This window comes from Nocardia sp. NPDC003269 (assembly GCF_042888005.1).
Classification (GTDB): domain Bacteria; phylum Actinomycetota; class Actinomycetes; order Mycobacteriales; family Mycobacteriaceae; genus Nocardia.
Genome location: NZ_JBIAPA010000001.1, coordinates 397,004 through 510,312, shown reverse-complemented (window position 1 = coordinate 510,312; position 113,309 = coordinate 397,004). Strand labels below are relative to the sequence as shown.

General features: G+C 70.8%; 100 protein-coding genes, 1 tRNA gene and 1 pseudogene (1 of these 102 cut by a window edge). 57 read left to right on the top strand and 45 right to left on the bottom strand.

Annotated elements, in window-relative coordinates:
* A protein-coding gene (locus ACFYWJ_RS02195; protein WP_355271061.1) for an NAD(P)H-binding protein crosses the window boundary here: on the bottom strand, positions 1-376 show its 5' end (the start). 443 nt of this gene lie to the left of the window's left edge; 376 of the gene's 819 nt are visible here — the first part of the coding sequence; the start codon lies at positions 374-376; its stop codon lies off the left edge, out of view.
* Positions 377-691: 315 nt separating this feature from the next.
* Between ACFYWJ_RS02195 and ACFYWJ_RS02190 the strand changes: the two genes are divergently transcribed.
* Entirely contained in the window at positions 692-1,780 is a 1,089-nt protein-coding gene (locus ACFYWJ_RS02190) for a 3-deoxy-7-phosphoheptulonate synthase (RefSeq protein WP_355271062.1), read from the top strand.
* Between the two features lie 51 nt (positions 1,781-1,831).
* On the opposite strand, the gene ACFYWJ_RS02185 is transcribed toward ACFYWJ_RS02190, so the two are convergent.
* On the bottom strand, positions 1,832-2,449 hold the full coding sequence (locus tag ACFYWJ_RS02185; RefSeq protein ID WP_355271064.1) for a LysE family translocator: 618 nt from the start codon (positions 2,447-2,449) through the stop codon (positions 1,832-1,834).
* 67 nt (positions 2,450-2,516) lie between these two features.
* Between ACFYWJ_RS02185 and ACFYWJ_RS02180 the strand changes: the two genes are divergently transcribed.
* Complete coding sequence (locus ACFYWJ_RS02180) at positions 2,517-3,521, top strand: Rpn family recombination-promoting nuclease/putative transposase (protein ID WP_355271066.1); 1,005 nt, start codon at positions 2,517-2,519, stop codon at positions 3,519-3,521.
* 84 nt (positions 3,522-3,605) lie between these two features.
* Entirely contained in the window at positions 3,606-6,587 is a 2,982-nt protein-coding gene (gene hrpB, locus ACFYWJ_RS02175; protein WP_355271068.1) for an ATP-dependent helicase HrpB, read from the top strand.
* Between the two features lie 37 nt (positions 6,588-6,624).
* On the opposite strand, the gene ACFYWJ_RS02170 is transcribed toward hrpB, so the two are convergent.
* Entirely contained in the window at positions 6,625-7,170 is a 546-nt protein-coding gene (locus ACFYWJ_RS02170; RefSeq protein WP_355271070.1) for a class I SAM-dependent methyltransferase, read from the bottom strand.
* Between the two features lie 201 nt (positions 7,171-7,371).
* Positions 7,372-7,950, bottom strand: coding sequence for a GNAT family N-acetyltransferase (locus ACFYWJ_RS02165; protein WP_355271072.1), 579 nt, complete (start codon positions 7,948-7,950; stop codon positions 7,372-7,374).
* Between the two features lie 67 nt (positions 7,951-8,017).
* Between ACFYWJ_RS02165 and sigJ (ACFYWJ_RS02160) the strand changes: the two genes are divergently transcribed.
* Complete coding sequence (gene sigJ / locus ACFYWJ_RS02160) at positions 8,018-8,911, top strand: RNA polymerase sigma factor SigJ (protein WP_355271073.1); 894 nt, start codon at positions 8,018-8,020, stop codon at positions 8,909-8,911.
* Between the two features lie 48 nt (positions 8,912-8,959).
* On the opposite strand, the gene ACFYWJ_RS02155 is transcribed toward sigJ (ACFYWJ_RS02160), so the two are convergent.
* On the bottom strand, positions 8,960-9,088 hold the full coding sequence (locus ACFYWJ_RS02155; protein WP_355271075.1) for a hypothetical protein: 129 nt from the start codon (positions 9,086-9,088) through the stop codon (positions 8,960-8,962).
* Between the two features lie 261 nt (positions 9,089-9,349).
* Between ACFYWJ_RS02155 and ACFYWJ_RS02150 the strand changes: the two genes are divergently transcribed.
* The gene (locus ACFYWJ_RS02150) at positions 9,350-10,528 is read left to right on the top strand and encodes a pyridoxal phosphate-dependent aminotransferase (protein ID WP_355271077.1); all 1,179 of its coding nucleotides are present in this window, start codon (positions 9,350-9,352) and stop codon (positions 10,526-10,528) included.
* 33 nt (positions 10,529-10,561) lie between these two features.
* Here the strand turns inward: ACFYWJ_RS02150 and ACFYWJ_RS02145 are convergent, their stop codons facing one another.
* Both ACFYWJ_RS02145 and ACFYWJ_RS02140 read right to left on the bottom strand, forming a co-directional pair.
* On the bottom strand, positions 10,562-11,239 hold the full coding sequence (locus tag ACFYWJ_RS02145) for a trimeric intracellular cation channel family protein (protein ID WP_387161387.1): 678 nt from the start codon (positions 11,237-11,239) through the stop codon (positions 10,562-10,564).
* 115 nt (positions 11,240-11,354) lie between these two features.
* Entirely contained in the window at positions 11,355-11,951 is a 597-nt protein-coding gene (locus ACFYWJ_RS02140; protein ID WP_378825728.1) for a LysE family translocator, read from the bottom strand.
* A 331-nt stretch (positions 11,952-12,282) separates the two neighbouring features.
* On the opposite strand from ACFYWJ_RS02140, the gene ACFYWJ_RS02135 reads away from it, so the two are divergent.
* The 3 genes from ACFYWJ_RS02135 (at position 12,283) to ACFYWJ_RS02125 (ending at position 16,202) form a co-directional block, all read left to right on the top strand.
* Positions 12,283-13,950, top strand: a complete 1,668-nt coding sequence (locus tag ACFYWJ_RS02135) for a DNA repair helicase XPB (protein ID WP_280344784.1) — start codon at positions 12,283-12,285, stop codon at positions 13,948-13,950.
* A gap of 94 nt (positions 13,951-14,044) precedes the next feature.
* Positions 14,045-14,710 carry a DUF3239 domain-containing protein gene (locus ACFYWJ_RS02130; RefSeq protein WP_355271082.1) on the top strand — a complete coding sequence of 222 codons (666 nt, stop codon included), beginning with the start codon at positions 14,045-14,047 and terminating at the stop codon, positions 14,708-14,710.
* 100 nt (positions 14,711-14,810) lie between these two features.
* Positions 14,811-16,202: a M1 family metallopeptidase gene (locus ACFYWJ_RS02125; RefSeq protein WP_355271084.1), complete on the top strand. Its 1,392-nt coding sequence runs from the start codon at positions 14,811-14,813 to the stop codon at positions 16,200-16,202.
* Positions 16,203-16,216: 14 nt separating this feature from the next.
* On the opposite strand, the gene ACFYWJ_RS02120 is transcribed toward ACFYWJ_RS02125, so the two are convergent.
* Entirely contained in the window at positions 16,217-17,074 is an 858-nt protein-coding gene (locus tag ACFYWJ_RS02120) for a hypothetical protein (protein WP_355271086.1), read from the bottom strand.
* A 157-nt stretch (positions 17,075-17,231) separates the two neighbouring features.
* Here ACFYWJ_RS02120 and ACFYWJ_RS02115 point away from each other — a divergent pair, with 157 nt between their 5' ends.
* Positions 17,232-17,696 carry a hypothetical protein gene (locus tag ACFYWJ_RS02115; protein WP_355271087.1) on the top strand — a complete coding sequence of 155 codons (465 nt, stop codon included), beginning with the start codon at positions 17,232-17,234 and terminating at the stop codon, positions 17,694-17,696.
* 1 nt (position 17,697) lies between these two features.
* Here ACFYWJ_RS02115 and ACFYWJ_RS02110 read toward each other — a convergent pair whose 3' ends face one another.
* Positions 17,698-19,998 (bottom strand): helicase-associated domain-containing protein, encoded by a 2,301-nt coding sequence (locus tag ACFYWJ_RS02110; protein WP_355271089.1) that lies wholly within the window; start codon positions 19,996-19,998, stop codon positions 17,698-17,700.
* Positions 19,999-20,037: 39 nt separating this feature from the next.
* On the opposite strand from ACFYWJ_RS02110, the gene ACFYWJ_RS02105 reads away from it, so the two are divergent.
* Positions 20,038-20,229 carry a hypothetical protein gene (locus tag ACFYWJ_RS02105; protein WP_019044917.1) on the top strand — a complete coding sequence of 64 codons (192 nt, stop codon included), beginning with the start codon at positions 20,038-20,040 and terminating at the stop codon, positions 20,227-20,229.
* Between the two features lie 65 nt (positions 20,230-20,294).
* Here the strand turns inward: ACFYWJ_RS02105 and ACFYWJ_RS02100 are convergent, their stop codons facing one another.
* Positions 20,295-20,903 carry a resuscitation-promoting factor Rpf1 domain-containing protein gene (locus tag ACFYWJ_RS02100; RefSeq protein ID WP_355271091.1) on the bottom strand — a complete coding sequence of 203 codons (609 nt, stop codon included), beginning with the start codon at positions 20,901-20,903 and terminating at the stop codon, positions 20,295-20,297.
* A gap of 373 nt (positions 20,904-21,276) precedes the next feature.
* On the bottom strand, positions 21,277-21,525 hold the full coding sequence (locus ACFYWJ_RS02095; protein ID WP_355271093.1) for a hypothetical protein: 249 nt from the start codon (positions 21,523-21,525) through the stop codon (positions 21,277-21,279).
* Between the two features lie 158 nt (positions 21,526-21,683).
* Here ACFYWJ_RS02095 and ACFYWJ_RS02090 point away from each other — a divergent pair, with 158 nt between their 5' ends.
* Positions 21,684-22,103: a cold-shock protein gene (locus ACFYWJ_RS02090; RefSeq protein ID WP_355271726.1), complete on the top strand. Its 420-nt coding sequence runs from the start codon at positions 21,684-21,686 to the stop codon at positions 22,101-22,103.
* A gap of 47 nt (positions 22,104-22,150) precedes the next feature.
* On the opposite strand, the gene ACFYWJ_RS02085 is transcribed toward ACFYWJ_RS02090, so the two are convergent.
* The 3 genes from ACFYWJ_RS02085 to ACFYWJ_RS02075 form a co-directional block, all read right to left on the bottom strand.
* Positions 22,151-22,666, bottom strand: a complete 516-nt coding sequence (locus ACFYWJ_RS02085; protein WP_355271095.1) for a DUF2771 domain-containing protein — start codon at positions 22,664-22,666, stop codon at positions 22,151-22,153.
* The gene (locus ACFYWJ_RS02080; protein ID WP_355271097.1) at positions 22,663-24,447 is read right to left on the bottom strand and encodes an MFS transporter; all 1,785 of its coding nucleotides are present in this window, start codon (positions 24,445-24,447) and stop codon (positions 22,663-22,665) included. The genes ACFYWJ_RS02085 and ACFYWJ_RS02080 overlap by 4 nt, the downstream gene beginning before the upstream one ends.
* Positions 24,448-24,515: 68 nt before the next feature.
* Entirely contained in the window at positions 24,516-25,292 is a 777-nt protein-coding gene (locus ACFYWJ_RS02075; protein ID WP_355271099.1) for a glutaminyl-peptide cyclotransferase, read from the bottom strand.
* A gap of 8 nt (positions 25,293-25,300) precedes the next feature.
* Between ACFYWJ_RS02075 and ACFYWJ_RS02070 the strand changes: the two are divergent.
* Both ACFYWJ_RS02070 and ACFYWJ_RS02065 read left to right on the top strand, forming a co-directional pair.
* Positions 25,301-26,047 (top strand): annotated as a pseudogene (locus ACFYWJ_RS02070) (DUF3027 domain-containing protein); the annotation flags it as partial.
* 644 nt (positions 26,048-26,691) lie between these two features.
* The gene (locus ACFYWJ_RS02065; protein ID WP_355271101.1) at positions 26,692-29,613 is read left to right on the top strand and encodes a sacsin N-terminal ATP-binding-like domain-containing protein; all 2,922 of its coding nucleotides are present in this window, start codon (positions 26,692-26,694) and stop codon (positions 29,611-29,613) included.
* On the opposite strand, the gene ACFYWJ_RS02060 is transcribed toward ACFYWJ_RS02065, so the two are convergent.
* On the bottom strand, positions 29,610-30,236 hold the full coding sequence (locus ACFYWJ_RS02060; RefSeq protein ID WP_355271102.1) for a TetR family transcriptional regulator: 627 nt from the start codon (positions 30,234-30,236) through the stop codon (positions 29,610-29,612). The genes ACFYWJ_RS02065 and ACFYWJ_RS02060 overlap by 4 nt on opposite strands.
* Before the next feature lie 119 nt (positions 30,237-30,355).
* Here ACFYWJ_RS02060 and ACFYWJ_RS02055 point away from each other — a divergent pair, with 119 nt between their 5' ends.
* Positions 30,356-32,404: a neutral/alkaline ceramidase gene (locus tag ACFYWJ_RS02055; RefSeq protein WP_355271104.1), complete on the top strand. Its 2,049-nt coding sequence runs from the start codon at positions 30,356-30,358 to the stop codon at positions 32,402-32,404.
* Here ACFYWJ_RS02055 and ACFYWJ_RS02050 read toward each other — a convergent pair.
* On the bottom strand, positions 32,401-32,661 hold the full coding sequence (locus ACFYWJ_RS02050; RefSeq protein ID WP_355271106.1) for a DUF2530 domain-containing protein: 261 nt from the start codon (positions 32,659-32,661) through the stop codon (positions 32,401-32,403). The two genes, ACFYWJ_RS02055 and ACFYWJ_RS02050, sit on opposite strands and share 4 nt — an antisense overlap.
* Before the next feature lie 62 nt (positions 32,662-32,723).
* Here ACFYWJ_RS02050 and ACFYWJ_RS02045 point away from each other — a divergent pair, with 62 nt between their 5' ends.
* Positions 32,724-33,161 carry a MarR family transcriptional regulator gene (locus tag ACFYWJ_RS02045; protein ID WP_355271108.1) on the top strand — a complete coding sequence of 146 codons (438 nt, stop codon included), beginning with the start codon at positions 32,724-32,726 and terminating at the stop codon, positions 33,159-33,161.
* On the opposite strand, the gene ACFYWJ_RS02040 is transcribed toward ACFYWJ_RS02045, so the two are convergent.
* Entirely contained in the window at positions 33,162-33,554 is a 393-nt protein-coding gene (locus ACFYWJ_RS02040) for a YccF domain-containing protein (protein WP_355271110.1), read from the bottom strand.
* Between the two features lie 25 nt (positions 33,555-33,579).
* Between ACFYWJ_RS02040 and ACFYWJ_RS02035 the strand changes: the two genes are divergently transcribed.
* The gene (locus ACFYWJ_RS02035; protein WP_355271112.1) at positions 33,580-34,383 is read left to right on the top strand and encodes an RNA methyltransferase; all 804 of its coding nucleotides are present in this window, start codon (positions 33,580-33,582) and stop codon (positions 34,381-34,383) included.
* Positions 34,380-34,679, top strand: coding sequence for a DUF2537 domain-containing protein (locus ACFYWJ_RS02030; protein WP_355271114.1), 300 nt, complete (start codon positions 34,380-34,382; stop codon positions 34,677-34,679). Before ACFYWJ_RS02035 ends, ACFYWJ_RS02030 begins: the two co-directional genes overlap by 4 nt.
* 6 nt (positions 34,680-34,685) lie before the next feature.
* Here the strand turns inward: ACFYWJ_RS02030 and ACFYWJ_RS02025 are convergent, their stop codons facing one another.
* From ACFYWJ_RS02025 to serC, 3 genes are all read right to left on the bottom strand, one after another.
* A complete protein-coding gene (locus ACFYWJ_RS02025) occupies positions 34,686-35,423 on the bottom strand; it encodes a DUF6928 family protein (protein ID WP_355271115.1) in 738 nt (245 codons plus the stop codon).
* A 139-nt stretch (positions 35,424-35,562) separates the two neighbouring features.
* The gene (gene sepH / locus ACFYWJ_RS02020) at positions 35,563-36,570 is read right to left on the bottom strand and encodes a septation protein SepH (RefSeq protein ID WP_355271116.1); all 1,008 of its coding nucleotides are present in this window, start codon (positions 36,568-36,570) and stop codon (positions 35,563-35,565) included.
* A 314-nt stretch (positions 36,571-36,884) separates the two neighbouring features.
* Positions 36,885-38,006: a phosphoserine transaminase gene (gene serC / locus ACFYWJ_RS02015; RefSeq protein WP_355271117.1), complete on the bottom strand. Its 1,122-nt coding sequence runs from the start codon at positions 38,004-38,006 to the stop codon at positions 36,885-36,887.
* Positions 38,007-38,355: 349 nt separating this feature from the next.
* Here serC and ACFYWJ_RS02010 point away from each other — a divergent pair, with 349 nt between their 5' ends.
* Positions 38,356-38,991, top strand: coding sequence for a hypothetical protein (locus tag ACFYWJ_RS02010; protein WP_355271119.1), 636 nt, complete (start codon positions 38,356-38,358; stop codon positions 38,989-38,991).
* 196 nt (positions 38,992-39,187) lie between these two features.
* Here ACFYWJ_RS02010 and ACFYWJ_RS02005 read toward each other — a convergent pair whose 3' ends face one another.
* The gene (locus tag ACFYWJ_RS02005) at positions 39,188-39,919 is read right to left on the bottom strand and encodes a polysaccharide deacetylase family protein (RefSeq protein WP_355271121.1); all 732 of its coding nucleotides are present in this window, start codon (positions 39,917-39,919) and stop codon (positions 39,188-39,190) included.
* Positions 39,920-40,326: 407 nt separating this feature from the next.
* On the bottom strand, positions 40,327-41,448 hold the full coding sequence (locus ACFYWJ_RS02000) for a citrate synthase 2 (protein WP_030200564.1): 1,122 nt from the start codon (positions 41,446-41,448) through the stop codon (positions 40,327-40,329).
* Positions 41,449-41,576: 128 nt separating this feature from the next.
* Here ACFYWJ_RS02000 and pdxH point away from each other — a divergent pair, with 128 nt between their 5' ends.
* The 4 genes from pdxH (at position 41,577) to ACFYWJ_RS01980 (ending at position 45,601) form a co-directional block, all read left to right on the top strand.
* Positions 41,577-42,272, top strand: coding sequence for a pyridoxamine 5'-phosphate oxidase (gene pdxH, locus ACFYWJ_RS01995; protein ID WP_355271123.1), 696 nt, complete (start codon positions 41,577-41,579; stop codon positions 42,270-42,272).
* Between the two features lie 68 nt (positions 42,273-42,340).
* Positions 42,341-43,624: an MFS transporter gene (locus ACFYWJ_RS01990; protein ID WP_355271125.1), complete on the top strand. Its 1,284-nt coding sequence runs from the start codon at positions 42,341-42,343 to the stop codon at positions 43,622-43,624.
* Between the two features lie 271 nt (positions 43,625-43,895).
* Complete coding sequence (locus ACFYWJ_RS01985) at positions 43,896-45,209, top strand: citrate synthase (RefSeq protein WP_218716908.1); 1,314 nt, start codon at positions 43,896-43,898, stop codon at positions 45,207-45,209.
* A 32-nt stretch (positions 45,210-45,241) separates the two neighbouring features.
* Positions 45,242-45,601 (top strand): FKBP-type peptidyl-prolyl cis-trans isomerase, encoded by a 360-nt coding sequence (locus ACFYWJ_RS01980; protein ID WP_218716909.1) that lies wholly within the window; start codon positions 45,242-45,244, stop codon positions 45,599-45,601.
* Between the two features lie 62 nt (positions 45,602-45,663).
* Here the strand turns inward: ACFYWJ_RS01980 and ACFYWJ_RS01975 are convergent, their stop codons facing one another.
* Positions 45,664-46,824 carry a hypothetical protein gene (locus ACFYWJ_RS01975; RefSeq protein WP_355271127.1) on the bottom strand — a complete coding sequence of 387 codons (1,161 nt, stop codon included), beginning with the start codon at positions 46,822-46,824 and terminating at the stop codon, positions 45,664-45,666.
* 288 nt (positions 46,825-47,112) lie between these two features.
* Here ACFYWJ_RS01975 and ACFYWJ_RS01970 point away from each other — a divergent pair, with 288 nt between their 5' ends.
* Positions 47,113-47,769: a hypothetical protein gene (locus tag ACFYWJ_RS01970; protein WP_355271129.1), complete on the top strand. Its 657-nt coding sequence runs from the start codon at positions 47,113-47,115 to the stop codon at positions 47,767-47,769.
* A 78-nt stretch (positions 47,770-47,847) separates the two neighbouring features.
* Here ACFYWJ_RS01970 and ACFYWJ_RS01965 read toward each other — a convergent pair whose 3' ends face one another.
* From ACFYWJ_RS01965 to ACFYWJ_RS01955, 3 genes are all read right to left on the bottom strand, one after another.
* Positions 47,848-49,104, bottom strand: a complete 1,257-nt coding sequence (locus ACFYWJ_RS01965) for a HAMP domain-containing sensor histidine kinase (RefSeq protein WP_355271131.1) — start codon at positions 49,102-49,104, stop codon at positions 47,848-47,850.
* A gap of 107 nt (positions 49,105-49,211) precedes the next feature.
* Entirely contained in the window at positions 49,212-49,916 is a 705-nt protein-coding gene (locus tag ACFYWJ_RS01960) for a response regulator transcription factor (protein WP_355271133.1), read from the bottom strand.
* Between the two features lie 41 nt (positions 49,917-49,957).
* Positions 49,958-52,015 (bottom strand): AMP-binding protein, encoded by a 2,058-nt coding sequence (locus ACFYWJ_RS01955; protein ID WP_355271134.1) that lies wholly within the window; start codon positions 52,013-52,015, stop codon positions 49,958-49,960.
* Positions 52,016-52,332: 317 nt separating this feature from the next.
* Between ACFYWJ_RS01955 and ACFYWJ_RS01950 the strand changes: the two genes are divergently transcribed.
* From ACFYWJ_RS01950 to ACFYWJ_RS01925, 6 genes are all read left to right on the top strand, one after another.
* A complete protein-coding gene (locus tag ACFYWJ_RS01950; RefSeq protein WP_355271136.1) occupies positions 52,333-56,085 on the top strand; it encodes an ATP-binding protein in 3,753 nt (1,250 codons plus the stop codon).
* Positions 56,082-56,495 (top strand): roadblock/LC7 domain-containing protein, encoded by a 414-nt coding sequence (locus ACFYWJ_RS01945; protein WP_355271137.1) that lies wholly within the window; start codon positions 56,082-56,084, stop codon positions 56,493-56,495. The genes ACFYWJ_RS01950 and ACFYWJ_RS01945 overlap by 4 nt, the downstream gene beginning before the upstream one ends.
* A 7-nt stretch (positions 56,496-56,502) precedes the next feature.
* Positions 56,503-56,877, top strand: coding sequence for a DUF742 domain-containing protein (locus tag ACFYWJ_RS01940; protein ID WP_019044950.1), 375 nt, complete (start codon positions 56,503-56,505; stop codon positions 56,875-56,877).
* On the top strand, positions 56,858-57,460 hold the full coding sequence (locus tag ACFYWJ_RS01935) for an ATP/GTP-binding protein (RefSeq protein ID WP_019044951.1): 603 nt from the start codon (positions 56,858-56,860) through the stop codon (positions 57,458-57,460). The genes ACFYWJ_RS01940 and ACFYWJ_RS01935 overlap by 20 nt, the downstream gene beginning before the upstream one ends.
* A gap of 340 nt (positions 57,461-57,800) precedes the next feature.
* Positions 57,801-59,318, top strand: a complete 1,518-nt coding sequence (locus tag ACFYWJ_RS01930) for a carboxyl transferase domain-containing protein (protein WP_355271139.1) — start codon at positions 57,801-57,803, stop codon at positions 59,316-59,318.
* 93 nt (positions 59,319-59,411) lie between these two features.
* The gene (locus ACFYWJ_RS01925) at positions 59,412-60,266 is read left to right on the top strand and encodes an aldo/keto reductase (RefSeq protein ID WP_355271140.1); all 855 of its coding nucleotides are present in this window, start codon (positions 59,412-59,414) and stop codon (positions 60,264-60,266) included.
* On the opposite strand, the gene ACFYWJ_RS01920 is transcribed toward ACFYWJ_RS01925, so the two are convergent.
* The gene (locus ACFYWJ_RS01920) at positions 60,247-61,365 is read right to left on the bottom strand and encodes an NAD(P)-binding domain-containing protein (protein WP_355271141.1); all 1,119 of its coding nucleotides are present in this window, start codon (positions 61,363-61,365) and stop codon (positions 60,247-60,249) included. The two genes, ACFYWJ_RS01925 and ACFYWJ_RS01920, sit on opposite strands and share 20 nt — an antisense overlap.
* A 90-nt stretch (positions 61,366-61,455) precedes the next feature.
* Here ACFYWJ_RS01920 and ACFYWJ_RS01915 point away from each other — a divergent pair, with 90 nt between their 5' ends.
* The 5 genes from ACFYWJ_RS01915 (at position 61,456) to ACFYWJ_RS01895 (ending at position 66,157) form a co-directional block, all read left to right on the top strand.
* The gene (locus ACFYWJ_RS01915; RefSeq protein ID WP_355271142.1) at positions 61,456-62,184 is read left to right on the top strand and encodes an enoyl-CoA hydratase; all 729 of its coding nucleotides are present in this window, start codon (positions 61,456-61,458) and stop codon (positions 62,182-62,184) included.
* The gene (locus tag ACFYWJ_RS01910) at positions 62,184-63,317 is read left to right on the top strand and encodes an MBL fold metallo-hydrolase (protein ID WP_355271143.1); all 1,134 of its coding nucleotides are present in this window, start codon (positions 62,184-62,186) and stop codon (positions 63,315-63,317) included. Before ACFYWJ_RS01915 ends, ACFYWJ_RS01910 begins: the two co-directional genes overlap by 1 nt.
* A 30-nt stretch (positions 63,318-63,347) precedes the next feature.
* On the top strand, positions 63,348-63,593 hold the full coding sequence (locus ACFYWJ_RS01905) for an antitoxin (protein WP_355271145.1): 246 nt from the start codon (positions 63,348-63,350) through the stop codon (positions 63,591-63,593).
* A gap of 51 nt (positions 63,594-63,644) precedes the next feature.
* On the top strand, positions 63,645-65,912 hold the full coding sequence (locus ACFYWJ_RS01900) for an ATP-dependent DNA ligase (RefSeq protein WP_355271147.1): 2,268 nt from the start codon (positions 63,645-63,647) through the stop codon (positions 65,910-65,912).
* Between the two features lie 71 nt (positions 65,913-65,983).
* Positions 65,984-66,157 (top strand): antitoxin, encoded by a 174-nt coding sequence (locus ACFYWJ_RS01895; protein WP_355271148.1) that lies wholly within the window; start codon positions 65,984-65,986, stop codon positions 66,155-66,157.
* 125 nt (positions 66,158-66,282) lie between these two features.
* On the opposite strand, the gene ACFYWJ_RS01890 is transcribed toward ACFYWJ_RS01895, so the two are convergent.
* The 7 genes from ACFYWJ_RS01890 to ACFYWJ_RS01860 form a co-directional block, all read right to left on the bottom strand.
* The gene (locus tag ACFYWJ_RS01890; protein ID WP_355271150.1) at positions 66,283-66,930 is read right to left on the bottom strand and encodes an isochorismatase family cysteine hydrolase; all 648 of its coding nucleotides are present in this window, start codon (positions 66,928-66,930) and stop codon (positions 66,283-66,285) included.
* Positions 66,931-66,980: 50 nt separating this feature from the next.
* Entirely contained in the window at positions 66,981-67,619 is a 639-nt protein-coding gene (locus tag ACFYWJ_RS01885) for an ammonium transporter (RefSeq protein ID WP_355271151.1), read from the bottom strand.
* A gap of 212 nt (positions 67,620-67,831) precedes the next feature.
* Positions 67,832-68,509, bottom strand: coding sequence for a hypothetical protein (locus ACFYWJ_RS01880; RefSeq protein WP_355271153.1), 678 nt, complete (start codon positions 68,507-68,509; stop codon positions 67,832-67,834).
* A gap of 55 nt (positions 68,510-68,564) precedes the next feature.
* Positions 68,565-69,305 carry an energy-coupling factor transporter transmembrane protein EcfT gene (locus ACFYWJ_RS01875; protein WP_355271154.1) on the bottom strand — a complete coding sequence of 247 codons (741 nt, stop codon included), beginning with the start codon at positions 69,303-69,305 and terminating at the stop codon, positions 68,565-68,567.
* Positions 69,302-71,350 carry an ABC transporter ATP-binding protein gene (locus ACFYWJ_RS01870; RefSeq protein ID WP_387161383.1) on the bottom strand — a complete coding sequence of 683 codons (2,049 nt, stop codon included), beginning with the start codon at positions 71,348-71,350 and terminating at the stop codon, positions 69,302-69,304. Before ACFYWJ_RS01870 ends, ACFYWJ_RS01875 begins: the two co-directional genes overlap by 4 nt.
* A 152-nt stretch (positions 71,351-71,502) precedes the next feature.
* A complete protein-coding gene (locus ACFYWJ_RS01865) occupies positions 71,503-72,282 on the bottom strand; it encodes a metallophosphoesterase (protein WP_355271157.1) in 780 nt (259 codons plus the stop codon).
* 151 nt (positions 72,283-72,433) lie between these two features.
* The gene (locus ACFYWJ_RS01860; protein WP_355271159.1) at positions 72,434-72,877 is read right to left on the bottom strand and encodes a MarR family transcriptional regulator; all 444 of its coding nucleotides are present in this window, start codon (positions 72,875-72,877) and stop codon (positions 72,434-72,436) included.
* Between the two features lie 61 nt (positions 72,878-72,938).
* Here ACFYWJ_RS01860 and ACFYWJ_RS01855 point away from each other — a divergent pair, with 61 nt between their 5' ends.
* From ACFYWJ_RS01855 to ACFYWJ_RS01845, 3 genes are all read left to right on the top strand, one after another.
* Positions 72,939-73,556, top strand: coding sequence for a TIGR03086 family metal-binding protein (locus ACFYWJ_RS01855; RefSeq protein WP_355271161.1), 618 nt, complete (start codon positions 72,939-72,941; stop codon positions 73,554-73,556).
* A gap of 108 nt (positions 73,557-73,664) precedes the next feature.
* Positions 73,665-74,606 carry an RNA polymerase sigma factor SigJ gene (gene sigJ, locus ACFYWJ_RS01850; RefSeq protein WP_355271163.1) on the top strand — a complete coding sequence of 314 codons (942 nt, stop codon included), beginning with the start codon at positions 73,665-73,667 and terminating at the stop codon, positions 74,604-74,606.
* A gap of 80 nt (positions 74,607-74,686) precedes the next feature.
* The gene (locus tag ACFYWJ_RS01845) at positions 74,687-75,865 is read left to right on the top strand and encodes an FAD-dependent oxidoreductase (RefSeq protein WP_355271165.1); all 1,179 of its coding nucleotides are present in this window, start codon (positions 74,687-74,689) and stop codon (positions 75,863-75,865) included.
* A 4-nt stretch (positions 75,866-75,869) separates the two neighbouring features.
* On the opposite strand, the gene ACFYWJ_RS01840 is transcribed toward ACFYWJ_RS01845, so the two are convergent.
* Positions 75,870-76,640, bottom strand: a complete 771-nt coding sequence (locus ACFYWJ_RS01840) for an RNA pseudouridine synthase (RefSeq protein ID WP_355271728.1) — start codon at positions 76,638-76,640, stop codon at positions 75,870-75,872.
* Between the two features lie 39 nt (positions 76,641-76,679).
* On the bottom strand, positions 76,680-77,672 hold the full coding sequence (locus ACFYWJ_RS01835; protein ID WP_355271167.1) for an adenylate/guanylate cyclase domain-containing protein: 993 nt from the start codon (positions 77,670-77,672) through the stop codon (positions 76,680-76,682).
* A gap of 260 nt (positions 77,673-77,932) precedes the next feature.
* Between ACFYWJ_RS01835 and ACFYWJ_RS01830 the strand changes: the two genes are divergently transcribed.
* Positions 77,933-78,808 (top strand): NAD(P)-binding domain-containing protein, encoded by an 876-nt coding sequence (locus ACFYWJ_RS01830; protein WP_355271169.1) that lies wholly within the window; start codon positions 77,933-77,935, stop codon positions 78,806-78,808.
* On the opposite strand, the gene ACFYWJ_RS01825 is transcribed toward ACFYWJ_RS01830, so the two are convergent.
* On the bottom strand, positions 78,809-79,270 hold the full coding sequence (locus ACFYWJ_RS01825) for a hypothetical protein (RefSeq protein WP_355271170.1): 462 nt from the start codon (positions 79,268-79,270) through the stop codon (positions 78,809-78,811).
* A 122-nt stretch (positions 79,271-79,392) separates the two neighbouring features.
* On the opposite strand from ACFYWJ_RS01825, the gene ACFYWJ_RS01820 reads away from it, so the two are divergent.
* The 4 genes from ACFYWJ_RS01820 to ACFYWJ_RS01805 all read left to right on the top strand — a co-directional run bounded on the left by ACFYWJ_RS01820 (position 79,393) and on the right by ACFYWJ_RS01805 (position 83,269).
* Positions 79,393-80,052, top strand: coding sequence for a GAP family protein (locus tag ACFYWJ_RS01820; RefSeq protein WP_355271171.1), 660 nt, complete (start codon positions 79,393-79,395; stop codon positions 80,050-80,052).
* A gap of 1 nt (position 80,053) precedes the next feature.
* Entirely contained in the window at positions 80,054-81,745 is a 1,692-nt protein-coding gene (locus ACFYWJ_RS01815; protein WP_355271172.1) for a SulP family inorganic anion transporter, read from the top strand.
* Between the two features lie 138 nt (positions 81,746-81,883).
* A complete protein-coding gene (locus ACFYWJ_RS01810) occupies positions 81,884-82,675 on the top strand; it encodes an SDR family oxidoreductase (RefSeq protein ID WP_355271174.1) in 792 nt (263 codons plus the stop codon).
* Positions 82,676-82,765: 90 nt separating this feature from the next.
* Positions 82,766-83,269 (top strand): PPOX class F420-dependent oxidoreductase, encoded by a 504-nt coding sequence (locus ACFYWJ_RS01805; protein WP_355271730.1) that lies wholly within the window; start codon positions 82,766-82,768, stop codon positions 83,267-83,269.
* Here the strand turns inward: ACFYWJ_RS01805 and ACFYWJ_RS01800 are convergent, their stop codons facing one another.
* The gene (locus ACFYWJ_RS01800) at positions 83,270-83,968 is read right to left on the bottom strand and encodes a MerR family transcriptional regulator (RefSeq protein WP_355271175.1); all 699 of its coding nucleotides are present in this window, start codon (positions 83,966-83,968) and stop codon (positions 83,270-83,272) included.
* A 61-nt stretch (positions 83,969-84,029) separates the two neighbouring features.
* Between ACFYWJ_RS01800 and ACFYWJ_RS01795 the strand changes: the two genes are divergently transcribed.
* The 4 genes from ACFYWJ_RS01795 (at position 84,030) to ACFYWJ_RS01780 (ending at position 85,988) form a co-directional block, all read left to right on the top strand.
* Entirely contained in the window at positions 84,030-84,470 is a 441-nt protein-coding gene (locus ACFYWJ_RS01795; protein WP_355271176.1) for a DUF6194 family protein, read from the top strand.
* A gap of 145 nt (positions 84,471-84,615) precedes the next feature.
* Complete coding sequence (locus tag ACFYWJ_RS01790) at positions 84,616-84,882, top strand: hypothetical protein (RefSeq protein ID WP_355271177.1); 267 nt, start codon at positions 84,616-84,618, stop codon at positions 84,880-84,882.
* A gap of 19 nt (positions 84,883-84,901) precedes the next feature.
* Entirely contained in the window at positions 84,902-85,348 is a 447-nt protein-coding gene (locus ACFYWJ_RS01785) for a DUF1801 domain-containing protein (RefSeq protein WP_355271178.1), read from the top strand.
* Between the two features lie 46 nt (positions 85,349-85,394).
* Positions 85,395-85,988 (top strand): hypothetical protein, encoded by a 594-nt coding sequence (locus ACFYWJ_RS01780; RefSeq protein WP_355271179.1) that lies wholly within the window; start codon positions 85,395-85,397, stop codon positions 85,986-85,988.
* A gap of 9 nt (positions 85,989-85,997) precedes the next feature.
* On the opposite strand, the gene ACFYWJ_RS01775 is transcribed toward ACFYWJ_RS01780, so the two are convergent.
* Complete coding sequence (locus ACFYWJ_RS01775) at positions 85,998-87,317, bottom strand: cytochrome P450 (RefSeq protein WP_355271180.1); 1,320 nt, start codon at positions 87,315-87,317, stop codon at positions 85,998-86,000.
* 224 nt (positions 87,318-87,541) lie between these two features.
* Between ACFYWJ_RS01775 and ACFYWJ_RS01770 the strand changes: the two genes are divergently transcribed.
* The 3 genes from ACFYWJ_RS01770 (at position 87,542) to ACFYWJ_RS01760 (ending at position 89,315) form a co-directional block, all read left to right on the top strand.
* The gene (locus tag ACFYWJ_RS01770; protein ID WP_355271181.1) at positions 87,542-88,321 is read left to right on the top strand and encodes a TetR/AcrR family transcriptional regulator; all 780 of its coding nucleotides are present in this window, start codon (positions 87,542-87,544) and stop codon (positions 88,319-88,321) included.
* A gap of 55 nt (positions 88,322-88,376) precedes the next feature.
* On the top strand, positions 88,377-88,730 hold the full coding sequence (locus ACFYWJ_RS01765; RefSeq protein ID WP_355271183.1) for a DoxX family protein: 354 nt from the start codon (positions 88,377-88,379) through the stop codon (positions 88,728-88,730).
* A 102-nt stretch (positions 88,731-88,832) separates the two neighbouring features.
* Positions 88,833-89,315 carry a DUF4126 domain-containing protein gene (locus ACFYWJ_RS01760; protein ID WP_355271185.1) on the top strand — a complete coding sequence of 161 codons (483 nt, stop codon included), beginning with the start codon at positions 88,833-88,835 and terminating at the stop codon, positions 89,313-89,315.
* Positions 89,316-89,360: 45 nt separating this feature from the next.
* Here ACFYWJ_RS01760 and ACFYWJ_RS01755 read toward each other — a convergent pair.
* Positions 89,361-89,433: transfer RNA gene (locus ACFYWJ_RS01755), tRNA-Arg, on the bottom strand.
* A gap of 85 nt (positions 89,434-89,518) precedes the next feature.
* Complete coding sequence (locus tag ACFYWJ_RS01750) at positions 89,519-89,995, bottom strand: hypothetical protein (protein WP_355271187.1); 477 nt, start codon at positions 89,993-89,995, stop codon at positions 89,519-89,521.
* Positions 89,996-90,252: 257 nt separating this feature from the next.
* Here ACFYWJ_RS01750 and ACFYWJ_RS01745 point away from each other — a divergent pair, with 257 nt between their 5' ends.
* On the top strand, positions 90,253-90,882 hold the full coding sequence (locus ACFYWJ_RS01745) for a hypothetical protein (protein WP_355271188.1): 630 nt from the start codon (positions 90,253-90,255) through the stop codon (positions 90,880-90,882).
* Positions 90,883-90,940: 58 nt separating this feature from the next.
* A complete protein-coding gene (locus ACFYWJ_RS01740; RefSeq protein ID WP_355271190.1) occupies positions 90,941-92,059 on the top strand; it encodes a hypothetical protein in 1,119 nt (372 codons plus the stop codon).
* Here the strand turns inward: ACFYWJ_RS01740 and ACFYWJ_RS01735 are convergent.
* Together ACFYWJ_RS01735 and ACFYWJ_RS01730 are read right to left on the bottom strand one after the other, a co-directional pair.
* Positions 91,973-92,770, bottom strand: a complete 798-nt coding sequence (locus tag ACFYWJ_RS01735) for a DUF1542 domain-containing protein (RefSeq protein ID WP_355271191.1) — start codon at positions 92,768-92,770, stop codon at positions 91,973-91,975. The genes ACFYWJ_RS01740 and ACFYWJ_RS01735 overlap by 87 nt on opposite strands.
* Before the next feature lie 99 nt (positions 92,771-92,869).
* Positions 92,870-94,009: an acyl-CoA dehydrogenase family protein gene (locus ACFYWJ_RS01730; RefSeq protein WP_355271193.1), complete on the bottom strand. Its 1,140-nt coding sequence runs from the start codon at positions 94,007-94,009 to the stop codon at positions 92,870-92,872.
* Positions 94,010-94,081: 72 nt separating this feature from the next.
* Between ACFYWJ_RS01730 and ACFYWJ_RS01725 the strand changes: the two genes are divergently transcribed.
* From ACFYWJ_RS01725 to ACFYWJ_RS01715, 3 genes are all read left to right on the top strand, one after another.
* Entirely contained in the window at positions 94,082-94,681 is a 600-nt protein-coding gene (locus tag ACFYWJ_RS01725) for a TetR/AcrR family transcriptional regulator (RefSeq protein ID WP_218720753.1), read from the top strand.
* Between the two features lie 19 nt (positions 94,682-94,700).
* Positions 94,701-95,084 (top strand): metalloregulator ArsR/SmtB family transcription factor, encoded by a 384-nt coding sequence (locus tag ACFYWJ_RS01720; RefSeq protein ID WP_355271195.1) that lies wholly within the window; start codon positions 94,701-94,703, stop codon positions 95,082-95,084.
* Between the two features lie 119 nt (positions 95,085-95,203).
* Positions 95,204-96,841 carry a long-chain fatty acid--CoA ligase gene (locus ACFYWJ_RS01715; RefSeq protein WP_355271196.1) on the top strand — a complete coding sequence of 546 codons (1,638 nt, stop codon included), beginning with the start codon at positions 95,204-95,206 and terminating at the stop codon, positions 96,839-96,841.
* Between the two features lie 132 nt (positions 96,842-96,973).
* Here the strand turns inward: ACFYWJ_RS01715 and ACFYWJ_RS01710 are convergent, their stop codons facing one another.
* Together ACFYWJ_RS01710 and ACFYWJ_RS01705 are read right to left on the bottom strand one after the other, a co-directional pair.
* Positions 96,974-97,366, bottom strand: coding sequence for an SCO5389 family protein (locus ACFYWJ_RS01710; protein WP_218720750.1), 393 nt, complete (start codon positions 97,364-97,366; stop codon positions 96,974-96,976).
* Positions 97,367-97,451: 85 nt separating this feature from the next.
* Complete coding sequence (locus ACFYWJ_RS01705; protein ID WP_355271198.1) at positions 97,452-98,483, bottom strand: nitronate monooxygenase; 1,032 nt, start codon at positions 98,481-98,483, stop codon at positions 97,452-97,454.
* A 266-nt stretch (positions 98,484-98,749) separates the two neighbouring features.
* On the opposite strand from ACFYWJ_RS01705, the gene ACFYWJ_RS01700 reads away from it, so the two are divergent.
* The 3 genes from ACFYWJ_RS01700 to ACFYWJ_RS01690 all read left to right on the top strand — a co-directional run bounded on the left by ACFYWJ_RS01700 (position 98,750) and on the right by ACFYWJ_RS01690 (position 113,257).
* The gene (locus ACFYWJ_RS01700; protein ID WP_355271200.1) at positions 98,750-99,616 is read left to right on the top strand and encodes a M23 family metallopeptidase; all 867 of its coding nucleotides are present in this window, start codon (positions 98,750-98,752) and stop codon (positions 99,614-99,616) included.
* A 256-nt stretch (positions 99,617-99,872) separates the two neighbouring features.
* The gene (locus tag ACFYWJ_RS01695; RefSeq protein ID WP_387160565.1) at positions 99,873-107,147 is read left to right on the top strand and encodes an amino acid adenylation domain-containing protein; all 7,275 of its coding nucleotides are present in this window, start codon (positions 99,873-99,875) and stop codon (positions 107,145-107,147) included.
* A gap of 83 nt (positions 107,148-107,230) precedes the next feature.
* Positions 107,231-113,257, top strand: coding sequence for an amino acid adenylation domain-containing protein (locus ACFYWJ_RS01690; RefSeq protein WP_387161381.1), 6,027 nt, complete (start codon positions 107,231-107,233; stop codon positions 113,255-113,257).
* Positions 113,258-113,309: the final 52 nt, after the last annotated feature.

Genomic DNA, 113,309 nt, shown 5'->3' with positions numbered 1-113,309 from the left:
TGAATTCCTGCGGCTCCAGTCGCGTCCATTCCACGCCGGACTCGGCGACGGCCTGCTCGACCGGCCCGACCCCGCCGCCCCAGAGCACGGTGATGCGGCGCACGCCCGCCGCGACGGCCCGGCCGATCAGCTCCGGCCCGACCTCGGCGAGCCCGGCCGTCGACGTCACGTGCAGCCGGTCGACACCGTGCCAGGCGTCGTCGAGCGTCGACGGCACGGTGTGCGTGCCGGTGATCAGTTCCACGTCCGGACCGAGCAGCGTGCGCGCGGCGGCGGCATCGCGCGTGAGCGCCTTGACCTTCTCCCCGCGGCCGACGAGTTCGCGGACCACCTGGCGGCCGGTATTGCCGGTCGCGCCCGTAACCAGTGTTGTCACAGTCGATTTCCTTTCCTCGGCTACCGACGGTAAAAGCTCGAGCAAGGTAGAGGTCAAGGGCTTTCGGCCGGAACCTTCGGGAGCCCGGAGGTGTGATGGTCCGCACTTCGGGCAACCAGGCCCCGGCCGTCGACGTTTCACCGGTGGTACAGTCCACGGCATGCAGCGCGCATATTTCTGGTTTAGCGAGCCGGCCCTGGGTGGGCCGGTCTGCGACCCTGCGCGCTGACCTCTTCCACCCCGAGCCGGACACTGACCGGCTCGACGGGTTCGCGAAAGTCCGTGGGTCGGCCTCGAAGAATAGGAAACCCACACATGACCACCGCAGCCGATGTCGACTCGCGGCATTCCGATCTCGATGACCAGCGCACCCTCAGCGTGAGCCCGTTGCGCTCGCCCGCCGAGGTCCGCACCGTCCACCCCATCACCGACCAGCTCGCCGACACCGTGCGTGCCGGCCGCAAGGCCACCGTCGACGTGCTCAACGGCGACGACGACCGCCTCATGGTGATCGTCGGCCCGTGCTCGGTGCACGACCCGGCCGCCGCGCTGGAGTACGCCCGCAAGCTGGCCGCCAAGGCCGCCGAGCTGAACGACCGGCTGCACGTGGTGATGCGGGTGTACTTCGAGAAGCCGCGCACCACGCTGGGCTGGAAGGGCCTGATCAACGATCCGCACCTGGATGGTTCGTTCGACGTCAACACCGGCCTCGGCATCGGCCGCAAGGTGCTCGTCGACATCACCGCGCTCGGTCTGCCGGTCGCGTGCGAGTTCCTCGACCCGATCACCCCGCAGTACATCGCCGACCTGGTCTCCTACGGCGCGATCGGTGCCCGCACCGCCGCCAGCCAGGTGCACCGGCAGCTGTCCTCGGCGCTGTCCATGCCGGTCGGCATCAAGAACGGCACCGACGGTGACGTGCAGGTCGCCGTCGACGGTGTGCGCGCCGCCGCGGCCAGCCACGTCTTCCCCGGCACCGATCTCGACGGCCGTTCCGCGCTGATCCGCACCACGGGCAACCCGGACTGCCACGTCATCCTGCGCGGTGGCAGCAACGGCACCAACTACGACGCCGCCTCCGTCGCCGAGGCCAAGCTCCGGCTGGAGAAGTCGTCACTGGCCCAGCGCGTGGTGGTCGACGCCAGTCATGGCAACAGCAACAAGGACCACAACCGCCAGGTCGACGTCGTCACCGACATCGCCGAGCGGCTCGCCGCCGGTGAGCAGGGCGTGGTCGGCGTGATGCTGGAGTCGTTCCTCGTCGCGGGCCGCCAGGACCTGACCCTCGGCAAGGCCGACGAACTCACCTACGGCCAGTCCATCACCGACGCGTGCATCGACTGGAACGTCACCGCGGCCCAGCTCGACCGGCTCGCCGCCGCCGTCGAATCCCGTCGCGGCTGAGTGCCTTCCGTACCGTGGCCCCGGAGAAATCCGGGGCCACAGTGCTTTCCGCTACGGGTTCTGTACCGCGAGGCGGCCGGCCAGCGCGACGAACGAGGCGCCGAATACCCGGCGCATCCACGTCACCACGACCGGGCGCGCCAGGATGTGCGAGCGCACCGCGGCCGCGGCCGCACCGTAGACGGCGAAGACGATGAACGTCGCCAGCATGAACAGTCCGCTCAGTTCGAGCATGCGCGCCACGGCGTTCGGCGCGCCGGTGGGCACGAACTGCGGCAGGAACGCGAAGAAGAAGATCGTCAGCTTCGGGTTCAGCACATTGAGCAGAATCGCCGACCCGATCACCTTCCGCGCCGACGGCGCGGGCCCCGCCCCCGCCTCGGGAACCCCCAGCGCCCCCTTGTCGCGGAACGTACTCCACGCCATGTACAGCAGATACGCGACACCGAGATACTTCAATGTCTGAAACGCGATCGCGCTGGTGTGCAAGACCGCCGCCAGCCCGGTCACGGCGGCGATCATGTGCGGCACGATGCCGAGCGTGCACCCGAACGCGGCGATCACACTCGCCCGCACTCCACGCGCCAGCCCGGCGGCGAGCGTGAACAGCACCCCGGTCCCCGGCGTAGCGACGATGACGAGCGTGGTCAGAACGAACTCGATGCTCATCTCCCGCAGGGTAACCGCCCGACCCACATCGAGGAAGACCCTTTCCGCGCGAGCGTATGGTGTGCCGGTGACCGGGCGCCGAGACAACCCACACGACAGCTTGTTTCGCGGCATCATGGGCGAGCCGGCCTATGCGGCCTCCGAATTGCGTTCGGTGCTACCTGAACCTCTATCGGCCTGGCTGGATTGGTCGACGCTGCGCAAAGGGCCCGCGGACTACGTCACCGAGGAGATGCGGGTTCGGTTCGGTGACTTGCTGTTCGAGATCGACAGCCGAGATGGTGCGGCGCTGATCTATGTGGCGATGGAGCATCAGAGCAGCAGCGACGAGCTGATGCCGTTCCGGATGCTCGAGTACCTGACGCAGATCTGGGCACGCCATCTGCGCATGACCAAACCGCGACCGCGACGGCTGCCCGTCATCATTCCGCTGGTTGTGCACATCGGCTCACAGGGAGCCCGGTGGTGTCACTCGACGCAGTTCGCCGACCTTTTCCAGCTCCCGCCAGGCGTCGCCGACGTGGTGGGTGACTATCTGCCGCGATTCCGGTTCATGCTCGACGACGTCACCGCGCTCGATGCGGCCGAACTGGCGGAGCGTCCGCTGGTCCCGGAGGTGCGGCTGATGCTGAACGTCATGAAGGCTGCCCCGAACAACTCCGGATTGGACAGCGCACTCGCCCAATGGACCGAGGACCTGGCGGAGGTCGCCGAGGGTGCGGACGCTTTTCGGGTACTGAATCTGCTGGTTCGCTACATTATGCTGGTCGGTGAGACCGAAGAGAAGGCGTTGACGCCGCTGTTCGATGGGTTCGGGCCGGAAGCGAAGGAGGCGCTCGTGACTGCTGCTGATCGGCTTCGTGCCGAGGGGGAGTTGCGTGGGCGTGCCGAGGGTGAGGCTCGGGGAGAGGTTCGGGGCGTCGTCAAGACGTTGTTGAATCAGCTTCAGCTCAAGTTCGGTGGTGTGCCTGCTGCTGTTGTCGAGACCGTTCGGGCTGCTGATCCCGAGGATCTGAATCGGTGGGCTGGGCAGATTCTTACCGCGGACTCGATCGAGGAAACGCTCCGCTGATCTTCGGCGCACCGGCGGGGTCCGGTGGTGGGCTGGTCGGGTGGGTGCTGGACGGGGCGGTGCGGGTCGGCAGACTGGTGGGTGATGAAGCTGCCTGAGTTGCCCGAGCTGCCGGTGCGGTCTGCGCTGGGGGAGATCGTCGAGACGCTGGTCGGGCGTGGGGTGGCGGTGCTGGTCGCGCCGCCGGGGACCGGGAAGACGACGCTGGTGCCGTTGGCGTTGGCGGCGGGGACCGAGGGGAAGGTGGTCGTGGCCGAGCCGCGGCGGCTGGCTGCGCGGGCCGCGGCGGCGCGGATGGCGGCGTTGCTCGGGGAGAAGGTGGGGGAGAGCGTCGGGTATTCCGTGCGCGGGGATCGGAAGGTCGGGGCGCGGACGCGGATCGAGGTGGTGACCTCCGGGCTGCTGGTGCGGCGGTTGCAGAGTGATCCCGAGTTGGACGGTGTCGGCACCGTGGTGCTCGACGAATGCCATGAGCGGCACCTGGACGCCGACCTGTTGCTCGCCCTGTTGCTCGACGCCCGATCCGGACTACGGCCTGACCTGCGGGTGCTCGCCACCTCGGCAACGGTCGCGGCCGGACGCCTCGCGGCATTGCTCGGTGCGGGGGATGCCGTGCCCGAGCCGGTCGCATCATCCGCGACGAGTGAAGTGGCTTTGCTCGACTGCGGCCCGGCGACTTCAGAGGTCTGGACTGGAGATGGCTCCGTGGCACCGGGCTCCGTGGCATCGGGGTCCGCGTCCGATGGTGCGGCGGCGGTGGTCGCGGCTGCTGGAGGTGCGGCGGCTCCGGTGGGCGCGCCCGATGGTGGTGTGGTGCAGCCGGTGGGCGCGCCCGATGGTGGTGTGGTGCAGCCGGTGGACGCGCCCAATGGTGGTGCGGTGGTCTCTTCTGTCGCAGCCGATGACGGCCCGGCGACTCCGGTCGTGGTGCCGGGCGATGACTCGGCCCCGCGTGTTCGGCCCGAGGCGGATGCGTCCGACCGCGGTGCGATGGCCCGGGTGAGCGCTGAACGCGGTGGGATGGCGCCGGTGGTGGAGGTGCGTGGGCGGGCATATCCGGTGGCGGTCGGCTATGTTCCGGCGCTGGCTCGGGAGCGGGTCGAGGCGCACGTGGCGCGGGTTACTCGGCGGGCGCTGGCCGAGACCGAGGGGGATGTGCTGGTGTTTCTGCCCGGGGTCGGTGAGATCAATCGGACCGCGGGGTTGTTGCGGGATCTCGACGGGGTCGACGTGGTGCCGCTGCACGGGCGATTGGGTAGCGCGGTGCAGGATGTCGCGTTGCGGCAGGGGGCGCGGCGGCGCGTCGTATTGTCCACGGCGGTGGCGGAATCCAGCCTGACTGTGCCCGGTGTTCGTGCGGTCGTGGACTCCGGCTTGTCGCGGGTGCCCCGCATTGATCATCGGCGTGGCCTGTCCGGCCTTGCAACCGTGCGTGTTTCGGCTGCGGTCGCCGAGCAGCGGGCGGGGCGTGCCGGTCGTGAAGCGCCAGGTCACGCCTGGCGGTGCTGGCCCGAATACGAGCATCAGACCCTGCCCGCCTACCCCGAACCCGAGATCCGCACCGCCGAACTCACCCGCCTAGCACTGGAATTGGCGTGCTGGGGCACTCCCGGCGGCACCGGCCTCGCCTGGTGGGACGCCCCGCCGGAAGGTGGCCTCGCCGCGGGCCGCGCGGTCCTGCACGCGCTCGGCGCCCTCGACGACGCCGACCGCATCACCGACCGCGGTCGCGCCATGGCCGCCCTCGGCCTGCACCCCCGCCTCGCCCGCGCCCTCCTCGACGGTGCCGCCCACGTCGGCGCCCGCGCGGCCGCCGAGATGGTGGTCCTGATGGACGACGATTCCCTCGCCTCCGGCGTCGACGCGACAGCCGCCCTCCGCGCCCTGCGCGCCGAGCGACCGCCCCGCTGGACCAGAGAGGTCCAACGACTCGTCCGGCTGATCGGCGCACATGACGTGAGCGCCGGCGCCGACGAGAACAATGAGTCGGCCACTGATGGCTCGCTGGCAGCCGGCCGTGGGCGCCGCGGAGCGGCAACAGCTGGTGGCGGCAGAGGAACTGAAGCCGCCGGCGGTGGGAACGCTGGGTCGGCGGCGGAATCCGCGGCGCTGCTCATCGCGTTGGCGCATCCGGAGCGGTTGGCTCGGCGGCGGGCGAACGGGGCCTCGTATCTGATGGCGGGTGGGACGGCGGTGGCCTTGCCGCCGGGGTCCGGGCTCGCGGCGGCGGAGTGGCTCGCGGTGGCGGTGGCGGATCGGGATCCGGGGCGGGCCGAGGGGCGGATTCGGTTGGCGGCCATCGCCGATGAGGATCTCGCGCGGACGGCGGCGCCGGGGTTGGTGACGCGGGCCGACGAGGTGCGCTGGGAGTCGGGTGATGTGGTGGCCCGGCGGGTGGAACGGCTCGGGGCGATCGTGCTGTCGGAAAAGGCGCTGCGCGAACCGGATTCGCGGTTGCTGGCGGAGGCGGTGCGCGCGGGTCTGCGTTCGGAAGGGCTCGGGCTCCTGCGCTGGGACGAGGACGCCCGTGGTCTGCGGCAGCGCCTCGACTTCCTGCACCGCACCCTCGGCGCACCCTGGCCCGCCGTCGTCGACGACACGCTCCTCGCGGACCTCGATCTGTGGCTCGGCCCCGAACTCGCGACGGCCCGTCGCCGATCCGACCTGGCTCGTATCGACGCGGGCACCGCGCTGCGCCGACTCCTCCCGTGGCCCGAGGCGGCCCGCCTCGACGAGCTGGCGCCCGAACGCCTGGAGGTCCCCTCCGGCAGCCGCATCCGCCTCGACTACAGCGCCGACCCGCCGGTCCTCGCGGTGAAAGTCCAGGAGATCTTCGGCTGGACCCAGCCGCCCACGCTCGCCGGTGGCCGCGTACCGATCGTCCTCCACCTGCTGTCCCCGGCGCAGCGCCCGGTCGCCGTCACCGCCGACCTCCCGTCCTTCTGGCAGAACGGCTGGCCCCAGGTCCGCGCCGACCTCCGCGGCCGCTACCCCAAACACGCCTGGCCAGAAGACCCCACCACCGTCACCGCCCACCGAGGCACCGCCCGCAGCGCCAACCGCTGACCCCGCCACCGCCCGAAGGCGCCGGTGAACTGACGCACTACGGCCGGGCAGGGACAGCGTGGGCGGCGAGGAGATCGCCGGAAGTCGTGATGTCGCAGTGAAATCCGGCAGCGGTCAGGCGGGTGGTGAGCTGGTCGAGGGTGGGTTTTGGGCTGGTCGAAGGGCTGGTGGGGCTGCCGTAGCCGTAGCAGAGCCATAGGCGGCCGGTGGGGGACAGGCACTCTCGGATCATTGACCACGCCGCAGTAGCCGGGCCGGTCCAGAACAGGTTGACGTTGACCGCGAACACCAGGTCGAATCGTTCGTCCCCGTCGAGCTGGGCCAGCACCGCGCGCGTCGAACCGGGTCCGACCGCTCCCTCGACCAACCGGACCCTGCCGTCCGCGATCTCGGCGGCACACCGGTCCGCTGCCCGGCCGATCGCGGTGGCCGATCGATCGAGACCGACGATCCGTCCGCCCCGCAACCGCTTCGCGATCCGCACCAGCGAGGCGCCCGACCCCGGGCCGAGCTCGAGCACACGATCATCGGCCCGCACACCCATGGTGTCGGCGAACCACTCGAACCGCGCGTCGTCAGGCATCGGTGCTCCTCGGTGTGGGCGTGCCCGTACACACATGCTGACACGGCTGTCCAGGTCGTTGGCCTGGTCCGCCCGGGTTGACCAGCTCGGCGCGGTCCCCCGGCACTCCACCCGGGCGGACCAGCTCGGCGCGGTCGCCCACGGCACCCGACCCCTGCGGACAAGCTCGGCGCCGTCGTACCCCACCCGGGTGCGATCAGCTCAGCGCGGCGCGATGTCGGCGGGCCACCCCTCTGCGAAGACACCGGGATCGGACGCGAGGCGCGCCGCGTGCCATTCGTCCACCCGGGTGCCCCGCTGAATGCCACCCTGCCGGGCCAGCCCCTCGTAGTGGAACCCGACCCGGCGCACGGCGGCGGCCGAGGGGTGGTTGCCGACCATGGCGCGCCAGGTGATCCTGGCGAGGGCGAGGCCATCGGGGTCGAAGGCGAAGTCGCAGGCCAGGGTGATGGCGCGGGTCATCAGGCCCTTGCCGCGGTGGCCCTCGGTGAGCCAGAAGCCGATCTCGCAGACGCCCGGCCCGCGGGTGTGCAGGCCGAGCATGCCTTCGACGGGGCCGTCCGGCGCGGTGCGGAGGGCCCAGACCGCGGCATTGCCCGCCCAGGTGGGGGCGACAACCTTGTCGAGGAATTCCTCGGCGTCGGAGCGTGTGTACGGGACGGGGATCGTCGTCCAGTGGCCCACCTCGGGGTCCTGGCAGCATTCGACGATGCGGTCGATGTCGGCACCGGTGGGGCGGGTGAGCCAGAGGGTGCCGTCGGTGAGCGTGTGCTCGTACATCGAGCCATCGTGACAGGTCGGCGCCCGGTTTCTCAGCTGGTTTTCGCCGACCGTAGGATCAGCGGCGATGGTTTCCCCGTTACTCGCCGACCTGTTCGAATCGCATCGAGCGCATCTGCTTTCGGTCGCCTACCGACTCACCGGAAGTGTCGGTGACGCCGAGGACGCCGTGCAGGAGAGCTGGCTGCGGATGGCGGGCGTGCACCAGTCCGAGATCGACGACCTGCGCGCCTGGTTGACGACCGTGGTCAGCCGGATCTGCCTGGACCACCTGCGCAGCGCGGCGGTCCGCCGGGAAACCTATGTGGGGCAGTGGCTTCCGGAGCCGATCGTCACCACCCCGAGCCGCACCCCCGACCCGCTGGACGTGGTGGTCCGCCATCAGGACAGCCGGCTGGCGGCGCTGGTTGTACTCGACGCGCTGACCCCACAGCAGCGGGTGGCGCTGGTGCTGCACGACAGCCTGGACGTGCCGTTCGACGAGATCGCCGACATCCTCGGCGTGTCTGCCGACGCCGCGCGGCAGTTGGCGGTGCGCGCCCGCAAGGCGGCGGCGAAGGCGCCGGAACCGGTCGCCGACGACGTGCACGACGCGGCGGTGCGGCGGTTCCTCGCCGCGCTGGCCACCGGCGACGTCACCGCGGTGGCGGCCACGCTGCATCCGGACGCGACCTTCGTCGCCGACGCGGGCGGCACCACCAAGACGGCGCTGAATATCGTTGCGGGAGCGGAGAAGATCGCGCGCCTGGCGCTCGGCCTGTGGCGCAAGCAGCAGGAAGAGCTCGGTCTGGAGCTGGGTTCGGCGACGGTGAACGGGCAATCGGGCCTCGTTGTCACCGATCCGAACTCGCCGTTCGGGCGGCCGGTGCGGGTGCTCGGCTTCGCGGTGCGCGAGGGAAGAATCTGGGCTGCTTACGATTTCGCCAATGTGGCGAAGCTGTCGGGTGCGCGGCTGCGCTGACCTGGCATCGGACCGGACCCGCGCGATCCGGTCCGATGCGCCGGGTGTCTACGGGTAGGTCGACCCCCACTGGTGGTTTCCGGTGGACGAACCGAGGTTCGTGTCGCCGGTGGAGGAACCCATGTTGTTGTCCGGGGTCGCCGAGCCGGTGAAGTAGTCGACGATGGGGCTGCCCATCAGGTGATCGTGGATGAACCGCAGAGCCGAACCGGCAACCTCCGACGCAGCCGGGCCGACAATGAAATCGAGCAAGGGTGAGGCCATAGGGAGCCCCTTTCGATATGCCACCACGCTGTGGTGTGTGAGGTAGAACACGGCGAGGCTAGCTCAGCCTGGGTGATCGCACAATAGTGCAGGTCAACCCCGCAAAACGTTTGTGAAACATGCGTGTTCGCTATCGGACGGCAACGGTCGGGAAAAGTGGGATACGCTGCGGAGATGTCGTCTGCGCCGCCCACCGTCTCCCGTTTGCGCCCGTTCGGATCGACCATCTTCGCCGAGATGACCGAACTGGCGATCCGCCATGACGCGGTGAATCTGGGGCAGGGATTCCCGGATACCGACGGGCCCGCGGGCATGCTCGAGGTCGCCAAGGCCGCGATCTCCGACGGCCTGAACCAGTACCCGCCGGGCCGCGGCATGCCGGTGCTGCGCCAGGCGATCGCCGACGACCGCGCCCGCCGCTACGGCACGGCGTACGACCCGGCCACCGAGGTGCTGGTGACCGTCGGCGCCACCGAGGCGATCAGCGCCGCCGTGCTCGGGCTGGTCGAGCCGGGCCAGGAGGTGGCGCTGATCGAGCCGTACTACGACTCCTACGCCGCCGCCGTCGCGCTGGCGGGCGCGCAGCGGCGCACCGCGCGCCTGGTCGCCGACGGCGATCGGTTCGTCCTCGACCTGGACAGCCTGCGCGCCGCGATCACCCCGAAAACCCGGATGCTGGTGATCAACTCGCCGCACAACCCCACCGGCGCGGTGCTCGACCGGGCCGACCTCACCGCCATCGCGGAGCTGGCGCGCGAGCACGATCTGCTGGTGCTGGCCGACGAGGTGTACGAGCACCTGGTCTACGACGGCGCCGAGCACATCAGCATCTCCACGCTGCCCGGCATGCGCGAGCGCACGATCGTGGTGTCGAGCGCGGCCAAGACGTTCAATGTCACCGGCTGGAAGATCGGCTGGGTGTGCGCGCCGGCGCCGCTGCTCGACGGCGTGCTGGCGGCCAAGCAGTTCCTCACCTTCGTCGGCGGTGGACCGTTCCAGCCTGCCGTCGCGCATGCCATCAACGCCGAGATCGACTGGGTGCACGCGCTGCGCGACAGCCTGTCCGACAAGCGCCTTCGGCTCTCGGCCGCGCTGCGCGACACCGGGTTCGGCGTGGCGGCCAGCTCCGGCGGCTACTTCGTCTGCGCGGACATCCGCCCGCTCGGCGCCGAGGACGGGATGGCGTTCTGCCGCGAACTGCCCGCGCGGCTCGGTGTCGCCGCGGTGCCGGTGAGCGTGTTCGCCGACCACGCCGACGACTGGAAACACCTGGTGCGCTTCACCTTCAGCAAGCGCGACGAGACCATCGACGAGGGTGTGCGCCGCCTGCGGGCCGGGATGGCGGTGCGCTGAGGGGTGTTCCGGCTGTCGCCTGCCGGTGCGTCCTCAGTCGCGAGCGTGCCGGGCCGTCGGCGCGTGCCACTGGTAGTGGCGGGCCAGCAGGCGGAAGCCGATGGCGCCGAGCGCGGCGAGCAAGCCGGTCCAGGTCCGGTACAGGTCGAAGTGCAGCAGGGTGGCGGTGGCGGCCGCGCCGAACAGGGCGGGGATCGCGTAGAGGTCCTGGTCGGGGCGGAGCACGAACGGGACCTCGCCGCTGAGCACATCGCGCAGGACGCCGCCGCCGATGGCGGTCGTCATGCCGAGCAGCGCGGCGGTGGGCGCGCCGACGCCCGCCGAGTACGCGATGACCGTGCCGGTGACGCAGAACAGGCCGAGCCCGATCGCGTCGGCGATCTCGAGCGGTCCCTTGGTGAGCCGGCGCGAGGGCGCGATGAAGTACAGGACGAGCGCGGTCACCAGGGACGCGGACAGGTAGGTCAGGTCGGTGAACGCGCCCGGCGGCGTGCGCCCGATCAGCAGGTCGCGCACGATGCCGCCGCCCAGCGCGGTCGCGGTGGCCAGGATCGCCATGCCGAACAGGTCGAGCCGCTTGCGCACGGCGACCAGCGCGCCCGATGCCGCGAACGAGATGACGCCCATCAGCTCGCCGCCGCGGTGCACGGCGGTCAGCGCCGAGTCCAGCTCCGTCGCCGACGGCCCGGCCGCGACCATCGCCACCAGCATCCCACCACTCACCGCTCACTCCTTCTCGCCCGGATCACCCAGCAGCGTGACACGGCGGTGAGGGTGGCAGCCGACCAGGCCGCGCATGTCGCGCGTCCGTGTCGAGCGGCGCGGGTCAGGCCGGGGCCGGGCGGGCGCGGTCGGTGGCGAGCATGATCGCGATCCCGCCGAGCGCGGTCCCCATCAGGTACCGCTGGGTGCGCAGCCAGAGCGGGCGCGCGGTGAGGAAGCCGGCCAGGCCGGCCGCACCGAGCACGATCAGCGCGTTGACGGTGAGGGCGACGGTGATCTGGATCGCACCCAGCGACAGGCTCTGCAACCACAGCGCGCCGCGTGCGGGGTCGACGAACTGCGGGATCAGCGCCATGTACATGATCGCGATCTTGGGATTGAGCAGGTTCGTGACGAAGCCCATGGTGAACAGGCGCCGGGCGGGATCGACGGGCAGGTCGACCGGTGCGAAGACCGACACCCCGCCCGGGCGGACCGCCTGCCAGGCCAGCCACAGCAGATAGCAGGCGCCGGCGAGCTTGAGCCCCAGGTAGAGGCCCGGAACCACGGCGAACACCGCGGTGATCCCGGCGGCCGCGGCCAGCAGATACACCGCGAACCCGGCGGCGACCCCGGCCAGCGAGATCAGCCCGGCGCGACGTCCCTGCGCCACCGTCCGGGACACCAGATACATCATGTTCGGCCCCGGCGTGAGCACCATGCCGAGCGCTGCCGCACCAACCCCGAGAACCGCCGTCGTCTGAAGCACGCATCGAGTCTGACCTGGTCAGTGCGGCCTTGTCGCGGTCCAGTCGACACCTGCTGGACCGCACGTCGCTAGCTTCGCCCCGGGTCGTGTCGGCCCGGGTCCGTACAATCGACAAAGGCCGGCGACGCGATCCATCGCGCAGGCGCCGGCCACACAACCATCCGGCCGAACGCACCCCGCACAGGGCGAGCTCGACGAGCCCGTTCGGGGCCGCCCCTCATCGAGTGCTCGATCGAGGGGGCACGAGGCCCCGAACCCGCGGCCCCGGCCGCTAAGGAACACTGTGACCGACGGTCCGCTGATCGTGCAGAGCGACAAGACCCTGCTGCTCGAGGTCGACCACGAGCTGGCAGGCAACGCGCGGCAGGCCATCGCGCCGTTCGCGGAGCTCGAGCGCGCGCCCGAACACGTGCACACCTATCGGATCACGCCGCTGGCGTTGTGGAACGCCCGCGCGGCCGGACACGACGCCGAGCAGGTCGTCGACGCGCTGGTGAACTTCTCGCGCTACGCGGTGCCGCAACCGCTGCTGGTCGACATCGTCGACACCATGGGCCGCTACGGCAGGCTCCAGCTGGTCAAGCATCCGGCGCACGGGCTGTGCCTGGTGAGCCTGGACCGCGCGGTGCTCGAGGAAGTGCTGCGGCACAAGAAGATCGCCCCCATGCTCGGCGCCAGGATCGACGACGACACGGTGATCGTGCACCCGTCCGAGCGCGGCCACATCAAGCAGATGCTGCTCAAGATCGGCTGGCCCGCCGAGGATCTGGCCGGCTACGTCGACGGCGAGGCGCACGACATCGGCCTGGACTACACCGAGGGCAAGTGGCACCTGCGCGACTACCAGGAGATGGCCGCCGACTCGTTCTGGGCGGGCGGCTCCGGCGTGGTCGTGCTGCCGTGTGGCGCGGGCAAGACGATGGTCGGCGCGGCGGCCATGGCCAAGGCCAAGGCGACCACGTTGATCCTGGTCACCAATACCGTCGCGGGCAGGCAGTGGCGGCGCGAGCTGCTGGCGCGGACCACGCTGACCGAGGACGAGATCGGCGAGTACTCCGGCGAGCGCAAGGAGATCCGCCCGGTCACCATCGCCACGTACCAGGTGATCACCCGCAAGACCAAGGGCGAGTACAAGCACCTGGAGCTGTTCGACAGCCGCGACTGGGGCCTGGTGATCTACGACGAGGTGCACCTGCTGCCCGCGCCGGTGTTCCGGATGACCGCCGATCTGCAGTCCCGGCGCAGGCTCGGCCTGACCGCCACGCTGGTGCGCGAGGACGGCCGCGAGGGCGACGTCTTCTCGCTGATCGGCCCGAAGCGCTACGACGCGCCGTGGAAGGACATCGAGGCGCAGGGCTGGATCGCGCCCGCCGACTGCGTCGAGGTGCGGGTGACGCTCACCGACGCCGAGCGGATGGCCTACGCCACCGCCGAGCCGGAGGAGCGCTACAAGCTGTGTTCCACCGCGCGCACCAAGATCCCGGTGGTGGAGTCGATCCTGGCCAGACACAAGGACGCGCCGACGCTGGTGATCGGCGCGTACCTGGACCAGCTAGAGGAACTGGGCGTCGACCTGAACGCGCCGGTGATCACCGGCGCCACCAAGAACAAGGAGCGCGAGGCGCTCTTCGACGCGTTCCGGTCCGGCGAGGTGCCGGTGCTGGTGGTGAGCAAGGTCGCGAACTTCTCCATCGATCTGCCGGAAGCCTCGGTGGCGGTGCAGGTTTCGGGCACCTTCGGCTCCCGTCAAGAGGAGGCCCAGCGCCTCGGCCGGCTGCTGCGGCCGAAACAGGATGGGGGACAGGCGCATTTCTATTCGGTGGTCGCCCGCGACACCCTCGACGCCGAATACGCCGCGCACCGGCAGCGCTTCCTGGCCGAGCAGGGCTACGCCTACCGCATCACCGACGCCGACGATCTGCTCGGACCGCCGATCGGGGACGGCGCGTAGTAACGATCGGCCGGTCGGAACGCGGTACCGTGCGGTGAAGTCCTCGGCAGATAAGTGGAGGCAACTCCTCCGCAACTTGTGCTAGGAAGGAACCGTGCGCCGCTTCGAATTCGTGGTCGACCGTGAGCACGCCCATGCGGTCAACGAGACGTTCACCGGGTTACGCAGGTTGCGGGTGGTCGCCCTGCTGGTGGCCGGGCTGGCCGTCGCGGCAACGGCCGCCCTGCTGTGGAGCGGGCAGGCCTGGGGGTATCTGCTCGCCGTCGTGTGCGTGCTGGTCGCGGCGATCGCGCTGTGGGTCGCGCTGTGGACGCCACATCGCTCCAGTATCGAAAAGCTCTACCAGGACGGCGCTTTGGTGCCCGCCGTGGTCACCGAGGCCGAGGATTCCGGCATCGTGCTGCTGGCCCTCGTCGACATCGCCGAGCCCGCCGCGCCGACGCGCAGCTGGGCGCTGATCACCCGCAAGGTGCGCGCGCTGCCCGGACATCTGCCCGAGCCGGGGGAGCGGGTGCCCGCCGTCGCGGTCCGCACCGATCGCGCGCCCCGGCAGGTCGGCGAACGGTGGCAGCTGGTCACGGCCATGCCGATCGCCTGGGGCACCCGTGATCGGCTGGTCATCGAGCGCGCCCGCGCCGCCATCACCGAGCGGGAATGGCGGCTGCTCGCCGAGAACCTGGCGCTGGCCGCGCGGGTGAAGCGGACCGCGACCAAGCGCCTGCTGCTCGACCCGCAGCAGCTGCCCGGCGACCTGGGCTGAGCGCGCGGGCGACGGATATTAGGACCTGCGCGGCGCGGCTGGAACGATGGAAGGTGTCCGCGGGATCCGAGCCAGAGCAGGCGAAAGGTGTCAGTCGACGATGCGATGGTCGGCCGGAGTGTGCGCGGTGCTCGCCCTGCTGGCGCTGGGCGTGCGCCCGATCGGCGCCGACCCCGGCCTGATCGGGGCGCCGGGGCTCGGCGATCCCTACTACCCGCTCGACGGCAACGGCGGCTACGACGTCGCCCACTACGACCTGGCGGTCGACTACGACCCGGCCACCTATGTCCTGCGCGGCACCGCGACCATCGACGCCAGGGCGACCCAGCCGCTGGCCCGGTTCGACCTCGACTACCGCGGTCCCGAAGTGCTGATGGTGACGATCAACGGCCAGCCCGCGGGCTGGACCCGCGAGGAGGACCAGGAGCTGGTCGTCACGCCGCTGCTGCCGCTGCCCGCCGGGCTGCCGATGCGCGTCGTCGTCGACTACGCGGGCACGACCGCCGACACCGAGGGCGAGGGCTGGACCTACGCGCCCAGCGGCGGCGCGTTCGCCGTCGGCCAGCCGCACAGCGCGAGCACCTGGTACCCGCTCAACGACACCCCGCTGGACAAGGCGACCTTCACCCTGCACGCCTCGGTGCCCGAGGGGTGGGAGGTGATGTCGACCGGTGACCGCACCCGGCACGAGGTGCGCGACGGTCGCCTGCACACCACCTGGGAGACCAGGCAACCCGTGATCGGGTACCTGACCACGATCGCCGTCGACCACTTCTCCTTCCTCGAACAGCGCACGCCCGACGGCACACCCGTGCTCAGCGCCTTCGCGCCGGAGTCGGAGAGCAACCGCGACGACGAGCAGCGGCTGCCGGAGATCCTCGCCTTCCTCGAAAACCTGTACGGCCCCTACCCGTTCGATGTCGCGGGCGGCATCTACGTCGACGCCGAACTTCCGTTCTCACTGGAGACCCAGACCCGCCCCACCTACGCGCCGTGGACCGACCTGAACACGGTCGTGCACGAACTGGCGCATCAATGGTGGGGCGACACGATGTCGATCCGGCAGTGGTCCGACATCTGCCTCAATGAGTGCTTCGCCAGCTACACCGCCGACTATCTGTGGCCGGAGCGGATCGATGGCGCCGACGTCGACACCAAGTACCGCGAGAAGATCGCGAAATACCGTGACGATCCGGAGTTCTGGGAGGTCGCGCTGGCGAGCCCCGGCGCGGGCAACGAGTTCACCTCGGTCTACTACCGCGGACCGCTGTTCCTGCACGCGCTGCGCAAGCTGCTCGGCGAGGACGTGTTCTTCACCGCCGTCCACGATTTCGTGAACGCGCGCCGCGACGGCCACGGCTCGATGCCGGAGTTCCGGGAGTTCCTCCAGGGCCGGACCTCGTTGCCGCTCGGTGAGTTCCTGGCCGAATGGCTGGACGCGACCACGCCGCCGCGCGAGGCGTTCCTCTATCCGGGCACGCTGGGTCGCTGACCCACCCCGCGCGGTCAGTCCTCGTCCACGCGGGCGCGGGCCCGCTCGGCCCAGCGCTGCATCCGCTCGAATTGGCTGCGCGCCGAGGTCAATTCGCCCCGGGCGCGATGGTCGGCGGTGCGGGCGAAATGGCGTTGCTGCTCGGCGTGCTCGAGTGCGGCGCGCAACTCGTCGATGCGGGACTCGACCTCGTCGAGCGCGGTCTTCGCCTGGGCGGCGGCGGCTTCGGCCTCGTCGCGCGCGGAACGGGCGGTCGCCAGCGCGGATTCGGCGTCGTCGAGTTCCTGCCTGGCCTCGGCGCGGCGGGCCGCCTCGGCATCCTCGGGTGATTTCCCGGCCTTGCGGGGCGCGCGCTTCGCCGGGGCGGCGGCCTTGCCGCCGGTGATCGCGACCAACCCGGCCGGGCCGAAGCCGTCGTAGGTGACGGTGGTCGGCAGCAGGCCGGCGCGGACCTGGTCGGCGACGCCGGGATCGGCCAGCGCGGCGGTCAGGGTCTGGCCGACCTCACGCAGCACCTGGTCGCTCGCCGGGCGGTCGTGCTCGGCGGCCAGCTCACCCGCCCGCTTGGTCATGGCGTTGACCACCTGCTGGCGCTGAGCGCCCAGGGCGCGCAGCTTGTCGCCGGAGAGCTGGCGCTGGGCCGCGCGCAGGGCCTCGCCGAGGTCGAGCAGGGCCGCGATCTCCTGCGGCGCGTGCCGGGCCAGCAGGTTGACCGTCCACGCGGCGACCGTCGGTTTGCGCAGCGCGGTGATGGCCGCCGCGAGCTCGCGGTCGCCGTCGGCGCGGGCCTGGGCGGCCCGCTCGGTGCGGGTCGGCACGAAGTCGCCGGGGTCAAGGCCGTACAGCTCGCCTGCGACATCGTCGAGGGTCATCTTTGTGATGGTAGCCAGGGTTCGACGGGGCCGAGCGCGGGCGCGGCGGGCTTGGGTATCGTCACCGGCGGTCATGTTCGCCTGAACCGTTCGGTGAGTGAGGTTTTCAGTGTTGTTCCCAGGAAAGCGACTGCTGGCACGGGTTGTGCTCGCCCCCGTGGCGACGGTCGCACTGGTCGGGGCGGTCGCCGCCTGTTCGTCGGACAGCGACTCGGCGGGCGCTTCGCTCGCCAAGGGCTCGTGCGTCGAGGTCACCGACAACGCGGCCGACGCGATGGTCGGCACGCTCGGTGACTGCGCGGCGGCGACGTCGAACTACCGGATCGTGCAGGTCGGCACGGCCCCGCTGACCTGCGACGTCTCCGACGCCACCTTCAACGGCACGGTCGGTGACACCAAGACCGCGCTGTGCCTGGCGCCGAACTTCGCCCAGGGCAGCTGCTACGCCGACGCGGGCAAGCGCCCCGCCGAGGCCGTGGCCTGCACCGCCCCCGAGGCGACCTTCAAGGTCGTCAAGCGCATCGACGGCGTGGCCGACGAGCTCCAGTGCGGCGTCGACGCGACGCAGTTCCGCACCGTCGCCGACCCCAAGGCCACCTTCTGCATGGCCAAGCCGGCCTAGCTCAATCCAGCAGGGCGACCGACGCGATCCGGTGCAGGGTGAAGTGCCGGGTCGCGCCGGTGACGGGGTCGACGGCGTCGAGCTGGCCGTTGCCGACGCGCAGCGGTTCGACCACGCGCTGGCTCGCGACGCCCTGGGCGTCGACGTAACCGATGTTCACCGGGCGGCCGACCCTGGCGGCCAGCTGGAGCAGGGCCAGGGTGGCCGCGGTGCCGGTGCGGGTGCCGTCGGCCCGCACCGACTGGCCGGTGCGGGCACCGGCGGCGCGTTCGCCCGCGCGCAGTTCGGTGACCAGCAGCGCGAGCTGTTCGTCGCTGGGCGGGCTCGGGCGATAGGGCTTGCGGGCCAGCGGGCGGACCGCGATGCGGGCACCGCGCGGCCGCAGGTCGACGATCGCGCCCGCGGAATCCTCGCCGGCCGGTGCGAAACCGGCCGCGCGCAGCTGTTCGAGCAGCTCGCCCAGCGGGGCCAGCGCGATGGCCACGGTGGGCGCGATCGCGCGCAGCGCCAGGGTGTCGGCGACCGGCGCGGCCAGCACCTGGGCGAGCAGCGCCGGGTCGTCGCTGCGCAGGAACGACTGCGCCATGCCCGCCCGCAGCTGGCCGTGGCGGCGGGCGACATCGTCGATGAGATACGTCAGCGACTGGGGGACCGGGGTGCGGGAGTGGTTGGCGAACAGCGCGTGCAGTTCGGCGGCGGTCATCCCGGCGTCCAGCGCGCGGCGCACCGAGGTGTCGCCGACCCGGTAGACCGTGGCAGCGCCGGCCGACTCCACATCGGCGACCAGGGCGATCCGGCCGCGTAGCTCGGGCACCAGCGGGCCGGGCGCGATGACCGTCAGGTCGGCCTGGACGAGCACGTGATCGACCGGCTCCGGTAGCGCGGCGGCCATCTCCGCCTCGGCGTCGGCGACGCTGGTGTCGGCGCCGTGCAGCAGCGCCCGCGCGGCGGAATCGAGCGCGCCGCGCCCGAGCAAGCCGAGGGTGGCGGCCTCGGCCAGCGTCGCGGTCACCGCGTCGAGCCGGAAGTGCCTGCGCCTGCGCGGCATCCGCCAGGCCAGCAGCTTGCCGATATCGGTGGCGGTCAGCGCGGTTCCGCTCGGGTACTCGGCGAGCAGACCGAGGATCGCGTGGCGGTCGCGCACCGCGTGCGGGATGCGCAGCTCCGCCGAGAGCGCGGCGATCGGCTTGTCGGCGGCATCGCGAAGCCCGATCATCCACGGCATCCGGTCCAGATCCAGCCAGGCCTGCGCGAGCAGCACCCAGCGGGTGGCCGGCGGCGCGTCCAGCCAGGCGTCGGCCGCGGGCGTCGGGGCCCAGAAGTCGTCGGTGGAGTCCACGTCCGGCACCGGCTCGGGCAGGCCCTTCTCGACCAGCTTGGCCGCCGCCAGCAGCTCCAGGAGCAGACCGGTGCGCGTCTCGTCGACGCCGGTCTGCTTGGCCAGCCTGCGCAGCTCGCGCACGCCGAGCCCGCCGGCCCGCAGCGCCGGGGCGGGTAGTCGGCCCAGCGCGTCGAGCAGATCGGCGCAATCGCGCAGCAGCTCACCGACTTCGCCGGCGCCGACCGCGTTCACCTCGGCGGGCGCGTGTTTGGTCAGCGTCGGTTTGGGCGGGGCGAGGGCGTGCGGGTCGGTCACCGGCTCGCCGCGCAGGATCTGGCCGACCGTCACCGGCAGTTCGACGGTCTCGTCGTCGATCCGGTGCAGCAGCCGGGCCGCCAGCAGCCGAGGTACCGGACGATCGGGGGCCGTGCCGGGTGCGGCGTCCCTGGTGCGCCCGCGCGGGCCCGTGGTGGCCAGTTTCTCGAGCAGCGCGCGTTCGGCCGGGCTCGCCGCGGTGAGCGCGGTGGCGACCTCCGGCTCGGTCAGGGCGTCGGGCAGCGCCGTCGTCGCGCCCAGGGGCCAGGGGAGGGCTTCGGCGGCGCTGGGGGCCAGGTGCAGGCCGTCGCCGGTCTGCCAGACCAGCGCGCGGTCGAGCAGGCGGGTCAGCGCGGCGGTGAGCGCGGTCTTGGTGACCCGGTCCTTCAGCTGCGCGTGCAGGGTGATCCGGGTCAGCGGGGTGACCTCGGTGCCGATCGTGCGGGCGTCCTCGTTGGCGGTGAGCGCCTCGATGATCGCGAATTCGAGGGTGTCGAGATCGTCGGCGGCGCGCAGCACCGAGGCCCGCTGCTGGGCACGCACCGCGAGCACCGACATCGACGCGGGCAGCGGCACCGCCAGATCGGGCCGCAACTGCAGCAGTTTCACCAGCTGGGGGTCGGTGCGCGCACCGAGCCAATCGGCGAGGGAGTCCGTCGCGATCATCCGATCCAGCCTACGTTGTGCGTATGCCAGAATGAGCCCGTGGTGAACAAATCGAAGAAACCCTACGTCGACAACGGCTGGCCGCAGGTGGCCGACGGCGAGCACGCCGTGACCGAACTGTCGGCGACCCGCGCCGGTAACCTCTCGCCCTTCGGTGAGGACACCGAGTTTCCCGTCCCGGCATCGTCGCTGCCGTACATCCACCCGCAGACGGTGATCAACCGGGTGTAGTTCGGACGGGAAAGACAAGAGCCCGCATCCCTAGGGATGCGGGCTCTAGTTGTCTGCGCGGACGATCAGGAGGGCAGCAGGCCCTTGTTCGCCTCGAAGAAGTCGATCACGGCCGGGTCGAGCTGAGTGCCCTTGGCGGCGTTGAAGAAATCGAGCGCCTGCTGCGGCACGGCGACACCCTGCTGCTGCACGACGGAGAGGGCGCGATCGACGGCCTGGAAGACTTCCTGGCTCGGATCCTGCACCTGCGGGACGGTCACCTGCGGGGCCCAGCTCGGGGTGGAGGGGGCGATCCGCTCGCTCGGGCCGCTGCTCAGACCCAGCTGGGACGAGCAGGAGGGCCAGGCGCCCCAACCCTGCGAAGCGAGAACCTTTTCGGCGACCACGATCTGCTGTTCGCGGGTGGCCTGGTTGGCCGTGGCGGCGTACTCGCCACCACCGTGCGCGTTCCAGGTGGAGGGCGAGAACTGCAGCCCACCCTGGTAGCCGTTGCCGGTGTTGATGCCCCAGTTGCCGCCGGCTTCACACTGCGCGAGGCGATCCCAGTCGGAGTCGGGGGCCGCGCTGGCGTTTCCTGCGAAAGCTGCACTGGCGGTGCCGATGATCGCGCCGGTGACGGCGACCTTGGCGACAGTGCGGCCGGTGGAAGTCGGCTTGCGGTGGCGTCCACTCATATCGGGTTTCTTCCTCTCGTGCGCACCTGCATGTGGCCCGGACTGAGAGGTCTCCCGGTCCGCCCTCACTCCTGATTCCAATCGGGGTCCGGTACCCGCGGGGTGAGGTTCGGTGCGGCGGGCCGGTGGTTCCGGGGGTTGCCCCGGCTGAGAGAAACGGTACGACGGACAGCGGGGAAAGTCACTATTTGGTAACCGGCGTGTACGGGTGGGTCTCGGGGTGGTCTCAGGGTGATCCCCGAGGCGTCCGCGCAGGTAGTCGCGGTGCCATGTGTGCGCGACGGTTGCACGCTCAGTTCGTTATCTACCCGTTATGTGACGAGGATCACACTGCTGTCTGGGTATCGATTCGCCGGGGTAACCAGTTGACGCGTCAACGCGCGCGTCGGCCCGACCACAGCGCGAACACCACGGCGAGCAGGAAGCCGACCGGTGCGAGCATCGCGAGCAGGTACAGCCACAGCCCCGGCGACGAGTCCGACACGATCGGTGTCACGAAGATGGCGATCACCGCCAGGATTCCGACCCCGAACAGCGCGAGGGCGAGTTGCAGCAGGCGATCGCTCGGCCGACGGGGGTCGCGCTCCGGCGGAGTGGCGGCGGGCGGAGGTGAGTTGGTCACCGGTGCACCGTAAAACTGATGTGCTCGCGTTATAGCAACCGGGGTAGACTCTCAGCACATCGCGTCCTGCCTTGCTGTGGGGCGCGTTCTTTTCGCGACAAGCAGCTGTAACCCGGGCCACAAGGGTCCGGGTGTCGAATGATGAACGGGTGAGCGCAGTGCCGACCGGCCGGGTGAAGTGGTACGACGTCGAAAAGGGCTTCGGCTTCCTTTCCCAAGACGAGGGCGAGGACGTCTACGTCCGTTCCTCCGCGCTGCCCGAGGGCGTCGAAGGTCTCAAGCCCGGTCAGCGCGTCGAATTCGGCATGGCCGCAGGCCGTCGTGGCCCGCAGGCGCTCAGCTTGAAGCTGCTGGAGGCGCCGCCGACCGTGCGCGGCAACCAGGCGCAGCAGCCCGCCCGCAAGGACGCGGGCCCGCGCAAGTCGCCCGACGAACTGCACGGTCTGGTCGAGGACATGATCACGCTGCTCGAGACCAAGGTCCAGCCGGATCTGCGGCGCGGCAAGTACCCGGATCGCAAGCTGTCCCAGCGGATCTCCGAGGTCGTGCGGGCCGTCGCCCGCGAACTCGACCACTGATTCGATTCCTCGGTCCCGGGCACCACGGTGTCCGGGACCGAGTCGTCTCAGGCCTCGGGGGTACTGATCGACCAGGCGGCGTGCGGGATGTAGGTCTCGCGGCCGGTCACGGTGTCGCGGGCCAGGATCGGCAGCTGCACCTCGATGCCCGCCAGGCGCAGGTCGGGTTCGGGCTTGGTGTCGATGGTGAGCGCGCGTGCGCCCGAGGGGAAGTCGGCGAAGCTCAGCACCCGGTCGACCTGCTCGCCGGAGGGACGCTGGTAGATCAGCTGGACCAGCCACGGTGACTCGGCGATCTTGTCCGGCAGCGACAGCTGCACCGGAAGGCCCGCCACCGTCGCGAGCTCGGTGGTCTCGCCGTACCGGCAGTCCTGCATGGTGACGGTGCAGTACAGGAACGGGTCGACGGTGACCGCCTTGCCGTGCGCGAACGCGGTGATCTGCGGCTCGTACTCGGGCGCCTTCGAGACGCCGTAGGCCACCAGGCCCGCGGTCACCGCGGCGACGGCGACGAGTCCGGCCGCGACCAGGGCGACGATCGTGCGGACGTTGAGCTTGCTCACCGGATGGGGTCTCCTGTCCCTCGCGGAACCGCACCGGGGCCTGCCCGGTGCGGATGGGTGTTGGGCACTTCCTGCTCGGCGTGCTGCGGACGGTTGCCGCCGAGGCCGGGCAGCAGCGAATGTCCGGTGTAGCTGACGAACGTCTGGATCAGGCCGATCACCAGGATCACGCTGATCACCGCGAAACCCTTCCAGAATTCGATCGGCAACAGCACACCGGCCGCGCCGCCGATCACCCAGCTCAGCTGGAGCACGGTCTCCGACCGGCCGAAACCGGACGCGATCGACTCCGGCGGCAGGTCGTCCTGGATCGCCGCGTCCAGCGACACCTTCGCCAGCGCGCTCGCCGCGGAGGCGATCAGCGCCGCGAACGCCGCGCCGAACAGATTGCCGGTGAACATCGCGAACAGCGCGACCGCGGTACAGGCCGCGGTGCAGCCGAGCACCACCAGCGACGGCCTGCCCAGTTGCAGCCGGGCCCCGGTCGCGTTGCCGCCGAAGTTGCCGATGCCCGCCGCGACGCCGACCACCGCGAGCATGGCCGCCTGCTCGGTCGGGCTGCCGCCCGAGCCCTTGGCGACGAAGGCGATGTAGAAGGTCAGGAAGCCGGTCAGCACGCGGATGGAGCTGTTGCCCCACAGCCCGGTGACCACGGCCCGGCCCAGCGGCTGCCGTCGTTTCCGGGCGGGCACCGAGGATTCCGTGCCGGGTTCGAGCACCTCGGTGTGCGCGTCGTCGCCGTGATAGCTCAGCGTCGCGGGCACCTCGCCCTCGGTCACCTCCACCCACGACGGAATCCGCAGGCTCAGGTACGCACCGGCCACCGCGATGCCGGTGGCCAGCACCAGCGCGCCGGTGGACCCGGCGATCATGGCGGCGAGCGCGGCCACCGCCCCGGCGCCGATGGTGCCGCCGACCAGGCCGAACACCGTCAGCCGGGAGTTGGTGCGGACCAGGTCGATGTCCGGTGGGAGCACCCTCGGGGTGACCGCGCTCTTGAGGACCGCGAAGGATTTCGAGCCGACCATCATGCACAGGGCCAGCGGATACAGCCCCCACGTGTCGATCTCGATGATCAGCAGCAGCGCGAAGATCGCGCGTAGCCCGAACGTCGTCGCCAGGGCCAGCCTGCGGCCGCGCTGCAACCGGTCAAGCAGCGGGCCGATCAGCGGCGCGATCACCGCGAACGGGGCGATGGTGATCAGCAGGTACAGCGCCACCTTGGTCTTGGACTCGGCGGTGGCGCTGGCGAAGAACAGGGTGTTGGCCAGCGAGACGGCGATCGCGGCGTCGAGCGCGAAGTTGGCCATCGTGGCGTAGGTGAGCGCGGTCAGGCCCGACTGGTCGGCGCCGTCGGCCTTGGCGGCCCGCTGGAAGGTGGCGAACCCGCGTTCGGTGAGTTCGCGGCTGCGCATGGCCGCGACCCGGGTGACGGTGAGCTTGCGCGGTACCCGCTGCTTGACCTCGTCGTCGGCGGGCTCCTCGGGCCGGGGCAGCGGGCGGGTGCCCGCCGGGCCTGCGTCCTGCTCGGGCGGCACCGGCCTGGCGCGCGGCGCGGGGCCGCGCAGGGGGGCGGTCGGGGCGGCGTCGGGCTCGGACCGTCCGCGCCGGAACGGGTTCTTCGACCGGACCGTCGGCGGATCGGGCGAGTCCGGGCGGGGGAAGACCTTGCGCGGAGTGCCCGCGCGCGGCGGGTACTGCCCGAAGCCGGGATGCCTGCCCGCGGGGTTACCGTCCCGGCGACCACGGTCGGGACCGGAGGGATCGCGGGGAGTAGTCACAGTCCAATTCTGGCCCACGCGGGTTCTCCGTGTTCACTCGCGGCGCGGCAGTGTTCGCCACAGCTCGCCTATTTCGGGACGAATCGCACCTCGAACATGCGCGGCCAGTACTTGCCGGTGAGCAGGAATCGCTCGGTGCCGGGCAGGTGGGCGATGCCGTTGAGGACATCGGTGCCAGCGCGCTCGCCCGCGGTGAGCAGCCCGCCCGCCTCGATCACGGCGAGTACCCGGCCGGTCTCCGGATCGATGCGCAGGATCTCGTCGGAGGGGTAGTTGTTGGCGTAGACCGTGCCGTCGGGGGCGCAGTCGAGTTCGTTCGGCTGCGGGGACGGGTAGCCGGACAGCGTCACCGAACCGGTCTTCGCGAAGGTCACCGGGTCGCGGAAGGTGAGGGTGGGTGTGCCGTCGCTCATCACCAGGCGCTGGGGCTGGGCGCACACGCCCCAACCCTCGCCCTCGTACTCGGCGCGGCCGGTCTCGGCCAGGGTGACCGGGTCGCGCGCGATGGCGAGGTGGTCCTGCCAGGTGATCTGCCAGACGATCCCGCCCGCCTTCGTCATGCCCTCGCCGAACAGGTTGCCCGGCAGATCGACGCGCGCGGTCTCGACGCCGGTCGCCTGATCGGCGGCGCGCGCGCTCGACACGCCCCACATGCCGGTGCTTTCGTAGCGGACGCCGTCGACCACCTCCAGCCCCTGGGTGAAGGCCCGCGGATCGTGCGGTGACGAGCCGATCACCTCGACGCGCCAGCGCGGTGGTCCAGGCTCTTCCCGGCCCCCGCAAGCCCCCACGCCGAGCAGGCTGACCAGCGCAGCGACGGCCAACGAACTCCGATTGCACTTCATACGGCAAAATGTATGCCGTGAGCGCAGTATCTGTTTCGGAGTCCGGCGTGCGTCCTGTTCTGGCCGATGCGGCCGAAGTCGCACGTCGTGCGCTCGTGGAGTTGGAGCCCGACGGGGTCGGAGCGCATCTGGGGGTGTCCGGCGAGGACGAGTCGGCGGCCACCCACCGGTTCGAGGCGACCCTGCCCGGCTACCGCGGCTGGCAGTGGGCCGTCGTGGTCGCCGCGCCGCCCGAGGCCACATACGCCACGGTCAGCGAGTCGGCGTTGCTACCCGGCCCCGACGCCCTGATCGCCCCCGACTTCATCCCGTGGGAGCAGCGGGTCCGCCCCGGCGACCTCGGTCCCGGCGATCTGCTCGCCCCGCCCGCCGACGATCCCCGCCTGGTCCCCGGCTACATCGCGACCGGCGATCCCGTGGTCGACGAGGTGTGTCACGAGATCGGCCTCGGCCGCACCCAGGTGCTCAGCCTCGAGGGCCGTGTCGAGGCGGCCCAGCGCTGGTATACCGAGTTCGGCCCCGACACCGAGATGGCCAAGGCCGCCCCCTCCACCTGCGGCCTGTGCGGCTTCTTCCTGCCGCTGGCCGGCGCCCTGCGCGAATCCTTCGGCGTCTGCGGCAACGCGATGGGCGCCGACGGCCACGTCGTCCACATCGAATACGGCTGCGGCGCCCACTCCGACGTGATCGCCCCCTCGGGCAACGGTTCGCCGCGCTACGAGGCGTTCGACGACCACGCCGTGGAACTCGTCGAGATCGTCCGCATGACACCGGAGCCCGTGCCGTCTGCCGAGGACACCGACACCGCCGCGGTCGAGACCGGCGAGAACGCCGATCAGCAGGAGACCGCCGAGGCCGAGGCCGTCGACGCGGCCACCGCCGCCCGCGCAGCGCTCGCCGAAGGCGCGCAGCCGGAGTCGGCCGCCGAGGTCGTCGCCGCCGAGTCGGCATCCACGGCCGAGGCCGCCGTGGTCACCGAGGTCGTGACCGAGGCGCCCTCGGGCGCGACGGAAGCCGACACCACCACCGAATCGCAGACCGTTGCGACCGAGTCGACGACCGAGACCGCCGCGGTGACCGGCGCTGCCGAGATCGCTACCGGCGACCTGGGTGCCGAGTCCGCGCCCGCTGCGGAAACGCAGTCCGATGCCGAGACGGTCGGTGCCGAATCGCAGGCTGCTGCCGCCGACACGGTGACCGAGGTCGCGGAGGATGCCGCCCAGGCCGTCGAGGACGTCGCCACTGCCGCCGACGCGGCGGGCGAAGACACCACGGCCGCAACGGCTTCGGGTGCCGAGTCCGACGCCGTGCAGAGCGACTCGGTGGACGAGCACGGATCGTCGGTGGCGCGCTGAACGGATCGGCGGATCCCTTCGGCACCGCGGAGCTGCGTGCCGGAGTGCTTGCCGCCTGGCGGGATTCGCCTACCCGGTTGCGCGAGGACAGCGCCACCGAGGCGGATCTGGTGGCCGCGGGCTACCGGGATCGGGTGCTCACCGAGCTGGCGCAGAACGCGGCCGACGCGGCGGCGAAGGCCGGGGTCGCGGGTGAGCTGAGCGTCCGGGTGCTCGACGGGCGACTGCATGTCGCGAATACCGGTGCGCCGCTGAGTGTTTCCGGCGTGCACGCGCTCACCGCGTTGCGTGCCTCCGGGAAGACCGAGGCGGAACAGGTCGGGCGGTTCGGCGTCGGCTTCACGGCGGTGCGGTCGGTGGGCGACGAGATCGAGGTCAGGTCGACGACCGGCTCGATCCGGTTCTCCCGGACCGCGACCCGGAACGCGTTGCACGACATCGGCATCGAGATCCCCGAGGACCTGCCGACGATCGAGCCGCCGGTGCTGCGCCTGGCCTGGCCCGTCCCGACCACCCCGGTCGCCGGCGCCGACACCGAGGTCGTCGTGCACCTGCGCGACGATATCGACGCCGACGCCCTGCTCGCCGCCCTGCGCGCGGAAGCGACCGACCTGCTGCTGGAACTGCCCGCCCTGCGTCGCATCCGGATCGGCGCCGACGAATTCACCAGCACCGGCACCGATCTCGGTGCCGACGGCCTCACCGAACTGGGTGTCACCCAGCCGGACGGCACCACCCGGCGCTGGTGGCAGTACCGCACCCCGAGGGCGCGCTGGCTGCTCCCGCTGCGCGCGGGCCGCCCCGTGGCTGCCGCGCCCGACGTGCTGCGCGCCCCCACCCGTTCCGACGAGGAACTGTCCCTGCCCGCGATCCTGGTGGCCGACATCGCCATGCAGCCCGATCGCCGCCGCCTCCTCCCCGGCGCCCGCCTGTCCGAACTGGCCGCGGGCTACGCCGATTTCGCCCGCGCCCTCCCGCCCCGCGACCGCCTGGTCCTCGTCCCGGCCCCCGGCTTCGCCCGCAGCGAGGCCGACGGCCTCCTCCGCGAAGCCGTCACCACCGAACTCCGCACCAACCCGTGGCTCCCCGTCTGCGCCACCCGGCTCGCGGACCCGGAGCTCGTCGACCCCGAATCGCCGCCGACCGGTGACTCCCCGGCACCCGCGACGGACGCCGCACGAGCCGCGGCCATCGCGCTGGGCGGGTTCGACCTGCCGGAAGCTTCCGGTCGCGTGGTCGAGACGCAGGCCGGGACGACCACCGGCACCGACGCGGCTCGTCTCGATGCCTGGTTCTCGGGCGTCACGACGGACCAGGTCGCCGTCCCGACCCGCGCCAGCGTATTCCCGGACCTCACACCGGAATTGGCGGCGCAGCTCGCCGATATCACCGGCCCCCTGCTGATCCCGGAACTCTCCGGTCGCGCCCAGCAGGAGAAGCTGTCCGTCCTCGACGTGCACCGCCTCGGCCCGGCCGCGCTGGCCGAGCTGTCGAGCGGCCTGGATCGCGAACCGCGCTGGTGGCAGCGGTTCTACGCCGCCCTCGAACCGTTCGTGGTCGACACCAGGACCGCCGAGGAGTTCGGCGCGCTGGCGGTGCCGCTGGCCGACGGCAGGCTCGTCACCGGTCCGCGCACCGTCGTCCTCGACGATCAGCTCACGGTGGCCGTTCCGGTGCACTGGGCTCGCCTGGTGCACCCCGACGCCACCCATGCCCTGCTGGCCCGGCTGGGCGCCCGCAGCGCCACCGCGGAGGACCTGCTCACCGACCCCGGCCTGCACGACCTGCTCGAGCAGGACCCGGCCGACCCCGACACCGTCGACGCGGTGCTGCGGCTGGCGCCCTTCGCCACCCCGGAGCTGCTCCCGACCTGGCTCGGCCTGCTCGAACTGCCCGACGACACCGGCGAACCACGGCCCGCCGACGAGCTGCTGCTCCCCGGCGCGCCGCTGGCCGCCGTGCTGGTCGAGGACTCACCGTTCGGCACCGTCGACGCCGACACGGTCGCCGAATACGGCACCGACGCCCTGCGCGCGATCGGCGTCGGCTGGGACTTCGCGGTGGTCACCGATCCCGACCCGGTCGGCCCCGACCACGACCTCGACGACGAACACACCTGGTGGGACGGTCTTTCCGCGGACCCGCGCGAGCTGGCCGCCGTCCGCGACCTCGATCTGGTGGCCGAGAACCGCTGGCCCACCGCCCTGCGTCAGCTGCTGTCGGAGCCGCGCACCCGGGCCCTGCTCGCCGACCGCGACGGCTACACCGCCTGGTGGCTGCACCGGCACGCGCACATCGGCGATATCGCCCTCGGCCGCCTGCGCCACCCTGACGACGACGAATTCGCTGGCCTGCTCCCGACATTCGAGGTCGACGGCATCACCGGGCCCGACCTGGACGTGCTGCGCTCGCTGCTGGTCCGCCCGGACGTGATGTCGGCCGAACTGGCCGAAGAACTCCTCGACGCGCTCGCCGATCCGTCGAAAACCCCCGCGCCCGAGGTCATCGCGCACACCCACGCCCGGCTGGCCGCCGCAGTCCAGTCCGGCGCGCTGGACCCGCGCGAGCTGGATCTGCCCGAGCAGGTGCGCGCGCTGTCCGGCGCGGTCGTCGACGCGAGCACGGTGCTGGTCCTGGACCAGCCCTGCTTCGGCCTGGTCGTCCCGCCGGAGCGGCTGGTGGCCGGGGACGCGGGCAGCGCCGAGGGGCTGGCGACCCTGCTGGACGTGCCGCTGGTCTCGGAGGAGGTCAGCGCCGAGGTGCTCGGCACCGGCAGGCGAACCACCTGGGCGGCCGACGCGCTGGGCGTCGTGCTGCGTCAGCTGTGGTCACCGCGGGACACCGCGGGCGCGCTGGTCCTGCACGAGACGCTCGAGGTGCATCTGCGCGGTGCGCTGACGGGCACGGTGCGGGTGCCGTGGTGGCACACCGAGGACGCGGTGCACGTGCAGGTGCCGCGGGGCTAGCGCGCGTGCGCGGCCACCATCGCGGCGAGCAGGTCGAGCTGGGTCTGCACGGCCTCGCTGTCGTCGTCGACGAGCCAGCGCAGCACCACACCGTCGATGACGCTGAGGATGAACCGGCTCAGCTCGGTGACGGGAGTGGTCCAGGTGGTCGCGGTGGCTTCCCGGCAGTGGTCCATGACGTCGGCGACGGTGGTGTCGTTGAACGCGTACTGCTCGCGGGCGATCGCGATCTTGGCCGGCGTCGCCTCGCCCTCGCGCAGGGCGTAGGTGGTGGTCTCGTAGGTGAGCAGCTGACGCTCCGGAGTGGCTTCGATGTTGCGCCACATCAGTTCCAAACCGGAACGCACCAATTTCTGAAGCGCTTCTTTTCCGGTTCCGGCATCCGCCCAGAGCGAATCATCGGCATCGACGGAATCGCGCAATTCCATGGACAACGCTTTGACCAGCTCGGTCATCAGTGCGTCCTTGTTTTCGAAACAGTAATGCACCACACCGAGTGAGACGCCCGCTGCTTGTGCGACATCGCGCGTGGTCACGCCCGCGACGCCTTTTTTCTCTGCGAGACCGATCGCTGCCTCGATCAGGTGGGCTCGTCGTTCTTCGACGCTCAATCGGGAGGACACGTGTGCGAGTTAAGCGCCCGCGTGGCAAACAGTCAATTCGCCGGTCCGCGAGAAAATCCTGGACATCTGACCAGTTGATGTGGTTGTCTCCGAATCGGAAGTTGCGAAGGAGTCGCCTGATGTCCGTGTCCCGCCGTACCGTCCTGGCCGCCTCGGCCCTGGGTGTGGCCGCTGTGCCCGCCGTCTCGGCCCTCACCGGTGCCGCGACCCCCGCCGCGCGCGCCGATCCGAAACCGGGCGGATTCGAATTCGGGCTCGGCATCGCCGATCTCACCGGCCCGGCCGCGGAATGCGGCATGATGGGCTACTCGCAACTCGATCAGGCGACCGCGGGAATTCATCTGCGGCCCCGGGCGCGCGCGTTCGTGATCGGCGCCGACGGAAATCGCATCGCTTACGTCGCGGTGGAGAACGGCGCGGTGTTCGGCTCGGTACACAGCGGGGTACTGCTCGCCCTCGCGCAGCGTTTCGGCGACCGCTATACCGAGCGAAATGTGGTGCTCACCTCGACCCACACCCACGCCAGTTGTGGCGGCTCCGCGCACGACTACGCCTATACGCTGGCGACGCTGGGATTTCAGCAGCAGGTCTACGACGCCGAGGTGAACGGCATCGTCGAGGCGATCGTCGCCGCCGACGCCGATTTCGGGCCGGGCGCCATCGCGCTGGGCCGGGCCACCCTGCACGACGCCAGCGTGAACCGGTCCCGCGTCGCCTTCGAGCGCAATCCCGAGGCCGAGCGCGCGGTGTTCCCCGACGCCATCGACCCGGCCGTGACCACGCTGGTCTTCACCAGGGCGGGCCGCGAGGTCGGCGCGCTGACCTGGTTCGCCACCCACAACACCTCCATGACCAACGCCAACCGGCTGATCAGCTCGGACAACAAGGGCTACGCCAGCTTCGCCGCCGAACACATCGAGCACGGGGTGCGGCATCTCGACGGCGCGCCGTCCTACATCGCGGCGTTCGCGCAGACCAATGCCGGTGACATGTCGCCCAATCTGAATCTGCGCCCTGGCGACGGACCGACCACCGATGAGTTCGAGAACACCAGGATCCTCGGCGAGCGCCAGCACGACGCGTCGAGAGCGGCTGCCGCGCACGCGGTGTCGATGGCTGGCTCGGTCTCCGCGTCGCTGTGCTACATCGACCTGGCCGATATCGCGGTGGACGGCCGCTTCACCCCGGACGGTGCGCCGCGGCGCACTTCGGCTGCCGCCGCGGGTGTTTCGCTGGCCGCGGGCAGTGTGGAGGACGGGCCGGGCCTGCCCGGCGGGCCGATTCCCGAGGGCGTGCGCAATCCGATGGTCGACTTCCTCGGCGGGATCGATCATCCGCATCCGGCGTGGCTGGCGGACGCGCAGGCGCCCAAGGCGGTCGCGGTGCCGCTGGGTCTGCTCCCGCCGGTGGCCTGGGTGCCGAATGTGGTGCCGATCCAGCTGATCCGGATCGGCGGGCTCTATCTGGCCGCGGCGGGCGCGGAGTTCACCATCGTCGCCGGGTTGCGGGTGCGGCGGGCGGTGGCGGCGGTGCTCGGTGTCGATCCCGACCAGGTGCTGCTACAGGGCTACGCGAACTCCTACCACGAGTACGTCACCACGCCGGAGGAGTACGACGCGCAGCAGTACGAGGGCGCCTCGACGCTGTTCGGCCGCTACACGCTGTGCGCGTACCAGCAGGAGTTCGCCCGGCTGGCCGCCGCGTTCGTCGCGGGCGGGGCGATCGGGCGCGGTCCGGCACCGCGCGATGTCTCCGCGCTCCAGCCGAACTTCGCCACCGTGCCCGGCCCGGACGCGACCCCGCAGGGCCGCGGCTTCGGTGACGTCCTGGTGCAGCCGCCCGCGCGGTGCGCGCCCGGCGAGCGGGTGGCGGTCGAATTCGTCTCGGCCCATCCGAAACACAACCCGCGACGCGGTGACACCTTCCTCGAGGTGCAGCGCCGCACCGGAGCGGGCGACTGGGCGCGGGTGGCCAACGAGGGTGAGTGGGACGTGCGATTCCATTGGCGCAAGGAGGGCGACGCGGTCTCCATCGCCAGGTTCACCTGGGACGTGCCCGCCACCGCAACGGGGGTGCACAGGTTCGTGCACTACGCCGACGCGCTGGGCGCCGACGGCGCGCTGCGTCCGCTCACCGGGACCAGCGCCGAATTCGAGGTGACCGGCTAGTCGGTCGACAGACCCACCTGCGCGCCCTTGTCGCCACGGCGGGCCGAGCGCAGCTGGGCCAGGTAGATCGAGACCCCGAGCACGCCGACCGCCAGCCCCATCAGGCACACCGGCCTGGCCTCTGACCAGGCCGGATTCAGCCACACCAGGGCGGTCGCGACGAGCCAGGCGACGAATCCGGCCACCACCACCGGACGCGGATCTACCAGACTTCGGGGCAGTTCGGGGACCGCCGAGCTGACGTGACCGTTATCCATACCCAAACAGTAGCCGCGTGAAACACATCAGGTGGCGCGGACGTACCGTAGAGTTCTGCACTGTGACAACGCCATCGGACGTCCGTGCCCTGGCCGGTGATCTCTCACTGGCCGTCGTACGGCTCACGCGACACCTGCGCGGCCGCCGTGCCGACGCGCAGATCTCGCTCACCCAGCTGTCGGCTCTGGCGACGCTGGCGCGTGATGGTGCCATGACCCCCGGGGCGCTCGCGGGCAAGGAACGGGTGCAGCCGCCGTCGATGACCCGCGTCATCGCGTCGCTGTCGGACCTGGACCTGGTGCAGCGCCGTCCGCATCCGACCGACGGCAGGCAGATCATCGTCTCCCTGTCCCCGGCCGGGCGCGCGCTGGTGGCCGACGAGACCAGTGCCCGCGAGGCCTGGATGACCGATCAGCTCGCGCGCCTGGAGCCGGAGCAGATCGAGATCCTGGACCGGGCGGTCGAGATCATGAACCAGATCGTCGCTGAGTCCGAGTGATCAGCGCGCCTCGTCGGAGTCGACGACTTCGTGGCCCAGCGGGAACAGCGACAGCGGCACCAGCTTGAGGTTCGCCCAGGCGAAGGGCAGGCCGATGATCGTCACCGCCAGCGCGATGCTGGTCGCGATGTGACCGATCGCCAGCCACCAGCCCGCGAAGATGAACCAGATGATGTTGCCGATCAGCGAACCCGCGCCCGCGCCCGGTTTGTCGACCACGCTGCGCCCGAACGGCCACAGCACGTAACCGGCGATCCGCAGCGACGCGATACCGAAGGGGATGGTGATGATGAGGATGAAGCAGATCAGGGCGGCGAGCAGGTAGCCGAGGGCCATCCAGAAACCGCACAGCACCACCCACAGGATGTTCAAGATCAACTGCACGATCTTCATGCATCCATCATGCCAGGATTGTCCAGTGGCCGAAGTGATCGACATCGACGACCCCGCCGACCCGAGGGTCGACGACTTCCGTGACCTGTCCTCCGCCGACCGCAGGCCCGACCTGCCGGGGCGCAAGGGCCTGGTCATCGCCGAGGGTGTCGTTGTCGTGCAGCGGATGCTCGCCTCCCGGTTCACTCCGAGCGCGCTGCTGGGTGTCGGGAAACGCTACGAGGCGCTGGCCGAGGACCTGGCGGGCCGCGACATCCCGTACTACCGGGCCAGCGCCGAGGTGATGGCCGAGGTGGTCGGCTTCCATCTCAACCGGGGCGTGCTCGCGGTGGCGCCGCGGCCGACCGAGCTGTCGGTCGACGACGTGCTCGACGGCGCCCGCACGGTGGCGGTGCTGGAGGGCGTCAACGATCACGAGAACCTGGGCTCGATGTTCCGCAACGCGGCCGGGCTCGGCGCGGACGCGGTGCTCTTCGGCGACCGCTGCGCCGATCCGCTGTACCGGCGCGCGGTCCGCGTCTCGATGGGGCACGTGCTGCGGGTGCCGTTCGCGCAGCTGCCGACCTGGCCGGACGGGCTGGAGCTGGTGCGCGAGCGTGGCTTCCAGATCATCGCGCTGACGCCGAATCCGGCGGCGGTCAACCTGGCGACGGCGATGACGGGGAAGCGGGTCGCGCTGCTGCTCGGCGCGGAGGGGCCGGGACTGACCGAAGAGGCCATGCGCGCCACCGATGTTCGCGCGCGAATTCCGATGTCGCCGGGCACCGATTCGCTCAATGTCGCGACGGCGGCGGCGATGGCCTTCTACGAGCGGGTGCGAAAATCGTGAAGCAGGAACCGGACGGTCCCTATCGCGCGCAACCGGATTCGGTGCCGTGGGCCGCGGGCGTCACGGTGGTGGTGCTGGTCGCGGTGCTGAGTGCCGTGGCGGTGTACGCGTTCGGCGCCGCGCTGGCGACCGTCCACTGGCTGCTCGCGGTGGCGGTGAACGTGGTCGCCGCGATCGGGGTGGCGCCGACCGCGTGGCGCTGGCGGTTCACGCCGGTGGTGCGGTGGGTGCTGGCCGGCGCGGCGCTCGGGGTGGTGCTGGGCTGGCTGACGTTGGTCGGCGATCAGCTCGGCTGAACCGGCTCACAGCACCCGGTCGGTCCGGTGCAGCCAGCCGAACAGGCCGCGCTTGCGCCGGGTGGCCGCACCGGGGCTGGCCGTCTGCAGCTGTGGTGGCTGCGGTGCCTGACCCTTCGGGTACAGGGTGAAGCCGCAGACCGCCAGGTCGCCGGGGATCAGGCCGCCCGGCTCGGCCGGGGTGCGGTAGCGGAAGCCGAGCCATTCGTCGTTGGCGGCGTCGGCGAAGTCGGGCGGATCGAAGGGCAGCGACTGCGGTCCGGGATGGTCGGCCGCCTGCCACGGCACCGGATGGTCACCGGCCCAGAACGGCCGCTCCCACACCATCGGCAGCCCCTCGTTCTCCAGGATGTCGACCCGGGTGGAACTGAACGAGCGCCGGAACTCCCCGCGCTCCCAGTGCGCGAACGCGCCCCAGTGCAGCTTGGCGTCGAAGGAGACCAGGTAGGTGTGCTCGGAGGCGAGCGGGCGCACCAGCAGATCCGGCAGCTTCGTCGGCCGCACCAGGGCCGCCTCGGCCGTGCACACGACCGTCAGCCCCGGATAGCACCCGATGTACACCTCGTCCCGATCCGGCGCGGCGCACCCGTTCAGCGTGCCGATCATGATCGGCCGCACATCGTGCTCGGCGTACAACTGCCCGGCCAGCGCCGAGGCGGCCGCCGGGTCGGGCTCGGGCCGCTCCCGCAGCACGGCCACGGGATCCGGCGTGTCGACATACCAGAGCGTGGAAGCGGAAAGCACCGGCAACCACCTCCCACCTCGACCGAATCACCAGCTCACGCAAGAACATGGATAACTCACCGGGAGCGGGCCACCTCGACCCCACCGACGAACCCCGACCCCCGCACCGCAGCCCGGCCGAAAAACCCCGGGGCGGCGGTCAGTGTCCGGAGCTGCGGACGCCGAGGAGGACGTCCTCCCAGGACGGCATCGGCGCCTTGCCGCGCTTGGCCCGTGCGGGCTTGGCGGCGGGCTTCTCCGGAGTCGCCGGCTTCTCCGGAGCGGGCTCCTTCGCCACCGGCTCCGTGTCCTGCTGCGCCACCGGCTGGGCCGGCGTCGCCGGGACGGCCGGGATCGGCGCCGCGGGGACCGGGGCGGCCGGAATCGCCGCCGCGCCACCACCGGCGGCGACCGCGCGCTGCTCGTAGTACTCGTCCAGCGTCGGCTGGGCGGGCCGGGCCGTCGGACGCGCGGTCGGGGCGACCTGCTCGCGCGGGCGCGGCTCGACCGGGGTCGGCGGCTCCACGATCGGCGGGGCCTTCTCCACCGGGGTGGGCAGGATGGTGGCCAGCCCGCGCAGCGCGCGCCCGAAATCGGGATCGATCAGGTCGTTGGCCGGGTCGTCGAGCGGGGAGACCGAGCCGCCGTGCGCGTCCGGCTGGTAGCGCCAGTGCGCGGCGATCTCGGAGTGTCCGTGCCGCCACTGCAATTGGGCGACCCAGAATCCCTTTTCGTCTTTCCAGGCGTCCCATTCGGCCTGTTCGATGGTGTGACCGCGTTCGGCGAAGGCCGCGGTGACGATCTCGTGCAGCGTTTCCAGCGCGGGACCGTCCGGGCGCACCGGATGCGCTTTCTGCGCCAGTTCGGCGGCGCGGGCGCGTTCCAGCAACACCGGGTAGGCGAAACGTTCGACTTTGGTGGCCGGCATCCCGGACTCCGCCGTGACCTGCTCGACGGACGCACCGGCTCGAATACGGGCCTGGATATCGCGAGGACGCATAGACGCTTCCGTTTCGATCTCGATCTGGCCGAATCGTGCGAGGTCGCCGCGCGCCGCCGCGCGGAGCTTGTCGTCGGCGGGCAACCGGAACTTGGTGCCGGACTCGGTGTCACTGCACACGATGTGCGTGGAGTCGGGCGTCACCCCGATCACTCGAAGTTCACGCACCGTTACCTCCCTATCGCGTCGGCTACGACACCGCCCACTTTCCTAGACAGTAGTGCACATTACTTGCCCGCGGCAGCAGACACGCACGACCGAAATCGCGCACCGGGACCCCAGGTCCCGCTAATCTGATCGGCTCACCATACGAATCCTGGTCGTGTGCAGGGAGTTTGGTGATAGATCAACATCAAATACCGGCTCGCGGCGGTGTGCTCGAATGCAAATGTTGCGAACCCGTGGAGAACCCGACGCAAAGGGCCGGTGCCCGATGAACCGGAAAAGGTTCATCGGGCACCGGCCCTGATTGCGGTCTTATCTCAGAGCTGACCGACGACCCAGTCGATCGAGCGGGTCAGCTGCGAAACGTCTTCCGGATCGATCGCCGGGAACATGCCGACGCGGAGCTGGTTACGGCCCAGCTTCCGGTACGGCTCGGTGTCGACGATGCCGTTGGCCCGCAGGATCTTCGCGACCTGGGCGGCGTCGACCGCGTCGTCGAAGTCGATGGTGCCGACGACCTGCGAACGGTGCGCCGGATCGGTGACATACGGGGTGGCGAAGGAGCTCGACTCGGCCCACGAGTACAGGCGCGAGGACGAGTCCAGGGTGCGCTTGACGGTCCAGTCCAGGCCGCCGCTGGCGTTCATCCACTCGATCTGGTCGGCGAACAGCAGCAGGGTGGCCAGCGCCGGGGTGTTGTAGGTCTGGTCCTTGGTGGAGTTGTCGATGGCGATCGGCAGCGACAGGAACTCCGGGGTCCAGCGGCCCGAGGCCTTGATCTCCTCGACGCGGGCCAGCGCGGCCGGGCTCATGATCGCGATCCACAGGCCACCGTCGGCGGCGAAGCACTTCTGCGGGGCGAAGTAGTACACGTCGGAGTCGGCGATGTTCACCGGCAGGCCGCCCGCGCCGGAGGTGGCGTCGATGGCGATCAGGGCGTTCTCCGAGCCGGCCGGACGCGAGACCGGGATGGACACACCGGTCGAGGTCTCGTTGTGGGCCCAGCCGATGAGGTCGACCGAGGGGTCCGAGACGGGCTCGGGCGCGCTGCCCGGCTCCGACGAGACGACGATCGGGTCACCGATGAACGGGTTGCCCTTGGCGACCGAGGCGAACTTCGAGGAGAACTCGCCGTTGGTCAGGTGCAGCGAGCGCTCGCGGATCAGGCCGAAGGCGGCGGCGTCCCAGAACGCGGTGGTGCCACCGTTGCCGAGCACCACTTCGTAGCCCTCGGGCAGGGAGAACAGCTCACGCAGGCCGTTGCGCACCCGCGCCACGACGTCCTTGACCGGCTTCTGGCGATGCGAGGTGCCGAACACCGAGGCGCCGACAGTCACCAGGGACTGCAGCTGCTCCGGGCGGACCTTGGACGGGCCGCAGCCGAACCGTCCGTCGGCGGGCTTGAGGTCGGCGGGAATGGTCGGGAACGCACTGGTCATGGGGGCGAGTTTAGTGGTCCGCCGATGGTCGAACGCGCACGGGGGCGAGGTCACGGAGCGGCTGTGAGTCGGCCCACTCGTGCGCGCGGTCGGTTGGACGCTTGCTCAGGATGTGTGGGTCGGAGGTCGGCCGAGCCGGGGGTCGCGTGGTCGCCCAGGCGCGGGGCCGGGATCGGGCACACGGCGATCGTCGCCGCCGGTCGCCGCCGTCGCGCCGGACGGATGCGCCGGATCGCCGGATCGGCGGCATCGGGGCCGCGAACGGTTCCTCGCGGGGATCGCGGCTGTCGGTCGGGCGGGTGCGGGGAATTTGCCCCTGTCGGAAGGCGGTTCGCATTACGCTTTCGCTATGAGCCTCGCCGTGGCCGACTCGGGTCGGACCCTGTTCGACCGGTTCGCCTGGGCGTTCGGGCGGCGGCCGGGATTGCTGGCGGAGAGTTCCCGGCGGGAACTGCTGATCAGGGGGTTGCCCGCGACCGCCACCGTGCTGTCGGTACGGTCCCGGCGCGGGGAGGGCGGCTACCGGATCTCGGTGCGGGTGCAGCTGCCCGGCGAGCTGGCCTACGACGCGCGGGTGCGGCAGCGGGTCCGTAGCCAGGACCTGGAATGGATGCAGCCCGGCGACTCCGTCGGCTGCCGGGTCGATCCGGGTGATCGCGAACGCGTGGTGCTGTTCATCCCCGAGGTGCCACAGTCGGGCCGCAGCGCGGCCGCCAAGATCCTGGCCAACGGCCGCCGCGCCGAAGCCACGGTCCTTGCCGTCGCTCCCATCGCCGCCGACTACACCGGCCGCGACGACCCGGTCCTGCGCCTCGACCTGGAGCTGCGCGCCTGGGACGAGCCGACCCCGTGGCGGGTCCGCCTCATCCAGCCGGTGCCCCTGGCCGCGGTCGGCCTCATCGAGCTCGGCACCCGTCTCGACGCCGCCTTCTTCACCGTCGATCGCGGCGCCTCCGTCGCCATCGACTTCACCAGCCTGGCCTGATCACAACCTGATCGGCAGGCACCGCGCCCGCCCCTACCGATGGACAGCGGCAACCGGCGTCCGCGAGTGCCACGTACGGCGGCGGATCGCGGCCCGCGCTACCGGTTGACGGCGGCGACCGGCGTCCGCGAGTGCCACAGACTGCGGCGGATCGGGGCCCGCGCTACCGGTGGACGGTGGCGACCGGCGTCCACGACTACAGGTGGACGAAGGTGAACCCGGACGCGCGCAGTGCCGGAATCGCGGCGGCCATCCCCGCCGCCGTACCGGACTTCGGCCGGTGCATGTGGGCCAGCACGATGCCGCCCGGCGCGGCCGCGCTCATCGCGCGCTGCACCTGGGCAGCCGACGCGGTGGCGCCGAAGTCGGCGTTGACAGTGAACCCCAGCGGAGTCTCGCCCAGCTCGGTGACGATGGCGACCGCGACGTCGTCGTAGTGCGCGGTGCCCGCCCGGAAGAACCGCGGCGCCCGGCCGGTCAGCTCGAGCAGGCGTTCGTGATTGGCCCACACCTCGTGGACGGCCTCCTCGGCCGAGGTGGTGCCCGCGATGTTGTAGGCGGCCCGCCCGGTCACCGAGAGCGGCTTGTGCGCGACACCGTGACTCGCCAGCTCGAACAGCGGGTTCGCGGCCAGCCGCTGGACCCGGCCGGGATTCGCGTCGACCCAGCGCTTGTTGAGGAACAGCGTCGCAGGAACCCGCTCGGCGACCAGCAGGTCGATCAGCGCCTGATCGATCTCGCCGTTGCCCGGCCCGCCGCAGGCGTCGAAGGTGAGCGCCAGCTGCTTGCCCGCGGCCGGGAAACCACTGGTGATGCCGGGCAGATCGACACCCCAGGCGTGCGGCCGCGCACCCGCGTGCCGGGCGGCGACCGCGGCGGGGGAGACGGCGGGCGGCGCGGCAACGGTCGAGATCGGTCGCGCGGACATCGGCGCGGCGCCGGATGGCCCGCCTGTGATCGGCCCGGCACCGGACGGCCCGCCGGCGAGTGGCGCGGCACTCGACGACCCGGGAGCCACCTCGGGCGCGGCCGAATCACCCTGCGCGGCAGCACAGCCGGTGATCACACTCGCTGCAAGCGCGGCACCAGCGCCGAAAAGCCCACGCCGGGACAGACCCTCGTTCCGCACCGCCCACCCTTATCGTTCAGGTCGGCTGAACACTACCTCCGCCGAGCACATCCACCAGGCCGAACAGGCCGTCTACCTGCCGTGTTCCGCGAGCAGATCATGTCGGCACCGGGTTGCGCGGCGACGAACAGTCGCTGAACAGCGAACGACCGGGCGTCGGCGGCCGGGGAGGCCGTCGACGCCCGGTCGGGCGATGCGGGGGTGGGTCAGCCGGCGATGGTGGACCAGCCGGCGACTTCCTCGGGGGTGCGGGGGCCGGGGCCGGTGTAGATGGCGGCCGGGCGGACGAGCTTGCCCAGTTGCTTCTGCTCCAGGATGTGCGCGCACCAGCCCGCGGTCCGGCCGCAGGTGAACATGGCGGGCATCATGTGCGCGGGGACCTCGGCGAAGTCGAGGATCACCGCGGCCCAGAACTCGACATTGGTCTCGATGGCGCGGTCGGGACGACGCTCGCGCAGCTCGGCCAGGGCGGCCTGCTCCAGCGCGGCGGCGACCTCGAAGCGCGGGGCGTCGAGGCGCTTGGCGGTGGCGCGCAGCACGCGGGCGCGCGGGTCCTCGGCCCGGTACACCCGGTGGCCGAAGCCCATCAGCTTCTCCTTGCGGTCGAGGATGCCCTTGACCAGCGCGCGGGCATCGCCGCTCTGCTCGACGGCCTCGATCATCGGAAGCACGCGGGCGGGGGCGCCGCCGTGCAGCGGGCCGGACATGGCACCGATCGCGCCCGACAGCGACGCCGCCACGTCGGCGCCGGTGGAGGCGATGACGCGGGCGGTGAAGGTGGAGGCGTTCATGCCGTGCTCGGCCGCCGACACCCAGTAGGCGTCGATCGCCTCGGTGTGGCGCGGGTCCGGGTCACCCTTCCAGCGGGTCATGAACCGCTCGGTGACGGTGGTGCACTCGTCGATCTTGCGCTGCGGAACGGCGGGCTGGTAGATGCCGCGGGCGGACTGCGCCACATAGGACAGCGCCATCACCGAGGCGCGGGCCAGGTTCTCGCGGGCGGTCTCGTCGTCGATGTCGAGCAGCGGCTCGTAGCCCCAGATCGGGGCGAGCATGGCCAGGCCTGCCTGCACGTCGACACGCACGTCACCGGTGTGCACCGGCAGCGGGAACGGCTCGGCGGGCGGGAGGCCGCGGCCGAACTGGCCGTCGACCAGCAGGGCCCACACGTCGCCGAAGGTGACCCGGTTGGCGACCAGATCCTCGATGTCGACGCCGCGATAACGTAGCGCGCCACCATCCTTGTCCGGCTCGGCGATGTCGGTGGTGAAGGCCACCACGCCTTCCAATCCGCTGACGAAATCCTGTGGTACCGAGCTGGTAGTCATGGTGACTCTCCTTGCAGGGGCATGCCGATCTTTCTGAACCATAGCCCTGGGGATACCGGGTAGTAACGTCGCCCCTGGCCTGACCTCGACCCCTTCCCGGCCGACGTCCCGGCGTACCGTCTGTCCCCATGGTTGACCAGGAACCCGCGACCGCGGCAGACCTCGCCGCGATGCGCGTCGACTACGGCGACCCGCTGTCGGTGCCCGAGGAGACCGACCTCGACGAGACCTGGGTGGCCGGCGGCTGGGAACCGTTGCTGCGCCGCTGGATCGAGCAGGCGCGCGGCCTCGGCATCGCCGAATCCAACGCGATGGTGCTGGCCACCGTGTCGCTCACCGGCCCGGCCCCGCGCCCGGTCGCGCGCACCGTGCTGTGCAAGGGCCTCGCGCCCGATGGCATCACCTTCTACACCAACTACGACTCGGCCAAGGGCAACCAGCTCGCCGCCGACCCGTACGCCGCGGCGACCTTCGTCTGGCCCGCGCTGGCTCGGCAGGTCCACCTGCGCGGGATCACCGAGCGGGTGTCGCCCGAGGTGACCGCGGCCTACTGGCAGACCCGCCCGCGCGACTCGCGCCTGGGCGCCTGGGCCTCGCGGCAGTCGCGGCCCGCGGCCTCGCGCGCCGAGGTGGACCGGTCGCTGGCCGAGACCACCGCCCGCTTCGCCGACGTCGACGACATCCCGGTGCCGCCGTTCTGGGGCGGCTACCTGCTGCGGCCCGACGAGGTGGAGTTCTGGCAGGGCAGGCGCGGCAGGCTGCACAACCGGATCGTCCTGCGGATCGGGGACGCAGGCACAACCGTGGAACGTTTGCAGCCCTAACGAGCGGTGGGCTATGTCACCGAGCGCATCCGTTCTCGGATCGCCCGGCAGTGGCTAATCTGCGGCGAGTGAGACTGCTCGCCGACACCGAACCCCTGCGTCACCCCGACTACCGCAGGCTCTGGACGACCAACATCGTCACCGTCATCGGCGCGCAGCTCTCGGTGGTCGCGGTTCCGCAGCAGATCTTCCAGATCACCGGCAGTTCCGGCTACGTCGGCCTGGCGGGCCTGTTCGGCCTGATCCCGCTGATCGTGTTCGGCCTGTGGGGCGGCGCGCTGGCCGACGTGATGGACCGGCGCACGCTGCTGATCATCACCACCGCGGGCACCGGCGTGACGGCGGTGGCGTTCTGGGTGCAGGCCGCGCTCGGGATGAACAACGTGTGGCTGGTGCTCGGCCTGTTCGCCGCCCAGCAGGCGTTCTTCGCGGTCAACCAGCCCACCCGCAGCGCGGCCATCGCGCGGTTGCTGCCGCCCGAGCAGATCGCCGCGGCCAGTTCGCTGAGCATGACGGTGCAGAACGTGGGCATGATCGCGGGCCCGGTGCTGGCCGGGCTGCTCATCCCGGTGCTCGGCCTGCCGACGCTGTATCTGATCGACGCGATCGCCCTGCTCGCGACGGTGTGGGCGGTGTGGAAACTGCCCGCCTTCCCACCGACGGGTGATCAGCGCCGGGCCGGGCTGCGCGCCGTCATCGACGGTTTCCGCTACCTGACCGGGCAGCGCATCCTGCTCGCCTCGTTCGTCGTCGACATCATCGCCATGGTGTTCGGCATGCCGCGCGCGCTGTTCCCGCAGATCGCGCACGAGACCTTCCACGACCCGGCCGAGGGCGGCGTCGCGCTCGGCCTGCTGTTCGCGGCCATCTCGGCGGGCGCGGTGCTCGGCGGGGTGTTCTCCGGCTGGGTGCCGCGGATCCGCAGGCAGGGTCTGGCGGTGATCGTCTGCATCGTGATCTGGGGCGTGGCGATGATCGGGTTCGGCCTGGCGGTGGGGCTGGCCGGGCACCTGTTCGGGCTGGGCGTGTGGCTGTGGATCGCGGTGGCCTTCCTGGCCCTCGGCGGCGCGGTCGACATGATCTCGGCGGCGCTGCGCACGGCGATGTTGCTCAACGTCTCCACCGACGAGATGCGCGGCCGCCTGCAGGGCGTGTTCATCGTGGTTGTCGCAGGTGGGCCGCGGATCGGTGATGTTGCCCACGGTTTCGCCGCGGCGAGCCTGGGTACCGCTGTAGCTGCCGCGGGTGGCGGTGTCCTGGTCGTCATCGGGGTGGTGCTGGCGGCATTGGCCTTCCCCGCCTTCGTCCGCTACCGGGTGACCCGCGCGCACTCCGATTCTCTGGTCAATTGAGTTGTGCGAGAAGGGAATACATGGTTTTCGCCGATCCGCGACCACCGGGTCCCACCGCCCTGCGCGGAGCCGGTCCGTGACGTCGGCGAACAGGGGATCGGCGCAGGTCGGCACCTGTGCGCCGACCTCACCGCCGATCGGCTCCGGTGTGAGAACGGCGCAGGACAACCCTGATTGCTCGTCTCGACCGAACAACAGCTAGCGTTAGCGCAAGTGCACCGCGTGCCGACCGCACCGGTGCCTACGGTTCTAGCCTGAGAGGGATCCTTCCGTGCCCGCTGAGAACATCACCAACGTCGCCGATGACGCCAAGGCGGTACTGCAGTACCCCGGAGGCGAGTTCCCGATCTCGGTCACCAAGGCCGCAGAGGGCAACGACGGACTCGACTTGGGCAAGCTGCTGGCCAGCACCGGTTACGTCACCTACGACCCCGGTTTCATGAACACCGCGTCGACCAAGTCGGCCATCACCTACATCGACGGTGAAGCGGGCATCCTGCGCTACCGCGGCTACCCGATCGACCAGCTGGCGGGCCGCTCGACCTTCATCGAGGTCAGCTACCTGCTCATCTACGGCGAGCTGCCGACCCAGGCCCAGCTCGACGACTTCACCGATCGCATCCGCCGCCACACGCTGCTGCACGAGGACCTGAAGCGGTTCTTCGACGGCTTCCCGCGCAACGCGCACCCGATGCCGGTGCTGTCGTCCGCGGTGAACGCGCTGTCGGCGTACTACCAGGACTCGCTGGACCCGCGCGACCCCGAGCAGGTCGAGCTGTCCACCATCCGCCTGCTGGCCAAGCTGCCCACCATCGCGGCCTACTCGTACAAGAAGTCGGTCGGCCAGCCGTTCCTCTACCCGGACAACTCGCTGTCGCTGGTGGAGAACTTCCTGCGGATGACCTTCGGCTTCCCGGCCGAGCCCTACGAGGTCGACCCGGAGATCGCCGCCGCGCTCGACATGCTGCTGATCCTGCACGCCGACCACGAGCAGAACTGCTCCACCTCGACCGTGCGCCTCGTCGGCTCCTCCGACGCCAACCTGTTCACCTCGGTGTCCGGTGGCATCAACGCGCTGTGGGGCCCGCTGCACGGCGGCGCCAACCAGGCCGTGCTCGAGATGCTCGACGAGATCAAGGCCAACGGCGGTGACGTCAAGGAGTTCATCCGCAAGGTCAAGAACAAGGAAGACGGCGTGAAGCTCATGGGCTTCGGGCACCGCGTCTACCGCAACTACGACCCGCGCGCCACCCTGGTCAAGCAGGCCGCCGACAAGATCCTGTCGAAGATCGGTGGCGACGACCAGCTGCTCGACATCGCCAAGCAGCTCGAAGAGGCCGCCCTCACCGACGACTACTTCGTCTCGCGTCGGCTGTACCCGAACGTCGACTTCTACACCGGCGTCATCTACCGGGCCATGGGCTTCCCGACCCGCATGTTCACCGTGCTCTTCGCCATGGGCCGCCTGCCCGGCTGGATCGCCCACTGGCGCGAGATGCACTCCGAGCCGCTCAAGATCGGCCGCCCGCGCCAGATCTACACCGGTTACGGTGAGCGTGACTACCGCGATATCGCTGGTCGTTAGTCCGAACCGAAACTATCGAAGGGGATAGCCGAATGACCAAGCCGGAGATCGAATTCCAGGAGGGCCCCGCGCCCACCGAGCTCGTGATCAAGGACCTCGTCGAGGGCGAAGGCAAGGAAGCGGTGCCCGGTGGCACCGTCGAGGTGCACTACGTCGGCGTCGAGTTCGACAGCGGCGAGCAGTTCGACTCTTCGTGGGACCGCGGCGAGTCCATCACCTTCCCGCTGCGCGGCCTGATCCAGGGCTGGCAGGAAGGCATTCCCGGCATGAAGGTCGGCGGCCGCCGCCAGCTGACCATCCCGCCGGAGCTCGCCTACGGCCCCGCCGGCGCAGGCCACCACCTCTCCGGCAAGACCCTGGTCTTCGTGATCGACCTGCTCAACGCGAACTGACCAGCCGAACGCCACTGTGGCCGGGTTCCCTTCGGAACCCGGCCACAGTCGTCTTCGGCGGTCTACTCGTGGACGACTTCGACCGGGTCGGTGAGGGCGAGGGCGAGGGCGGAGTTCTGGGTGGGGCTGCGGGTGGGGAGGGCTTCGATGGCCTTGCCGGTCTGGGTGTTGAGGTTGCCGACGATGGTCTGGAGGGCGCCGACGCCGGTGGTCATCTGTTCGATGGCGGAGGTGATCTGGGTGCCGCCCTGTTCGGCGAGGGCGGGCAGGCCCTCGGCGAGTTCGGCGCCCTGGGTGAGCTGGGTGCGGGCGCTGTCGAGCCGGGTGACGACGGTGCGCAGCAGGGTGCCGAGGTCGGTGTTCGGGTCGACGGCGGCGCCGGTCAGGTCGGCCAGGCCGGTCAGCTGGGCGCCCGCCTGACTCGAGATGCCGCGCAGCGCTTCGAGTTTGGTGATGATGTCGGCCAGCTGGGGGTCGGTGGCGAACGGCAGGGCGCGCAGCAGCGGCAGGATCTGGTCCAGGCCGGTGGACAGCGCGGTGGCGCTGCGCTCCACACCGGCGATGGTGACGCCGGTGGCGCCGAGCGCGTCGGCGAGCTGATTCGCCTGCTTCGTCGCGCCGTCGACGGTCTGGTTCAGCAGCGCGATGGCCGAGGTGAGTTCGCCCGCACCCTGTTTCGCGAAGTCGAGGAAGCCGAGCATCTCCTGCGCGCCGCCGCTGAACTGGGCGGCCCCGTCGGCGGCCGCGTTGACACCGGCGTTGAGCAGCTGGGCGGTGAACTGCACCGAGGTCATCTGATTGCGGGCCTGCGCGACCGCGGCGAGCGCGGCGTCGACCCCGGAGGCGCCGATCCGGTGGGTCACGGCGGCGACCGCGCCGTTCACCACGTTCTCGTCCGCGCCGTCGTGCGCGGCGACGGTGACCTTGGCGCGCTTGGGTTCCGGCGTGGCCAGCGTCGCCATCGACGCGGTGAGATCGGCGGGCAGGGTGATCACCGCGGCGTAGTCGGCGGCGTCCACCTCGCCCGGCTTCGCCACCGTCCACTCGTAGCCGCCCGCGTCCTGGACGGCCTTGGCGACGCGCTCCCCGGTCGGCCCGGTATCGGCGTTGACGAGCGCGAACCCCGTCGGGGCGTCCGACGTGCCTGCGCACGCCGCGATGCCACCACCCGCCAGCGCGACAGCAGCGACGAGACAGACCAACCTGGTGCGTTTTCCGATCACGCCGCCGACGGTATCGAGCGAGTTCGCGCCGGGTCGTGGGAGATGTCTGAGAGTTCGGTGAGGACAGCGGCGGCGGTGATAGCCGACCGTGTGCCGGAACCGCCTCCCGCGCGGGCGATTCCCGCTCATCGGGACTCCAAACCGCGCCGGAATATGTCGTACGTCACACTACCTTCCATTGTTTCGCTGGGTCCGATACAAATCTCGAGTCAATCGAGATCGAGATTTCATCGATTCGTCCGGGGGGTTCGGGGATTCGCCGGGGGCATCGGGAGGGAGACATCGAACATGTTCCACCGCACCATCACCCGCGCGAGCCGGCGCGCCTTCGTCGCCGCGCTGCCGCTGGCCGTCGCCACGTCGCTGGTCACCGCGGGTGTCGCGGCCGCTGACGTCGACACCGAGCGTCAGGCGCAGATCGCCACCGGCCTGGCCAGCGCCGGTGCCGCCGATGGCGTCGACTTCCGCACCACCGTCTCGCCGGACCTGCGCACCATCTCCGCGAGCGTCGACAACGGCCGCTTCGTGATCACCCCTGACGCTGTCACCGTGGTCTCGGCCGCCGGTGTCACCGTCGGCGAGGTCCCGCTGAAGCTGAACACCGTCGACGGCAACGCCATCGCGATCGCCTCCGTGGTCTCCGCCGACGGCAAGACCGTGCAGATGGCGCCGCAGCTGTCGACCGACACCAGCACCGAGCTGAAGGACATCGCCACCAACCCCGAGGCCGGCAACCACGACCCCGTCCAGAACGGTGCGGCCGCCGGTGCCACCATCGGCGCGCTGGCCGCGGCGATCATGTGCGTGCCCGCGCTGGCCGCGTTCATCATCGGCTACGTCTTCTGCGCCATCCCGTCGGTGATCTCCACCGCGCTGACCGGTGCCGTGATCGGTGCCGTCATCGGCCTGGTGATCCCGGAGTCGGTGCCGCAGGTGCTGCCCTGATCTCCGTGGGCGGCTGATCAATAGCTCCGCGATAGCCCCGTCCTCGCGCATCGGCGCGGCGGCGGGGCTATCGCGCGTCTAGGGCGCGTCGCGGATCGGCAGTTCGACGACCAGGCGAGCGCCACCGAGCGGACTGTCCTCGAAATAGGCGCGCCCGCCGTGCAACTGGGCCTGCTGGGCCACCAGGGCAAGGCCGAGGCCGGAACCGCCCTTGCTGGCATTGGTGCCGCGGGCGAACCGGGCGAAGACGGCGTCGCGCTCGGCGGGTGGCACGCCGGTGCCGTTGTCGTCGACGGCGATGACGATGCGCTCGCCGGGCGCGCGATGCGCCGAGACGACGGCGTGCGTTGCCCCACCGTGTTTGACCGAGTTGGTCAGCGCGTTGTCGATGGCGAGGCGCAGCCCGGCGGGCAGCCCGCGGGTCACGAGTTCGGCGTCGGTATCGATCCGGACCGAGAGACCGGGGTTGTGCCGCATGGCGTCGTGGGCGGCCTGATCGCACAGGTCGGCCACATCGGTGGGGATGTGGTCGGCCTCGGCGGTGAGGTCGCCGCGGGCCAGGCGTTCCAGCGCGGTGAGGGTGGTCTCGATCCTGGTCTCGTTGCGGGCGAGGTCGTCGAGGATCTCGCGGCGCTGCTCGTCGGTGAGATCGAGGGTGCGCAGGACCTCGAGGTCGGTGCGGATCGCGGTGAGCGGGGTGCGCAGCTCGTGCGCGGAGACGGCGGCGAAATCGCGCGCGGTCTCCAGCGCGGCGGCGGTCTCGGCCTGCGCCTCGTCGACGCGGGCCAGCATGGTGTTCACCGCGTCGGCCAGCTTCACCGCCTCGTCGACCCCGGACCCGTCGACCGGCTGGGCGGCGTGGTCCGGGTCGCCGAACGAACTGCGCGCCGAGACCTGCTTGGTCAGCTTCACGATCGGCCCGACCGCGCGCCCGGCCAGCAGCCAGCCCAGTGCCGCGGCCGCCGCCACCGCGATCGCGGCGCCCGCGAGCACCCAGCGCTGCTGATCGGCGGTAGCCTTGGCGGCCTCGGTGGTCGGGATGGCCAGCGAGACGGTGCGACCGGCGGGCTGGTTCTCGGTGGTGGTGAGTACCCGATAGGGCTGGTCGTTGACCTCGACGGTCTGCGAGCCCGGCGGCAGATCGGGCAGCTGGGTGGAGCTGGACGCGGTCACCTGGCCGTTGTCACGCACGGTGAGCGCCATGGTGGTCTGCAGCCCGGTCAGGTTGACGAAGCCGGTGGCCAGCACCGGCTCGATCAGCACGATCCGCGAGGCGATCTCGAGCTGCTGGTCGGTCTGGGTCACATTGTTGCGTTCGATCGCTTGGAAACCCACGAAAGCGGCGATCGAGACGATGACGACGGCACCCGCCGCGGCCGCTCCCGCGACCCTGGTTCGCAGCGAAAACGATTGTCTCCGACGGCGTTTCGGCGGGGCCTCGATCATTTCGGTTCCCGGAGCACGAACCCTACGCCGCGAATCGTGTGCAAAATCCTTGGCGTGTCATCTATTTCGAGTTTGCGTCGCAAGTATCCGACGAACACGTCGACGACATTCGTATCGGCTATGAAATCGTAACCCCACACCAATTCCAGCAGCCGTTCGCGCGTCAACACCACACCCGCATTCCTGGCCAGGGTGGACAACAATTCGAATTCCCGTTTGGTGAGCTCGATTTCCTTGCCGCGCAGCAGCGCGCGGTATCCCGCCACGTCGAGCTGCAGCGGGCCCACGGTGATCGCGCCGGGCGCGACCGGCTCCGGGGTGTCGGTGCGGCGGCGCAGCAGCGCCCGGATCCGGGCCACCAGCTCGGCCAGCTCGAACGGTTTCACCAGGTAGTCGTCGGCGCCGGACTCCAGGCCCGCGATCCGGTCGTCGACCGAGGCGCGGGCGCTGAGCACGCAGACCGGCACGTCGTTGCCCATCGCCCGCAGGGCCGTCACCACGCCCGCGCCGTCGAGCACCGGCATGTTCATGTCGAGGACCACCGCGTCGGGCGCGTGCTCGGACACGGCGCGCAGGGCGGCCGCGCCGTCGCGCGCGACCAGCACCTGGAACCCGGACAGCCGCAGGCCACGTTCGACCGAGGCGAGGACGTCCTCGTCGTCGTCGACGACCAGGACAGTGGAGGCAGCACGATCGGTCACGCCGCAATCCTAGGGGCGGTGGCCGCCACCGGGCCCGATGGTCAGGCCGTCGGTGCCACCGGGTCGCCGTCGAGGTCGGGGGTCGGGGTGTCCTGCGCGGCCGGGGGCGGATTGCCCAGCGGGGGGTTGGCCAGGATGCGGTCGGCCAGCGCGGTGAGCACGGCCGGGTCCTCGATGGTGGCCGGGGTCTCCACGTGTTCACCGGCGGTGAGCTGGCGGATCGTCTTGCGCAGGATCTTGCCGGAACGGGTCTTGGGCAGGCCCGAGACGATGATCGCGCTGTGCAGGGTGGCGATGGCGCCGATCTGCTCGCGCACCCGCTCGGCGAGCTCGGTCCGCAGCTGTTCCGGATCGACCTCGACACCCTGCTTGAGCACCACGTACGCCAGCGGCAGGTGGCCCTTGAGCTCGTCGGGGACGCCGATCACGGCGCATTCGGCGATCGCGTCGTGCCCGGCGATGGCGGCCTCGATGCTGCCCGCCGAGAGCCGGTGCCCGGCCATGTTGATCACGTCGTCGCTGCGGCCCAGGACGTAGAGGTAGCCGTCTTCGTCGAAGTAGCCGGAGTCGCCGGTCAGGTAGTGGCCGGGGAAGGCCGACAGGTACGAGCGGATGAACCGCTCGCGGTCGCGCCACAGGCCGGTCAGCGCACCGGGCGGCAGCGGCAGCCCGATGACGATGTTGCCCTCGACGCCGGTCGGTACCGGATTGCCGTTCGCGTCGAGCACCCGCAGCCGGTAACCGGGCACCGGCACGCACGAGGAACCGGGCTTGACCGGGAGTTCCTGCAGGCCCAGCGGGTCGGCGCAGATCGGCCAGCCGGTCTCGGTCTGCCACCAGTGATCGACCACCGGGGTGTCGGGGTGCTCGGCGAGCAGGGTGTCGGAGGCCCATTCGAAGGTGGCCGGGTCCAGTCGCTCGCCCGCGCAGAACAGCGCCCGCAGCCGGGACAGGTCGTGGCGACGGGCGGTAGTGGCCTCGGGGTCGGCCCGCCGGATCGCGCGCAACGCCGTCGGCGCGGTGAACAGCACCCGCACGTCGTGCTCGTCGATGATCCGCCAGAAGACGCCAGCGTCGGGGGTGCCGACCGGTTTGCCCTCGTAGAGCACGGTCGTCGCGCCGACCAGCAGCGGCGCGTAGACGATGTAGGAGTGGCCGACGACCCAGCCGACATCGGAGGCCGCCCAGAACACCTGACCTGGGCCGACGTCGTAGATATTGCGCATCGACCAGGCCAGCGCGACCGCGTGCCCGCCGTTGTCGCGGACCACGCCCTTGGGTTTGCCGGTGGTTCCCGAGGTGTAGAGGATGTAGAGCGGATCGGTCGCGGCGACCGAGACCGGCTCGGCCGGGGTCACGTCGGCGACGGTGGCGGCCCAGTCGACCCAGCGGGCCGCGACGGTCTGCTCCGAGGACGGCAGCACGTCGGTGGCTGGCAGCGCGGCCGGGAACTCGATGGTCGGGAACTCGGGGCGCTGCTTGACGATCACCGTGCGCACCGACGCCGTCTGCGCCAGGTCGAGGGCCTGCAGCACGATCGGCGGGTATTCGATGCGGCGGTTGGGCTCGAGCCCGCCCGAGGCGGTGACCACCAGGACCGGTTCGGCGTCGTCGATGCGGGCGGCCAGTTCGGGCGCGGCGAAGCCGCCGAACACCACCGAGTGCACCGCGCCGATGCGCGCGCAGGCCAGCATCGCGATCACGGCCTCGGGGATCATCGGCAGGTAGATCACGACCCGGTCACCGGCGACGACGCCGAGATCACGCATGGCTCCGGCGAATCGGGCGACCTCGTCGAGCAGTTCCGCGTAGGTGTAGACGGTGGTGGTGTCCGTCATAGCGGAGACATATATGAGGGCGGCCTGATCGGCGTGCCCACCCTCGGCGACGGTGCCAGCCCTGACGTGCCGGTCCAGAGCGTTGACGCAGGTATTGAGCCGGGCGTCGGGGAACCAGCGGGCCGCGCGCTTGTCGGCGGCGTCGACGATCTGCTGCGGGGCCACGTCCCACTCGATGGCCTGAGCTGCGGCGGACCAGAAGTCGGCGGGGTCGACCAGACTGGTCTGATAGACCGGTCGGTACTCGTGTTCCACGTCCAAGCCCGTGACTCCCTAGCCTCGCTTCGATGCCCGCTCGATAGATCCTGATGATTGTGGCAGACTTCACGCGACACCCGAGGGGGTGCCGCGACCTTTGGTTTTGCCTGGAACGGGCAGGTCATCGCGCGGACCTCTACCGGGAGTCAGCCAAGAAGTTATTGATCCGTTAGAATCTGATGTCACTTATTCGGGCAGTCGTAGACGCAATTTCTCGGCCAGCCGCAGTTCTCGGCCAGCTAGCCTGGCGAGCCACCATTGCGCCTGTGGAGGTTCGCTGATGGCGCTTGGTAGAGGCCAGTTTGGAAAGTGAGTGGGAGATGCGTGACGCCGCTAGGTCCGGCAGCAAGCGCTGGGCGCTCGGCAACTGGGACCTGCGTTGGAAGGTTACGGCCGTACTGGCCGTGCCGCTCGCGGTCGCGGTCGGGCTCGGCGTGTCGAGAATTACCTCGGAGTTCTCGGAGGCCAACCGACTGTCGAGCATCAATGAGCAGATCGACACGATTCCGTCGGTCACCTCGCTGAGTGCGAGCACCGCGAAGGTGGCGGGCAGCCAGTTGGTGCCAGCTGGCCCCGGGGTCACGATGGTCACCGACAAGGACCTCACCGAACTCGACGCCGCCATCGCGGCGGCCGAGGGCTCGATCGGCAGGTTGACCGATCTGCCGAAGGCGCACGCCGCGCTCGAGCGGATGATCGCGCAGGCCAAGACGGTGCGCGGGCAGGGCAAGGCGATGACGACCTCGGCCGAGCCCGCGCTCGCCTCGGTCGAGCAGATGCGTAAGGAAAGCGTCGACATCGTCGAGACGACCGTCGCGCAGGTGAGCGACCCGGTCATGGACACGGCGAAGCTGCGCCTGGTCGACTCGCTCAACACCCGGTCACTGCTCGTCGACGAACTCGCCGGTCTCTCGGAGATGCTGCGCGGTATGCCGACGGGAGCGCAGAACTTCCTCACCGGCGTCAGCACCGAGAACCACCTGCTCGAAGTGCTCGCCAACCGCTTCCCGGCCGGTGACCGGGTCGTCGCCGACCTGAAGGCGCAGGCCGACACCCGCAAGAACCTGATCAGCGGGCCCGAGGTGCAGGCGGGCAAGCTGCCCGTCGGCGACCTGCGTACCTCGCTGTACACCAGCCTCGTCGGCTACGAGGGCGTGGTCAACGAGGCCACCAAGGCGATCGAGTCCTCGATGGACGAGCTCGCCGCCGCCGCGGCGACCGGCGCGTGGACCTACACCGGCGTCGTCATCGCGACGATCCTCGCCGCGCTCCTGCTCGCCGTGTTCGTCGCCCGCTCGATGATCGTGCCGCTGCACCGCCTGCGCCTGGCCGCGCTGCGCGTCGCCGAATCCGATCTGCCGCACGAGGTCGCCCAGCTCCGTAACGGTGCCGCGCCCGAGGACGTGCCGCTCGAGCCGATGCCGGTGCGCTCGGACGAGGAGATCGGCCAGCTGGCCCGCGCCGTCGACGACATCCACGGTCAGGCGCTGCGCCTGGCGAGTGATCAGGCGCAGATGCGTTCGCAGGTCAACGACATGTTCGAGACCCTGGCCCGGCGCTCCAAGTCGCTCGTCGACCATCAGCTCACCCTCATCGAGGCGATGGAGTACGACGAGAAGGACCCGCGCCTGCTCGAGAACCTCTTCCGGCTCGACCACCTCGCGGCGCGCATGCGCCGTAACGGTGACAACCTGCTCATCCTCGCCGGCACCAAGCAGCGACGGACCAAGTCGGCCCCGGTCGAGATCGCCGACGTGCTGCGTGCCGCGATCTCCGAGGTCGAGGACTACGAGCGGGTCAAGCTCGGCGCCACCCCGCGTGGCTCGCTGGTCGAACCGGCCGCCTCCGATATGGCGCACCTGTTCGCCGAGCTGCTCGACAACGCGCTGCGGGCCTCCCCACCGGAGACCGACGTCAAGTTCACCTTCGCCCAGGCCCACGACCAGGGTCTGCTGATCGAGGTGGCCGACCGCGGTATCGGTATGCCGCCCCAGGAGATGTCGGAGATCAACCGCAGGCTCGAGCAGACCGCCGAGCCCGGTCCCGACACCGCCCGCCACATGGGTCTGTTCGTGGTCGGCAGGCTCGCGGAGCGGCACGGCCTGACCGTGCGCCTGCGGCCGACCTTCGACACCGCGCGCGATCCGGGCGTCACCGTCACCGTGCACGTGCCGGTCGGCTTGATCGTCTCCGGTGCCGGTGGCCCGGTGATCCCGCCGCAGCAGGCACCGCAGCAGGCGCCGCAGCAGCAGCGCCCGGCCCCGCAGAACCAGCCGAGCACGATGCAGACCCGCGCGATCACCCGGACTCCGGGCGGCAACGTGATGGTCACCGTCGATCCCGGCGTCAGCAGCGGGCCGATCCCGGCCGGTCAGGGTGGGCTGCCGCAGCGACAGCCGGGTAACTCGATGGCCCAGGGGCTCCAGCAGGACGCCGCCGAGCAGTCCTCGCCGACCCTGCGTCCGCCCGCGCCCGGTCAGGGCAATGTGCCGCAGCGCGGCAAGCTGGCCGCGGCCAACCTGCCCAAGCGCAACCTCGCTGCCGGTGGACCGGGTGGACCCGGTGGACCGCAGCGTCCGCAGGGTGCGCCGTCCGCGCCGGGTCAGCCGGGCGACGCCACACCCGCCGGTGCGCCGCAGTCGCTGGCCGGTGGTCTGCCGCAGCGCTCGCCGGGTGCCAACGGCGCTCCGGCGCGTGATCAGGCACAGCCGCCGCGCGACACCGCGCCGCCCAAGCGCGACACCACCGCCGGTGGCCTGCCGCAGCGCTCGCCGGGCGCCAACGGCGCGCCGCCGCGCGACCCGTCCGCCGGGCTGCCGCAGCGTCCCGCCAACGGCCTGCCCCAGCGGGACCAGACCGGTGGCCTACCCCAGCGCGATCCGTCCAACGGTCTCCCGCAGCGCGATCAGACCGGTGGTCTGCCCCAGCGTGACCCCGCGGGCAACGGTGCGCCGCAGCGTGATTCCGGTCCGGTGTCGCGTGATCCGTCGACCGGGCTGCCGCAGCGCTCCCCGTCCAACGGGCTGCCGCAGCGGGACCAGACCGGCGGACTACCGCAGCGTGACCCGGCTCCGCGCCTGCCGGGCCGCGAGCAGACCGGTGGTCTCCCGCAGCGTGATCCGTCCAACGGCCTGCCCCAGCGTGAGCAGACCGGTGGTCTCCCGCAGCGCGATCCGTCCAACGGTCTCCCGCAGCGTGAGCAGACCGGTGGCCTGCCCCAGCGCGATCCGTCCAACGGCCTGCCCCAGCGTGAGCAGACCGGTGGTCTCCCGCAGCGCGACCCGGCCACCGGCCTGCCGCAGCGCGGCGCCCAGCCGGGTGGTCTGCCGCAGCGTGATCCGGCCGGTCAGCAGCCGCGTCCGGCCAACGGCCTGCCGCAGCGTGGCGCGCCGGGTACCCCTGCGCCGCAGCGCGATTCCGGCGAGAACGGGCTCCCGCAGCGGGCTCCCGCGGCCGGTCTGCCGCAGCGGGAGGCGCCCAACGGCCTGCCGCAGCGTCCGGCTGCGCCGATTGGGCTGCCCCAGCGCGATCCCGGCGCTACTGTGGTACCGCAGGCGAACGCCGGGCCCGGAGTGGCTCTGCCGCAACGGGATCGGGATCCTGCGGGGCCGGAGAACGCTGCGTCGGCAGGGCGCGATCCGGGTCGGCACAGTTTCCGGTCGAATCCGGCCAAGGCTGCGTCGTTCTTCCAGACCAGGTTGCAGCCGGCACCGGAAGGTGATTCCGTCATGGGCGGAACGCCGATCTTCGCGGAGATGATGTCGGCGTGGCTCACGGATGAGAATTCCGACCGGTCCCAGGTGGCCGCTGCCTTCGAATCACCGGGTGACGAAGGATGGCAGGCCGCTCGACGGGCCAGCGAGGCTCAGCCCGAGGTCCGTACCGCTGCGGGCTTGCCTCAGCGCAACCCGGGCGGCAGGCTCGTGCCTGGCGGTGTGACCGGTAAGGCCGACACCAACCCGCAACGTGATCCCGAAACGATCAGGTCCAGCTTGAGTCGTCACCAGCAGGGCGTCCGGGATGGCCGCGCAATGAAGGCAATGAACCTAACCGGAGATAAAGGAGACCGATGAACCCCGATCTAGGTGGTACGAACCGTCAGCTGGATTGGCTGGTTTCGAACTTCGCCAACGAGGTTCCTGGCGTAGCCCATGCCGTCCTGGTCTCGGCTGACGGCCTGCTGATGGCCGCGAGTGCCCAGCTCCCGGTCGACCGCGCGGAGCAGCTCTCCGCCGTCACCGCTGGACTGGCAAGCCTTTCCGTCGGCGTGTCCAATCTGTTCGAAGGCGGTACGGTACTGCAGTCCGTCGTCGAGATGGAGCACGGTTACCTACTGCTCATGGCAGTCGGCGACGGCTCGTATCTCGCAGTCCTGACCAACACCTCGTGTGACATCGGTCAGGTGGGCTACGAAATGGCCTTGTTGGTCGAGCGTGTGGGTCAGACCGTCCAGGCCACGCCACGCGTCAAGATGGGTTCCTGATGGTGGGATGGACATAGACGATCACCGCATGGGGAGCGCCGAGCCCAGCCTCGTCCGCCCGTACTCATTGACTGCCGGCCGCACCAGGCCGGCGGTCGAGTTGGCGTTGGAGGCACTCGTTGCATCGCATCCGGTCGCCATGGAGCGGCAGTTCGAACTGAACAACCTCGAAACGTCCATCGTGGAGTTGTGCAGGCAATCGCCGTCCGTTGCCGAGATAGCTGCCCAATTGGGTATCCCGATCGGTGTAGCGCGGGTACTCGTGGCCGACCTCATCGAGGCCGGTCATGTCCGGGTCTCGGCGACTTTGAAAGACGATTCCAGCGACGATGAACGTCGCGAGCTGATCGAAAGGGTTCTCAGTGGACTCCGGCGTATTTGATTCGACGGCGCAGGTCGACACCCGCACGAGCAAGCCGACTTCGGCGAAGATCGTTGTCGCCGGTGGCTTCGGTGTCGGTAAGACCACGTTGGTCGGTGCGGTGTCGGAGATCGTTCCGCTGCGCACCGAGGCGCTGGTCACCAATGCCAGTACCGGAATCGACAACCTGACCGGCATTCCGATGAAGTCGACCACCACGGTGGCGATGGACTTCGGCCGGATCAGCCTCGCCGACGACCTGGTCCTGTATCTGTTCGGCACGCCCGGCCAGTACCGGTTCTGGTTCATGTGGGACGACCTCATCCGCGGCGCCATCGGCGCCGTGGTGCTGGTCGACACCCGCAGGCTGGAAGACAGCTTCGCCGCTGTCGACTACTTCGAGGCTCGCGGTCTACCGTTCCTGGTGGCGCTCAACGAGTTCGACGACGCACCGAAGTACCCGCTCGAGGACATCCGCCAGGCCCTGGCCGTCCCCGCCGACGTGCCGATCATGTCGATCGACGCCCGCCGCCGGGAACCCGCCAAGCAGGCCCTGGTCTCCTTGACCGAGTACGCCCTGCGCAAGGTCATGCAGGGCTACTGAGCCGAGTCCGGGGCTGCCGCGATGAAGGCAGCAGCCCCGCTTCGCCCCTCAGCCCCCCGCAGCCCCGATCCGCTCCGCCAGCCCACACAGCGGATCGATCAACTGCTCGGCAGCATTCGGTAGTCGCGCATAACCGAAACCCTCGACGAACCGCCCCGCGTACCCCGTACCCAGGCGGCGATCGAGCGTGAGCAGCGCGTGCACCGCCGGCGTCCGGCTCGGACATATCGCAGATGCGCACTGGCGGGTCGAGGCTGGGGTAGTGGTCGCCGCGCTCGAGCGCGCAGGGCCGCTGCACTGTTGTGACCTCGCCGATGGTGGATCCCGCTAGGCTCGGCGCGTGCGTACGTCGGCGTTCGACCTGATCGGGCAGTTGCTCGATACCGATTCGTTTCTGGGCTGGGATCGGCCGCCGGTCGAGCCCGTGGTCTCGCCTAAGTACCGGCAGGAGCTCGTTGCGGCGGAGCGGCGGGCGGGTACCGACGAGTCGGTGGTGACGGGGGAGGGGTTGTTGCGCGGGCGGCGGGTGGCCGTGATCGCCTGTGAGTTCGCGTTCTTGGCCGGGTCGGTGGGGGTGGCGGCGGCCGAGCGGATCGTGTCGGCGGTGGAGCGGGCGACCGAGCTGGAATTGCCGCTGATCGCGTCGCCGACCTCGGGCGGGACCAGGATGCAGGAGGGCACAGTCGCTTTCGTGCAGATGGTGAAGATCGCGGGGGCGGTCGCGGTGCACAAGGCGGCGGGGCATCCCTACCTCGTGTACCTGCGCGATCCAACGATGGGCGGGGTGTTCGCGTCGTGGGGATCGCTGGGCCACATCACCTTCGCCGCGCCCGGCGCGCTGATCGGCTTCCTCGGGCCGCGTGTGTACGAAGCGCTGTACGGCAAGCCCTTTCCGCCCGGCGTGCAGACGGCGGAGAACCTGTACCGCAACGGCGTGATCGACGGAGTGGTGACCGTCGAGGTGTTCCGCCGGATCGCCCACCGGGCCCTCAGCGTCGCGAGCGGCGTCGTGCTGCCGATGGCGGCCGAACCGGGATGGGCCGCGCCGGTGCGCAGTCCGGCCGCGGCCGCCGATTCCGCGTCGACCGCCTGGGACTCGGTGCTGAGCACCCGCCGCCCCGGCCGCCCCGGTCTCCGCGACCTGCTCCGCCATGTGACCCAACGGGTTCCGCTCAGCGGCACCGGCCAGGGCGAGTCCGATCGCACCGTGGTGCTGGCACTGGCCCGCTTCGGCGGACAGCCCTGTGTCGTCTTCGGCCACGACCGCTCCGGCCAGCAGGGCGAGCACACGATGGGCCCCGCCGCCCTGCGCGAGGCCCGCCGGGCGATGGCGCTGGCCCGTGAGCTGCGCCTGCCGCTCGTCCTGGTGATCGACACCGTCGGCGCGGCGCTGTCGAAGGAGGCCGAAGAACGCGGCCTTGCTCCCGAAATCGCCCGCTGCCTGGCCGATCTCGTCACCCTCGACACCCCGACCGTCTCCATCCTGCTCGGCCAGGGCACCGGCGGCGGCGCGCTGGCCCTGCTCCCGGCCGACCGCGTGCTGGCCGCCGGCCACGGGTGGCTGGCCCCGCTGCCGCCGGAGGGCGCGAGCGCCATCGTCTTCCGTGACACCGCGCACGCGGCGGAACTCGCTGCGGCCCAAGGCATCCGGGCGATCGACTTGCACGCCGACGGCGTCGTCGACCGCATCGTCGACGAACACCCCGACGCCGCCGACGAACCCGTCGCCTTCGCCCGCCGCATGGTGCTCGCGGTCACCGAGGAACTGGCCGCCCTGCGCGCCACGCCGACGGCGGAACTGCGCGTCCTGCGGCAGGCGCGCTACCGGCGAATCGGCCTTCCCGGGGTCGTTCCCTGACCGGCGCCCCGCTTCCTACCCGGTCCGGAACCGGGGGAAACACGCGAGGGCGCGTCGTTGACGGTACGGCGAAGCACTTCTACCGTCGGATGGGTGACCTTCCGTAGCGCTAACAGCCCTGTTCCCACCATCGTGCTCAATGACGGGAACGTCATTCCGCAGCTCGGCTTCGGTGTGTTCCAGGTGCCGGAGGACGACGTCACCCCGGTGGTGGCCGCCGCGCTGGACGTCGGCTACCGCAGCATCGACACGGCCGCGATCTACGGCAACGAGGAGGGCGTCGGCCGCGCCATCCGAGCCTCGGGCATCCCTCGCGACGAGATCTACGTGACCACCAAGCTCTGGAACGCCGAGCAGGGTTACGACAGCACGCTGCGCGCCTTCGATGCCAGCATGCAGCGCCTCGGCCTGGACTATCTCGACCTGTACCTGATCCACTGGCCGGTGCCATCGGCCGGTCGCTACGTCGATACCTTCCGCGCCTTCCAGGCGCTCAAGGCGCAGGGCCGGATCGGCTCGATCGGCGTCTCCAACTTCCGGGTGATCGACCTGGAGACCGTGATCGCCGAGACCGGCGAGACCCCGGCGGTCAACCAGATCGAACTGCATCCCACCCTCGCGCAGCGCGAACTGCGCCAGTACGACGCCAACCACGCCATCGCCACCGAGGCGTGGAGCCCGCTGGGGCAGGGCACGCTGCTGGACAACCCCACCGTGGTCACCATCGCCAAGGAACTCGACCGCACGCCCGCGCAGGTGATCATCCGCTGGCACCTGCAGCTGGGCAATATCGTCATCCCGAAGTCGGTCACCCCGTCGCGCATCGCCGAGAACTTCGACGTGTTCTCCTTCGAACTGGACGCGCAGGCGATGGAGGCGATCAACCGGCTGGACACGGGCACCCGCGTCGGCCCCGATCCGGGCACGTTCAGCGCCGGGCTGGCGTGATCCCCAGGTAGCCGGTCAGTTCGGCGGCCGCGGCCCGGCCCGCCCGGTTGGCGCCGATGGTGCTGGCCGACGGTCCGTAGCCGATCAGGTGCACGCGCGGGTCGACCGCCACCTGGGTGGCCAGCCTGCCGGTCATCGTGATGCCGCCACCGGGCCCGCGCAGCCGCAGCGGCGCCAGGTGATCGAGCGCGCTGCGGAAGCCGGTCGCCCACAGGATGACGTCGGCGGCTTGGAACCGTCCGTCGGCCCAGCGCACCCCGGTCGGTTCGATCCGCTCGAACATTGGCTGCCGGACCAGTACACCGCGGTCGCGCGCGGCGCGCAGGCGCTCGTCGAGCGGCAGGCCGGTCACCGAGACCACCGACCCGGGCGGCAACCCGCGGCGCACCCGGTCCTCGACGATCGCGACGGCCGCGCGCCCGTCGTCCTCGCGGAACGGCAGCGAGCGGAACACCGGCTCGCTGCGGGTGACCCATGTGGTGGACGTCACCTGGGAGATCTCGTCGAGCAATTGCACCGCCGAGATGCCGCCCCCGACGATGACCACGTGTTTGCCCGCGAACTCGGCGGCGGTGCGGTAGTCGCGGGTGTGCAGTTGCCGTCCGGCGAAGCTGTCCGCGCCGGGGTAGACCGGGATGAACGGGTGCTCCCAGGTGCCGGTGCCGTTGATCAATCCGCGGGTGCGCAGCGTCCCCGCGCCCTCGGTCTCCACGTGCAGCACCTCGCCGCGACCGGCGCAGGACTGGCCGTCGGCGGTCCGGTCGCACACCACGTTCACCGTCACCTGCCGGCGAACCCGCAGGTCGAAGCGCTTCTCGTAGAGCTCGTAGTAGTGCGGCACCGCGCTGGCCGCCGGCGCCGACTCCGAGCCGGGCGGCAGCGTCTCGGCGAAAGACATCCCCGGCAGATCGTGCACCCGGTTGACGGTGGTCAGCGTGAGGGAGGGCCACCGGAACTGCCAGGCGCCGCCGGGGCCGGGGGCGTGGTCGACGATGAGGAAGTCGCGTTCGGGGACCAACCCGAGGCGGCGCAGGTGGTAACCGGCGGAGAGTCCGGACTGGCCCGCACCGATCACCAGGATGTCGAAGTCGGTCGCCACAGCCGCCGATGCTATCGCCTTACCGGGCGCCGACGGCCGCCTGTGGCAGAGTTAGGGCAACGATGGTGTCGGTACTTCTGGGGAGGACGCATGCTCGGCGTGACTCGCGATGGTGACGTGATCACCATCGAAATGCAGCGCGAGGAACGGCGCAACGCGCTCAGCGAGGAACTGGTCGGTCTGCTGCGCGACGCGATGCTCGACGCGGTGGCGCAGGGCGCGCGGGCGATCGTGCTGACCGGCCGTGGGCCGATCTTCAGCGCGGGTGCCGATCTGTCGGGCGTGTACTCCGAGTCGTTCCTCGGCGGCCTGCTCGACATGCTGCACACCATCGAATCCCTCCCGGTGCCGGTGATCTCGGCGATCAACGGCGGTGCGCTCGGCGCGGGCGTGCAGCTGGCGATCGCCTCGGACCTGCGGGTGATCGAGCCGGACGCGTTCATCGCGGTGCCCGCCGCCAAGCTGGGCATCTCGGTCGACCGCTGGACGGTCTCGCGGCTGGTCTCGCTGATCGGCGGCGGTCCGGCGCGCACCATCCTGCTCGCGGCCGACCCGGTCTCGGCCGCCGACGCCTACACCTTCGGCTTCGCCAACAAGCTCGGCACCCTCGCCGACGCGCAGGACTGGGCGAAGTCCATCGCCGCGCTCGCGCCACTGTCGCTGCAGGCGATGAAACTGATGCTCAACGACGACGGCACCCGCGATCCGGCCAGCGCCCAGCAGCGGGCCGCGCTGGAAGCCGCCTGGTCAAGCAACGACGCGAAGGAGGGCCGATTGGCTCGGCAGGAGAAGCGCCCGGCGAAGTTCGTGGGCCGCTGATGCGGGTCGCACGCGTTGCGGGGTCGGTGGCGAGCACGCTCGGGCTCGCCTGGGTAGCGCGTGCGGTGTGGGGACTGCCCACCGCGCTCGGCGCGGGCCCCGCGGACATCGAACCGACCGCACTGGGCAAGTCGTCGTATCGGGACGGCCGGTTCCACAACACCGAACCGAGCAGCATGATGGCCGCGGGCGCGGCACCGTCGCTGCTGTGGTCCGGGCTGACCAAGGGCCGGGTGGGCAGGCCGTCGCGTCCGGTGCCACTGGAGACGCCCGCACCGCCCGCCGAGGCTGCCGACCTGGCGGTGACCTGGTACGGGCACGCGAGCGCGCTGATCGAGCTCGACGGCTACCGCGTGCTGGCCGACCCGGTGTGGAGCGAGCGGGTCTCGCCGTCGCCGGTGATCGGCCCGGCCCGGCTGCACCCGGTGCCCGGCGAACTGACGGAGCTGCCCGCCGTCGACGCGGTGATCATCTCCCACGATCACTACGACCACCTGGACAAGGCCACCGTCGACGCCCTGGTCCGCGAACAGCTCGCGCCGTTCGTCGTGCCCACTGGCATCGGCGCCCACCTGCGCCACTGGGGTGTGCCCGAGTACCGGATCATCGAGCTCGACTGGGGTGGCTCGGTCTCGCTCGGCCGCGACGAGAACGACCGCGGCCTCACCATCACCTGTGCCGAGGCCAGGCACTTCTCCGGTCGCGGCCTGGTCCGCAACACCACGCTGTGGGCGTCGTGGGCGCTGGCCGGACCCACCAAGCGGGTCTATTTCGGCGGTGACACCGGCTACACCAAGGCCTTCGCCCAGGCGGGCGCCGTCCTCGGCCCGTTCGACCTGACGCTGCTGCCGATCGGCGCCTACGACGAGCGCTGGACCGACGTGCACATGAATCCCGAGGAGGCGGTGCGCGCGCACGCCGACCTGTGCCTCGGCGACCCCGGGTACGGGCTGCTGGTCCCGATCCACTGGGCCACCTTCAACCTCGCCTTCCACGGATGGTCCGAGCCGGTGCATCGATTGGTGTCCGCGGCGGCCGCGGCGGGTACCTCCACAGTGGTGCCCAAGCCGGGCCAGCGGGTGGTTCCGAATGACCTCCCACCGCGGGTTTCGTGGTGGGAGGATGTGGAGTGACACCTTCTTACGGGAAAGGAACATCGGCAGATGAGTCTCGTGGATACCTTGAAGGGCTTGCTCGGTAAGGGCAAGGAAGCGGCTGCGCAGAACGCCGACAAGATCAACGAAGCGGTCGACAAGGCCGGCAGCTTCATCGATGACAAGACCGGCGGCAAATACAGCGACAAGATCGAGAAGGGCAAGGACGCGGCGAAGAAGGTCGTTCCGCCGCAGGCCGACCCCGGAAGCACCGCAGGCGGCGCCGCCCCGACCGATCCGGGACCGCAGGCCTGATTCGGTGCGCGGGGGCCGCAGGCCGTCGGTCCCCGCCGCCGAACCGCGTCGATGGTCCGCCGGGAGTTCCGGGGTCCGCCGGGAGAACCGGCGATCGAGGTTGAGCTCAGCAACCTCGACAAGGAGCTGTACCCGGCGACCGGGACGACCAAAGGCGAGGTGATCGCCTACTATTCGGCGATCGCCGAGGCGATGTTGCCCCATCTCGCGGGGCGGCCGGTCACCAGGAAGCGGTGGCCCAACGGGGTGGACCACCCCGATTTCTTCGAGAAGAATCTGCCGGAGCACGCACCCGCCTGGATCCAGCGCCGGGTGATCGAGCATTCCAGCCGCACGGTGACCTACCCGCTGATCGACTCCGAAGCGGGACTGGCCTGGCTCGGCCAGCAGGCGGCCCTGGAAGTCCATGTGCCGCAATGGCGTTTCGACGGTGACCAGCGCGGCCCGGCGACCAGGATCGTGTTCGACCTCGATCCCGGTCCCGGTGCGGGCCTGGCCGAATGCGCGCGGGTGGCGCTCGCCGTGCGCGACCTGGTCGCCGAGATCGGGATGCGCGCGTTCCCGGTGACCAGCGGCAGCAAGGGAATTCACGTCTACGTGCCGCTGGATCGGGTGGTGAGTTCGCGCGGCGCGTCCACCGTCGCCAAACAGGTCGCCGCCAATCTCGAACAGCTGCACCCGGATCTGGTCACCGCGACGATGGCGAAGTCGGCCCGCGCTGGCAAGGTCTTCCTGGACTGGAGCCAGAACAACGCGGCCAAGACCACCATCGCCCCGTACTCGCTGCGTGGCCGGGCCGAGCCCAATGCCGCGGCCCCGCGCGACTGGGCCGAGATCGAGGACGCGCAGTCGCTGCGCCAGTTGCGCTTCGACGAGGTTCTCGTGCGCTGGCAGCACGACGGCGACCTGCTGGCCGAGCTCGATCCGCCGCTGCCAAGCGGACCCGACGCGCTCACCAAGTACCGCAGCATGCGCGATCCCGACCGCACGCCCGAGCCGGTGCCCGCCGCGCCGCCGGAGCCGGGGCCGGGTGATCGCTTCGTCGTCCAGGAGCACCACGCGCGCCGGCTGCACTGGGACGTCCGGCTCGAACGCGACGGCGTGCTCGCGTCGTGGGCGGTGCCCAAGGGCCCGCCGACCGAACCGCGACACAATCGGCTCGCCGTGCGCACCGAGGACCATCCCCTCGAATACCTCGACTTCCACGGCACCATCCCCAAGGGCGAGTACGGCGCGGGCGAGATGACGATCTGGGACACGGGCACCTACCGCACCGAGAAATGGCGCGACGACGAGGTGATCGTGGAACTGGACGGCGGCCGCCTGCACGGCCGCTACGCCTTCATCCGCACCAACGGCGACCAGTGGCTGATGCACTTCATGCGCGACCAGAACCCACGAGAACCGGTGGGGGACACCGGCCCCGGGGACTTTCCGCGCGGCCTGTCGCCGATGCTCGCCACGGCGGGCGAGGTGGACGGGCTCGGCGCGGGGGACTGGGCCTTCGAGACCAAGTGGGACGGCTTCCGGGTGATCGTCGAGATCGACGACGGCATCGTCACCGTCCGCAGCCGCGCGGGCAACACCGTCACCGCCCGCTACCCCCGGCTGGCCGCGCTGGGCGGCGAGCTGGCCGGGCACCACGTGGTGCTCGACGGCGAGGCCGTGGTCCTCGACGCGAACGGGCTCTCGGATATCTCGGCGCTGCAAGCGGATTCGGCGCTCGCGGTGTTCGTCGCCTTCGACGTGCTCTACCTCGACGGCACCTCGCTGCTGCGTAAGAAGTACAGCGACCGGCGCGCGGTGCTCGAGGCCCTTGGCAAGCTGGCGCCGTCGATGAACGTCTCCCCGCTGCTGGCGGGGTCGGGGGCCGAGGCCATGGCGGTCAGCCGGGAGCAGGGGCAGGAGGGGGTCGTCGCCAAGCGGGTCGACTCGATGTATCAGCCGGGCAAGCGCACCCAGACCTGGCTCAAGCAGCGCAACTGGCGCAGCAGGGAGGTCGTCGTCGGCGGGTGGCGGCGCAGCGACAAGCGCGAGTTCAAATCGCTGCTGCTCGGTATCCCGCACGAGAACGGGCTGGTCTACATCGGCCGTGTCGGTACCGGTTTCGGCGTCGAGCAGTCCCGGCGGATCGCGGCGGAACTGCGGCGGCTGCACCGCGCGAGCTCGCCGTTCGTCAACGAGATGACCGCCGAGGAGCGCCACGACGCGCAGTGGGTCACCCCCGAACTCACCGGCACCGTCCGTTTCCAGTCCTGGACCGACACCGGCAGGCTGTGGCATCCGGTGTGGGACGGCGTGACGAGTTCACCGAGCTGACCCTGCCGTGAAAGCTGTGGTGTTGCTAGGGTGATCGCGTTGGACCGGTTCGAATCAGCGAGGAGTGCACGGTGGATTTCAAGAACCTGGCGGGCAAGGCGATGGATCTGGCCGCCCAGCATGCGGACAAGGTCGACGGGGTCATCGAGAAGGCCGGTGACGTGGTCGACGAGAAGACCGGCGGGAAGTTCTCCGGTCAGGTCGATTCCGCCCAGGACGCGGCCAAGAAGGCCATCCGGGACTGAGATCTCGGCGGCCGGTGCCGCAGGGCTACCGGCCTCGTCACCTCGCGTCCGAGAAGCGATACCGCGCCGTCGGCGTTCCGTATCGCACCTCGGGCGCGAGATGACCGAAAACCGTGTGCCACAGGTTAGCCAGCGGGGTTCTTCATCAGGTCGGTGATCGTCGCGACGTCGGTGACCAGCGCGTTTCCCTGGAAGGCGAATTCGTCGTAGGCCCGCGCCATGGCTTCTTCGTCGCGGCCGCCGCAGGCGTCGCCGATCACCACCGGGACGAAGCCCAGGTCGGTGGAATGCGCCACGGTGGGCACGATGCCGATCTCGAGCGCGACGCCGGCGATGGCGTAGGCGCCGATCTTCAGATCGCGCAGGAGGGCGGCCAGGGGAGTGCCCTCGAAGGCCGACATCGTCATCTTGTCCAGGACCAGCTCGTCCTCGCGGGGCACCAGCTCCGGCACCAGTTCGAAGCCCGGGGTATCGCGCTGGAGGATGAACTGCACGTCATCGACGGATTCCGCGTGCTGCCAGCCCATCAGCAGGCGCATCGCGTAGACGCCGGAGAGGCGGCGCGGCGGGAAGAAGTGCCGCAGGAAGATCACCGGATAGCCCGCACTGCGGGCGGCCTCGACCACGCGCACCACCCGTTCGACGACCTCCTGGCCGTCGGGCAGCTGGCCGAGCACGCCGACCTGCATGTCGTAGACGATCAGCGCCATCCGGTCGGGCGCGCACAGATCGCCGAGGGTATCGGGAATGTCGAGTCCGTTGCCTTGTCGCACCGACGCCAGTGTAGGCGTCGATGCGACCGGCAATAGGGCTGTTGCGCAGACTATTTGGTCTGCTGCGCCCACTGCGTGGTGCCCGGCGGCGCCAGCAGGGTGTTGATCAGGTCGAAGCCCGCGACGGCCAGCGTGGGTCCGCCGACGACGAGGGTGCCGATGATCCCGCCGACGGTGGCGCCGGTGATGAAGCCGGGAATCGCGCCGACGCCGCCCGCGGCCGCGCCGATCACCAGGCCGATGACCGCGCCGACGGCCATGCCGACGAAGCTGCCGATGGCGGTGGCCAGGCCGAAGGTGGAGGCGAAGTTCGCCTGCGCCGCATAGTTTTCCGCGGGCGAGGCGACCGGGGTCAGGTTGGGCCTGGCCGCCGCGACGTCCTTGACCGCGGTCAGTTCGAGGACTCGGCTGTCCTCCCGAACCGTGTGCGGCAGCGGGTATTCGAGGCTGCCGTCACGGATCGAGAGCGGCAGCGAGACCAGGGTCGCGCCCGCTTCGTCACGGACGTGGACGGTGCCGCCGTCGATGGCGAAGGTGCCGTGGGTGAGGGTGGTGATGACTTTGTTGCCGACCAGGTCGGTGCGGTACTCGACGTCCGGGGTTACCGGATCCGCCCCTGCCACACCGGTGCCGACGAGCGCTACCGCGAGGACCGGAATGGCCGCGGCGGCGATCTTGCGGATGATCATGTGAACGTTCCCATCTGGTTCATCAGGTGACGTGCCCAAACGAAATGCGCCGTGATCATGGCTCCCCCGAGAAAGCTAGTGACGGCGCGTAAAGCGGTCCAGCTCGATGTCGAGATGAACCATAGCCTGCCCGAGGGTAGCTGGACAGTGAATTCAGGTTTTAAACATCAAATCTTTCATAGTTATTCGCTATCACGAACCGTGCTCGGTCACTACTCGATGATGTTGATCGCGCGCGCGACGATCGTGACGACGATGACCACGGAAATGGCGGATTGCGCCATCATCAGCACCTTGCACCACCGCGACAGCGGGAGCACGTCGGCCGGGGCGAAGGAGGCCGCGTTGGTGAAGGCCAGGTAGAGGTAGTCGAGGTACTCCGGCCGCCATTCCTTGCCGCCGAGCCGCTCGTCCTGCATCTGCGGAAACAAGAAGTCTGGTAGAGGTTTCCGGCCGTTGGCGCGCGCGGCCGGACCGCCCCGATCGAACTCCCAGTACAGCAGCGAGAAGGCGATGATGTTGGTCGCCCAGATCATCGCCCCGCTACCGAGCAGCGTCCCCGCCCCGCGGTTGTCCTCGCCCGTGAAGATGGTCTGCACGAGGCGCAGCGCCGACACCGTGGTCGCGAAGCTGATCAGGCCGGACAGCAGCAGGCTGAGCCGGCGGATCCAGGGTTCCTCGCGATCCATCCGGCTCGGGTTGGCGATCAGCAGCACCGCCATCACGCCGAGCTCGAGCATCGGCAGCAACCACACCGGGGCGGGCAGGAACTCGCTCGGCAGCAGCACCTGGACGACCACGATCGTCAGGATCGCCGCGGTGGCGGCCAAGCGGGATTCGCCCTCGGTGGGCTCGCGCCAGGCGGGTACCGCGCGCTCGCTGTGCGTCACGCCAGCCAGTATCGCCCGCCCCGCGCCCCGTGCGGCGCAGGACGCCCGGCCGGGTTCAGAGCGCGACGCTCAGCGCGATCGCGCCGACGCAGACCGCGACGACGACGCCGAGGGCGATCGCGTCGCGGCGGGTGGGCGCGCTGGGGTGCGCGGTGAGCATGCCGGTGCCGCCGCGCGCGGTGATCGCCTCGCCGAGTTCGCCCGCGCGGCGGGTGGATACCGCCATGCACGCGGTGAGGATGTCGATGAGCGGGTTGGCATCGGCGGCGCGATGCAGCAGGTTCTCCTTGGGACGCAGTTTGCGTGCCGCGCGCAGCACCCGGATCTCGTCGAGCAGCAGCGGCAGGCCACGCAGCGTCAGCGCGACGACCACCGCCCACTCGTCCACCGGCAGGCGCAGCTTGCGCAGCGGCGCACCGAGTTTCGCCAGCGCGGGCGCCACCTCGCCCATCGGGGTGGTGTAGGCGATCAGGAACGACGCCGCCACCAGCACCATGCCGAACACGAAGACCTGCGCGTACCCGAGCACCGCCTTCATCCCGATCGGCGCGTTGATCAGTCCGCCGAGCAGCACCAAACCCCAGAACCACCAGGGCAATCGAGGCAGCGCGCCCAGCGGCAGCCGGGCCACCACCCAGATCAGCACCAGGAACGCGATCATCATGCCGAGCACCGGCCAGGTCGGCAGGAACATCAGCAGCAGACTGATCAGGAAGGCGGCGATCATCTTGGTCCCCGCCCACAACCGGTGCACGACACTGTCGACCGGAACCTCACGCAGCAGCACGGTACTCATCGGACGACCCCGCTTCCCGGTTCGTTGTGCGGTGGATTGTCCAGTCGCCAGACGGTTTCCGGGCGTCCCGGCAGCAGCGGCGCCGGCTGCGCGCCGACCGGGCGCCGCGCGCCCGCGGTCTCGACGACGACGCCCGCGTCCAGGTGCACGGTCCGGTCACACACCGCGGTCACATCGGCCACGTCGTGGGAGATGACGATCAGCGTCTGCCCCGCGTCGCGCAGCCGGGCGAGCAGTTCGACGATCTCGGCGCGGCCCTGCGGATCGAGTCCGGCCAGGGGCTCGTCCAGCACCACCACCTGGGGATGACTGGCCACCATCGCCGCGAGCACCACCCGCTTGGCCTGCCCGCCGCTGAGTTCCTCGACCGAGCGGGCGGCGAGGCGGCGGTCGAGGCCCACCGCGTCCAGCGCCCGGCCGACCGCGCCGGAGCCGGTCGCCCGGCCGCCCCAGTCGGCGATCTCGGCGCCGACGGTCTGCTTCTGCAGTTGCAGCCGGGAGTGCTGGAAGGCCAGCGCGACCCGGCCGATCTGCTGGTCCACCGGATCGCCGCGCAGCTCGCAGCGACCCGAGCTGGGGGCGATGAGCCCGGCGATGATCCAGGCCAGCGTCGACTTGCCGGAACCGTTGCCGCCGACGATCAGCAGCGCCTCGCCCTGCCGCACCGACAGGTCGACGCCGTGCAGCGCGGGCGCCTCCCACGGCGTGCCGCGGTTGTAGGTGTGGCGCACGTCGGTCAGTTCCAGGATGGTCGCGCCCATCGGGCCGCGGCGCTGGTCGCGGGCGGGCTGCGGCCAGCGGGCGAGGTGGTCGACCATGCGGCCGTTCGCCAGGTGGATCACCCGGTCGGCGGCGCTCGCGTCGGCCTCGTGGTGGGTCACCAGGACGACGGCGGTGCCGTGCCTGCGCGGCAGTTCGGCCAGCAGCGCGACGAGGTCGCGGCGGCCGTCGGGGTCGATCATCGAGGTCGCCTCGTCGGCGATGAGCAGCGCGGGGCGCCGGGCCAGCGCGGCGGCGACGGCGAGGCGCTGCTGCTGACCGCCCGAGAGGGTCGCGGTCTCGCGCCTGCCCATGCCGGTCAGGCCGACCTCGGCCAGCAGCGCGTCGACGTCGACCTCGGCGGCCAGCTCGGCCGACAGGCCCCACACGACGTCGTCGGCCACCGAGACGCCCAGGGTCTGGCTCTCCGGGCGTTGCAGCACCAGCGCGGTGCCGCCCAGCTCGCCCAGTCCGGCCGAGCCCGGCCTGCTGACCGCGCCCGAGGTCGGCGGCCTGCCCGCGAGCACGCGGGTGAGCGTCGACTTGCCCGAGCCGTTGTGACCGACCACGGCGACGAACTCGCCCGGGTGGATGGTCAGGTCGATGCCGGACAGCGCGTCGGCGGTGGCGCCGGGATAGCGGTAGCCGGCACCGTGCAGGGTGACCGGCAGCGGGCCGATCGCGCGGTCGTCGTCGGGGGCGTCGAGGCGGTCGCTGCCGGGCAGCCAGGCCAGCCGGTCCAGCACCGTGCCGAGCACGAACCACGACACGATCGCGCTCACCAGCACCCCGAGGAAGACCGATCCGCCGAGGTAGAGCCACCAATTGCGAAGCAGCGCGTCGGTGAGGTCGGCGGCGGCGCGGCCGAGCGGTTCCAGCGCGGGCTGCCGGGCGGCCAGGTTCTGGATGCCCTTGGCGGTATTGCGGATGGCCTCGAAGAACAGCTCCCTGGTGCGCGCGAAGAGCAGCAGGCTGCCGACCGAGAACAGGCCCCAGCCCACGCCGGCCAGCGTCGCGAGCGCCAGCACCGCGGGCAGTCCGCCGCCGCGCCGCTTCACGATGCCGATGATGCCCGCGAGCGTCGCGGCGCCGAACACACCGAGCGCGGGCATGATGCCCGCGGCGACGAAGGTGACCAGCCCCGCCGCGACGCTGGCGGTGACCAGCGCGCGCAGGCGATAGCGGTGGGCGAGCAGACCCAGCGGAACCGCCGCGACCAGTTGCAGGGCCGCGGCCATGGGCACCAGGGAACCGACGGTGATCAGGCCGACGGTCAGACCGGCCATCACGGCACCGGTGGCCAGTTCGATGGGGCGCAGGGGTCCGCGGGGCAGTTCCGCGGGCGTGTCTCTCACCTGTCCCAGTCTGCCAGGGGTGTATGTGGCCGGTCTGTGACCTCGTGTAGCGGTTGTGTGAGGAATCGGTGGAGAAACCGGGCTCAGACCGGCGGTTCGGCCAGCCAGCCGCCCATCGCCACCGTGCGGAAATGAGTTGTGAGGGTATTGGTCTCATCGATGACGTGCAGGGCGACCGCCGGATCGGGCGCGTAGTCCATCACCTTGTGCGGCAGCGTCACCTCCCAGGCGCCGCCCAGCACGGACGCGGTGCTCGGGCAGGTCACCATGGGTTTTCCGGCGAAGGTGGTCGCGATGGGGGAGTGCGCGTGGCCGGTGAGGACGCCGATGATGCGCGGATCGCCCGCGACGACGGCGGCGAGGCGGTCCGGCTCGGCCAGCGCGATCACGTCGACGACCGGGCTGGCGACGGGTTTCGGCGGATGATGCAGCGCCACCAGGATGGGGCCGTCGGCGGGCGCGGCGGCCAGGGTCGCGCGCAGCCAGTCGAAGGTCTCGTCGGCGAGCAGGCCGCCCGATTCGCCGGGAACGCTGGAGTCGAGCAGGATCACGGTGAGCGGTCCGACGCGGTGGACGCTGTTGATCGGCGCGGTGGACGGCGGTTCGCCCAGCAGATCGGTGCGGAAGGCGACGCGGTCGTCGTGGTTGCCCGGCAGCAGGTAGACGGGGATGTCGGCCGCCAGGGCCAGGCGGGCTTCGGCGTACTGCTCCGGCTTGCCGGAGTCGGTGATGTCGCCGGTGACGAGGATGACGTCGGGCTTGCGGGGGAGGTCGGCCAGATAGGCCATCACTCGCTCCACGCGCTCGGTGTTGCGCGGGGTGAGGTCGAAGTGGGTGTCGCTGAGCTGAGCCGCCAGGATCATCGGCAGTCGCTTTCTTCTCTGGGATCGCTCCGTTGCGTCAGAGTGTGCCGGTATGAGTCTTCGGCACCTCTCAAGGCTAGATGACCTGGGCTTATCCGTCTTCATGAGGCGTACCACGGCCGGTAACCTCATCGCCGGTCTGTGTCATCGATCACGCGTCGGAGATCGGCGTTCCGCTGCGTTCGGACAGCGTTTGTAGTACTCGCAGGAAGGTGTTCCGATCAGCCGCGGGGAGGTCGGCTAGAAGTCGCTGTTCCTGGGTCTGGATGTCGCGCTGGGCGCGGTCGCGCAGGCTCGCTCCGGCGGGAGTCAGCTGGACCAGATTGACGCGGCGGTCGGCGGGGTCGGGTTCGCGCCGGATCAGGCCGCGCCGTTGCAGGTCGTCGAGGACCGGGATGATCCTGGTCTTGTCCGCGCGAACCGCCTTGGCCAGCGCGGCCTGGGTGTAGACCGGCTGTTCGTCGAGTCCGAGCAGCACCACGTAGGCCCACATGGTGAGCCCGTGCCGGTCGAGGACGGGCCGTTCCGCCTCTGTCAGCGCGCGGCCGAGCGGCACGAGCATGGCCGCGAGGTCGGGGCGGGTCGCTTTCGGCATGGTCGAAATCTACCGGGGTGATCGCCTTGGCAGATCATAAGCAGATGCATACGATCTACATATGAATACTATTTCGGAGGATCAACTCCTGCTCGCCCGGCATCGGCGCGCCGTCCGGTTGAGCGTCGACGCGGTCTCGGTGGTCGGCGACGCTCCGCTGACCGGCGAAACGCCCTGCGCCGGGTGGGATCTGCGCGACCTGCTCGACCACATGGGCACCCAGAACCGGGGCTTCGCGGCCGCGGCGCGCGGCGAGGACGACCCCGCGGTGTGGGAAGTCCGGCGTGCCGCCGACCCGGTCGGCGACTACCTGCGCTCGGCCGACGAGGTGCTCGCCGCCTTCGCCGCACCCGGCGCGCTCACCCGCACCCTGGCCCTGCCGGAGATTCCGCCCGGGCGGTTCCCGGCCACGATCGCCCTGGGCTTCCATCTCATCGACAGCGTCGTGCACGCGTGGGATGTCGCCCGATCCGTCGGCCGCACGGTCGATCTCGATCCCGACCTGGCTCCGATCGCGCTGCGCGTCGCCCTGGCCGTCCCGACCGGAAAATCGCGTCAGCGTCCCGGCGCGGCCTTCGCCCCGCCGCTCGAGATCGCTGACGACGAGGCGACGCTCGACCGCATCCTGCGTGCCCTCGGTCGTTCGCCGCGCTGGCGGCCGTCCGGTCGGGCCGGCTGAATCCGTGTCACTCGGCGTCTCCGTCCCGTTTCCGGCTGTGCCGAGTCGCGCGGCCGGTGACCTCGCACCGAGTAGCGGCGGCCCGCCCGGATGGCCGACCATGGGGGGATGATGCTCAGTACCGACCAGGCCGATGTGTTCGAGGCCTCCCGTGGCCGCCTGGAGGCGATCGCCTACCGGCTGCTCGGCTCGGCCGGTGACGCCGAGGACGCGGTACAGGACACCTACCTGCGCTGGCACGCGGCCGACCGGGACCGGATCGAGACCCCGGTCGCGTGGCTGACCAAGGTGCTCACCAATATCTGCCTCAATCAGCTCACCTCGGCCAGGTCGCGGCGGGAAACCTATGTCGGACAGTGGCTTCCGGAGCCGGTGCTGGCCGGTGACCGGATGCTCGGCCCGGCCGACACGGTCGAGCAGCGCGAATCCGTCTCGCTCGCGATGCTCGCCGTGATGGAACGGCTCTCGCCCAACGAGCGCGTGGTGTACGTGCTGCGCGAGGCGTTCGGGTACCAGCACCGCGAGATCGCCGAGATGCTCGAGATCAGCGAATCGAACTGTCAGCAGATCTACCGGCGGGCCAAGCAGCACGTCGGCGGGCGCTCGCGCGTCACCGTCGACGCGGCCACGGCGGAGCGGATCGTCGAGGAGTTCCTCGCGGCGGTGCTCAGCGGCGACACCGACCCGCTGGTCCGGCTGCTGGTCGACGACGCGGTCGGCATCGCCGACGGCGGCGGCCGGATCCCGGCCCGCAAGTCCCCGGTCCTCGGCGCGCTCGGCATCGCCCGCTACCTCAGCCACGTGTTCCGGCCGACGGCGGCCAAGCGCGCCTATGTCGGTGGGACGCCGGTGTTCTACGCCTGCGTGGTCAACGGCGGGCCCGGCGCGCTGGCGATGGTCGGCGACGAGGTGATCGCGGTCGTCGGGCTCGACGTCACGCCCGACGGCATCGCCGGGGTGCAGATCCAGGTCAACCCGGCGAAGCTGGCCCGGGTCACCCAGCAGTGGACGGCCGAGGGGCCGCATACCCCGCTCGATTTCGCCTGGTGACCCAGATCACATCAGTGAAGTGTCAGGGTTCGCGCGCCTGTCCGGTTCAGGAGGGGAGTCCATCCCGATAGGAGCGAGCCATGAAGCACCGCATTGTCGTCCTCGGCGCCGGGTACGCCGGAGCCATCGCCGCCGGACGTCTGGCCAAGCGGCTGCATCGCGATGATGTCGCGATCACCGTCGTCAACGCCGACCCCGATTTCGTCGAGCGGGTGCGGATGCACCAGCTGGCGACCGGTCAGGAACTGCGCACCCGCTCGCTGCGCGAGGTGTACGCGGGCACCGGCGTCGAGGTCGTGGTCGACCGGGTCACCGCGGTCGACGTCGAGCGCAAGCAGGTCGCCCTGGCGGACGGCACGACCATCGCCTACGACACCCTCGTCTACGCGCTGGGCAGCACCGGCACCGATCAGGGCGTCCCCGGTGTCGCCGAGTACGCGCACAGTCTCGCCGGAAAGCAGGCCGCGCTGCGGCTGCGGGCGCGGCTGGGCGAACTGCCGGCGGGCGCGCCGGTGGTGGTCGTCGGCGGTGGCCTGACCGGCATCGAGGCCGCGACCGAGATCGCCGAGGCCCGCCCGGATCTCGCCGTGTCGATCGCCGCCCGCGGCGGTGTCGGCGGCTGGCTGAGCGAGAAGGCGCAGCGGCACCTGGGCACGGTGATCGACCGGCTCGGCATCACGGTGCACGACCACGCCGGCGTCACCCGTGTCACCGAGAACGCCGTCGTCGCGGGTGATACCGAGATTCCGGCGGTGCTGACCGTGTGGACCGCGGGCTTCGCGGTGCATCCGATCGCCGCGGCCACCACGCTGACGGTGTCGGACACCGGCCGGATCATCGTCGACGCCACCATGCGCTCGGTCTCGCACCCCGACGTGTACGCCGTGGGCGACGCCGCGCTCGCGGACGGACCCGGCGGGGTGCCGCTGCGGATGGCGTGCGCGACCGGCAGCCCGATGGCCTGGCGGGCGGGCGATGCCATCGCCGCGCGCCTGACCGGCCGACCGGTCCCCGACGAGCAGATCGGCTATGCCACCCAGTGCATCAGCCTCGGCCGCCGCGACGGCATCCTCCAGAAGGTGACCTTCGACGATCAGCCGACCTCGACCGTGCTGACCGGCCGGCTCGGCGCCCGCGTCAAGGAGTTCATCTGCTCGGGCGCCGCGTGGAGCGTCGCCCACCCGACCCTGATGATGCCGAGCCGTCGTCGCCGGATCATCACGACCGCGGCCGAAACGGACCAGTTCGTCGCTCCGTGACGGATCAGACGGCGAGTTCGGCCAGCCGCTCGGACGCGGTGCGGAGTAACTTCTCCGCCGCGTCCGGGTCGGCGGCCAGCGGAGTCCAGAAGTCGGGGCCCGGGGTGGCCTCGAGGTCGAGGACGGGCGGGGTGAGCCAGTCGGCGTCGAGGCCGAGCTGCCAGGAGTGCAGGTGGGTGCGGGGGAAGGTGGCCGTGCGGTCGAAGAGGGGGTCGCCCAGGATCGGGTGGCCGATCCAGGCCAGCTGCACCCGGATCTGGTGGCGTCTGCCGGTGACCGGCGCGACGGCGAGCAGGGTGTGCTCGCCGTGCCGGGCGACAGTGGCGAATCGGGTGAGCGAGGGGTAGTTCTTCGCGGGCAGCAGATCGGCGTCGTCGACGGACCAGCGGTCGCCGTCGCGGCGGATCGCCTCGCGCGGCGCGGCGATCCGCACCCGGTTCTTGCGCCCGACACTGAGCGGCAGATCGATCTCACCCCGCTCGGGCAGGTCGGTGCCCGACACGATCGCCAGGTACGCCTTGCGCGCGGTCTGCTTGGTGAACTGCCTGGTCAGCTGGCCGTGTGCGGCCAGGTCGACGGCCAGCAGGACCAGGCCGGAGGTGACCTTGTCGATCCGGTGCACCGGATACAGCTGGGTGCCCGCCGCCTGCGCCAGCTCGACCAGGTCGGTGTCGTGCCGCTCCCCGGTCACCGAGATCCCGGCCGGCTTGTTCAGCGCGAGCACGGCGTCGTCGGCGAACACGGTGTACCGCTCGCGCACGCTCTGCCAGTCCATCTCCACGTCGACACCCTAGAGAACGGTGTGGCCCGGCGGTCAGGAGGCCGGGCGCAGCCGGTGCGGGCGCAGCCGGTTGAAGCCGCGCACCCGCACGCTGCGCAGATGCCGGATGGCGAACTCGCGGTTGCCCGCGAGCGCCTCGGCGGCCGCGTCGTCGATCAGGATGTTGCCCGGCCTGGCGACGCCGGTGAGCCGCGCGGCGATATTGACCACCGAGCCGTACAGGTCGCCGAAGCGCTGCAGCACCTCGCCGTAGGCGAAGGCGACCCGCAGTTCCGGCGTTCCGCCGACCAGCATCGTCGACTCCTGGATGGCCAGCGAGATCCGGGCCGCGTCGTCGGCGGTCTCGGCGGCGAACATCACCTCGTCGCCGACGTTCTTGATCACCCAGCCGCCGTTGTCGGTGATCGCCGAGGTGGTGGTCGACTCGAAAGCCTCCAGCAGCGTGGACAATTCGTCGGGATGCAGGTGCCGGGTGAGCCGGGTGAAGCCGACCATGTCGGCGAATCCGACCGCCAGCGTCCGCGTCGAGTCCTCGCCGGTGGTGGCGTCCACCGACCGGGCGACGGCTGCCGCCAGGTGCCTGCGCCACACATACGACTGCAACTGCTCGATGCCCGCCATGGTGGATTCGGTGGCCGCCCTGACCCGTTCGTCGAGCGGCAGCGCCGGATCGGCGGCGGCGGCGCGCGCCTTGATCTCGGCCAGCACCAGGTCGGCCTGCCACTCGGCCAGCCGCGCCATGCCCTGGCCGATGGTGCGGGCGGCGGCGGCCTGCTGCCGGATGTCGGAGGCGGCGACGACGATCATGCTGCGGAAGTTGGTGACCGAGGTGATGTCGGTCTGGGTGTAGTCGACCTGGTTGTCGTCGGTGGCGGGGAAGCCGAGCGCCGTCCACAGCCGCCGCGACTCCGCCTCCGGCACCCCGGACTGCTCGGCGACCTGCGTGCGCGTGTAGCGGCGCGGTCCGCCGAGCAGCGCCTCCTCCACACTGCGCTGCACCAGCTCGGTCATTTCGGCATCCGACATGAGCGAAACTCTACGACGCGCGCTCGAACCGCAGGTCGGCCCGACGCGACCTTGGCGATCTTCACAAAGACCGGCCCGGCTCGCCCGGCCGCCGGTGACACCCGGCACAGCCCTGCCGGAGCCATCGCACTGACCTGGATGTTTACCCGAAGGTGCGCAACTGACGGCAAAAGTGCGTACTTGTCGGCCCGCGCGGCCCGCGCCGACACTCGGAACACCGCGGCCCACACCGGGCGCCGCGCAGTGGATCGGAGTCGCAGATGACCGCAACCGACAAACCGCCGGTGACAGTGCTCGGCACGGGCTCGATGGGCGGCGCGCTCGCCCAGGCCCTCCTCGCCGCCGGGCACCCGACGCACGTGTGGAACCGCAGCCCGGAGCGTACGACGACCCTGGTCGCCGTCGGCGCGACCGCCCATCGCGACATCGCCGACGCGATCGCGGCGGGCTCGGTGACCATCAGCGCCCTGACGACCTTCGCCGCCACCCGCGCGAGCATGTCGCTCGCCTCCGCGTCGCTCGCGGGCCGCGACATCATCACGCTCAACAGCGGAACACCCGCCCAGGCCCGGGAATTCGCGCAGTGGGCGCGCGCGGCGGGCGCCCGGTTCCTCGGCGGCGCGATCAAGAACGTGCCCGCGGCGGTCGGCCTGCGCGACACGCTGCTGTACTTCGGCGGCGACCGCGCGGTGTTCGACACCCATGCCGCCACCCTGCGCGTGCTCGGCGGCGAGCTCGACTTCCTCGGCGCCGAACCGGATCTCGCCGCGCTCTACGAAGCCGCGGTCGGCGCCACCCTGCTGCCCGCGCTGCTCGGCTTCGCCGAGGGCGCCGCGGTGCTGGCCTCGCGCGGACTGCCCGCGCGCACGATGGTGCCGTACTCGGTGAAGTGGTTGCAGATGATCGAGTCGCTGCTGCCGGTCCTGGCCGAGGAGATCGACAACAAGGACTACACCCGCCTCGGCGCGAGCGTCGACCTGTTCCACACCGCCCTCGTCGACGACCCGCAGCTGGCCGCCGAAACCGGCGTCGACCTGTCCTGGCACGCACCCATGCACGAACTGCTCCGCCGCGCCGTCGACGCGGGCCGCGGCGACCAGAGCATCACCGCCCTCTACGACCTGCTCGCGGGCTGATCAGCGCAGCACGCTGTACACGGCCGACAGCGTGAAGCCGTGCTCGCCGACCTCGCAGCTGACCGTCCCCTGATACCCGATCCCGCAGGTGGTGTTCTCCAGGCTGATCCGATGCCCCTCCGGCAGTACCTTCGCGGCGGGGTGGGTGAAGATCGGCCGGTCGGCATCGACGAAGTGCGCGGCCTCGAGGATCCCGACCCGCAGCTGATCGGTGCCCGCCGGCGCGTCCATCGACACCGCGTCGCAACCGGCCGGACCGTTGTTCCAGTAGATGGCGCAGTGCCGCCCGTCGGGCGTGGTGAAGAAGACCGTCCCCGCGTACTCGGGTTCGCCGACCTGGTAGTCGAATCGGTCGACCGGCGTGTAGTCGTCGAGGCCCGATTGCGCGGCGGCGGGCCCGGCGGCGGCGCAGACCCCGAGCGCGACACCGGACAGTGCGATGAGTGTGGATCGATACGACATGAAACGTCCTCCCTCGTCTCTCGTATACACGGTGTTTCGCCGTGCTCACGATCAGCGTTAAACGCCGATCTCACCCACAATGTGTGACGCGTCCTGGTCTCGGCCCGACCTACCGTGACCGGATGGGCTCAGTCATCGGTGATCTGCTTCCGCTGGCCGTGGGTGTGGCGATCTCGCCGATCCCTATCGTCGCGGCCATCCTCATGATCCTGTCCAAGAACGCGGGCGGCGCGGCGCGAGGATTCGCGGCGGGCTGGGTCGGCGGGATCCTGATCGTGACCGCCGTGGTGACGCTGCTCGCCGGGGCTCTGGGCGATTCGGGCGAGAAAGAACCCTCGGCCGTGGCGTCCTGGCTGAAAATCGTGCTGGGCGTGCTGCTTCTGGTCCTCGCGGCCGAACAGTGGCACGCGCGATCGGACACCGCGGTGCCCGCCTGGATGCAGGCGATCGACACCCTCACCGTGGTCAAGGCGGCCGGACTCGGCGCGCTGCTGTCGGCGGTGAATCCGAAGAACCTGCTGCTGTGCCTGTCCGCGGGCGTCGTCATCGGTTCGGCGGGGCTGAGCGCGGGCGGCGACCTCGTCGCGATCGTGGTGTTCACCGTGCTCGCCTCGACCACGGTGCTCGCGGTGGTGCTCGGCTACGCGCTGGCCGCCGACAGGCTCGGCCCCACCCTCGACAGCGCCAGGCAGTGGCTGCAAGCCAACAACCACGCGGTGATGGCGATCGTGCTGCTGGTGATGGGCGCTGTCGTGGTCGGCAAGGGTATCGGCGGTCTCTGAGGTGCGCCGGCTGCCGATCTTCGAATCGCTGCACGGCTATCAGCGGTCGTGGCTGCGGCCCGACGTCATCGCCGGGCTCACCGTCTGGGCGGTGCTGGTCCCCGAAGCCCTCGCCTATGCCTCGATCGCCGGGGTGCCGCCGGTCATCGGCCTCTACGCGGCGGTGCCCGCGCTGGTCCTGTACGCCCTGGCCGGGAGTTCGCGGCATCTCGTCGTCGGCCCGATGTCGGCGACGGCGGCGCTGTCGGCCGCGATCATCACCCCGCTGGCCGGCGCCGACGCCGGTCGCTACCTGGCGCTGTCGACGGCGCTGGCCATCGCCACCGGCATCGTCGGCCTGCTGGCCGGGTTGATCCGGTTGGGGTTCATCGCCGCGTTCATCTCCGAGCCGGTGCTCAAGGGTTTCATCGTCGGGCTGGCCCTGACCATCATCATCGGCCAGGTGCCCAAGCTGCTCGGCATCGACAAGCACGACGGCGACTTCTTCGAACAGGCCTGGGGCGTGCTCGGCCACCTCGGTGACACCCAGTGGCGCACACTGCTGATCGGCCTGCTGAGCCTGGCGGTCGTGCTCGGCCTGAAGCGCTGGCTGCCCCTGGTGCCCGGCTCGCTGCTGGCCGTGCTGCTCGGCATCCTCGCGGTGCGGCTGTTCGACCTCGACGACAAGGGCGTCGACATCGTCGGTCACATCGACGCGGGCCTGCCGTCGATCGGGCTGCCGTCCGGCGTCGGCTTCGACGACTACCTCGACCTGCTCGGTCCCGCCGTCGGCGTGCTGCTGATCGGTTTCGCCGAAGGGCTCGGCGCGGCGAAAACCTATGCGGCCAAGGCGGGCTACTCGATCGACGCGAACCGCGAGCTGCTCGGCCTCGGCGCGGCCAATCTCGGGTCCGGGCTCGGCTCGGGCATGGTGGTCAACGGGAGTCTGTCCAAGACCGCCGTCAACGGTGGGGCCGGCGCGAAAACTCAGGCCAGCGGGCTCATCGTGGCCGTGCTGACGGTGCTCACCCTGCTGTTCCTCACCGGGCTGTTCGAGAAGCTGCCCGAGGCGACGCTGGCCGCGGTGGTCATCGCCGCGGTCATCGAGCTCGTCGACATCGCGGCCCTGCGCCGCCTGTACCGGGTCTGGACCCAGCTGCTCGGCAGCATCTACGGCAAGGCCGCGCGCGCCGACTTCCTCGCCGCCCTCGCCGCCATGTTCGGTGTGCTGCTGTTCGACACCCTGCCCGGCCTGCTCATCGGCATCGGCGTCTCGGTGCTGCTGCTGGTCTACCGCGCCTCGCAGCCGCACGTCGCCGCGCTCGCGAAAAAGGGCTCGCTGTGGGTGGATACGGTCCGCCACCCCGACCTGACCCCGCGCCCCGATCTGCTGGTGGTGCGCGTCGAGTCCGGCCTGTTCTTCGCCAACGCCGACTACGTCCGGTCGCGGATCGAGGCCCTGTGCACCGACGCCACCCGCCTGGTGGTGCTCGACGCCGAGACCTCACCCGCCCTCGACGTCACCGCCACCGCGATGCTGCTCGACCTGCGCAATGCCCTGGCCCACCGGCGCATCGACTTCCGCATCGCCCGCTCGGTGGCCCAGTTCGGCGAGGTCCTCGGCTCGGCCGAGGCGGGCGACACCCCGATCGGCGTCTACCCGACGGTCGCCGCCGCGGCCGCCGACCTCCCCGAACACCCACCGGTGGGCTAGCAGAACCACTACCGGGGTAGGAGCCACAGATCCGACCGCGCGCGGATGTGTTCGACCCGGTCGGCTCGCTACCGTGCTCCCAGACACGGGACAACAGCCGCGTTCCGAGCACCGCTGCGACAGGGGACGGTACAGCCGATGAAGATCGAACGTTCACGAGTTCTGATCACGGGCGCCACCGGCGGCATCGGGCACGCCATCGCCCACGCCTTCGCCGAACGCGGCGCCGAGCTGTTGCTCACCGGCCGCCGCGTCGACGTGCTCGCCCCGCTGGCCGAGCAGACCGGCGCGCGCGCCGTGCCCGCCGATCTGGCCGACCGCGACGGCGTGGCGGCGCTGCTCGCCGCGGCGGGCCCGGTCGACATCGTCGTCGCGAACGCGGCCGTGCCCGCCAGCGGACTGCTCACCGACTACTCCATCGAGGAGATCGACCGCGCACTCGACGTGAATCTGCGCGCCCCGATCCTCACCGCCCGCCTGCTCGCCGAATCCCTCATCGCCCAGGGGCATGGGCACCTGGTGTTCATCTCCTCCATCGCGGGCAAGCTCGCCTCACCCCAAGCCTCGCTCTACAACGCCACCAAGTTCGGGTTGCGCGGCTTCGCCCAGGCGCTGCGCCAGGACCTCGCGCCGCACGGTGTCGGCGTCTCGACGGTGTTCCCCGGCTTCGTCCGCGACGCGGGCATGTTCGCCGACGCGGGCGTTCCCGCCGCGTTCGGCACCGGCACCTCCACGCCCGCCCAGGTGGCGGCCGCGGTGCGACGCGCGGTCGAGCGCAACGTCGGCGAGATCGACGTGGCCTCGCCGCAGGTGCGCGTCGGCGCCCTCCTGGCCGCCATCGCGCCCGGATTGTCCGCGCGGGTGCAGCGGCGCGCGGGCGCCGACAAGATCGCGGCGGCACTGGCCGAGGCGCACCGCGCCAAACGGTGACCGGCCCGGCGGTGTTCCCGGTTCGGGTTCGGGGTGGCGGGCGGCTCGGTATGGTCGGCGGGAATGGTTGTGGCCGGAAAGGTGGATGTGGTGGGGATCAAGCAGCGGGCCGTGGTGCAGATGAGCGCGGACGAGATCGCGGCGTTTCTCGACCGGAGCCGGGTGCTCACGCTGGCCACGCTGAATGCCGACGGCAAGCCGCATCTGACGGCCATGTGGTTCGGGCACATCGACGGCGTCCTCTACTTCGAGACCAAGTCGAAGTCGCAGAAGGCGGTCAACCTGCGCCGCGATCCCACCATCACCTGCATGGCCGAGGCCGGTGACACCTACGACCAGCTGCGCGGGGTCTCGATCGAGGGCACCGCGCACCTGATCGAGGACACCGAGGACGAGGAGTACTGGAAGGCGGGCATCGACATCTACGAGCGCTACGTCGGTCCGTACAGCCCCGAGGTCCGGCCGTTCGTCGAGGCCATGATGAACAACCGGGTGGTCGTGCGGGTCGAGCCGACCCGCGTGCGGTCCTGGGACCACCGCAAGCTCGGCCTGCCCGCCATGCCGCTGTCCGGCAGCACCGCCGACGCGCCCTGATCACTCGGCGAGCAGCGCGCGCAGCGCCGCCGCGCCGTCGAGCAGCGCGAGCGAACGCGCGGTGATCGCCGCGTCCCTGGCGGCCAGCGCCGCCCGCACCTGTCCCGAATGCCGCCGGAACTCCGGCATGACCGCGCGCACCTGCGCGATCCGGTAACCCGCCCGCCGCAGCTGATGGACGATCCGCGCGTCGCGCACCTGCGCGGGGGAGTAGTGGCGGCCCGCCGCCGCGCGATCGGGCACCACCAATCCCTCGGCGTCCCAATGCCGCAGGGTCGAGGTCCGCAGCCCGAGCGCCGCGGCGAGCTCGGTGACGCTCATCGCGTCCGAACCGCGCACCTCGGTGATCGGCTCCGCCGCAATGGCTTCGGCGGCCTCCCTCGCCAGCGCCAGCTCGACGCGTTCGGTGTGCAGCCCGGCGTGCGCGGCATCGAGCAGCGCCAGCACCTCCGCCCGGTCCCCGGTGTGCACCGTACGGACGATCCGTTTGGCCTCGACCGGACCGACCCCCGCCGCTAGCGCGCGGTAGGCCAGCGCCGACCGCACATGAATCTCGCGATAGCTCCGGTGCCCGCCCGGCGAACGGTCGGCGGGCGGCAGCACGCCGTCGCGTTCGAGATTGCGCACCTGCTGGACCGAGTACCCAGCCCGCCGGGCCACATCGATCGTGCGGCCGACCGGCGAGTTGAGGTTTGTCACCGGAAACTCCTCGTCATCGGCGAAAAAGTCCACACATGCACTTCAATGAGACGCTCGAACCATGACGATAGACGAGATCATCGAATACGTGACCGGCCTCGGCGGTGTCCTGCACCTCGCGCCCGGCCCCGGCGGCGAATGGCCCGAGATCAGCTGGGGCGACTCCTTCTTCTACTACGCCCCCGACGGCGTCGTCCCGACCACCACCCAGCCCTTCGCCACCATCGTGACCAAGGACTACCCGGACGACCGTGACTCGCGCCTGGACCGTCCCGGCACCTTCCGGCTCAATATCTCCGCGGGCCGGGAAGCGTTCGGCGAGTGGGCGAATCCCCAGGTGGACGCCGCCACCGAGGACACCCTGATCGCCCACCCGGTCTACGCCGCCGCCAACTGGCTCGCCGTCGTGAACCCCGGCGCGCGCACCGACGCCGCCGTCCGGGACCTCCTGCGCACCGCCCACGGCCGGGCACGGCACCGGGTCGAGCGGCGGACACGATGAGAACGATCCTGTTCGTCACCGAGAATCGGTGTCAACATCGACGGTAGGTGACCGAGGCTCGCCTCACCCGGTTCGGCGGTTCGGCGCGGTACCGTTGGTGCGCGGTTCAGATGCACTTCCGAGTGGGTTCCCGAAGGGGGATGGCATGACTGTCGAGCATCGTTTGCTACACACCGGCTCTCGGGGCGGCAAGTGGTCGTTCAGCTCGGTCGAACTGACGACCGTCGGTCTCCTGCTGACCGCCGCGAGCCTGGCGATGATCGGCCCGCTCGTCGCGGCCCTGCTGATCCACCGCAGCGGCGCGCCCGGCGCCGGCGCCGCGACGACACCGCTCATCCTGCTGACGGTCGCGATCGTCCTCGCGCTCGCGGCCGGTATCGCCCTGTTCGTGACGGCGAGCCGCCGTCGCTGATCGACTAGGAGGAATGTCCATGGCTACCTCGAAGTCTCGCAGCGCCGCCGCGTTCTCCGCCGAGGAACGCGCCGCGATGAAGGAACACGCCCAGGAGCTGAAGACCGCGGCCCGGCGGGGCAAGACGTCGAAGGCCGACGGCGAGGCGGACCTGCTCGCCAAAGTCGCCGAGATGCCCGAACCGGACCGCTCGATCGCCACCCGCATCCACGAGATCGTCATGACCGAGGCCCCCGAACTCACCCCCAAGACCTGGTACGGCCAGCCCGCCTGGGCCAAGGACGGCAAGGTCGTGTGCTTCTTCCAGTCGGCGGCCAAGTTCAAGACCCGCTACGCGACCCTGGGTTTCAGCGACACCGCCACCATCGACGACGGCACCATGTGGCCCACCGCCTTCGGTCTCACCGCCCTCACCCCCGCCGACGAAGCCCGCATCGCCGAACTGGTGCGCAAGGCGGTGCGCTGACCTCGGTATCGGGGTTGTTGTCGGCGCCCGATGGCACGATGCCGGTGTGGGTGACTTCTTCGAACGCATCATCGACATCGACGTCACCGCGGCCGACGCGGGCGCGCTGGCGGCGCGGACGGTCGACTGGATGGTGGCGCGCGGCTGGCTGCTGCGCGAGACCTCGCGGGACGCGATGTACAGCCTCCAGGTCGACGAAGGCTATCGGCCGGGCCCCGAATGGTCGCGGATCACCCAGGATTGGGGCGCGGACTGGACGCCGGGCCCGGTCGCCGTCATCGTCGGCAGGCATCCGCACTTCCCGGGGCAGGGCGCCATCGAACCCTCCGCCACCGACTGTCCGCGCTGCCGGGCCACCACCGTGATCATCGACTACCCGCAGCAGTGGGAGGCGGACGAGGCGGTCTGGCAGCCGTTCGCCGACGCGATCGACGCCTGGCGCGACACCGGCTCCGGCGCGGCGACCTGCGCTTCCTGCGGCACCGCGAGTCCCGTCACCGAGTGGGAGTGGGCCGACGACTTCGCCCTCGGCGCGCTCGCTTTCGACTTCTGGGGCTGGCCGCCGCTCAGCGACGAGTTCGTCGCCGAGCTGGGTGCCCGACTCGGTCATCGAATCGGGCACCACACCGGAAAGTTCTGAGGCGGGCGCTCAGTCCTCGGACGCGGCGGTGGCGGCGGGCACCACCTCCGCCGCCTGGCTCAGCAGCGCGGGCATGCGATCGAAACCGTGCAGCGTCGACAGCCCGCGACGGTGCGGTTCACCGTCGAGCCGCAGGTCGGGGAAGCGCTCGAACAGGGCGGGCAGCGCGTTGATGCCTTCCAGCCTGGCCAGGCTCGCGCCGATGCAGGCGTGCACGCCGCTGCCGAAGGCCAGGTGCTCCTTGGCGTTGGCGCGGGTGACGTCGAAGCGATGCGGATCCTCGAACTTCGCGGGGTCGCGGTTGGCGCCCGCCAGCGACATGATGACCGACTTGCCTGGCTGCAGTGGCGCGCCGCCCAATTCGACGGGTTCCAGCACCCGGCGCGCAGTGAGCTGCACCGGCGGCTCGAACCGCAGGATCTCCTCGATCGCGTTGGGCCAGTGCTGCGGCTCGGCGCGCAGGAGCTCGAGCTGGTCGGGATGGGCAAGCAGCAGCGGGATCGCGTTGCCGAGCAGGTTCATCGTGGTCTCGAAACCCGCGCCCATCAGCACGTTCGCGCTGGCCATCAGCTCGGTGGTGTTCAGCTCGCCCGAGGTCACCAGGGTGCTGAAGATGTCGTCGCCGGGGTCGCGGCGCACCTTCTCGATGTGGTCGGCGAGGTAGGTCTTCATCGCCGCCGTCGCCGACATCGCGCGCTGGTGCGTCTCCCAGGAGATGCCGACGTCGAGCAGCGGCGTGACCACTTCGCCCCAGGCCAGGAACATCTCGCGGTCGGAGTCCGGGAATCCGAGCATCTCGCCGATCACGGCCACCGGGACCTGCGCGGCGAATTCGCTGATCAGCTCGGCCGATCCCGTGGCCGCCATCGAATCGAGCAATTCGGTGGTGACCTCACGGACCCGGTCACCCAGCCGGGCGACCGCGCGCGGAGTGAACGCCGAGGCGACCGGCTTGCGCAGCCTGCTGTGCTCGGGCGGGTCCATCATGAACATCGACGGCGCTTCGATCGGATTGGGCGGCAACTCGATCGACTCGACGTAGCGGCGGATCGGCCCCGGCAGCATCGGATCGATCGGGGTCCGCACGCCGAAGCGCCGGTCCCGCAGGATCTCCTTGCACAGCCCGTGCTCGAAGACGGCGTATCCGGTCTTGACGGTCTGCACCCCGCCCTCCCCGCGCAGCTGATCGATCAGCGTGTACGGATCGTTGCGTCCCTCGTCGCCGCTGAGCAACTGCGCGAACGTGTCACCCTTGCGGTGCAGCGCCATCAGCCCCAGCCGCGGCAACCCGTGCTCAGCCGCCCATCTGACCGCATGCCCTACGTTCATCAAACCCTCGATCCATCGCAAAGAACTCGCAACGCGACGTATCGACGCCCGCGGTACCCGGTCGAACCCGCACGGTCTCAACCGCTTTCAGCGCCACCGATGCCGAACATCGCATGTTCAGCAGTCTTCCACGCTGGGTAATCCCCCGCACCGTTTGCTTCGCCGCGAGCACCCCGGGGTATGACACTGGACTTTAGGTTCACTCAAGTTATAGGGTCAGTGTCATGACCACGCTGGACGAGATCGCCGAGCGCGCGGTCCGGGAAGCCGGGCGGCTGGACCGCCCCGTCGCGGACCTCACCCTTGCGGAGATCGCCACGGCGGCGGGCGTTTCGCGGTCGACGCTCATCCGGCGGATCGGTAGCCGGGGCGCACTGGAGGATGCGCTGCGAGCGCGGGGGATGGGCGAGGCGAGTCGGCGGAGCACCGCCGCCGACCGGGCGATCGCGGCCGCGGCGCGGCTGTACGCGGAACGTGGTGTCGGCCCGGTGAGCCTGGACGATGTCGCCGCCGAGGCCGGCTGCACCGTGCAGGCGATCTACGGGCAGATCGGCGGTCGGGAAGCGCTGTTGCTCGCGGTCGCCGACCGGTACAGCCCGCTACCGGAGATCGAGCGGGCGCTGGCCGAGCCGGCCGCGAACCTGGCTTCCGGGGCGCTGGCCCGCTATCGCCGGATCATGGAATCGGTGTTCGGCGACCCACCGGTGGTGATCGCCCTGATCGCCGAGATGCTGTCGCGCCCCGACGGTCCGATGGCCGACTACCTCCGGTCCAGTTACGCGCCCCGCTCGGCCGCCGCGCTCGAAGCGTGGCTGCGCCCGTTCCTGGAGTCCGGCCGGATCCGGCCCCTGTCACCGTCGGTGCTGCTGAGCCTGTTCGCTGGCCCGATCGTGCTGTTCAACATGGCCCACATCGTGAATCGTCAGCCGCTGTCCGCGGCCGACTTCGAGCCGATCGCCAAGGAACTCGCCGAGGCGTTCGTCCGCGCGGTCGGCGCGCCGTAGCCCGCCGAGTGCTTCTCCGGCCGAACCGTTTTCGCACCACCGAAGGAGAGGTCCTATGTTCGCCGCCTACCTCGTCTGCACGCTGCTCACCGCGAGCGCCGCCGCCGTCGGATGCTGGATGAACTATGCCCGCCACCCCATCCCGGTCGCCGCGGCGAAGGTGGTCCAGGTGCCCCAGTCCTGGATTCCCGTCATGGGCACCCTCCTCGGCGCGGGCGCCCTCGGCCTGCTCGCCGGCCTCACCTTTCCGGTCCTCGGCATCGCCGCCTCGACCTGCCTGGTCCTGTACTTCCTCGGCGCCGTCATCGCCCACCTCCGCGTCCGCGACTACGCGCTGGGCCCCGTCTCCGCCTTCCTGACACTGACCGTCGTCACCCTCGCGGCGACCCTGGCCTACCGCCTCGGCTGACCCAGCGCCGCAGCGGGAGCTGAGTTCGGCACGGTCGGGCGGGTATCTTTCAAGCAGGAATCGATGACACGTTCGGTATCGCGCCAACGGGACGGAGGCTCCGTGACACACGCGCTGGTATTGCTGTTCGCCCTGCTCATCGGTGTGGTCGCGGGTCTGCGGGCGATGACCGCGCCCGCGGTGGTGGCCTGGGGCGCCTGGCTGGGCTGGCTACCGGTGGCGGGCACCTGGGCCGACTGGACCGCGCACTGGATCACCGTGACCGTGCTGACCATCCTGCTGGTGCTCGAGTTGATCACCGATCAACTCCCGTCGACCCCACCCCGCACGGTGCCCCCACAATTCCTGGCCCGGATCGCCACCGGCGCGTTCGCCGGCGCCGTCATCGGTGCCGGCTGGAACGACACCTTCGTCGCGCTGATCTGCGGCGTGATCGGCGCGGTCATCGGCACCCTGGCCGGATTCCGCGCACGACGACTCCTGGTCGAGCGAACCGGCGGCCGCGACTTCCCGGTCGCCTTGGCCGAAGACATCCTGGCCGTCGGCGGCGGTTTCGCCATCGTGGCACTGACCATGAACCTCTAGGCCGTCGGCCGACCGGTTGAACTGTGGAAAATTCTGCGCAGGTTGTGCCCTCGGCAGGATTCGAACCTGCGACACCCGCTTTAGGAGAGCGGTGCTCTATCCCCTGAGCTACGAAGGCGGGGTTGGTCGGGGTCGGGTTGGGCCCGGTTCGACCGTGCCGAGTATAGCGTGCGGGGGGTACGGGGAAGCAAAGCTGGGGATGGCTAGTCGAGCTGGCGTTCGGCGTTGTCGGGGATCCAGGGGAAGGGGAGGTCGGGCCAGCGGGCGGTGGGCCAGGTGGTGAGGTCGATGGCTAGGACGGCGTCGATGAAGGACTGGGGTGGGCGGTAGGCGTGGGTGGTGATGTAGTGCCGGATCATGGATGGGGCGGCGTAGGCGGTGCCCGGGGCGCCGGGGATGCGGACCTCGCCGGAGTGCTCCGGGGCCTCGGCTGCCGGGCACAGGTCGCAGGCGTGCAGGCCGAGGCAGTAGTTCATCATCTGGACCCGCTGCACGGCGTGTAGTTTCTCGACGAACTTGTGGGGGACCGTTCCGGTCGGATACGGGTGGCCTGCCGCCAGCCAGCCGACGTTCAGGCGGGTGTAGGTCGGGCGGAACCAGGCGGCCTTGTAGCCGGACTCGATATCGATGAACGAATCCTCGTCGTCGTAGGTGTACTCGCTGAGGTCTTCGAAGAACATCTACCCATCCTGGTGGGGATCCTGGCGACACGCTGATCTGAAACGGGTGTGGGCCCCTGAGGTGGGGTTTCGGTGTTCTAGCGTTCCCGGTGGTTTCCGCCCGGCCGGCCGGGCATTCGTGCACGCAATGACTTTCTGCCTTCGCTAGAGGAGTACGTGGTCATGGTTGTGGGGTTCCGCTTACGGCGGCACGGCGTGTTGAGGCGCGCCGTGCCGCCGGGGTTGTTCGTGTCGAAGACGGTGCTCGACGTGCGCAGGTGGTGAGGGCGCTCGTGCTGGCCGCGGCGGTGTGCGTCGGGCTGGCCGGGTGCGCGGTCGACGGTGGGCTGGTCGATGCGGATTCGCCGTCGGCGCAGGCGGATCGGGCGGCCGCGGCGCGGACGGAGGAGATCGAGGGCGCGAGCGCGGCGACGCAATCGACGATGCTCGCGTTCTACCGGTCCGTCTGTGCTTTGCAGACGCGATATCGCGCCGACCTGAAAGCCGCCGACCGCGACGCCGGGACGCTCACCCCGGCGCAGTACCGCGACGTGGCCGCGATGATCCTCGGTGGCCGGGCCGCCGCGGCCGACGGCGCGCGCGACACCGCGCACCGCTTGCCGATTCCGGATCTGTTCCCCGACGAATGGCGTTCCGCGCAGGGCGAATTGGTCGGGCTCTTCGATCGGCTCGGACAGGCGGACCGGGTGCGGGCGGGGGAGATGGGTGGCGCCGACCTCGCCGATACCGACCGGCTGCGCGGCGTCGCCAGGGACCTGCTCGCGGCCTCGGCGCAGCAGATCGAGAACGAGAACCCGCGCATCCGGGTCGTCGCCCAGCGGCTACCCGCGTCCAAGCAGGTGCGGCGGGACGCGGGGGAGTTGACCGAGTGCCGGACGCCCAGCTGAGCGTGGTCTGTCGATAGCCCGAAAGAACCAGTCCTGACGAGAAAGGAAGGAGTGTGTGATGCGCGCAGCCGGTTTCCTCCGTGGCGGGCTGCTGGCTGGCATGCTGTTCGCCGCCCTGTCGGTGGCCGGCGTGGCCGCCGCCGACGATCACACTCCGACCATTCCGCTGGTCACCGCGTTCGGTCCGTCCTTGTCGCCGCCGATCGTCGACGCGATCGTGCCCATCGCTCCGGATCTCGGACGCACGGAAGACGCGACAGCGGAAGGTATTCCGCCCTCGGAACCCGGAACGCCGTTGGCCGTCACCAGCCCTGCGCTGGACCGGATCCTCCCGGCGAGCCCATCACCCATCGAGCCGATCCTGTCGCTGCTCAACACATTCGGCATCGCATTACCGCACCAGGCCGACCCTGATCAGCCCGCTCCCGGCGTCGATTCATCCGAGCCCGCGGCTGAAGTCCAGCCGCCCGAGCCGTCGACCGAGAGTGGTCCCGGACATGGCTATGCCGAACCGGCATCCGAGGACGGTCCGCCCCGACCCCGTGCGAGAACCGAGCCTGCCGACCCGCCTGCCGGGGGCGATTCCGCTGAGCCGACGATCGAGGGTGCTCCTGCCGAGTCGACGGTCGGGGCTGGACCTGCGGGGGTGGCCGAGGGCGTTGCTGTGGAGTCGGCGGCCGGGGCAGGTGCAGGGCAGCCGATCGGGGCCGGCGGACCGGTCTGCCTCGGCGCGATCGACTCTGGCCGGATCGGGTTCGGCGGGATCGAGCGAGGCCAGGTCGGCGTTGATGCGATCGACCTCGGCCCAGGCGGACTCTGGAAGATTCCGGCGCAGGTCGGTCTATCTGTGCGCGGTGCGCCCTGGGCGGATCGAGGTGACTTGGTCGTCGGGGTCCACCGGCTGTTCCCCGGTCTCCGGGTCGAACGGGCGGTCGGTCGCGCGGACGGTCGGCACCGGCATCACGTGAGCTGGGCCGAAGGCCGAGCCCCGGACGACCTCAACCCGCCTAACCACCGCGAGACACCCTTCACCCACCATGGCCCCGGCTATCTCGGCGGCGCCAGAGCCGGTCCAGGACCACCGGCTGGTTCAGAACGAGTCGAGTCCGCCGCCGTCGAACCCGCCGCTGTCGTATCCACCACCGTCGAAACCCTCGGAGCCGCCCCACCCACCTGAATCCTGACCCGGGTCGTACCCCGGATCCTGGCCGACCTCGCCCTGACCGGCATCCTGGTCGAGCGCCGCCTCGCCGGTGCCGTCCTCGAAGGCCTGGGCGTCGTAGCCGACTCCGGACATCCCGGCGAACAATGTCGTGAACAGCAGTGCCGAACCGGCGCCCCAGGCGCCGGCGATCAGCGCGGGCTTCCACCACGGCTCCGAATACCACCCCGCGGGGACCGGCCGACCGGCCACCCGCCCGCCGGGGTAGTAGTTCGGCGTGCCCTGGGACGGGGCGGGGGAGGCCGCGATGCGGCGGCCGTTGTGCTCGACGACCCGTAGCTCGTCGACCTGTCCCGCGATGTCCTGACCATCGAGGGCCGGTACCGGCGGGCCCGGGTCCATATTCATCGCGGTGCGCGCAGCCCGGATGTAGTACAGCCCTTCCATCGCCGTCTGCTTGGCCAGGCGGGCCTGGGCGGGCGAGTTCGCCCTGTCCATCTGCCCGCCCGCCGCGTTGTAGCGTTCGGAGGCGTCGGCCAGCGCCTGCCGGGCCGCTTCGTTGCGCGGCGACAGCTGGTACACCTGGCCGCCGAGCCGTTCGATCGTCACACGCGCGTCGGCCTGCGCTTCGTCGAGTTCGCGCGCGTTCCGCTTGTTCTGCTCGGCGCGCAGATACAGCAGTGCCACCACGCACACGATGACGATCACGATCAACCACCACAGCATCGCGCACCTCTTTCGCCCGAGGTCTCGAGACGCCGTCCAGTTTACTGGCCGGTTGCCGGATCGGGCTGAGGCTGCTTGATCAGCGCGTTGCGGGGTAGCTCACCCCGCGAGATGGCGGGCGATCACCAGCCGCTGGATCTGGTTGGTGCCCTCGAAGATCTGCATGACCTTGGCCTCGCGCATGTAGCGCTCCACCGGGAAGTCCTGGGTGTAGCCGTAGCCGCCGAAGACCTGGACCGCGTCGGTGGTCACCTTCATCGCGGCGTCGGTGGCGACCAGCTTGGCGACGCTGGCCTGGCGCGAGTACGGGAGACCGGCGTCGCGGCGCCGGGCCGCGTCGAGGTAGGTGGCGCGGGCGGTGTCGACGGCGGCCGCCATGTCGGCGAGCACGAAGCCGAGGCCCTGGTGGTCGATGATCTTGCGGCCGAACGCCTCTCGCTCCTTGGCGTAGGCGACGGCCTCGTCGAGCGCGCGCTGGGCGACGCCGGTCGCCACGGCGGCGATGCCGAGGCGGCCCGCGTCCAGGGCGCTGAAGGCGATCGACAGGCCCTGGCCTTCGTCGCCGACGCGGCGTTCGGCGGGCAGGAAGGCGTCGTCGTAGGCGGCGGTGGTGGTGGGGATGCCGCGCAGGCCCATCTTCTCCTCGGGCTTGCCGAAGCTCAGGCCCGCGGTGTCGGCGGGGACCAGGAAGCAGGAGATGCCGCGCGAGCCCTCGCCGGTGCGGGCGAACAGGGTGTAGAAGTCGGCGCGGCCGCCGTTGGTGATCCACGCCTTGGTGCCGGTGAGCCGGTAGCCGCCGTCGACCGGGGTGGCGCGACAGCGCAGGGCGGCCGCGTCGGAGCCCGCGTGCGCCTCGGACAGGCTGTAGGCGCCGATGGTTTCGCCGGAGAGCATGCCCGCGAGCCACCGCTGCTTCTGCTCGTCGGTGCCGTAGGTGAACAGCGGGTGGCAGGACAGGCCGTGCACACTCACCGCGACCGCGACGGCGGCCCAGCGGCTCGCCAATTCCTCGAGCACCTGCAGGTACACCTCGTAGGGCTGCGCGCCGCCGCCGAACTCCTCCGGGTACGGCAGGCTCAGCAGCCCGGCCGCGCCGAGGGCGGGGAAGACGCCGTCGGGGAAGACGCCGGTCTTCTCGCTCTCGGCGACACGCGGCTCGAGCACCTTGTCGGCGATGTCGCGGGTCAGCTCGATCAGCTCGCGCGCTTCGTCGGTGGGCAGCATCCGGTCAACAGCCATGCTCGACACAGTACGTCCAGCATTGAATTGCGTGCAAGGCAGCATGGAATTTTCACCCCCTATACTGGGTCGATGCCCGAGCTGCCACCGAACAAGCATCAGGAGAAGAGTCTGCGAACGCGGACGCTGCTGCTCGATGCCGCGATCGAGAGCCTGGCCGAGGTCGGCTATGCGGGCGCCTCGATCGCCGACATCACCGCCAGGGCCGGGGTCACCCGGGGCGCGCAGCTGCACCAGTTCCACACCAGGAGCGAGCTGTTCGCGCAGACCATCGGTCATCTCACCGAGCGGCAGCGGGAGGCCATGCAGCGCAAGGCGAAAGCCCTGCCCGGCGACAGCGCTGCGGGCGCGGTGCTGGTCGAACTGGTCACCGCGACGTTCGCCGGGCAGCTCGGTCGCGCCGCCGTCGAGCTCTACGTCGGCATCGCCAACGACCCGCCGCTGCGCCGCGAGATGCTGCGGGTCCAGCACGAGCTGACCGTCGAGCTGCTCGACCGCTGCGCCGGGCTGATCGACCCGGCGATCACCCGCGAGCGGCTGGAGAGCACCTTCTGGCTCACCATCAACCTGGTCCGCGGCGCCACCCTCGACGAGATGGTCGGGCGCGACCGGGTCCGGCGCAAGCAGGTGCTGGCCGACTGGACCGCGCTGGCCGACCTCGCCCTGCGCTGAGCGGGCCTACCATCTGCGTATGAACGCAGACGGCGGACCGGGCCGCGCGCCGCTGGCCGACGACCAGGTGGGACTCGTCGTCGAGGTCTTCCGGATGCTGGCCGACCCGACCCGGGTCCAGGTGCTGTGGGCGCTGGCGGACGGTGAATTGTCGGTGAACGAACTGGCGACCGCGGTCGGTAAGCCGGGGCCGTCGGTGTCGCAGCATCTGGCCAAGTTGCGGATGGCCAGGCTGGTGCGGACCCGGCGCGAGGGCACCACGATCTTCTACAGCCTGGAGAACGATCATGTCCGCCAACTGGTCCTCGACGCGGTGTACAACGCCGAGCACGCGGGTCCGGGCGTGCCGGCGCACCATCGCGGACCCGACGCGCAGCCGCCGCACCGGGCGCAAGAGGGCTGACGCTGAACACGCCGTTCACCAGGAAAAGTTACGCCGGGAAACGGTTGCCGCCCGCTCTCCCTTCGGTAGCATCCGCTTGTGACGTGGCTCATGCCGCGGCGGGACCGAAGGAGTTTTCGATGCTGAGCACCATGCAGGACGACCAGCTGTCGCTGGCCAAACTGCTCAACTATGCCGCCACCTTCCAGGGCAATTCGACCGTGTCCACCTGGACCGGCGACGGTGTGCGCACCATGACCTTCCGCGAGCTCGGCGCGGACGCCGCGCGGCTGGCCAACGCGCTGCGTGGTCTCGGCGTCGAAGAGGGTGACCGCGTCGGCACCTTCATGTGGAACAACAACGAGCACATGGTGGCCTACATCGCGGTGCCCGCGATGGGCTCGGTGCTGCACGCGCTCAACATCCGCCTGTTCCCGGAGCAGCTGGTCTTCGTCGCCAACCACGCCGAGGACAAGGTCGTCCTCGTCGACGGCACCCTGGTGCCGCTGTTCGCGCAGTACCTGCCGAACCTGAAGACCGTCCAGCACGTGATCGTCGTCAACGGTGACGCGGCCGCGCTGACCGCGCCCGAGGGCGTGCAGGTGCACTCCTACCGCGAGCTACTCGACAGCCAGCCCGCCGAATTCGACTTCCCGGTCGTGGACGAGCGGTCCGCCGCCGCCATGTGCTACACCTCCGGCACCACCGGCGACCCGAAGGGCGTCGTCTACTCGCACCGCTCCAACTGGCTGCACGCCATGCAGGTGAATCAGCCCAACGGCATGGGTTTCCAGGGCTCGGACTACGTGCTCGCGATCGTGCCGCTGTTCCACGCCAACGCGTGGGGCCTGCCGTACGCGGCGCTGATGTCGGGCGCGAACATCCTGATGCCGGACCGCTTCCTGCAGCCGGGCCCGCTGCTGGAGATGATGGCGGCCGAGAAGCCGACCTTCGCCGCCGCCGTGCCGACCATCTGGGGCGGCGTGCTGGCCGGCCTGGCCGCGCAGCCGCAGGACATCTCGCACCTGCGCACCGCCGTCGTCGGTGGCTCCGCGGTGCCGCCCGCCATGATGCGCGCGTTCGAGGAGAAGCACGGCGTGCGCATCCTGCACGCGTGGGGCATGACCGAGACCTCCCCGCTGGGCAGCGTCGCGCACGCGCCCGCCGGTGTCGACGGCGACGAGGCCTGGGCCTACCGCTACACCCAGGGCCGCTTCCCGGCCAATGTCGAGGCCCGGCTCGTCGGTGACGACGGCAAGGTCGTCCCGAACGACGGTGAGTCGCTCGGCGAGCTCGAGGTCCGCGGCGCGTGGATCACCGGCTCCTACTACTCGCCGACCGGTGCGGAGATCGACCCGGACAAGTTCGACGACGGCTGGCTGCGCACCGGCGACGTCGGCAAGATCAGCCCCGACGGCTACCTCACCCTGGTCGACCGCTCCAAGGACGTCATCAAGTCCGGTGGCGAGTGGATCTCCTCGGTGGACCTGGAGAACGCGGTGATGGGCCACCCGGCCGTCGCCGAGGCCGCCGTCATCGGTGTGCCGGACGAGAAGTGGGACGAGCGCCCGCTGGTCGCGATCGTGCTGGCCGACGGCGCCGCCGCCGAGGCCGTCGAACTGCGCGACTTCCTGGCCGACAAGTTCGCCAAGTGGCAGCTGCCGGAGCGCTGGACCTTCATCGCCGAGGTGCCCAAGACCAGCGTCGGCAAGTTCGACAAGAAGCGGCTGCGCGCGCAGTACGCCGAGGGCGAGCTGGACGTGACGACCGTGGGCTGATCCCCGGACGAACAACGGCGGGCGTGGAATCGCTTCCACGCCCGCCGTTTCTGTTCAGTTGTTTGTTCTGTTGTCGGATCCTGTTGTGCGATGCAGTTGTCGATATTCAGTTGTCGACAGAAACGCTGGTGCTCAACAGTTCCGGAGTTCCGGGCTCTGGTTGAGGAGCTGGGCGCGCGGGCTGATGTAGCGGCTGTAGGTCTCGCCGCCGACCGCCGAGAGCGGGAACGCCGCGACCCGATGGCAGTTCTGGAAGGCGAGTTTCACGCCGAAGTGCCGTTCCAGCCCGCCGCGGATCGCGTCGGAGGCCAGGGCGCGCAGCAGCTGGCCGCGCGCGACCTCGTCCGGCGGCGGCACCACGTTGTCGGCGAATTCCGCGTCGCCCGCCCGCAGGTCGCCGGCTACCCGGCTCACCACTTCCCAGGCGTAGGGCAGTGATGTGCGGACGCATTCGACGAATTCGGCGTCGTCGATATCGCCCTGTTCGGCGCGCTCGAGCAATGCTGCGGGAACATCGAGGGACATGGCGCTCTCCTCCTGCTTGGTGGTGGTCGGCGGGATGCGATGCCCCTTCGAGTCTAAACGAAATCCGTTGTCAATAACCCTGGATTCATTCTGAAAGTGCTTTCCGTAGTGCGCTTTTCGCGTCGGCGGCCAGGTCCGCGATCAGTTCGCCTGCCGATAGCTCGGTCGCCAGTGAATGCGTTTGCCCCGCCCACAGATTCACATCGTCGGTGTTGCCCGCGGCCCGTCCGGCGGCCCGCAACGGTGCGGTGGCGTAATGAATTTCGGGGTAGGCGGCGGGGGCGGTCGCGGTGTGCTCCCGAAGAAAACGGTTGCGGATTCCGCGCGCACGTCGTCCGGTGAAGGCGCGGGTGAGCATCGTCGGTTCCGGCGACCCGATCGCGCCGCTGTGCGTGGCGTTGGTGCCCGCCTCGGCGCAGCGCAGCAGTGCGGTGCCCAGCTGCCCGGCCGCCGCGCCCGCGGCGAGCACCGCGGCCAGGCCCGCGCCGGTGGCGATGCCGCCCGCGGCGATGATCGGGCGGTCGGTGCTCGCGGTGAGCAATTGGAGCAGGGCCAGCAGGCTCAGCGGGTCGATCTGGTCGTCGGCGGGATCGTCGAGGAAGCTCGCGCGGTGCCCGCCCGCCTCGGCGCCCTGGGCGATGAGCGCGTCGGCGCCCGCGTCGATGGCGATCGCCGCCTCGGCGGGGGAGGTGACCGTCACCCAGACCTCGGTGCCGACCGCGTGCAACCGGTCGACCTCGACGGCGGTGGGGCAGCCGAAGGTCGTCGACACCACCGCGACCGGGTCGGCGACCAGCAGGTCGATCTTCTCGGCCCAGCCGTCGGTGTCGTGCTTGGGCGTGCCGAGCGGGTACTCCTCGCCGAGTTCGGCCAGGTAGGCCGCGTAGGTCGCCGGCTCGGCGACCGGGCCCGGCGCGAACAGATTCATGCCGAAGGGCGCGGCGGTCGCGGCTCTGGTCGCCGCGATCTGGTCGGCCATCGCCGCTGGCGCGAGGTAGCCGGCGGCCAGCTGGCCGAACCCGCCCGCGTTCGAGACGGCGACCACCAGCTCCGGGGTGGACGGGCCGCCCGCCATGGGCGCGGCGACGATGGGGACACGCAAGCTCTCGATCACCATGTCCCGAGTCTGTCCGGTCGGCGCCGGGTGCGGCGTCCGCATGGGCGCGTGTGACCCGCTCGGCAACGGGATCGTTACTGTGCGATGGGCCTCCCACCAGCGAGTTCGATACAGAAGGTTGCGGAATGATCACGACGGGGTAGAGTTCCCGTCACAACGGATGCCGAACCGTTACACACGGTGAGGTGGCGGGAACCGCTCAGGCGGATTCCGGGCCGGTCGCAAGCCGGTTTCGTTTCCTTGTTGTCGGACGCTAGGACGAGACTTTGTCGCAGCACCGTATGGGCCCCGAATCCATCTCCGTCAAGGCCCTGCTGGGTGACGGAGGCGCCGGGCGCCCGAGCCGGCACCGCGCAGAACCGTCGCGTTCCGACCGGATGCGGGTCGCCGCCAGCGCCGCGGTCGCCGCGGGCGCCATCGTCGGCACCGCCGCCTCGATCGCTCCGGCGATCTCCTACGCGGCCCCGCTGCTACCGACGCACAACGACGACGTCGAGGAATCCGTCGTCCCCGATTCCGCTCGCCAGGCCGCCGACGTGAACTTCGTCGCCGCCAAGCAGGTCACCGCGCCCGCCGAGGCGCCCGCGCAGGTCGACGCCGTCGCCGCGCCGATCGCGGCCCCGGTCGCCGCCCCGTTCGGCATCGGCAACCTGCCGCCCGAGATCGCGGGCCCGCTGGCCCAGGTCGAGGACATCATCCAGGGCATCCAGCACCAGGTCGCGCCGCCGCAGGCCGCCCGTCCGGTCGCGGGTCCGATCAGCTCCGGCTTCGGCGCCCGCTGGGGCGCCATGCACTACGGCGTCGACTTCGCCGACTCGATCGGCGCCCCGATCCACTCCGTGTCCAGCGGCACCGTCATCGAGGCGGGCCCGGCCTCCGGCTTCGGCCTGTGGGTCCGCGTGCTCCAGGACGACGGAACCACCGCCGTCTACGGCCACGTCAACGAGATGCTGGTGACCCAGGGTCAGCGGGTCAACGCGGGCGATGTCATCGCGACCGTCGGCAACCGCGGCCAGTCCACCGGCCCGCACCTGCACCTGGAGATCTGGGATCAGGGTGGCGGCAAGATGGACCCCATTCCCTACCTCGCCGCCAAGGGTGTGCCGCTCGAGTGGGGCCCGTCCGCGCACTGAGTTCTTCGAGTCGCGGACTTCTCCGCGAAAGCCGAGTGACGGTGGTTCAGTATGAGCCCCGTCACTTTGCTGTGTGATCCGGCAACACGCCTGATCGACGGGCCGATACTCCTCAGGGCCCGTGGAACCGGGGGCCCCGTAATCGGGGGCTGTCGGCACGACGTTCGGCCGGTCTGTGGTCGCTCGATATGATGGCTCGATCTGCACGGGGCGGCTGTCGGCGCGTCCATGCTCGATGAGAGGTGAATGAACCCGAATGGAAACCGCCCGTCGTTCTGCCCGCGGTAACCGCCGTCGCCGGTCGAGCAGTCCGACATTCGGTCAGTTGCTGACGGCCGCCGTCGAATCGGCCGCCGACGCCACCGCCATCCGGTTCAACCCCACGGGCGACCAGGCCGACCAGCGCGAACTCACCTACCGCGCGCTGGACGAGGAATCCTCCCGGCTGGCCAGGGAACTGATCGCCCGCGGCGTCGGCCCCGGCGACATCGTCGCCGTCGCGATCACCCGCTCGATCGAATCGGTGCTCAGCGTCTGGGCGGTGGCCAAGTCCGGTGCCGCCTACGTGCCGATCGACCCGGCCTACCCGGCCGAGCGCATCGCCCACATCGTCACCGACTCGCGCGCCGTCCTCGGCGTCACCACCACCGCGCACCGGCCCGCCCTCGGCACGTCGACCGAGTGGCTCGAGCTCGACGACCCGGCCGTCGCGGCGCGCGTCGCGGCCCAGCCCGCGCACGCCATCTCCTACAGCGACCGGGTGCGCACGCTCGACGAGCGGCACCCGGCCTATGTCATCTACACCTCGGGTTCCACCGGTCTGCCCAAGGGCGTCGTGGTGACCCAGGCCGGTCTGTCGACGATGGCCGCGGTGGGCAGGCAGTACCGGGTCGACGCGGGTTCGCGGGTGACCCACCTGAGTTCGCCCAGCTTCGACTTCTCCCTGATGGAGATGCTGTTCACCTTCACCGCGGGCGCGACCCTGGTCGTGGTCCCGCCGACCGTGTTCGGCGGCGACGAACTCGCCGATCTGGTTCGCCGCGAACAGGTCTCGCATCTGCTGATCACCCCGGGCGCGCTCGAATCGGTCGACTCCACCCGGGTCGACACCGTCCGCGTGGTCGTTACCGGCGGTGACAAGCTCGGCGCCGAGCTGGTGGATCGCTGGGCGGCCCAGGGCCGTTCGGTGTTCAACGCCTACGGTCCCACCGAGGCCACCGTCATGGTGACCACCGGCGAGATGACCGCGGGCGAAGCGGTGACGCTGGGTTCGGTGATCCCGGGCGTCGCGGCCTTCGTGCTGGACGCGCGGCTGCGCCCGGTGCCCGCCGGTGTCGTCGGCGAGCTGTACCTGGCCGGGCCGGCGCTGGCCCAGGGCTATCTGGACCGCGCCGAGCTCACCACCGAGCGTTTCGTCGCCAACCCGTTCGGTGCCGACGCCGGCGCACCCGGCGGGCGTCTGTACCGCACCGGTGACCTGGTGCGCCGCAACACTTCCGGTGAGTTCGAGTACCTGGGCCGGTCCGACTTCCAGGTCAAGATCCGCGGCCTGCGCATCGAGCTCGGCGAGATCGACAACGCGCTGACCACCCATCCGGACGTCGACTTCGCGGCCACCCTCGGCCGCACCCTGACCAACGGCGTGACCTCGCTGGTCGCCTACGTGCTGCCCCGCGCGGGCGCCGCGGTGACCCCGGCGGATCTGGCCCACCACCTGTCGGGTCTGCTGCCCGCGTACATGGTGCCCGCGGCGATCGTGCTGCTCGACGAGATCCCGCTGACCCCGGTCGGCAAGCTCGATCGCAAGGCCCTGCCGGAGCCCACCTTCACCGCCCGCGAGTTCCGCGCGCCGAGCACGCCGATCGAGGAGATCGTCGCCCAGGTGTTCGCGGCGCTGCTGGTTTCGGACGACAACCAGCAGGTAGGCGCGGACGACGACTTCTTCGAGCTCGGCGGCAACTCGCTGCTGGCCGCCCAGGCCGTGGCCCGGATCGGCACCGCGCTCGACGCCAGGGTGCCGGTGCAGCTGGTGTTCGAGGCCTCGACGGTGTCGGCGCTGGCCGCGCGCGTCGAATCGCACGTCGGCGCCGGTACCGGTAACCCGCTGACCGCGCAGGCCAGGCCCGAGCAGATCCCGCTGTCCTACGCGCAGCAGCGGATGTGGTTCCTCAACCGCTTCGATCCGCACAGCGGCGCCAACAACATTCCGCTGCCGGTGCGGCTGTCCGGCGCGCTGGACGTGGCCGCCATGCGCGCCGCCGTCGCCGACCTGGTCGGCAGGCACGAGGTACTGCGCACGATCTACCCGGAGGTCGACGGTGACGCCGTGCAGCTGGTGCTGCCGGTGGGTGATCCGCGTGCCGTCCCGCAGGTCGACGTGGTCGAGGCGACCCCTGAGCAGCTGCCCGGCCTGATCGCCGAGCAGGCGGTGGCCGGTTTCGACGTCGCGGTCGCGCCGCCGGTGCGGGTGCGGCTGTTCCGCCTCGGCGCCGAGGAACACGTGCTGCTGTGCGTGGTGCACCACATCGCCGCCGACGGCTTCTCGATGGCGCCGCTGACCCGCGACCTGATCGCCGCCTACTCCGACCGGCTGCGCGGCAGTGCCCCCGCCTGGCGTGAGCTGCCGGTGCAGTACGCCGACTTCACCCTGTGGCAGCGGGCCACGCTCGGCGCCGAGTCCGACCCGGATTCGCTGCTGGCCCAGCAGATCTCGTTCTGGCGTGACGAATTGGCCGGGCTGCCCGAGCAATTGGACCTGCCCGCCGACCGGTCCCGCCCCGCGGCGATGAGCAACCGCGGCGCGAGCTACGACTTCCGGATCGACGCCGACACCCACGCCGCGCTGGATCGGCTCTCCCGCGAACACAATTCGACGCTGTTCATGGTCGTGCACACCGCGCTGGCCGTGCTGCTGGCACGCCTGTCGGGCACCACCGACATCGCCGTCGGCACCCCCGTCGCCGGTCGTGGCGAAGCGGTGCTCGACGACGTGATCGGTATGTTCGTCAACACCCTGGTGCTGCGCACCGAGGTGGACCAGTCCCGCAGCTTCGACGAACTGCTCGGCAGCGTCCGCGGCACCGACGTGGCCGCCTTCGGGCACGCCGACGTGCCGTTCGAGCGGCTGGTCGAGCTGCTCGACCCGGCCAGGTCGATGGCGCGCCACCCGCTGTTCCAGGTGATGCTCACCTTCCAGAACCTCGCGGGCGCCGAACTGACGCTGCCCGGCCTCACGGTCGCCGGTGTCGATCTGGCCGTGCCGTTCGCCAAGTTCGACCTCGAGCTCACCCTCGTCCCGCTGGAGACCGACGGTGTCGCGAGCGGGGTGTCGGCGGCCTTCACCTACGCCACCGACCTGTTCGACGAGGCCACGGTCGCCGGGTTCGCCGACCGGCTGGTGCGCCTGCTGACCGAGGTCGTGGCCGATCCGGCCCGCCCGGTCGGCGCGATCGAGCTGCTCGACACCGTCGAGCGCGAGCGAATCCTGCAGCGGTGGAACGACACCGAGCACGAGCTCGCGCCCGCGCTGCTGCTCGACGGTTACCGCGCCGCGGTCGCGGCGCAGCCCGACGCGATCGCCCTGTCCTTCGAGGGCGCCGAGCTGACCTACCGCGAGTTCGACGAGCGGGTGAACCGGCTGGCCCGGCTGCTGGTGCGGCGCGGGGTCGGCGCGGAGTCGCTGGTCGGGCTGGCGGTGCGCCGGTCGCTGGATCTGGTCGTCGGCATGTACGCGATCGTCACCGCCGGTGGCGCGTACGTGCCGCTCGACCCGGATCATCCGGCCGAGCGGATCGCGCACATCCTCGACACCGCGCGGCCGGTGTGCGTGCTGACCACCACCGCCGACGCCGTCGAGGTGCCGGTGTCGACGCCGGTGATCACCATGGACACCGTTGCGCTGGAAGACTTCTCGGGTGCGCCGCTGAGCCGGGCCGAGCTGGTCCGGCCGGTGCTGCCGCAGCACCCGGCCTATGTCATCTTCACCTCCGGTTCCACCGGCCGCCCGAAGGGCGTCGCGGTCTCGCACCGGGCGATCGACAACCAGATCGCGTGGATGCTGGCGGAGTACCCGCTGGCGCCCGGTGACGTGTACCTGCAGAAGACCGCGACCACCTTCGACGTGTCGCTGTGGGGCTACTTCATGCCGCTGCGCACCGGCGCGAAGCTGGTCGTCGCGACCCACGACGGCCATCGCGATCCCGCCTACATCGCCGAAACCATTGCGGCGCAGGGCGTCACGATGACCGACTTCGTGCCGTCGATGCTCACGGTGTTCGCCGCGCACACCGCGCCCGGCACCATCCCCACGCTGCGCGACGTGTTCGCCATCGGTGAGGCGCTGCCGCCGGAGACCGTCGCGGCGCTGCGCGCGGTCTCGCCCGCGCAGGTGCACAACCTCTACGGCCCGACCGAGGCCGCGGTGTCGGTGACCTACTGGCCCGCGGGCGAGACCGATCGCGGCTCGGTGCCGATCGGTGTGCCGCAGTGGAACACCCAGGTCTACGTGCTGGACGCGCGGCTGCGGCCGGTGCCCGCCGGAGTGGTCGGCGAGCTGTATCTGGCGGGCGATCAGCTCGCGCGCGGGTACGTCGCCCGGCCGGATCTGACCTCGGATCGCTTCGTGGCCAACCCGTTCACGCCCGGCGCGCGGATGTACCGCACGGGTGACCTGGTGGTCTGGCGCACGCCCGCCGACGAGGGCCACGTCCTGGAATACCTGGGCCGCACCGACTTCCAGGTGAAGTTCCGCGGTCAGCGCATCGAGCTGGGCGAGATCGAGACGGCGCTGCTGGCGCAGCCGTCGGTCAGCCAGACCGTCGCCGTCGTCGCCGATTCGCCCGCCGGTGAGCAGCTGGTCGCCTATGTGGTGCCCAAGCCGGGGGAGCGGATCGAGCAGGCGGCCTTGCTCGCCGCGATCGGTGATTCGCTGCCCGCGTACATGATTCCGGCCGCACTGGTCGAGCTGGACGCGTTCCCGCTGAACCCGAGCGGCAAGCTCGACCGCAAGGCGCTGCCCGCGCCGACGTTCACCGCGGGCGAGTTCCGCGCACCGGCCACGCCCACCGAGGAGATCGTGGCGGGCGTCTACGCCGAGCTGCTCGGCATGGCGCGCGTCGGCGCCGACGACGACTACTTCGCGCTCGGCGGCAACTCGCTGCTGGCCACCCGCGCGATCGCCCGGATCAACGAGGCGCTCGACGCCGAGGTGACCATTCGCGACCTGTTCGAAGCGCCGACCGTCACCGCGCTGGCCGCGCGTGTCGGCGCGGTCGGCGGCGCGGCCCGGCCCGCGCTGGTGGCCACCGCACGGCCGGAACGGATTCCGCTGTCGCTGGCCCAGCAGCGCATGTGGGTGCTCAACCAGCTCGATCCGGCGTCGGGCTCCTACAACATCCCATTCGCCATCCGGCTGACCGGCGCGCTCGACGTGGCCGCGCTCGACGCCGCGGTGACCGACGTGCTCACCCGCCACGAATCCCTGCGCACCCGTTTCCCGTCACCGGACGGCACCCCGGTCCAGGAGATCCTGCCGGTCGCCGAGGTGCTGCCCGCCGGGCTCGAGGTGGAGACCACGACCGAGGTGCTCGCCCGCGCCGCCGCGCTCGCCGAGGCCGGCTTCGACGTGACCAGGGAAGTGCCCGTGCGGGCGCGGCTGCTCACCGACGGATCGGCGGCCGACTGGCTGCTCGTGTTCGTGGTGCACCACATCTCCGCCGACGGTGCGTCGCTGGCCCCGCTGGCCCGCGACCTGATGACGGCCTACGTCGCCCGCGCCGGACAGCAGGCCCCGGCCTGGACGCCGCTGCCGGTGCAGTACGCCGACTTCGCGCTCTGGCAGCGCGCGGTCGTCGGCGCCGACGACGAGCCGGACTCGGTCGCCGCCGCGCAGCTCGACTACTGGCGGACCCAGCTGGCCGGCGTGCCGCCGCTGCTGGAACTGCCGCAGGACCGCCCGCGGCCCGCGACGCCGACGCTGCGGGGCGCCACCACCGAGCTGCGGCTGCCCGCCGAGGTGCACGCGCGGCTGAACCACCTCGCGCGCGAGCACAAGTCGTCGCTGTTCATGGTCGTGCACGCGGCGCTGGCCGTGCTGCTGGCCCGGCTCTCGGGCACCACCGACATCGCCATCGGCACCGCCGTCGCCGGGCGTGGTGAGCGGGCGCTCGACGAGCTGGTCGGCATGTTCGTCAACACGCTGACCCTGCGCACCGCGCTGGACCCGGCCGGGTCCTTCGACGAGGCGGTGGACCTGGCCCGCGAGACCGACCTGGGCGCCTTCGCGCACGCCGACCTGCCGTTCGAGCGGGTCGTCGAGGTGGTCGCGCCGGGCAAGGGCAGCGCGCACAACCCGCTGTTCCAGGTGGCGCTGACCTTCAGCAACAACGAGGCGGCCGCGCTCGAACTGCCCGGTCTCAGCGTGACCGCGCTGGAGACCGCGGTGGCGGCGAAATTCGACCTGCAGGTCGACGTCGAGCCCCGGTTCACCGCCGAGGGCGCGCCGGACGAGCTGGTCACGCTGTTCAACTACGCCACCGACCTGTTCGACGAGGCCACGGTGCGCACCATCGGCGCGCGCTTCGCCCGCATCCTGACCGCGGTGGCCGCCGATCCGCAGGTCCGGGTCGGCGATATCGACATCCTCGACGAGCAGGAGCGGGCCAGGCTGCTCGCGGGCGCCACCCAGACCCCGGCACCGGTCGCGCCGTCGGGCGGCACCACGCTGGCGCAGGCGTTCACCGCCGCGGCCGAGGACGATCCGGACGGGCCCGCGCTGGTCTGGGGCGACGACTCGCTCACCTACGAGCAGCTCGACACCCGCTCCTCGCGGTTGGCGCGGCTGCTGATCGGCCGTGGCTTCGGGCCGGGTGCCGGTGTGGCCGTTGATCTTCCGCGTGGTGTCGACTGGGCGGTGGCGGTCTGGGCCGTGCTCAAGTCCGGTGCCGCGGTGCTGCCCGCGCCGGGCATCGGCGCGGCGCCCACCGAACCGGCCGCCAAGATCGGCATCACGGCGGGCGCGACGCCGGACGGCGATTTCGAGTGGGTGGTCCTGGACGACCCGGCGATCCGCACCGAGCTGTCGACCCAGTCGGCCCGCCCGGTGACCTACGCCGACCGCACCAGGGCGCTGCGCGGCGGCGACCCGGCCTTCGTCGGCGTCGACGGTGTCCGCAGCTACGACGAACTCGCCACGGCGGGTGCGCGCGTGCGCGCCGACGCCGCGCTGACCTTCGAGTCGCGCACCTTCGGCAACGGCGCGGCGGACAGCTTCGCCGTGCTCGTCGAGCCGGTCGCGGCCGGTGTCGCGGGCGCGTCGATGGTGCTGGCGCCCGCCGCGGGCGACGACCTGTCGGCGGTACTGGCCGAGGAGTGGGTGAGCCACCTGTTCGGCGATCGGGCCGGTCTCGATGCGGTCGACACCGCCGGGCTCGACGACCTGCAGGCATTGATCGCCGACGAGGTCGCGCCGGGCAACCCCGGCCCGGCCGAAGTCGTACTGGTGCTCGGGGACCCGCGTCCGTCGGTGTCCTGAGCCGTGACCGTGGTGACGGGGCGACGAGTTCCGGTGATGGGTGAGGTGGAATCGCGATGACACGACCGGTACGGACGCGCCCGGTGCGGACTCGCCGCGCCAGGGTGACCGCGTTGCCGCAGCTGCTGGCCACCGCCGTGGAGACCAATCCCGACGGTGTCGCGGTGGTGCTCGCCGACGCCGCGAGCACGCTGGGCAGCCTGAGCTACGCCGAGATCGACGAGCGTTCCAGCCGGATCGCGCGGCTGCTGATCGCGCGGGGCATCGGGGCCGGTGACCTGGTGGCCATCGGCATCCCGCGCTCGATCGAGTCGGTGCTGGCGGTCTGGGCGGTCGCCAAGACGGGTGCCGGGTTCGTGCCGGTGGACCCGAACTATCCGCCGGATCGGGTGTCGCACATGGTGTCCGACTCCGGCGCGGTCTTCGGGCTGACCGTGACGGCGGTCGCCGATCGGTTGCCCACCCGGGTGGACTGGCTGGCGATCGACGACGCGGGCCTCGCCCCGCTGCTCGACGAGGTCTCCGGTGACCCGGTTACCAATGCCGACCGGCTGCGCCAGATCCGCGCCGAGGACCTGGCCTACCTCATCTACACCTCCGGTTCCACCGGTCTGCCCAAGGGCGTCGCGGTGAGCCAGGCCGGGCTGGCCGGGTTCTGCGAGGAACAGCGGCTGCACTACGGCATCGAGATCGGTTCGCGCACACTGCATTTCGCCTCGCCGTCGTTCGACGCCTCGCTGCTGGAGCTGCTGCTCGCGGTGGGCGCGGGCGCGACGATGGTGATCGTCGACCCGAGTGTCTACGGTGGCGACGACCTGGCCGCGCTGCTGCGCCGGGAACGGGTGAGCCACGCGTTCATCACCCCCGCCGCGCTGGCCTCGATCGATCCCGACGGCCTCGACGACTTCCGGGTGGTCGCGGTCGGTGGCGAGGCGGTACCGCCGGATCTGCTGCGGCGCTGGGCGATTCCGCTCGCCGACGGCACCCTGCGGCAGTTCCACAATGTGTACGGACCCACCGAGACCACGATCGTGGTCAATATCAGTGTGCCGCTCAAGCCCGGTGACCCGCTGACCATCGGCGGCCCGCTGCGCGGCGTCGCGGAGTACGTGCTCGACGACCGGCTCGGTCCGGTCCCGCCCGGTGTCACCGGCGAGCTCTACATCACCGGTGCCCAGCTGACCCGCGGCTACCACGCGCGGCCCGGTCTCACCGCCTCGCGCTTCGTCCCGAATCCCTTCGATCCGGCGGGTTCCCGGCTCTACCGCACCGGCGACCTGGTCCGCTGGACCGCCGACGGCGCGCTGGAATACGTGGGCCGCAACGACTTCCAGGTCAAGATCCGCGGCTTCCGGATCGAGCTCGGTGAGATCGACGCGGTGCTCTCCGCGCACGAGAGCCTCGACTTCGCCGCCACCGTCGGGCACGAACTCGACAGCGGCGCCACGATTCTGGTGTCCTACGTGCACGCCGCGCCCGGCGCGACGATCGACACCGCCGCGCTCACGGCCTTCGCCGAGCGCAGCCTGCCCGCGCACATGGTGCCCACCGTGCTGATGGAACTCGACACCATCCCGCTGACCCCGGTCGGCAAGCTGGACCGCCGGGCGCTGCCCGCGCCGGTGCTCGAGCACGCCGCGTTCCGGGCGCCCGCGACGCCGGTGGAACAGATCGTCGCCGGGACCTTCGCCCAGGTGCTCGACCTCGGTGAAGACACCCAGCTCGGCCTCGACGACGACTTCTTCGCCCTCGGCGGCAACTCGCTGCTGGCCACCCAGGTCGCCGCCCGGCTCGGCGCCGCGCTCGACACCGACTTCCCGGTCCGGCTGCTGTTCGAGGCCCCGACGGTGGAGGCGCTGGCCCAGCGGCTCGCCGAGTCCGCAGGCGCGGGCGCGCGTCCCGCGCTGGTGGCGACCGAACGGCCGGAACGGATTCCGCTGTCGCTGGCGCAGCAGCGGATGTGGTTCCTCAACCAGTTCGACCCGGACTCGGTCGCCTACAACATCCCGATGGCGGTGCGGCTCGGCGGCGCGATCGATGTGGACGCGTTGCGCGCGGCCGTCGGCGATCTGGTCGCCCGGCACGAGACGCTGCGCACCGTCTACCCCGAGACCGAGGACGGCCCGATCCAGCGGGTGCTGCCCGAGTCGGCCGCGACGCCGCAGCTCGAGGTGCGCCGGGTCCAGCCCGCCGACCTGGGCGCGGCCATGCACGCGCTCGGCTCGTCCGGCTTCGATGTGCGCAGCCAGGTGCCGCTGCGGGTCGCGCTGTTCGAGCTCGGCCCGGACGAGTCGGTGCTGGCCGTGGTGGTGCACCACATCGCCGGTGACGGCTCCTCGCTGACCCCGCTGACCAGGGATCTCATGCTCGCCTATGCGGCGCGCTCGGCGGGCGCGGCACCGGAGTGGGCGCCGCTGGCCGTGCAGTACGCGGACTACGCGCTCTGGCAGCGCGCCCTGCTCGGCAGCGAGGACGATCCGCGGTCGCTGGCCTCGGCCCAGCTGGCCTACTGGCGCGAGGCGCTGGCCGGGCTGCCCGATCAGCTCGACCTGCCCGCCGACCGCCCGCGCCCGGCCGTGCAGACCTTCGCCGGTGGCCGGGTGCCGATCGAGATCGACGCCGCGACCCATCGCGCGCTGCTGGCACTGGCGCACGAGCGGGGCGCGACCCTGTTCATGGTGGTGCACACCGCGCTCGCGGTGACGCTGGCCCGGCTGGCGGGCACCGACGACCTCGCCATCGGCACGCCCATCGCGGGCCGGGGCGAGGCCGCGCTCGACGACCTGATCGGCATGTTCGTCAACACCCTGGTCTTCCGCACCACGCTGCGGCCGGGGGAGCCGTTCACCGAGCTGCTCGCCCGGCAGCGCGACACCGACCTGCAGGTGTTCGCCAATGCCGACCTGCCGTTCGAGCGGCTCGTCGAGGCGATCAACCCGGCCCGCTCGACCGCGCGGCACCCGCTGTTCCAGGTGGGTCTGTCCTTCCAGAACCTGACCCGCACCGGGCTCGAGCTCGGTGAACTGGCGGTCGAGGGCGTCGACGTGGATCTGGCGGTGTCGCAGTTCGATCTGCACGCCGTCGTCGCCGATACCTACGACGCCGACGGTGTCGCCCAGGGCATCAGCGGTGTCTTCACCTACGCCACCGACCTTTTCGACGAGGTGACGGCGGCGGGCTACGCGGACCGCTTCGCCCGCGTGCTCGCGGCCGTGGCCGCCGCGCCGCAGCGCCCCGCCGACGAGCTGGAGCTGCTCTCCGACAGCGAGCGGGAGCGAATCCTGCACGGCTGGAACGCGACCGGGCATCCGTGTCCGCCCGCCACCCTGGCCTCGCTGTTCGCCGAGACGGCCGCCGGGCACCCCGACGGTGTCGCGCTGATCGATCCCGACGGCGTGTCGCTGACTTATCGCGACTTCGCCGCGCGGGTCCATCGGCTGGCACGACACCTGATCGCGCAGGGCGTCGGCGTGGAAGACCGCGTCGCGCTGGCGATTCCACGATCCGTGGAGCTCGTCGTCGCGATGTACGCGGTGACGGCGACCGGTGCCGCTTACGTGCCGGTCGACCCGTCGCAACCGGCCGACCGGATCGGACACGTGCTCGATACGGCCGCCCCGGTCTGCGTATTGACCACGGCAGCGGCGGGATTCACCGCCAACGTGCTGGGTGGTAGGGCGTCTGCCGCTACGGACACATCGGCCAGTGGGTCGTCTGCCGCCGGCGGCGTGCAGGGTGGCGAACTTGCCACCGCTGGTGCCGGACTCGGCGCGGTGCCGGTGGTCGTCGTCGACGCGCTGGACTTGTCAGCGCTGTCGGATCAGCCGATCGCAGCGAACGAGCGCCGTGGCGTGCTCCGCTCGGAGAACACGGCGTACGTGATCTTCACGTCCGGGTCGACGGGCAAGCCGAAGGGTGTCGCCGTCTCGCACGGCGCGATCGTGAACCAGCTGCGGTGGAAGACCGCCGCGTTCGGGCTCGGCCGCGATGATTCGGTGCTGCTGAAGACCGCCGCAACCTTCGACCTGTCGGTGTGGGAGTTCTGGTCGGCTGCGGTGTGCGGCGGCACGCTGGTGATCGCCGCGCCCGACGGGCACCGCGACCCCGCGTACCTGCTGAGCGTGCTCGCCGGACGGTCGGTGACCACGCTGCACGTCGTCCCGTCGATGCTCGACGCGCTGCTCACCGAGTCCGGTGGGGCACTGCCGCCCGCGCTGCGCCGGGTGCTCGCCATCGGCGAAGCCCTGCCCGCCGCGACCGCGCAACGCTTCGTCGCCACGAATTCCGCCGCGCTGCACAACCTGTACGGCCCGACCGAGGCCGCCGTCTCGATCACCGATCACCGGGTGACCACGGCCGACCGGGCGACGGTGCCGATCGGCGCGCCGGAATGGAACAGCCGGGTCTACGTCCTGGACGCGCGTCTGCGTCCGGTGCCGGTGGGCGTCTCGGGTGAGCTCTACCTCGCGGGCGCGCAGCTGGCGCGCGGCTACTTCGGCCGCCCCGACCTGACCGCCGACCGCTTCGTCGCCGACCCGTTCGCTGCTTCCGGTCGGGCAGCCGAGAACCTTGGTGCCTATTCGCTCGCCGGAACCGACAGCGCCGCCGATGGTTCCGGCGACCGAGTTGTCGACGCCGAGACGCGGTCCCCGCACGGCGCCCGGATGTACCGCACCGGCGACCTGGTGGCCTGGACGGCCGATGGCGAGCTGGAATACCGGGGCCGCACCGACTTCCAGGTTAAGATCCGGGGCTTCCGCATCGAACTCGGCGAGATCGAGGCCGCATTGCTGGCCGCGCCGCAGGTCGCGCAGGCGGCCGTGCTCGCGCAGTCCGACGCGCAGCTCGGCGACCGGCTCGTCGCCTACGTGGTGCCGGCGCCGGACACCGAGCTCACCGCGAGCGCGGCCAAAGCCGCGGTGGCGCAGGTGCTTCCGTCGTACATGGTGCCCGCCGCCTTCGTCGTCCTCGATCGCCTGCCGCTGAACGCGAACGGCAAGCTCGACCGCGCCGCGCTGCCCGCGCCCGTGCTCGAACCGCGCCGCTACCGGGAACCGGTGGGGGACAGCGCGATCGCGGTGGCGGAGGTGTTCACCGAGGTGCTCGGCGTCGCCCGGCCCGGTCTCGACGACGATTTCTTCTCCCTCGGCGGCAACTCGCTGCTGGCCACCCGGGTGGTGCACCGGCTGCGCGAACGCACCGGCACCGAGCTGACCGTGGCCGCCTTCTTCGCCGACCCGACCGTCGCCGGACTCGCGGACCGGCTCACCGCCGGTCCGGCCGGGCTCGGCGGTGACCTCGACGCGGCGCTGGCCACCACCCTGCCGCTGCGCCGGGGCGGCGACCGGGAGCCGCTGTTCTGCCTGCACCCCGTCTCCGGCTTGGCCTGGGCCTACGCGGGTCTGGCCCCGCACCTGCCCGAGGACCGCCCGATCATCGGCCTCCAGTCGCCGGCCCTGAGCGACCCGGACTTCCGGCCCGCCACGGTGGACGCGCTGATCGACCACTACCTCGCCGAGATCCGCGCGACCCAGCCGCACGGGCCGTACCACCTGCTCGGCTGGTCGCTGGGCGGCGTGCTCGCGCAGGCGGTCGCCACCCGGTTGCAGGCGGCGGGGGAGACGGTGGCCTCGCTGACCCTGCTGGACAGCGTGCCCGGCGCCGACCTGGCCGATTTCGGCGCCGAATTGCGGGCGGCGTTCCATGAACTCGGCATCCCCGACCAGCAGTTGCCCGCCGCAGACCGACTGGTCGGTCTCGGCGACGACGCCCTGGCCGCGCTGCACGGCGCGCTGGCCGGGTCGACGCCGATCTCGCTGCCGCGCTTCGTCGGGATGTACCGGGGTGCGCTGCGGACTGTCGAACTGGTTACCCAACTGATGCCGGATCGATTCGTGGGTGATCTCACCTTCTTCACCGCCCTGCGGACGGCCGGGAAAGCGCCGGGTGGCGCGTCGCGCTGGCGCCCCTATTTCAGTGGGGTCATCACCGATCATCCGGTCGACGCGAGTCATCAGCAGATGCTCGGCCCGGTGGCAGTCACCACAGTCGGCCCGGTAACGGCGCAGGTCATCGCCATTTCCGGGCGGTCCATCGATAGCTCCACGTAACAGGCTCCGCGCAGATTACGATTCTGTTGCAGAGAGTTGGTGTGTCGTGGCG

Bases quoted from the DNA above. Each gene is read 5' to 3' on its own strand.
- ACFYWJ_RS01900 (WP_355271147.1), top strand. From the start codon at position 63,645: ATGGTCCGCCGGGAGTTCCGGGGTCCGCCGGGAGAACCGGCGATCGAG.
- ACFYWJ_RS01715 (WP_355271196.1), top strand. From the start codon at position 95,204: ATGCTGAGCACCATGCAGGACGACCAGCTGTCGCTGGCCAAACTGCTC.
- ACFYWJ_RS02040 (WP_355271110.1), bottom strand. From the start codon at position 33,554: ATGAAGATCGTGCAGTTGATCTTGAACATCCTGTGGGTGGTGCTGTGC.
- serC (WP_355271117.1), bottom strand. From the start codon at position 38,006: ATGACCAGTGCGTTCCCGACCATTCCCGCCGACCTCAAGCCCGCCGAC.
- ACFYWJ_RS02075 (WP_355271099.1), bottom strand. From the start codon at position 25,292: ATGAAGTGCAATCGGAGTTCGTTGGCCGTCGCTGCGCTGGTCAGCCTG.
- ACFYWJ_RS01855 (WP_355271161.1), top strand. From the start codon at position 72,939: ATGAATACTATTTCGGAGGATCAACTCCTGCTCGCCCGGCATCGGCGC.
- ACFYWJ_RS01705 (WP_355271198.1), bottom strand. From the start codon at position 98,483: ATGGTGATCGAGAGCTTGCGTGTCCCCATCGTCGCCGCGCCCATGGCG.
- ACFYWJ_RS01945 (WP_355271137.1), top strand. From the start codon at position 56,082: ATGAACCCCGATCTAGGTGGTACGAACCGTCAGCTGGATTGGCTGGTT.
- ACFYWJ_RS01870 (WP_387161383.1), bottom strand. From the start codon at position 71,350: ATGGCCGGTCTGACCGTCGGCCTGATCACCGTCGGTTCCCTGGTGCCC.
- ACFYWJ_RS01910 (WP_355271143.1), top strand. From the start codon at position 62,184: ATGCGGGTCGCACGCGTTGCGGGGTCGGTGGCGAGCACGCTCGGGCTC.
- ACFYWJ_RS01790 (WP_355271177.1), top strand. From the start codon at position 84,616: ATGACTGTCGAGCATCGTTTGCTACACACCGGCTCTCGGGGCGGCAAG.
- ACFYWJ_RS01830 (WP_355271169.1), top strand. From the start codon at position 77,933: ATGACCGCAACCGACAAACCGCCGGTGACAGTGCTCGGCACGGGCTCG.
- ACFYWJ_RS02000 (WP_030200564.1), bottom strand. From the start codon at position 41,448: ATGACTACCAGCTCGGTACCACAGGATTTCGTCAGCGGATTGGAAGGC.
- ACFYWJ_RS01845 (WP_355271165.1), top strand. From the start codon at position 74,687: ATGAAGCACCGCATTGTCGTCCTCGGCGCCGGGTACGCCGGAGCCATC.
- ACFYWJ_RS02055 (WP_355271104.1), top strand. From the start codon at position 30,356: ATGTCCGTGTCCCGCCGTACCGTCCTGGCCGCCTCGGCCCTGGGTGTG.
- ACFYWJ_RS01835 (WP_355271167.1), bottom strand. From the start codon at position 77,672: ATGTCGGATGCCGAAATGACCGAGCTGGTGCAGCGCAGTGTGGAGGAG.
- ACFYWJ_RS01785 (WP_355271178.1), top strand. From the start codon at position 84,902: ATGGCTACCTCGAAGTCTCGCAGCGCCGCCGCGTTCTCCGCCGAGGAA.
- ACFYWJ_RS01810 (WP_355271174.1), top strand. From the start codon at position 81,884: ATGAAGATCGAACGTTCACGAGTTCTGATCACGGGCGCCACCGGCGGC.
- ACFYWJ_RS02190 (WP_355271062.1), top strand. From the start codon at position 692: ATGACCACCGCAGCCGATGTCGACTCGCGGCATTCCGATCTCGATGAC.
- ACFYWJ_RS01730 (WP_355271193.1), bottom strand. From the start codon at position 94,009: ATGGCTGTTGACCGGATGCTGCCCACCGACGAAGCGCGCGAGCTGATC.
- ACFYWJ_RS01940 (WP_019044950.1), top strand. From the start codon at position 56,503: ATGGACATAGACGATCACCGCATGGGGAGCGCCGAGCCCAGCCTCGTC.
- ACFYWJ_RS01905 (WP_355271145.1), top strand. From the start codon at position 63,348: ATGAGTCTCGTGGATACCTTGAAGGGCTTGCTCGGTAAGGGCAAGGAA.
- ACFYWJ_RS01735 (WP_355271191.1), bottom strand. From the start codon at position 92,770: ATGCTGTGGTGGTTGATCGTGATCGTCATCGTGTGCGTGGTGGCACTG.
- ACFYWJ_RS01970 (WP_355271129.1), top strand. From the start codon at position 47,113: ATGTTCCACCGCACCATCACCCGCGCGAGCCGGCGCGCCTTCGTCGCC.
- ACFYWJ_RS02150 (WP_355271077.1), top strand. From the start codon at position 9,350: ATGTCGTCTGCGCCGCCCACCGTCTCCCGTTTGCGCCCGTTCGGATCG.
- ACFYWJ_RS01885 (WP_355271151.1), bottom strand. From the start codon at position 67,619: ATGATCATCCGCAAGATCGCCGCCGCGGCCATTCCGGTCCTCGCGGTA.
- ACFYWJ_RS02010 (WP_355271119.1), top strand. From the start codon at position 38,356: ATGAGCCTCGCCGTGGCCGACTCGGGTCGGACCCTGTTCGACCGGTTC.
- hrpB (WP_355271068.1), top strand. From the start codon at position 3,606: ATGAAGCTGCCTGAGTTGCCCGAGCTGCCGGTGCGGTCTGCGCTGGGG.
- ACFYWJ_RS01950 (WP_355271136.1), top strand. From the start codon at position 52,333: ATGCGTGACGCCGCTAGGTCCGGCAGCAAGCGCTGGGCGCTCGGCAAC.
- ACFYWJ_RS01765 (WP_355271183.1), top strand. From the start codon at position 88,377: ATGTTCGCCGCCTACCTCGTCTGCACGCTGCTCACCGCGAGCGCCGCC.
- ACFYWJ_RS02120 (WP_355271086.1), bottom strand. From the start codon at position 17,074: ATGACCCTCGACGATGTCGCAGGCGAGCTGTACGGCCTTGACCCCGGC.
- ACFYWJ_RS01775 (WP_355271180.1), bottom strand. From the start codon at position 87,317: ATGAACGTAGGGCATGCGGTCAGATGGGCGGCTGAGCACGGGTTGCCG.
- ACFYWJ_RS01695 (WP_387160565.1), top strand. From the start codon at position 99,873: ATGGAAACCGCCCGTCGTTCTGCCCGCGGTAACCGCCGTCGCCGGTCG.
- ACFYWJ_RS01725 (WP_218720753.1), top strand. From the start codon at position 94,082: ATGCCCGAGCTGCCACCGAACAAGCATCAGGAGAAGAGTCTGCGAACG.
- ACFYWJ_RS01825 (WP_355271170.1), bottom strand. From the start codon at position 79,270: ATGTCGTATCGATCCACACTCATCGCACTGTCCGGTGTCGCGCTCGGG.
- ACFYWJ_RS01795 (WP_355271176.1), top strand. From the start codon at position 84,030: ATGACGATAGACGAGATCATCGAATACGTGACCGGCCTCGGCGGTGTC.
- ACFYWJ_RS01820 (WP_355271171.1), top strand. From the start codon at position 79,393: ATGGGCTCAGTCATCGGTGATCTGCTTCCGCTGGCCGTGGGTGTGGCG.
- ACFYWJ_RS02005 (WP_355271121.1), bottom strand. From the start codon at position 39,919: ATGTCCGCGCGACCGATCTCGACCGTTGCCGCGCCGCCCGCCGTCTCC.
- ACFYWJ_RS02125 (WP_355271084.1), top strand. From the start codon at position 14,811: ATGCGATGGTCGGCCGGAGTGTGCGCGGTGCTCGCCCTGCTGGCGCTG.
- ACFYWJ_RS02100 (WP_355271091.1), bottom strand. From the start codon at position 20,903: ATGAGTGGACGCCACCGCAAGCCGACTTCCACCGGCCGCACTGTCGCC.
- ACFYWJ_RS02165 (WP_355271072.1), bottom strand. From the start codon at position 7,950: ATGTACGAGCACACGCTCACCGACGGCACCCTCTGGCTCACCCGCCCC.
- ACFYWJ_RS01860 (WP_355271159.1), bottom strand. From the start codon at position 72,877: ATGCCGAAAGCGACCCGCCCCGACCTCGCGGCCATGCTCGTGCCGCTC.
- ACFYWJ_RS01710 (WP_218720750.1), bottom strand. From the start codon at position 97,366: ATGTCCCTCGATGTTCCCGCAGCATTGCTCGAGCGCGCCGAACAGGGC.
- sigJ (WP_355271163.1), top strand. From the start codon at position 73,665: ATGATGCTCAGTACCGACCAGGCCGATGTGTTCGAGGCCTCCCGTGGC.
- ACFYWJ_RS01875 (WP_355271154.1), bottom strand. From the start codon at position 69,305: ATGAGTACCGTGCTGCTGCGTGAGGTTCCGGTCGACAGTGTCGTGCAC.
- ACFYWJ_RS01915 (WP_355271142.1), top strand. From the start codon at position 61,456: ATGCTCGGCGTGACTCGCGATGGTGACGTGATCACCATCGAAATGCAG.
- ACFYWJ_RS01865 (WP_355271157.1), bottom strand. From the start codon at position 72,282: ATGATCCTGGCGGCTCAGCTCAGCGACACCCACTTCGACCTCACCCCG.
- ACFYWJ_RS02140 (WP_378825728.1), bottom strand. From the start codon at position 11,951: ATGGTGCTCACGCCGGGGCCGAACATGATGTATCTGGTGTCCCGGACG.
- ACFYWJ_RS01720 (WP_355271195.1), top strand. From the start codon at position 94,701: ATGAACGCAGACGGCGGACCGGGCCGCGCGCCGCTGGCCGACGACCAG.
- ACFYWJ_RS02155 (WP_355271075.1), bottom strand. From the start codon at position 9,088: ATGGGCAGCCCCATCGTCGACTACTTCACCGGCTCGGCGACCCCGGAC.
- ACFYWJ_RS02050 (WP_355271106.1), bottom strand. From the start codon at position 32,661: ATGGATAACGGTCACGTCAGCTCGGCGGTCCCCGAACTGCCCCGAAGT.
- ACFYWJ_RS01740 (WP_355271190.1), top strand. From the start codon at position 90,941: ATGCGCGCAGCCGGTTTCCTCCGTGGCGGGCTGCTGGCTGGCATGCTG.
- ACFYWJ_RS01770 (WP_355271181.1), top strand. From the start codon at position 87,542: ATGACCACGCTGGACGAGATCGCCGAGCGCGCGGTCCGGGAAGCCGGG.
- ACFYWJ_RS01980 (WP_218716909.1), top strand. From the start codon at position 45,242: ATGACCAAGCCGGAGATCGAATTCCAGGAGGGCCCCGCGCCCACCGAG.
- ACFYWJ_RS02170 (WP_355271070.1), bottom strand. From the start codon at position 7,170: ATGCCTGACGACGCGCGGTTCGAGTGGTTCGCCGACACCATGGGTGTG.
- ACFYWJ_RS02185 (WP_355271064.1), bottom strand. From the start codon at position 2,449: ATGAGCATCGAGTTCGTTCTGACCACGCTCGTCATCGTCGCTACGCCG.
- ACFYWJ_RS01840 (WP_355271728.1), bottom strand. From the start codon at position 76,640: ATGGACTGGCAGAGCGTGCGCGAGCGGTACACCGTGTTCGCCGACGAC.
- pdxH (WP_355271123.1), top strand. From the start codon at position 41,577: ATGGTTGACCAGGAACCCGCGACCGCGGCAGACCTCGCCGCGATGCGC.
- ACFYWJ_RS02145 (WP_387161387.1), bottom strand. From the start codon at position 11,239: ATGCTGGTGGCGATGGTCGCGGCCGGGCCGTCGGCGACGGAGCTGGAC.
- sigJ (WP_355271073.1), top strand. From the start codon at position 8,018: ATGGTTTCCCCGTTACTCGCCGACCTGTTCGAATCGCATCGAGCGCAT.
- ACFYWJ_RS01750 (WP_355271187.1), bottom strand. From the start codon at position 89,995: ATGTTCTTCGAAGACCTCAGCGAGTACACCTACGACGACGAGGATTCG.
- ACFYWJ_RS02110 (WP_355271089.1), bottom strand. From the start codon at position 19,998: ATGATCGCGACGGACTCCCTCGCCGATTGGCTCGGTGCGCGCACCGAC.